A 109,576-nucleotide genomic window follows, 5' to 3' on the forward strand; every position below is an offset into this window, starting at 1 on the left:
CCCGCGGCGTAGATGTCACACGGACCCTGCGTCGCGGCCTGCGACGGTGCGGACAGACCGGTCAGCAGACCGGCCGTGAGCGTGATCGCCGAGCCGACGGCCAGCGATGCCGTCTTCAGGCGTCGTAATGCGGAGATCATGATGACCTTTTTCGCCCTTCTGGTGGGGGTGTTTCCGGCTGTCGTATGTGCTCTTCTTGTTAGCGCTAACATTCACAACCGTGAGCCGCCGTCTCACAGTCATGCATGGGGATCGGTGCGCTCAGTTTTGACTTCTGACTCTCCCGCGTCAAGGCCCGATTTCCGGCCGCGGTGGAAATCGCGGTGGAAATTCCACGCCCGCGGCCGGTGCGATCGGGCGGTCAGTAGACGTAGGGCCAGCCCGCGCTGTCCCAGCCGAGCTTGTTGATGCCGAGACGCGAGGAGCCGTCGTCGGCGTACCAGTGGTAGAAGAGGATGTCTCCGTCGTTGTCGGCGAGGACCGACTGGTGCCCGGGGCCGTGGATGCTCCCGTGCCCGGCCAGCACCTGCGTGCCGCCTCCCGAGGTCATCGCCGTCCCGTTGCGGTCGACGTACGGTCCGGTGACCGAGGTGGAACGGCCCACCATGATCCGGTACGTGCTCGACGCGCCCTTGCAGCACAGGTCGAAGGAGACGAACTGGTAGTAGTAGCCGCCGTGCCGGTAGATGAAGGGCGCCTCGGTCGCTCCGCCGTTACGGCCCGAGATGCTGAGGATGGTGCTGTTCAGCCGCTTCCCGGTCGCCGGGTCGAGCTGGACCATCTTGATCCCCGACCAGAACGAGCCGAAGTCGAGCCACCAGCGGCCCTGGTCGTCGACGACGAGGTTGGGGTCGATGGCGTTCCAGTTGTCGGAGGTGTTCGACTCGATGACCAGGCCCTGGTTGGTCCACGACCCCGACGCCCCGGTCGTGCTCGTCGCCAGGAAGATCCCCGAGTGGTTGGAGCCGAACGTCGAGGCGGCGTAGTACATGTAGTACCTGCCGTTGACGTACGTGATGTCCGGCGCCCACAGCGTGTTGCCGCCGTTGGTGTAGGCATGGGTCCACGAGGCCCCGCCGGGGAAGGCCACGCCCGCGTTGCGCCAGGCGGTCCGGTCGGTCGAGGTCTTGAGCGCGATGTTGTCGCCGGTGTACGCGAGCAGGTAGGAGCCGTCCGGCTTCTTGGTCACCTCGGGGTCGTGCGCGCTGACGTCGCCGGTCACGTAGCCCGGGTCGGGGTAGGAGACGAGCTTGACGAGCTGCCACTGCTGGTTGGCGCCGCCCAGGTCGGTGTACTGGGAGATGCGGCCGGCGTCGGCGGTGGACCACTCCCAGACTTCGAGCGCCTTGCCGCTGTTGCGGTTGATGAGCTTGACGTAGCCGCCGTCGGTGTCGACGACCCGGAACTGCTGGTTGGTGGCGTTCTTGTCGGCGTACTGGATGACGTCGGCCCCGTCGGCGGTCGAGCGGCCGGAGATGTCCACGACCTTGCCGCTGTGACGCGACTTCAGGCGGTAGTAGCCGCCGCCGGAGTCGACGAACTGCCACTGCTGCCAGGCGCCGTCGTTGCGGGAGTACTGCACCAGCGGCGCGCCGTCGTTGGTGGCCCAGTTGTAGACGTCCAGAGCCTTGCCGCTGTTGCGGTTGACCAGCACGTACGACGCGTTCGTGTCGATCGTCGCCGCTTTCGCCGGGCCGGTCAGGACGAACCCGAGGCTCAGGGCCAGGAGCAACGTGAGCGCCGACGCCAGAGCGCCGCGTACCGGTGAACGGGCTTTCATGAGGGATGCCTCCTAGTGTGAGCGTTAACATCGCGACGCGTGAGTGCCGGGGCTCCGTGTGCGGTCACCGGCACGTGCCTGTGCCGGTGTCCCGGTGAGGCGCTTGTAGGGTGCTGGTCGTGACCGGCGAGACCGACCTGCGCGAACTGCTGACCTCGATGCGCCCGCGGCCGAACCCCGGGCGTTACGTGTTCACCACCGTCGACGGCGACATCCCGCCGGGGGTCCGTCCGGTCGCCACGGTCGCCGAGCAGGAGGGGCTCACGCTGGTCGTGCCCCAGCGGGACGCCGACGCGGCGGGCCTCGAATACGACTACGTGGCAGGGTGGATCACGCTGGGGGTCCACTCGGCGCTCGACGCGGTCGGGCTGACCGCCGCCGTCGCGCGGGAACTCGCCGCGGCGGGGCTGAGCTGCAACGTCGTCGCCGGTTTCTATCATGATCACCTGTTCGTGCCGTACCAGCACGCCGCCCGGGCGGTCGGCGTGCTGGAGGACCTGTCGCGACGGTCGGCCCGGTCCCGGCGGCGGGAAGGGGAGCCGCCGCCGGGACCGGACGTCGCAGGGGACATCGCGGGGGACATCGCGGGGGACATCGCAGGGGACGCGGGCCGGGTCTACCGGTAGACGATGTCCGACGACGAGTAGAGGCAGTTGACGCCGTCGGCGCCGCTGCCGATCCTTGTCGGCTCCCCGCTGGTCACGCCCTTGTACTTGTCGCAGACGACGACCTTCCTGCTGCCGTCGTTCACGATCGTGATCTGCGAGAAGCGCGCCGTGTCGCCGTAGTTGGTGTTGATGCCGGCGAGGACCTTGCCCGGCGTGGTCGCGGTGACGTTCTGGATCACGACGTTGCGCTTGTACTGCTTGGAGCAGTTGCCGCAGGACCGGTAGAGCTTGCCGAAGTTCTGCACCTGGAAGTTCTTGATGACCATGGTGCCCGGGCCGTTGTGCTGGAAGACCTTGTCGCTGGCGGCCCGCGCGCCGCCGCCGTCGACGGTCATCGTCTGCGACGACGAGGTGCCCTTGAAGGTCGCCGCGTCCTCGCCGACGTCCTCCCACCACACGTTCTGCAGCGTGCAGGTGCCCATGCAGTGGACGCCGTCGGCGGCGGGGGAGCCGAGGATGACGTTCTTCAGGACGGCGCCGTCGGCCAGCTTGAAGAGCGGCGACTGGCCCTCCTGCTGACCGCCCGAGCCCAGGGCGCCGGTGCCGTAGTAGCGCTTGAGTTTCCCGTCGTACGTCCCCGAGACGCTGATCGTCGCGCCGACGGCCTGCTGGCCGCTCGGGGAGGGCCAGGAGGCCAGCCGCGCCGCGGCCAGCGAGGCGGCCAGTGAGGTGGCAGGTGCGGCGGCGGGTGCGGCGGCGGGTGCTGCGGCCGGGACCGACGACGCGGAGGCGCCGCCGGCCGGTGCGGCCGCGAGCGCGATCCCCGCCGCCGAGGCGGCGACGAGCGCCGTACGGAGTCTTGCGAACGTGGTCATTCACACTCCAGTGAGGGACACGGCGGTGAGACCGCCGTGCGCGGTGGCGCCGGCCGAGGGTGCCCGGCCGGCCTGTTCGGATGTGCGAACCGGACGCGGGCAGCGGAACAGGCCCGGGCACACCGGATCCGTGGAGCCGGCGACCTGTTCGCTTCCCGTGTCCGCGGGGCGGCGATCCCGCCCGGTTCACCCTGATCGAGCCGTGGACCATGACGACGGACACGACGACGTGACGTGACGGTCCAGGCACGTGAAACACACGGCCCGCCGCGTCGCCGGACGCGGCACGCGCGTGCCACTTCCGGCGACCCCCGCCGCCACCACCACCCAGGCAGGGGAGCCGTCTCGGGACAGTGTGAAAACGACCATGAAGGGTGTCAAGGCACGAGAGACGCTTGCCCGGTCCCGCCGCTCGTGACTCGGTGGCGGCCGAGGCGACCGGCCCGGAAGTCGCACAGGTACGGCGCGTGCCGGGCCACCGGCGCGTGGCGCCGGGCTCCGCCCCGCACCGGAGGCCGATCCTCTGGAAGTTTCATGGATCTTCGCCCGGGCCGCCGTCCCACGGTGACCTGGCACGCGCCCTCTCCCGGTCTCCGGGGAGGATAGGTTGGCTCCCGATCATCTGGCGCGAGTCGCTCCTGGGAGGTGCGGGACGTGGTGCCGTCCGTACTCGGCGGTCGTTACGAGCTGGAGGACCTGATCGGCCGGGGCGGGATGGGCGAGGTCTGGCGGGGCCGGGACCTACGGGCCCACCGCCCGGTCGCGGTCAAGATCCTCGCGCCGCAGGTCGCCGGGCTCGCCTCGCGGGAGCGCTTCGCCCGGGAGGCCCGCGCCGCCGCGCGGATCGTCCACCCCAACGTGGTGACCGTGCTGGACGTCGGCGAGGAGGACGCCCGGCCCTACCTGGTGATGGAACTGCTCACCGGCCGCAGCCTGGCCGAGGAACTGGCCGACCGGGGCCGCTACTCCGTGGCTGAGGCGTGCGACCTGACGAGCCAGGCCGCCGCCGGGCTGGACGCCGCGCATCGCGCGGGGGTCGTGCACCGGGACGTCAAGCCCGCCAATCTGCACCGTACGGCGAGCGGCGCGCTCAAGGTGGTCGACTTCGGCGTCGCACAGGTCGCGACGGAGGCGGCGCGGCTCACCGCGGTGGGCGCCTTCGTCGGCACCGCCGCCTACCTCGCTCCCGAACAGATCGAGGGCCGGGGGGCCGGGGCGGCCTGTGACCTCTACGCCCTGGGGTGCGTCTGCTACGAGCTGCTGTGCGGGCAGCCGCCGTTCACCGGTTCGGCTCCGGAACTGGTGTACCGGCACATCCACCAGGATCCGGTGCCGCCGAGCCGGCACCGGCCGGACATCCCGGCCGAGCTGGAGCGGCTGATCCTCGCGCTGCTGGCCAAGGACCCCGCCGCCCGCCCCGCCGGCGCGGAGGCCGCGCGCCGGGTCCTCGCCGCCGTCGCCCTCGCCACCGGACAGGCCCCGCACCCGGCCGCCTCGCATCCGTCCGGGTCGCATCCGTCCGGGTCGTACCCGGCCGCCTCGCATCCGTCCGGGTCGTTCCCCGCCGGCGCTTCCGGAAGCACAGGCGTTTCCGGAAGCGCCGGGACGGCGACGCCGCCCGGGTCCCACACCTTCCCCGGACGGATGTCCGGCGAGAACGCGGCCGCGGCCGGGATCTTCCCGGGAAACCCGGGGGACTCCGGCGGGGGTGGCGCCCGCGCGGGGGACACCGCGCTGCTGGACGTCCCCTCCTTCGACGGGCCGCCGTCCGGCGGGCGGCGATTCGACGGGCCGCTTGGCGGGCCGCCGTACGGGGGGCCGTCGCCGGGCGGGCCGTCCGGGCCGCCGGTGGCGGGCGGGTCGCCCGAGCGGCGGACGCTCATCCGGCTCGGCGCGGCGGTGGGGGGACTGGCAGTGATCGTCATCGGGGTGGCGGCGCTGTCCGGCCCCGGAGGGCCGAGCGGCTCCACCGCCGCCGCCCCCACGGCGACGGCCACCCGCGCCGAGACCTCACCCGCTCCGGCGCGGACCGCCTCGCCGCGCCCGACGCCCCGGCCCGCGACACCGAGGGCGTCCAGCAGGCCGACGGCCGCGCCCACCCCGGCCGCGCGCCGTGTCTACGGGGGATATCAGGAGTGGCTGGCCGCGTTCGACCACGCCGTACAGGAGCAGGAGAGCCAGGGCGGCATCGAGCAGGGGCTGGCCCGCCGGGCGCACGACACGATCAGGAAGGCGGCCAGGGATCTTCTCCACGACCGGGGCAGGGGCAGGGGAGACAAGGGCGCGAGGCGGGTCTACGACCTGGTTCGCGAGCTACAGAAGGCGCATGGCGACGGCCGCCTCGCCGACGGCCCGCTGACGAGCTTCCTGAACACCACCGGCGTCGGCACCGGCGGCGGCGCGGGCCACCGCCCGCGCTGACCGTATCCGCGACGCCCGGGACACCGCGACGCCTGGGACACCGCGACGCCCGGGACCTCCGGGCGTTCGGAACGCGCGGACCTCGGAACGCAGGGGCTCTGCGAGCCGCCCGGGGGATCAGCGGGGAGGGCGGCGACCGGATTCTCCGGCCGGGCCGGTGTCTGCGGCCGACCTGGTGTCTCTGGCTGCCCCGGTGTCTCCGGCCGGCCCGGTGTCGCGGGTCCAGGAGCCGAGCACCAGCAGGGTCTTGGTGCCGGTCACGTCACCGGCCCGGCGCAGGCGATCGATCACCTGCTGAAGGTGGCTCAGGTCGCGCACGCGGACGTGGATGAGCGCGTCCGGGTCGCCGGCGATCGTGAACACCTCCTGCACCTCGGGCACGTCCGTCGCGGTGCGGATGATCTTCGAGACCGGGGTCGTGCCGGGATACCGCAGTTCGGTGAACGCCTCGATGCCCCAGCCGAGCTTGGCGTAGTCGACCCGCACGGTGAAGCCGGTGATGACGCCGATCTCACGCAGCCGGTCGACGCGCCGCTTCACCGCGGCCACCGAGAGGCCGATCTCGGCCGCCATCTCCGAGAAGGTCCTGCGCCCGTCCTCGCGCAGCAGGCGTAGCACCTGGTGGTCGATCTCGTCTATCTCCGCGATGGGGCCACCTCCGTAACCGACGCAAAGAACAGTACTCATATGAGAGCGATTCTTCATAGTTTTGCGTCGTGGCCGCCGTCTGCCGCGCCGTGCTTGCGTACGGGGCGGGAGATTGCTGTGCTGTGGGTCACCCCCCAGTAGCCCAGGAGGTTCGCGTGAGTGTGAGCATGTCTCCGCGTCCCGTCTCGCTCGACGACAGGTACGCCGCCGAGAGCGGCACCGTGCTGATGTCGGGCGTCCAGGCGCTGGTCCGCCTGACCCTTGAGCAGCGCCTCCTGGACGAGGCGCGCGGCCTGGACACGCGGGTCTTCGTCTCCGGATATCCGGGCTCGCCGCTCGGCGGGGTCGACCTGGAGATGGCGCGGGCCGCGCGGTTCCTGGCGGCGGCGGGCGTGGTGGCCAGGCCCGCGCTGAACGAGGAGCTCGCCGCGACGGCGGTCGCCGGCACGCAGTTGCTCGACCAGCTGCCGGGCCGCCGGCACGAGGGCGTGACCGGCTTCTGGTACGGCAAGAACCCCGGCCTCGACCGCGCCGCGGACGCGATCCGGCACGGCAACATCGCCGGCACGGCGGCGCTCGGCGGCGCGGTGGCCTGGATCGGCGACGACCCCGGCAGCAAGTCGTCGACCGTCCCCAGCACGTGCGAGCCGATGTGCCAGAGCCTGACGATGCCGCTGTTCGCCCCCGGTTCGGTGGCGGAGATCATCGAGCTCGGGCTGCACGCCGTGGCGCTGTCGCGGGCCACCGGCCTGTGGGCCGGAATGAAGATCGTCACCGACGTCGCCGACTCCTCGGCGACCGTCGACCTCGGGCCGCTTCGTGCGGGCGTCCCCGCGCCGGACCGCACCCCCCGTGGGGCGCCGCCCACCCTGGTCGGCCCGGCCTCGCTCGACGCCGAGCACGACATGCTCACCCGCCGGCTCGGCCTGGCCCGCGAGTACGCCCGCGCCCAGGGCCTCAACCGGGTGACGCACGACGCGCCGCGGGCCACGACGGGCGTGCTCGCGTCCGGCACCTCCTACGCGGTGGTCCTGCGCGCCCTCGCCGATCTCGGTCTGGACGAGACCGCGATGGACGACCTCGGCCTGCGGCTCATCCGGCTCGCGATGCCCTACCCTCTCGCGTACGACCACCTCGCGGACATGGCCGCCGGCCTCGACCGGGTGCTGGTGGTCGAGGACAAGGTGCCGTTCCTGGAGGGCCACCTCAAGCAGGCGTTGTACGACACCGATCACCGGCCCGACGTCGTGGGCCGCGAACTGCTGACCGCCCGCGGCGCGCTCGCCGCCGAGGACGTCGCCGAGGCGCTCGCCGTCTGCCTCGGCAGGGAGCGGCTGCCCCGCCGCCCGGTCGCCCTGTCCGCCCGCCCGGCGGCGCGTCCCCTGCTGCCGCTGGTGGCGGCCCGCACCCCGTACTTCTGCTCGGGCTGCCCGCACAACATCTCCACCCGCGCCTCCGACGACACGCTGGTCGGCCCCGGCATCGGCTGCCACGCGATGGTCGCGCTGCACACCGAGGGGCGCGGCAGGCAGGTCGGCATCACGCAGATGGGCGGCGAGGGCGCCCTGTGGTTCGGCCTGGCTCCCTTCACCTCCGACCGGCACTTCACCCAGAACCTCGGCGACGGCACCTTCCACCACTCGGGCTCGCTGGCGATTCGCGCGGCCGTTGCCGCCGAGGTCCCGATCACGTACAAGCTGCTCTACAACGACGCGGTGGCGATGACCGGCGGCCAGCGCGCCGAGGGCCGTCTCGACGTGCCCGCGCTCACCCGGTCGCTGGCCGCCGAGGGGGTGCGCCGGATCGTGGTCACCACGCCCGAGCCGGAGACCTACCGCGGCGTCCGGCTGGCGCCGATCGCGTCCGTGCGGCACCGCGACGACCTCCCGGCGGTGGAACGGGAACTCGCCGAGGTCGACGGGGTGACCGTGCTGATCCACGACGACCGCTGCGCGGCGGAGGAGCGGCGGCTGCGCAAACGCGGCAAACTGCCCACGCCGACGGCCAAGGTGGTGGTCAACGAGCGGGTGTGCGAGGGCTGCGGCGACTGCGGCGACGCCTCCACCTGCCTGTCGGTCCAGCCGGTCGAGACCGAGTTCGGCCGCAAGACCCGCATCCACCAGGCGTCGTGCAACTCCGACCTGAGCTGCCTCAAGGGCGACTGCCCGTCGTTCCTGCTCGTCGAGCCCCGTCCGCGCTCCCAGGCCCGGGACGCGGTGCCCGCGCCGCCGGTCGCGCTGACCGAGCCGGCGCCGAGGTTCTCCGGGCGGCCGGTGCTGCTGCGGCTGCCCGGCATCGGCGGCACCGGCGTGGTCACCGTCTCGCAGATCCTCCAGATGGCCGCGCACCTGGACGGCCTGCACGCCGCCGGGCTCGACCAGACCGGGCTGGCGCAGAAGGGCGGCCCGGTCGTCAGCGACGTGCGCGTCTCCCCGCACCCGATCACGGGCTCGGTGCGCGCCACCCGGGGCGCGGCCGACGTCCTGCTCTGCTTCGACGTGCTCGGCGCCGCCGCGGACGGCACCCTCGCCGTCGCCTCGCCCGGGCGCACGGTCGCCGTCGTGAACACCGCCATCGTGCCGACGGCCGCCATGATCTCCGGCCGCGCCGCGCTTCCCGGGCCCGAGGAGGCGCTCGCCCGCCTGGAGTCGGTCACCGTGCCGGGCGGCAACGTCCACCTGGACGCGGGCGCGCTGTCCGACGCGCTGTTCGGCGACCACATGCCCGCCAACCTCCTGCTGGTGGGCGCGGCCTACCAGCACGGCTGCCTGCCGTTCTCGGCGGACGCGATCGAGCGGGCGATCAGGCTCAACGGCGCCGCGGTCGAGACGAACCTCGCCGCCTTCCGGTGGGGCCGGGCCGCCGTGCTGGACCGCGAGGCCGTGTTCCGGGCCGCGATCCCGGGGACGTTCGTCCCTGAGGAGAACGCGGAGGGGAACGCGGACGAGACCCTGGAAGACGCGCTGGCCGTGCGGATCGCCGACCTGACCGGATACCAGAACGCCGGGTACGCCGGGTCGTACGCCCGCGAGGTGCGCCGGGTGGCGGCCCTCGCCGCCGAGCGCGCGGGGGAGAAGGCGGGCGACCGGATCGCGATCGCGTACGCGCGGGGGCTGCACAAGCTGCTGGCGTACAAGGACGAGTACGAGGTCGCGCGGCTGCACCTCGACCCGGTGGAGCGCGCCAGGCGCGAGCGGGAGTTCGGCGCGGACGCCGACGTGTCGGTGCTGCTGCATCCGCCGCTGCTGCGGGCGATGGGCCTGAAGCGGAAGATCAGGCTGCGCCGATCGGCCGGCGTCGTGTTCCGCGGGCTGCGGGCCGCCCGCGCGCTGCGCGGCACCGCGGCCGACGTGTTCGGGTACGCCGCCGTCCGCAGGGTGGAGCGCACGCTGCCCGGGGAGTACCGCGAGCTGGTGCGGCGGGCCCTCGACCGGCTCACCCCGGCGAACGCCGCCGCCGTCGCCGAGATCGCCGCGCTGCCGGACATGATCCGCGGCTACGAGGGCATCAAGCTCGCCAGGGTGGCCGAGTTCCGCGACCGGGCCGCGGCCCTTCTCGCCCGGCTGGACGACCCATCACCCGTGGAGGAGCAGTGACCGTCGAGCGGCTGCTGCCCGGGCAGGACGCCCGGGACCTGATCGAGCTGACCCGGGAGATCGCCGACAAGGAGCTCGCCCGCCGGGCCGACGAGCACGAGCGCGCCGAGACCTATCCCGAGGGGCTGTTCGCCACGCTCGGCTCCGCCGGGCTGCTCGGCCTGCCCTATCCGGAGGAGTACGGCGGGAGCGGCCAGCCGTACGAGGTGTATCTCCAGGTGATCGAGGAACTCGCGGCGCGGTGGGCGGCCGTCGCGGTCGCGGTCAGCGTCCACACGCTGGCCTGCTTCCCCCTGGCGGCGTACGGCACGGCAGAGCAGCGGGAGCGCTGGCTGCCGGACATGCTGGCCGGGCGGCTGATCGGCGGCTACAGCCTGTCGGAGCCGCAGGCCGGCTCGGACGCCGCCGCCCTGGCGTGCAAGGCCGAGAAGACCGAGGGCGGCTACCGGATCACCGGCACCAAGGCGTGGATCACGCACGGCGGCCGGGCGGACTTCTACGCGTTGTTCGCCCGCACCGGCCCGGGCCCGCGCGGCGTCTCCTGCTTCCTCGCGCCCGGGGCGGCCGAGGGCCTGACGTTCGGCCGCCCCGAGGAGAAGATGGGCCTGCACGCCATCCCGACCACCACCGCGCACTGGGACGGCGCGCTGATCGAGGCGGACCGGCTCGTCGGCGCGGAGGGACAGGGCCTCTCCATCGCCTTCGGGGCGCTCGACTCCGGCAGGCTGGGCATCGCCGCCTGCGCGACCGGCCTCGCCCAGGCCGCGCTCGACGAGGCCGTCGCGTACGCCAAGGAGCGTGAGACGTTCGGCAAGAAGATCATCGACCACCAGGGGCTCGGCTTCCTGCTCGCCGACATGGCCGCCGGAGTCGACGCCGCCCGCGCCACCTACATCGACGCGGCCCGCCGCCGCGACGCCGGCCTGCCGTACAGCAGGCAGGCCAGCGTCGCCAAGCTGGTCGCGACCGACACCGCGATGCGGGTCACCACCGACGCGGTCCAGGTCTTCGGCGGGTACGGCTACACGCGCGAGTTCCGGGTCGAGCGCTACATGCGCGAAGCGAAGATCATGCAGATCTTCGAGGGCACCAACCAGATCCAGCGCCTCGTCATCAGCCGCCACCTCGCCAGGTAGCTCATCGACCTGGTCGAAGCGCCACCGTCACTGGAGCCTGTAGACCCAGTACGCTCCCTGCCGGCCGGAGATGGCGTACGGCGTGCTTACAGCAGCCGGATAGCCGTACGTCGTGGGGATCTTGTTGCCCCGTGTCCTGTCCCGGGAGGCCTCGGGGGTGTCGTAGACGCTCTCGACGGTGATGGGGACCTTGCTCCCGGCCTGCTGGGCCGCGGCGAGGAGGTCACTGTGGAAGATCTGGAGGCGGGCCTTGCAGCCCGTGCACGGCCCGATGTTGCTGATCAGGATGACCTGGATGCTTTGGGCGGCGACGCCGAGTCCTTGATCGGTGATCCACTCGTAGGCGTCGAGCAGAGTGGTGACCTCGCTGTCCTGCTGCGAGAGCTTGGCCTCGTCCAGGCTGATCTCCGCGGGACGTGCGGCGCCGTCTGCCGTCGTGAGGGTGTACCAGCCCTGGCCGGACCTGGGTGCTGCGACCGGGGTCAGGTAACAGTTCTCACCGTCGCCCTCGGACGGGATGTTGCCGTCGACGATCACCATCATGCGGGAGTACAGCCCGGGTTCCCCTACTTGATGGTCCTTTGCGGCGCATTCGTGGAGTATGCCCAGTTCTCGCACGATTGCCTGGGTTCGCGGGTCAGGGTTTTGGGCGTGAGTATGTGACATCGTTGTCCTCTTCGATCCGGGGACTCCACCTTCTCACCAAGAAAGAGGGAATCAAGGGCGGCCGTTGTCCGCTTCCGGCCAGGTCGGTTGTGCGGCTCAGCTGATCCAGTCGACGAAAACGCCGATGGGCACGCACGCGGCGAGGCCGAGCGCGAAGAAGAGCAACTGCTCGCGCCGCTGCTTCTCGCAGGAAAGCGTGTACGGCCGCGGCTTTACTTCTGGATATTGCGGCCGGCTGTTCATGCGCGGCAGCCGGCGCATTATGTCCCGGCAGGTCTACGCAATCGTCATCATCCTCGTGGCCGGTTTCCGCCCGTACCCTCGTGGTGAAGCGATGCAATGAGGGCATGACGGTCAGACGGTCTCGAGTCCTGCGCACGGCGGTGGCGTCGGCTGCGCTCCTGGCGTCCGCCATCGCGGGTGCCGCCCTGGCCTCCGCGCGCACCGATGCGCGGCCCCCGCAGCGTCTCCCTGTCGCAGCGGGAGAGCCTCCGCCGGATCTCTCCTCGGCGGCCGCGTCCCCGTCGGCGCGCCGCGGCCGGCGGCTACTGCGAGCGCTCCTCTTGGCACTGCTCCTCGCCGGCATCGCAGCCGCCGCGTGGGGCGCCCTGTCGCCGCTGTCGCTTGACTGGGTGCGCTGGACGCTGGCTGGCCTGGCCCTGGCCGCGACGGCATCCCTGACGATCGCCTTCCTGGTCGGGCCCGCGGCTCGGTACCTATCTGGCGAACGCAGACCACTCACCGAAATCGAGCGTACGCAGATGACCGCGAGTGAGCGGGTGGAAGCCCTCAACGCCGCCCGCCACACTCTGATCCAGGCTGCCACCGGCCTCGTCGTCATCGGTGGTGTCGCCTTCACCGCACTCGGCCTTTGGTACACCGCCCGTACTGTTGAAACTGCCCGGGAAAGCCAGATCACCGATCGCTACACCAAGGCCGTCGAACAACTCGGCTCCACCAAACAGGACGTACGCCTAGGCGGCATCTACGCACTCCAGCGCTTGGCCGCCGACTCCCCCCCGCGACAAAGACACCATCCGCAATGTGCTGGCAGCCTTCGTTCGCAATCACGACTTCTGCGCCTTAACCGGACAGGCGAAGCCCCTCAAGGACTGCACTGCTTCGGACCGAGATGCTATCGCCGAGATGCCGCGTACCAGGCCAGGGGCCGACGTACACGCAGCTCTCATCATCGCCCCCACGCTCGCTGATCACACTGATTTCAATGCTTATGCTGACTTCTCGCGAGTGCGCTTCCCGCGAGCCGATCTGAGCCGCATGGCATTGAGCGACACGTTCATGACGGACGCGAATGGGAGGGCCGTCTACCTCCCCACCATCGACCTGAGCGGGGCGATGCTGATGGGTGCGGACCTGTACGACGCAATGCTGATCGGGACGATCCTCGAGGAAGCGGACCTGCGCGGGGCGTTTCTGAGAGATGCGAACTTGAAAGGCGCGGACTTGAGTTTTTCGGATCTGCGTTGGGCGGACTTGCGGGGCGCGGCCCTTGAACAGGGAAAACTGCACTGGGCGAACCTGACAGGGGCAGACCTGAGGGGGGCGCACTTGGACGGTGCGGACTTAACCGGCGCAAACCTGCACGGTGTACGTGGAATGACCGAAAAGCAGATACGGGCAGCAGCCATCGTCGATTCGGCGACGCAGTTCTGAGGGCGCTCGGCAAAGCCCATCACGTGCGCGGCCAATTTCGCGGGTGCCGGCCAGATCCAGCACCTCGTCATCAGCCGCCACCTCGCCCGCTGACGGCCGCGTGCGGCGCCGGGCCCACGCGTTAGCCTCGTTCCGGAGTCTCATGCCTGGACGACGCGGAGAAAGGTGCGTGCGGCGGATGACCGAGGCAGACCCGCACATCCATGTTGAGCAGAAGGTCATGCAGGCCGGTGCCGGCTACCGCAATCTGCTCGCGTCGTCGCTGGGGCGCGCGCCCGACGCGCCGGGCGTCGTCACCACCGGATGCGGACTGCAGGTGCCCTACGCGATGACCTCGCCCCGCCCGGAGAGCGTCACCTGCCTCGCGTGCCGCGAGCACGCGCACCGGGAGCACCTGCGCTACGCCGAGCAGGTGGAGCGCCTGGGCCGGATGCCCGGCGCCCCCGTGACCGGCGCCCAGGCGGCCGAGGCCGCGCGATGGGCCCGGGACCTCGCGAAGCGGTTCTCCGGCTGACGCCCCCACCGGGCCACCCGCGCGATGCCTCTTTCGATCACGGCGTACCGTGGTGCGAGTTATGTCCCTTAGAGAGCTTTTTGGGGGAATCGTGGGGAAGCCGGTTCTGCAGATCGTCGTCGCCAGCACGCGTCCGGGGCGGACGGGGCTGCCGGTCGCGCGGTGGTTCCGGGAGCGCGCGGCGGCGCACGACGCCTTTGAGGTCGAGCTCGTCGACCTGGCGGAGGTGAACCTCCCGTTCCTGGACGAGCCCCACCACCCCCGGCTGCGGCAGTACGTCAACCAGCACACCAAGGAGTGGAGTGCGACCGTCGAACGCGGCGACGCGTTCGTGTTCGTCACGCCGGAGTACAACTACGGCTTCAACGCGGTGCTGAAGAACGCCATCGACTACCTGCACCACGAGTGGCAGTACAAGCCGGTCGGGTTCGTCAGCTACGGCGGCGTCTCCGCCGGGACGCGCGCGGTGCAGATGCTCAAGCAGGTCGTCACCACGCTGAAGATGGTGCCGGTGTCCGAGGCGGTCTCGATCCCGTTCGTCGCCCGGTTCCTCGACGAGGAGGGCCGCCTGCGGCCCAACGACGTCATGGACGGTGCGGCGGACGCGATGCTGGCCGAGCTCGCCCGGCTGGCCGCCGCGCTGCGGGACCTGCGCCCCGCCGCCTGACGCCCGCATCCCGGCCGGGAATCCGACCCGGAAGGGTCACCCGGGCAGGGAGCCGGTCTCGGGGTCCCGTCCGGTCAGGCAGTAGATCCCGCCGGCCGGGTCGCGCATGACGATCCAGTGCCGCCCGCGCGCCACGAACGCCGCCCCGTGCCGCTCGTGCCGTACGCGGGCGGCCTCGGGGTCGGCGCAGGCCAGGTCGAGGTGAGCGGTGCGGCCCGGCCCGTCGCCGAGCCGCTGCAGCAGGAGGCGTACGGGCATGCCCGGGCTTCTCAGCACCGTGAACTCGGGCAGCGAGCCGCTGAGCGGGGGCCATCCGGTCAGCGCCGCCCAGAACGCCACCTCCTCGTCGTACGCGCCGGGCGCGATGTCGAGGCAGACCTGGTCGAGGCGGGTGGCGGCGACCACGGGCGGCCGCCGGGCCGCCCCCTCCCACGGCGTGAGGCAGAACGCCCTGCCCTCGGGGGAGCGGAGCCCGGCCCAGCCGCCGTGGTCGGCCGCGACGGCGGCGCCGAGCGCGACGGCCCTGGCCAGCTCCGCGCGGACGTCGTCCACCTCCAGATCGACGTGGGCTCCGCCGCCGTCCCGCACCGCCTGGAGCTTCACGCAGGCGTCGCCGTCCTCCGGCAGCAGCGTGGCCCACTCTCCGTCGTCACCCCTGGGGGCCGACAGCCGGGTGCCGGTGACGGCGGTCCAGAACGCCGCGCCCGCCGCGAAACGGTCGCGCGGCCGGTCGACGAAGGCCACGATCCAGCGCACCATGAGCGGGAGCCTAGTGCGCTCCCGCCGGTCCTCGCCCCGGGCGACCCCGGCGACCCCGGCGGTCGCGGCGCTAGTTGCCTGCCCCGCCGTTCCTGCCGTTCCCGGTGGCGACGGTGCCCAGGCCGATCCAGTGGTCACCGACCGTCACGGCGCCGTTATTGAGCCACCCTCGGATGTCGCCGTTGTTCGGATCCACGGCCAGGTAGTCGGCTCGCCGGCCGGTGTTCAGGTCGGCCAAGTACGCGCGGCGACCGGAGGTGGCGACCCCCGTGTTCGTCCCGGACGCGACGACCCCGCCGTCGAGCCAGTGGTCGCCGGTGGTGTGGGCGCCGCGGTTGAGCCAGGCGTGGGCCGCACCGGTGGCGGGGTCGACGGCGAGGTAGTCATCCTTGCCGTCGCCGTCGCCGTCGCCGTCGCCGTCGCCGTCGCCGTCGCCGTCGCCGTCGAGGTCGGCGAAGGCGACCTGCGGGCCACCGGTGCGGACCCCGGTGCCGGTGCCGGAGGCGATCACACCCTGGTCGACCCAGCGGTCGCCGGCCCGGTCGGCGCCGACGTTGAGCCACAGGTGAGCCGAGCCGGAGCTCTGGTCGACCGCCAGGTAGTCGTCGCGGCCGTCGCCGTCCATGTCCGCGAAGTAGACCTGGACGCCGTTGCCGACGCCGGTTCCGGTCCCGGAGGCGATGATCCCGCGGTCGATCCAGTGGTCCCCGGTGGTGTCCGCGCCGTTGTTGATCCAGCCCTGGGCTAGGCCGGTGCCGGGGTCGACTGCGACGTAGTCGTCCCGGCCGTCGCCGTCGAGGTCGGCCCACCGCACCACGCGGCCGCCGGGCGCTACTCCGGTACCGATGCCCGAGGCGATGATCCCCCGGCTTGCCCAGTGATTGCCGCCCTGATCGGCGCCGTCGTTGAGCCAGGCCGCCACGGTGCCGCTCCCGTCCACGGCGAGGTAGTCGTCCCGGCCGTCGCCGTTGAGGTCGGCGAACGCGGCGGTGGCGAACCCCAGCGTCACCGACGGCGGCACGGTGCCGATCAGGCCGACGCCGGTGTTCGTGCCGGAAGCGATCACCCCGCGGTAGAGCCAGTGGTCGCCCGAGACGTGGGCCCCGACGTTGAGCCAGCCGTGCGTCGCGCCGTTGGTCTCGTCGAGGGCGAGGTAGTCGGCGAGGTGGTCGCCGTTGAGGTCACCGAACCGGACGCTCCTGCCGGTCCGGCTCACCCCGGTGTTCGTGCCCGAGGCGACGATGCCCTGGTCGATCCACTGGTCGCCGCCCCGCTCGGCGCCGTTGTTGAGCCAGGCGTGCGTCGAGCCGGTGGCGGGGTCGACGGCCAGGTACTCCACCCGCCTGTCCCCGTTGAGGTCGGCGAACTGGACCTCACGGGCGCCCTTCCCCACGCCGGTTCCGGTGCCGGAGGCGATCACGCCCCGGTCGATCCAGTGGTCACCGGACTGGTGGGCGCCGTTGTTGAGCCAGCCGTGCACGTTGCCGGTCGCCGGATCGACGGCCAGGTAGTCGTCCTTGCCGTCGCCGTTGAGATCCGCGAGCTCGACGACCCGGCCGTCCAGGGCGACCCCTGTGCCGGTGCCCGACGCCGTGATCCCGCAGCCGATCCAGTGGTCGCCGTCACGGTCGGCGCCGACGTTCAACCAGGTACGCATCGACCCGGTGGCGGGGTCGACGGCCACGTAGTCGTCCTTGCCGTCACCGTTGAGGTCCGCGAAACCTGCTCGCCGGGGTCCGCCCCCACCGGCGTCGCCGGGGGTGCACGTGGCCGTCTCGGGCATGGCGATGTCGTCGTCGAGCCAGCCCCGGTGGAAGGCGCTGAGGATGCCGAGGCTGAACGTCCTCGCCATCTTGGCGTACCCGGCGTCGTTGGGATGGACGTCGTCCGCGATGTCGGCGGTGGTGACCATCGCCATGCTGAGGTAGATGAGGTGCCGGCCGTTGTCGATCCGGCGCTGGATCATGCCGCCGAGGTTCTGGTTGAACTGCCGGATCCGGGCGTCGATCGCGGCGGTGCGCGAGGGCACCAGCGACGAGACGACCACGGTCACCCCCGGGTCCCCGGCGAAGATCTGGTCGATCACCCCGCCGAGGCGCTCCACCGCGCCGGAGGCCTGGTAGTCCTGGATCATGTCGTTGGTGCCGAGGTGCAGCGTGACGAGCTCGGGGCGGTAGGTGCTCAGCCAGTCCGGCAGGCGCGCGGCGATCTCGTCGATCCGCCAGCCGGAGTGACCCTCGTGCTGGACGTCCGCGGTGGACACGCCGTTCGCCTGGGAGCCCACGAAGTCGAACGTCACGCCGGCCGCCCGCAACCGCTCCTGGAGCGGTACGCGGTAACCGTTCATCGCCGTGCTGCCGACCCCCGCGGTGATCGAATCACCCAAGGCCATCACCCGCAGCGACGCTCCGGACGGCTGGAGCCCGCGCACGTGCCGTTCGAGCGTCCTCTTGATGATGCCGATCGTGCCCTCGTTGATCACTTCCTTGAGCTTGTCCACGATCGAGGTGCCGATCTGGGGCGCCCAGCTCTTCACGGTCGCATGGAGGGAGCTGGCCAGTTGGCGGCCGGCACTGGTGAGAAAGGTGACCGCTAAGCCGAGGGTCGCCAACGGCGATGGCGGCCGCGAGCGCGGCGCCCAACGCGTTGCCCCAGACGGTCCCGTCGATGGGGACGTCGTCCAGACGGGCGCTGAGGAGCTCCCCGAAGGCCGCGCCGAAACCGGAGCCGAGGGCGGCGCACAACGGCGCGGTGACGGGCGCCTCCGGGGCGGAAAAAATCAGGCAGAGCGCGCTGACGCTGACGGCGACGGCGAGATTGACCATGCCGACCAGGAACTTCCTCCAGACACCGTCCCAGACCCCGGAGACGGCGATGTCGCCCGCGGGCACCACGATCACGATGCTCGAACCGACGACCTGGATGCTCCCGTTGTAGTCGACGCCGTTGTCCGGGGCCTGATAGAGGCCCGGACCGTTCACCCGGCTCTGTTGACCAGCGACTGGCCCAGCGAGAGCCCGCCCGTCTGGTCCGCGCGGACGGCGGCGACCTGTTGGTTGATCAGCGTCTGCCACTGCTCCGGTCGCTCGCTGGTGTCGAAGTCGAGCGCCGCGACGAGGTCGTTGTCGTTGCCGGCCAGCGACCGGAGGCTTCCCGCCTCGCTCGCGCAGCCGACCCGCAGCGTCACGCCCCCGTCCCCGGCGGGCGAGCCGGCGAACGGCGAGGTGATCCGGGCGCACTGCCCGGCAGCGGCGGCGGCGACGGCCGGCCGGGCCGGACCGGCGACGGCCACGGCGAGGCAGAGCAGTAGGGCGACGAGGTGACCAGTTCTCCACCGCTGCACGGTTGTGGTCCTTCCAGGTGGACGGAGGCCTTTCCAAGGCACTGCGGATGGCTCAGGAAGCGGACGGCGGTCCTTCAACGTGCAGCCCGTCGAGCCCGGCAGGCAGGTCGCGACGCGAGCAGTACCCCGCAGGCGGACAAGGGGGTGGGCAACCGCGACGGGAGTGGTGGTTCAGCTCCGGCTGCTCACGGCTCGCCGGTGTTCTCGGTGGTCACGACCCGTGCCGCAGGTTCCGCGCCCCAGGCGGCGAGCAGCGGCAGGGTGCGCGCTGTCCGGGAGTGCGGGTCGACGGTGTAGAGAACGAGGTGCTGATCGGTTACCTGCGGCGCGACCAGCAACTCGACATCGAACGTGAGATCACCCCCGACCGGGTGCCGGATGCGGCGTGGGGCCGAGGAGTACTCGCCGACGGGGTGGTCGTCCCACCAGCGCGCGACGTTCGGATCGGCTCGGCGGAGCTCGGCGATGTCGTGCCGCAGGCGGCGGTCCTGCGGGTGCCGTGCGGCCTCGCGACGCAGACCGGCGACGGCCGCGTGGGCAGCGGCAGCCCAGTCGACGATGCGTTCGCGTGCGTCCGGGTCGAGCAGCAGGTATCGGGTGTAGGACGTCCCCGGCTCCATGGGGTGCCCGTAGACGGCGCAGAACAAGGCGTTCCGCGCCAGCACGATCCCGCGTCGTCCGATCACGAGGGCGGGCAGGTGGTCGAGCATGCTGATCACCCGGAGCAAGCCAGGATCCGGCCGTTGCGCGCGATAGGCGGTCGACCGCCCGCGGGGTGACCCGGGCGCGGCGAGGTCGTACAGGTGGGCGCGCTCGACCTCGTCCAGGCGTAGTGCCCCGGCCAACGCGTCGAGCACCTCGCGGGAGATGTTGGCCTGGCGGCCCTGCTCCAGTCGGCTGTAGTAGTCGGCACTGATCCCGGCGAGCATGGCCAGTTCCCCCCCCGGCGCAGGCCCGGCACCCGGCGCTCGCCGGGCAGCGGGCTGATGCCGGCCTGCCCAGGGGTGAGCCGGTCCCGTCGCGAGCGCAGGAAGGCCGCCAACTGAGTTCGATCACGGACCACGTATGCGACGGTATACGGCAAACACCCGAATCCGGGTGGTCCTGTCATGCCCAGGCAGGCATGGTCCCTGACCGGCAACGACGAACGCCTCGACCCCGGAACCGACGCCCTCCGGGACGTCCTGTCAATCGCCGTTCCAGGCTGCGGGCCGCCCTCGTCGAACGTGCCGGCAGGTCGAGCTGGTGTCCGGGGATCTCCGACGCGCGCGTCGCTCAGATACGTCACGTTTCACCGGCCGAGTCCGGAAGCCCCAGGAGCCCGGCCGGCCGATCGTGCGGAGGGTCAAGCCCCTGAACCTTGCCGGCATCGGCCCGCACCGGCAGCACCGCCAGCGCCTCCTCCACCCGCCCCTGCTCGGCCAACAGTCCAACCAACCGAGAGGCGGCTAGCCTGTCGCCGATGCCGGCGGCATCGCTGAGGAGGGGTTCGGCGTAGCGGTAGAGCAGCCGGTCCATGGCGGCGTTTCCAGCGCGCCGCTGGTCGTCCGGGTAAGTGAGGTGGTCGCAGAGGGCCTGCCAGCAGGTGGCCGGCACCTTGACCATGCGGCGCCGGGCCCCAGCGTGCTGCTGAAGGTAGTCGGCGACCTGGTAGCCGGCTCCACCTGCGTCCCCGCTGTCGGAAGCCCCTTTTCCTGGTCGGCCGCCTTCTCCAGTTCCTCCAGCAGTTCGGGGTCCACGACCATTCCAGCGGCCTGATGGTGGGCGCGGGCGGTGGTGGAGTCGACGCTGACCAGGCTCAGGTCCACTTGCCCGCGGGCACCGGCCTCGGCGATCACGGCTTCCATCAGGTGCTGGAACACCCCGGCCCTCACCCAGGACCGGAACCGGTCGTAGACGGTGGACCACGGCCCGTACTCCGCAGGCAGGTCCCGCCAGGGACTGCCCGTGCGGAACCGCCACATCACCCCGTTGAACTGCCGCCGCTGGTCCGGGACCGGGCCCCGCTCGCCCAACGGCAGATGGGGCTCGATCAAGAACCACTCGTCATCGGTGAGGTCACCACGCGCCACGACGAGATGATCTACCAGCGTCAACGGCTCCGACGGAGCTGAATGGACAACGGCATGATCTCAACTCCGTACAGGCCCTAGTCTGCGAGCAAAGGGAGCAGCGCCGCCTCAAGGTCCGTCGGCGCGCGGTAGTGGACACCGATCATGCCGAGGGCACTCGCCGCGGCGACGTTCTCGGCCCGGTCGTCCACGAAGAGGCAGCGCTCCGCCGGGGCGCCCGCGTGCTGGACGGCGATCTCGTAGATCCGCCGGTCCGGTTTGATCACGCCCACGTCGTAGCTGCTCACCACGTGATCGAAGGCGTCGTGCAGCTCCAGCTCGGTCAGGTGGGCGGCCAGCTCGGAGGTCGCGTTGCTGACGAGCACGACGGGGACGTGGGCGCGGGCCCGCGTGAGCAGCGCCAGCACCTCCTCGTCGGCCCAGGTGCGGGCCGTGATCCACTCGCCGATGAGCGCGTCCGCCCGCGCGGCCGAGCCCACCAGCCCGGCGAGGACCGGTACGGCCGAGGCCATCCACTCCTCACGGGTCACGAGGCCGGTCAGCGCCGGGACGAGCAGCGGCGACGCGCCGGTCACCCGGGCCACCGTCCCCGGCTCCACGCCGTACGCCCGCTCGATCTCCGCCTGCTGCTCCAGGTCCTGCAACTTCAGGACGCCGTCGAAGTCGCACAACACGGCGTCGAATGGTCTGCCCGCCACGACCCCGAGCCTACGCGGCGAGTGCCGCGTAGAAGGCGAGGTGGCGTTCGGCGGCGGCGGACCACGTGTGGCGGGCGGCCAGCTCCCGGCCCGCCGTACGCTTGCCGGGGTCGTCGTCGGCGAGGGCGTCGCGCAGCTCGGCGGCGAGGCCGGGCGGCCCGGCGGCGAAGCGTGCGGCGGGGCCGAAGACCTCCCGCAGCACCGGCAGGTCGCGCACCACCAGGGGCACGCCCGCCGCGAGCGCCTCCATCGCGGCCAGGCCGAAGCCCTCCTTCAGCGAGGGGAAGGCGAACACGCCCGCGCCCGCCACCAGCGACGGCAGGTCGGTGTCGGGCACCGGGCCGAGAACCACTGGGTCGGCGCCCAGCTCCGCCGCGCGGGCCTCCCACCGCGCCCGGTAGTCGCGGTAGTCGAAGAGCGTCTCGCCGCCCGCGATCACCAGCCGTACGTCCGGGTGCGTCCCGCGCAGCAGCGCGTACGCCTCCAGCAGGTCGAGCGAGCCCTTGCGCGGCTCGATGCCCCCGACCGTCAGGACGTAGGTCCCCAGGTGGCGGCGCCACTCGCGCACGGCGGCCGGGCCGGCGGACGCGAACCGCTCGGCGGCGACGCCGTTGGGGATCACCGTGGCCCTGATGCCCCAGCCCGCCTCCAGTTCGGCCGCCACCGCCGCCGACACGCAGACGTGCGCGTGCGGGGTGACGATCGCGCGCTCGTGGCAGGCGGCCAGCTCAGGGGTGGTGAAGTGGTCGATGTGGTGGACCGTGCGCACGCAGTCGCCCGCCGCGTTGGCGCTGATGCAGTCCTGCGCGTGCACGACGTCGTAGGAGGCGGAGGCCGGGGCGAACGCCGCCCGCAGCACGGCGATCGACCGCAGCACCCGCGCGCCGACGCCCTCGCCGGGGATGTCGGGGAACGGCACCACCCGCAGCCGTACGGCGGGCTCGACCGGGCGGAAGAACCCGGCGTCGCCGCCCCGGCCGAGCGTCCACACCGTCACCCGCTGCCCGGCGGCCGCCAGCGCCTCGGCCAGTGCGAGGGTGTGCACGACCCCGCCGCGCGGCTTGGTCGAGTAGCTGAGCAGCGCGATGTTCACGTGGGGGTCTCCCGGTAGGCGTCCGGCCTGCGCTCCCGGATGTGGTGGAGGATGCGCCGGGCGCGGTCGATCTCGGCCGCGACGTCGATCTCGGCGACGGCGAGCCCGGCCTTGGACCAGGTGCGGGCGAGCACGTCGCCGCCCGGGCCGACGACCTTGGCCTGCCCGAGGAACCGCATGCCGCCCATCACCCCGGTCTGGTTGGAGGAGGCGAGCACGACCTGGTTCTCGGCGGCCCGCGCCTGGTCGTACAGGTCGAAGAGCCGCGACTGCCGGTCCTGGGCCATCCGCGGCGCGCGGTTGGTGACGCTGGTCGGCCAGGCCGACAGGCAGGCGAGGATCTGCGCGCCGCCGAGGGCGAGGCTGCGGGCCGACTCCGGGAAGGTCTTGTCGTAGTCGATCAGCATCCCGATCCGCCCGGCGGGGGTGTCGAACGCCTCGAACCGGTCGCCCGGCGCGTAGGCGGCCGTCTCGCCCGCCGGCAGGTGCACCTTGCGGTGCAGGCCGAGCACGCCGTCGCCGCTGACGCAGACGGCGGCGTTGTAGCGGGCGTCGCCGCCGTCCTCGCAGAACCCGACGCACACGACCATCTCGGCGGCGAGCGCCGCCACGCGGGCGATCACCGCGTCGTCCGGCTTCAGCGCGGGCGGCAGCGCGTCGGGGTCCGGGCGGCGCAGGTCGGCGAGGTAGCCGCCGAGCGCGGCGTCGGGCAGCACCAGCAGCCCCGCGCCCGCGCCGCGCGCGTCGGCGATCAGTTTGGCCACGCGGGCGAGATCGAACTCCAGGTCGCGGCCGAAGTGGGCGGCCGCGGCGGCGATCCGCAGCACGGTCACGGCCGGCCTTCGCGCCGCGGCCCGTACGCCTCCGGGCGGCGGTCGCGCAGGTGGCCCATCGACCGGCGGGCGGTCTCCAGCGCCGCCGGCACGTCGATCTCCGCGACCGCCATGCCGGTCCCGACGCCGGTCTCGGCGAGGATCTCGCCGCCGGGCTCCACGACCTTCGCGCTGCCGACGAAGCGCAGCGACCCGAACGTGCCGGCCTGGTTCGCCGACAGCCACACGATCTGGTTCTCCAGGGCCCGCGCCCGGTCGAACAGGTCGAACCTCCGCTTCCAGCGGTCCCGCTCCAGGTCCGGCGCGGCGTTCGTCCGGGATCCCGGCCAGGCCGACACGCACACGCCGATCTGCGCGCCGTCCAGGGCCAGCGCGCGGGCGGCCTCCGGGAACGCCTTGTCGTAGCAGATCATCATGCCGATCCGGCCGACCGGCGTGTCGAAGGCGCCGAACCCGTCGCCGGAGGAGTAGCTGGCGTTCTCGCCGAGCGGCTGGTGGACCTTGCGGTGGTTGCCGAGGACCCCGTCGCCGCTCACGCACACCACGCTGTTGTAGCGGGCGCCGCCGCCGTCCTCGCAGTAGCCCGCGACCACGACCATGTCGCCGGCGAGCGCGGCGAGCCGCCGGATCTCCGGGCCGTCCACGGCGAGCGGGGGAGGTCCCGCGTCCGCGGCGTCGCCGTCCAGGCTGAGGAGGTAGCCGCCCAGGCACGCCTCGGGCAGCGCGAGCAGCCGTACGTCGCCGGTGCGGGCCTCCTTGATCAGGCGTTCGGCGACCGCGAAGTCCTCTTCGAGGTCGCGGCCGAACTCGGCGGACACGGCCGCCATGCGAAGGGCGCTCACGCGGTCCCCAATCCGGTCACCGGGCCGCCGACGGCCTCCGTGACCTCTCCGTCGGGCCAGCGCAGCGACACGCCCCGCCCGGTGGTCAACTCCCCGCAGACACGCGAGACGGCCGGGCCCGCGGGCGGCGCCGGCGCGTCCGGCCGGTCCGCCGTCAGCATGCCGAAGCCGGGAAAACAGGTGAGCCAGTCGCCCATGGAGGCGGCGGCCGGGCGCGGCGCGGCGGCCACGTCCAGCACGGCTCCGCAGCCTCCTGCCTCGGCCAGCATGCCGAGCGTGCCGGCGATCCCGGCCATCGACACGTCCTTGGCGGCGGCGGGCCGGGCCGCCGCGACCGCGCCCAGCATCTCTTTCAGCTCATCCGTACGGCGGCCGGTGGTGGAGTCCCACTGGCGGCCCCGGTAGCCCGGCCGCCACCCGCCGCCGAGGTCGGCGGTGAGCCGCACGGCGTGTCCCGGGCGCCCGCCGCCTCCCGGCACCGGCCGCGTGGTCCGTCCCAGCGCGGTGACCGACAGCGCCGCCGGCACCCCGAGCTGCGTGTGCCCGCCGAGCACCGGCACGCCGTACGCGCGGGCGGCCCGCGCGAGGCCGTCGATCACCCGGGCGGCGTGCGCGGCGTCGGGCGCGGCGAGCGCGTCGAGCAGCCCGGCCGGGGCGGCGCCCATCGCGGCGAGGTCGTTGAGGTTGACCAGCACGGCGCACCAGCCGGCCCACTCCGGGTCCCGCTCGACCATCGACGGCACGATCGCGTCGCAGGCGGCGACGAGATCGCTGCCGGGCACCGGCGCGCCGTCGTCGCCGACGAAGCCCGGCCCGCCCAGCCGCGCCGGACCGCCCGGCAGGGCGGCCAGCAGCGGGCCGAGCGCCGACTTGGCCCCGGCCGCCTGCGCCGCGATCCGGCCGATCGGGTGGCGCATCAGCACGTGCAGGGCGCCCGCGACCTCCACGGGCCGCACCCGCGCCCAGCCGAGCCGCCGGAAGAACGCCTCCGCCCCGGCCCGTACGGTCGCCTCGAACCGCAGCGCGCCCTCCGCCTCGGCGCGGGCGCAGGCCGCCCGCACCAGCGCCGCGCCGATGCCTCCGCCCACATGGTGCGTGCCGCGGGCGGCGGGAGCCACGACCAGCCGCCCGCCCGTCCACCAGCCGATGTCGGGGCCGTCGCAGGCCGGGCCGAGCCGCACCCCGCCGGCGACCGAGCCGGCCGGGTCCCGGGCCACCAGCACGACCGTGCGCGGGTCGTCGTCCCGGTCGTCGAGGTCGTGGCCCTCGAACAGGCCCTGTTCCCGGACGAACGCCTCCCGGCGTAGGCGGTGGTAGGCGGCCAGGGTCGCGGCGTCCCCGGCCTGCTCGATCCGGAAGCCGGTCCGCCGGGCCAGCGTGCTGTGGTCGCCGAGCAGCGCGAGGATGTCCGGTGGGGTCTCCCGCGCCGGGGCCCGCGTGCCGCCGGTCGAGCTGCCGTCGAGATACACGGCCCTCACCCGCCCGCCGCGCTCAGCACGCCGCACGCCCCGCAGGCGGCGCAGCCCGCGCCCTGGTCCGCGCCGCGCATGCCGGCCGCGCGCAGCAGCGCCGCCACGCTCTCGGTGACGTGCCGCAGCACCCCGGCGGTGGGCGCGCCGATCCCGTCGCGGGCGGCGAGCGTGCCCCGCATCGGGCGGAACGGGACCACGAAGGGGTAGACCCCCCGGTCGATCAGCCGGCCCGCGCCCGCGATCAGCTCGCCGGGGTCCTCGCCCAGCCCGACCAGCAGGTACGTCGAGACGCGGTTACGCCCGAAGACCCGCACCGCCTCGTCCCAGGCGGCCTCGTACTCGCGCAGCGGCACCGACGACTTGCCCGGCATCCAGCGCCGCCGCACCTCCTCGTCCAGCGACTCCACGTGGATGCCGATCGCGGTGGCCCCGGCCTCGCGCAGCGCGCCGATCCAGGAGAGGTCGCCCGGCGGCTCGCACTGCACCTGGATCGGCAGCCCCGGCACGGCCTCCAGCACGGCGCGCACGCACCGCGCCAGGTTCCGCGCGCCCCGGTCGGGCCCGGCGGTGGTGCCGGTGGTCATCACCATCTGCCGGACGCCGTCGAGCCGCACCGCCGCCTCCGCCACCTCGGCGAGCTGGGCGGGCGTCTTGGCGGCGGTCGTGGCGCCCGACCGCAGCGACTCCTCGATGGTGCAGAACCGGCAGCGGTCGGCCTCGCCGTACCGGACGCAGGTCTGCACGACGGTCGTGGCCAGCACGTCCGCGCCGTGCAGCCGGGCGATCCGCTCGTAGGGCACGCCGTCGGCGGTGACCAGGTCGTAGAACCGGGGCCTGCGGACGGGGACCAGCGTGACGCCGGTGTCCTGCTCGCCGAGCCAGACCGTGCCGTCCCGCACCGTGAACGGGCTGTCGGGGTTGACCGGGAGCGCGGCGCCGGCGCCGTCGACGAGGACGTGGCCGTCGCCGCTCGGCCCGGCGCCCTCCGGCCGCCGCACGGGGGTGTCCAGCGCCACGCCGCGCAGGGCCAGCTCGGCGCGGGTCAGTATCCGTACGTCGGTCACGGCTAGAGCTGGTAGGTGGAGTTGATGACGGCGCCCTTGCGGGCGTAGTGGATCAGCGCGTCCTGCACGTCCAGCGGGTGGGTCGGGATGACGCCCTCGATCAGGTCCTCCTCGCGGGCGCCGTGCAGGGACAGGCCGAAGCGGCAGCAGTAGACCTTCCCGCCCTCGGCGATGAACGTCTTGAGCTGGTTGTTGATGTTGTGCTCGCCCGGGAAGGCCGAGTTGCCGGTGGTCGGGAAGCCGCGGGTGGCCAGGCAGTTCAGTGAGCCGGGGCCGTAGAAGTAGATGGCGGTCTCGAAGCCCTTGCGCAGGGCGCGGGTGGCCTGGAGCACGGCCACGAAGCTCACCGACGACTCGTGCGCGATCCCGTGGACGAGCGTGAAGTACGACTCGCCGTTCTCGGCCTTGTAGTCGGGGAAGACCTTGGTGGTGCCGTAGATGGTGGAGCCCTCGGGCAGGGACGGGTGGGGGATCTCCTCGATGCTCTTCTTCTCGAGGTCGTTCATGTCGACGGTCATGGGTGTCTCCTTCGATGGGTGGGGTCAGTCGTAGAGGGAGGCGAAGGTGTCGTGGAAGACGAGGCGGCCCAGGTCGCCGCCGCCGGTCGCGGCGCTCATCCGGGCGTGCTCGCCCGCGAAGTCGCCCCACGGCTGGTCGCTGGCGAACAGCACCCGGTCGTGACCGAGGCCGCGCCGCTCGATCTCCCGGGCCAGCCAGTACGGCGCGAAGCCGATGGCCCAGGACAGGTCGGTGTAGACCCGTTTGCCGGCCGCGATCCAGTCGAAGAACCGCGAGCCGGCCAGCTTGATGTGGCCGCTCATCCCGCCGCCGAAGTGCACCAGGTGGACCGGCACGCGGTCGGCGTACCACTCGACCAGGTGGCCGACCTCGTCGACGTCGGAGGCGGCGCCGGGGGAGGTGTGGACGTGGACGACCAGCCCGTGCCGCGCGGCCGCCGCGAAGATGCGGTCGAGCCCGGGCCGGCAGGCGGGGTCGGTGGGGCGGCCGCCCAGCAGGAAGCTGAGCTTCAGGGCCCGCACGCCCGACTCGCCCGCCAGGGCGAGGGCGCGGGCGGTGCGTTCCTCGTCGCGCGGCAGCGGCGAGACCCACAGCCCGGCGCGGACGCGGTCGTCGGCCTGCGCCGCCTCCAGCGCGAGGTCGTTCAGCGCGAAGGCGGCGTCCGGGTCGGGCACGCCGTAGTTGGGCAGCACGAGCGCCCGCTCGGTGCCCTCCGCGTCGAGGTCGGCGAGGAGCCGCTTGACGGTCGCGCGGGCGGTGACGTCCGGGTTCACGGGAGGGCCGCCGTAGAAGGGATGGGCGGGCAGCACGCCGATGTGGCGGTGCGCGTCGAAGACCATGGTGGAGACCATGTCGTCACCCGACCGGGAGAGCGGGGGAGAGTTCGGCGGGGGCCCCGGTGAGTGCCCCGCACACGTCGGCGAGCCGCCGGGACGCCTCGATGTGGGCGGCCAGGAACTCGGCGTCCCGGCCCACGGCCTCCAAGCGGCCCGAGCCCCACGTGTGCTGCCAGGGCAGCCCGAGGAAGTACAGCCCCGGGCAGCTCGTCACGCCGCGCCAGTGCATCGGGTAGCCGCGCCCGTCGAACGCGGGGATCTCGATCCAGCGGTGGTCGCGGGTGAACCCGGTCGCCCAGACGACCGAGGTGATGCCGGCCTCCGTCAGGTCGAGGGAGCGCACCGGCTCGCCGGGGTCCCAGACCGGGACGTAGCGGGGCTCTTCGGGGGCCGCGACGCCGCGGGCCGCGATGTGGGCGTCGATGGCGTCCTTGATGCCCTCGGCCACCGCGTCGGCCCGGTCGAGGTTGTCCTTCAGGTCGTCGGCGAACTCCAGCCTCGCGCCGTCCACGCCGGTCAGCCGGCCGTACAGGCGCATGCCGTCGCGGGCGAAGGCCCGCAGGTCGATGTCGCGCCCGCCGTCGCGGCCGGTGACGTAGTGGTTGGCGCGCATCCGCACGGCGTCGGCGTCGCCGAACTCGTCGATGCTCCTGGCGTAGTGGCCCATGTCGTGCAGCCAGGCCACGCAGTCCCGGCCGCGGTAGAAGCGGGCCACCCGGGGCGCGCCGCCGACCGCGAGATGCACCCGGCGGCCGGCGAGGTGGAGGTCCTCGGCGATCTGGCAGCCCGACTGCCCGGTGCCGACCACCAGGACCTCTCCCTCGGGGAGCTGGGCCGGGCGGCGGTACCGCGAGGAGTGGACCTGCTCGATCCCGGCCGGCAGCCGCTCGGCCAGGCGGGGGAGCGACGGCGCGTGGTAGGGGCCGGTCGCCACCACCACCTGGTCGGCGGTGAGGTCCCCGGCGGTCGTCGCGATCTCGAAGATTCCGCTCACGGCCCGCCGCACCCGGGTCACCCGTACGCCCTCGACCAGCGGCGGCCCGAAGGAGGCGGCGTAGTCCTCCAGGTAGCGGACGACCTCCTCGCGGACCATGAAGCCGTCGGGGTCGGCCCCCTTGTAGGGGAAGCCGGGCAGGTCGCACTGCCAGTTGGGGGTCACCAGGCAGAAGGAGTCCCAGCGGCGCTCGCGCCACTCGTGGGCCACCCGGTTCGCCTCGATGACGACGTGGTCGACGCCGCGCCGGCCCAGGCAGTGGCTGATCGACAGCCCGGCCTGTCCGCCGCCGACGACCGCCACCGGGTAGTGTGCCCCGGCGAGCCGCGGCGTGCTGTGTGCTGCCATCCGGACCTCCAGGCGGTGCCATCGCTCTCGTGAGGCCCACTTCAGTCCGGGTGTGTTACCGATCGGCGGCATCCGGAATAAAAAGCCGTTGCCGAACGACCACCCTGCGTCACCGTACGAGGTGATGGCCACCGGGGCTGAACGCGTCCATGAACAGCCGGTCGGCTCCGGGCAGGGAGGCCAGCCGCAGCAGCAGGTCACGGGTCGCCATGCGCAGGCGACCGGACGGCGCCATCCAGGGGAGGAAGCGGCGTCCGGACGCCTGCACGCGGGCGGCGACCGGCCGCATCCGCGCGGCGTACCGGGCGAGGGCGGGGGACAGGTCGCCCAGGGTGGCCGTGCCGAGTTCGCCCGTGCCGAGTTCGCCCGTGCCGAGTTCGCCCGTGCCGAGTTCGCCCGTGCCGAGTGCAACCGTGCCGAGCTCGTCCGCGAGCGTCCGCGCCGCGGCCATCGCGAGGGACGCGCCGTGCCCCGCGAACAGGGAGACGGCCTGGCAGGAGTCGCCGAGCAGCACCACCCGGCCGTTGCTCCACCGGCCGGCCTCGATCTGCGTCACCTGGTCGTAGTAGAGCGCCGGGGGCCGTGGGCACCGGTCCAGCACCTCGGGCAGGATCCAGCCGAGGTGACCGAACCGCTGCCGGAGGAACCCCGCCGGGTCGTCCGGCAGGGCAGGGCCGGGCTCACGCGACAGGAACAGCAGCGCGAGCCCGCCCCCGCGCACCGCGTAGGCCCCGGCCATGAGCCCCGGCTCGGTCAGCATGCGGTAGCGCGTGCCGACCCGGCGGCCGAGGTCCTCGTCGTGGAGGACGTACGCGGCGACGTGGTGACCCAGGTAGCGGACGAACCGGTCCGCCGGCCCGAACACCAGCTCCCTGACCCTGGAGTGCACGCCGTCGGCGCCGATCAGCAGGTCCACCTCGTGCCGGGTGCCGTCGGTCAGGTCCACCTCGGCGCCGCCGCCGTCCTGCCGGACCGCCGCGACCGTGGTGCTGTACCGGACCGGCGCGCGCACCTCCTCCGCGAGCACGCGGGCGAGGTCGCCCCGCAGCAGGCTGATCACCCCGGCGAAGCCCGCCTTGACGGCGAGGCGGCTGGTCTGCCGCCCGTCCCGGTCGAGGAACCCGATCTCGTGGACGGGATGCCGGACCTCCTCCAGCCGGGGCCGCAGCCCCATCCGCTCGGCCACCTCCAGCCCCGGGCCGTAGAAGTCGATCATGTAGCCGCCCTCGCGGAACGCCGGGGCGTGCTCGACGAGTTCGACCTCCCCACCTGCCCGTTCGAGATGCCAGGCGACGGTGAGCCCGGCGATCCCGGCTCCGCAGACGATCGCTTTCATGGTCCTGCTCCCTCCTGACGCACCATCGCCCGCAGCGGTCCGGCCAGAGTGGTGAGGTCGAGGCCGGGGTCGAGCCCCCGGTGCAGCACCAGGCCGTCGATCGCCGCGACCAGGACGGCCGCGGTCGCCTCGGCGTCACCCGCGTGCCCGCGCGCACGGAGCCAGGCGGCGACGCGGGCGCGCGAGTCCGCGACGATCTCGTGCAGCCGTTCGCGAAGCTCGGGCAGCCGGGCCGCCGCCAGATACATCTCGACGATCAGCAGCGAGGCGGGATCGGTCCCCGTGTAGCCGGACAGTTCGCCGAGCAGCCACTCGACGCCGCCACCGAGGCCGGGCTGCTCGCTCAGCCGCCGCGTGAAGTCCTCCAGCATCGCGCCGGCGACACCCGTCGAGGCCGCGATCAGCAGGGCCGAGTCGCGACATGGCCCGGGCGGGGCCGGGGAGAGGTGCGTAACCTGGGAGGACGCGAGCGGCGCGCGAGGGGGGTGACGCGCGGGATCATGACTGTCACGGTGTTCCTCGGCCTCGTGGCGGCGGCCCTCCTCGGGCTGGGCTTCGTCGCGCAGCAGCACGTCGCGTACACCGAGCCGCTGGGCGAGATGCTGCACGTGCGCCTGCTGTTCGACCTCGCGCGCAAGCCGGTGTGGCTGGCCGGGATCGCCCTGATGGTCGGCGGCCAGGTCGCGGGCGCGCTGGCGCTGCGGCGCGCCGACGTGGCGTCCGTGGAGCCGCTTCTCGCGACCAACCTCATCTTCGCCCTGGGCGCGGCGGCCCTGCTGTACCAGGAGCGCCTGGGCGGGACGGAGTGGCTGGGGGCGGTGCTGGTCAGCGGGGGCGTCGCCGCGTTCCTGGTGGCCGGGCGCCCGCACGGAGGCGGGATGCCGGCCTCGGGATCCCTGGCGTGGATCGCCGTGCTCGTCGTGGTCGCCGTCGCCGCCGGAATGGTCGCGGTGGCGCTGCGCATGCCCCTGCAGACCAAGGCGATGCTGTTCGCCGCCGCGGCCGGGGCGTTGTACGGCCTGCAGGACGCGCTGACCCGGGGGGCGCTGCTCACGCTGGCGCGGGGACCGGGGGCGCTGTTCGCCTCCTGGCAGCCCTACGCGCTGCCGGTGATCGCGGTGACCGGCATCCTGCTCAACCAGAGCGCGTTCGACGCCGCGCCGCTGCGGATCTCGCTGCCCGCCACCACGGCGACCGAGCCGATCGTCGGCATCCTTCTCGGCGTCGCCGTCTTCGGGGAGCGCCTGCGCGTCGACCCCCCGGCCCTGGCGGGGGAGGTGGGCGGGCTCGTCGCGCTGGTGGCGGGCATCGTCGTCCTCGGTCGCTCGCCGTTCCTGCACAAGTCGGAGCAGGGGCCGAACGGCCGCCCCGCCGCGCCATGAGCCGGAGGCGAGCGGTACCGGGCTGAAAGGTACATGGGCGGCGGGGGCGGTTCCGCCCCCCGCACAGGTCGTGGTGTCCCGCTGTGAACGGCCAGGTCGGAGGGGTCGTGGTGCGGCCCCGGCAGCCGGGCGGCGGTGCGACGGCTGATCTTACAGGCCTGAGTCAGGGTTGCCGACAGCGTCGTGTCGGCTACGATCGCAGCATCTTCGGGAGCGCTCCCCATCTCGCCCGGAACCCCCCACCGGAAGATGGAGACCCAACAGTGCACACGCAGTCACACCCTCACGCACGCCCCCGCGCCCGCCGCTGGGCGCCGCGCCTCACGGCCCTGCTGACCTCGGCCGTCGCCTGCCTCGCCCTGTGGGCGGGCGCCGCCTCCGCCCATGGCTCGGTCGTGGACCCCGCCTCGCGCAACTACGGCTGCTGGCAGCGCTGGGGCAGCGACTTCCAGAACCCCGCAATGGCCCAGCAGGACCCCATGTGCTGGCAGGCGTGGCAGGCCGACCCCATGGCGATGTGGAGCTGGAACGGCCTCTACCGCATGTACCTCGGCGGGAACTTCCAGGGCTCCATCCCCAACGGGCAGCTCTGCAGCGGCGGCCACGCGGAGAACGGCCGTTACAACGCGATGGACGCGGTCGGCGCGTGGAAGGCGACCGGCATCCGCAATTCCTTCTCCGTCAAGCTCAACGACCAGGCTCACCACGGCGCCGACTATCTCCTCGTCTACGTCACCAAGCAGGGCTTCGACCCCACCAAGCAGGCCCTCACCTGGAACGACCTGCAGTTGCTCACCAAGACCGGCAGGTACGCCCCCGCTGACTACTACACGGTCAACCTCAGCACGTCCGGACGCACCGGCCGGGCGGTGGTCTACACGATCTGGCAGGCCTCGCACATGGACCAGGCGTTCTTCTTCTGCAGCGACGTGAACTTCACGGGCTGACGTCCCGCCGAAACCAGCGGGTCCCGCCGGACACCGTCCGGCGGGACCCGCGTGCGGCCGGGGGATCAGCTGACGGTCAGGACGTGCCCGTGGTCCGCGTGGGCGCCGGTGGAGGCCGCCGCCGCCCCGGCGGTCCGGGCGGTGGGACGGGTGTCCGGCCCGGGCAGGTCACGGCTGAAGGCGTAGACGACGGCCGCCGTGGCGATCGCGCCAGTGTTCAGCGCGAGGGCCTTGTCGTTGAGGTTCGCGATCGTGTCGCACGCCTTGTGGTAGCAGGAGTCGTACGCCTGGCCGGCGGTGCCGCCGAACAGCGCCTGCTCCTCGGGGGTCTTGACGCCCTCGGCGCCGGTGAACAGCCCGCCGGCGGGAACTCCGGCGTCGATGAACGGCCCGTAGTCCGACCGCCCGTCGAAGTCGGTGCCCACGTGGCCCTGCCGGAGGGTGTTGAAGTACTTCTCGAAGAGCTTCTCGATCTCGTCGGAGCCGGCCGGCCCGGCGGGCGCGCCGGTGGCGTCGGAGTCGTCGCCGTCGTAGATCTTCAGCGCGTAGTTGGGAGAGGCGACCATGTCGAAGTTGAGATACAGCTTGATCTTGGCCAGGTCCGCCGGCGACAGGCTCGCGACGTAGTGCTCCGAGCCGAGCAGGCCCAGCTCCTCGGCGCTCCAGAAGGAGAAGCGCAGCGTGTTCCGGGTGGGGATGGCGCCGAGCTTGGCGGCGACCTCCAGGATCGCGGCGCTGCCCGAGCCGTTGTCGTTGATGCCCGGCCCCGGCACCACGCTGTCGAGATGCGCGCCGATCTGCACGACCTTGTTCGGGTCGCCCCACCTGGAGTCGGCGATGACGTTGTGGGTGGTGCGGATCTCGCTGGTGGTGCTCGTCTTGACGTGGACGACGGTCCCGGCGGTGCCGGCCAGTTCCTGGCCGACCGCGAAGCTCACGCCCACGACGGGAATGTGCACGGTGGGCTCGCCCAGGGTGCCCTGCAGGGTCTCGGTGCGCCCCGGCTGGCCCTCGTTCATGATGATGACGCCGGCGGCCCCGGCGGCCTGCGCGTTCTCCGCCTTGACCTGGAAGGTGCAGGTGCCGCGCTGCACCAGCGCGACCGCGCCGGCCGGGAACGAGGCGAAGTCGGCGGCCTCGCAGCCGGAGGTGGAACTGCTGGGGGTCGGCCCGGGCGGCAGCATCAGGTCGACGTTCCGGACGGCGGCCGTGACGTCGCCGGAGCCGGAGTAGGTCATCGTGGCGAAGTCCCCGACGCTGCTGCCGTCCGGCGGAGTCGGCGCGTACGTCTTCGGGGCCGGAGCGGTGCGCTCCAGGGTCGCGATGGCGTTCTCCTTGAAGAACGGGAACTCGAACGCCTGCAGGGTCACCTTGTAGCCGGCCTTCTTCAGCACCCCGGCGACGTAGTCGCGCGAGGCCACGTGGCCGGGAGTGCCGGCGGCCCGGGTGTGACCGTTGGCGTCGGCGATCTGCTGCAGCTTCGTCAGGTGCTTCTTCACCGCCGACGCGACGATCGTCTGCACGATCCGTGCGGGATCGGGCTCGGCGTTCGCCGGCGCGGCGGGCAGGAGGGGAAGCACGAGGGCGGACGCCGCGACGGCGGCTGCGGCCCGCATGCCGAGGGTGGCGCGCATTGGGCTCTCCTTCGGGTCCAATGACGATCCGAGACGGCCCAGCAGGCTGGGGACCGAGATCGGCCTCCGCTGGACACTGATCGGGAAACTAACCGCGTTCCGCCGGTGTGGGAAGGCCCTCTTTTCCGGAAGGTTTTCCGGACGCCACCTTTCCTGGTGGAAAAATCAGCTTTCGGTCGCCCAGTCGAGCAGAGACCCGGCGGTGTCCCAGCGGCGGCTGGAGACGTCCTCGCCGAGGATGACGCCGATCAGCCGGTGGTCGTGGCGGTCGGCCGCGAAGGCCAGGCAGAACCCGGCGGCGTTGGTGGAGCCGGTCTTCACACCGATCGCGCCGGGCAGGCCGAGCATGTGGTTGGTGTTGGACCAGTCGTACTTACCGTCGTCCGTCGAGTGGTGCCGGGTCGAGGTGATCTCGGTGAAGACCGGGTCGCGCAGCGCGATCGCCGCGAGGCGGGCCTGGTCGCGGGCGGTGGAGTAGCCGTCGCCGTCGCGCGTGGGCAGCCCGTCGGCGTTGACGTAGTGCGTGTCGTTCAGCCCGAGGCTCTTGGCGGCGGCGTTCATCTTGGCCGTGAAGCCGGCCACTCCCGGGCCGTACGCGCGGGCCAGGGCGTGCGCGGCGTCCGCGCCCGAGGGAAGCATCAGCGCGTAGAGCAGTTCCCCGACCGGAAGGCTGTCGCCGGGCTCAAGATCGGCCGTCGTGCCGTCGTTGGCCTCGGCGTAGGCGACGTCCTCACGCTTGATCGTCACCTCGTCGGACAGGTTCGCCTCGCGCAGCACGACGTAGGCGGTCATGATCTTGGTGAGGCTGGCGACCGGCATCCGCTCGCCGGCGTTCTTGTCCAGCAGTTCCTGCCCCGTGGTCGCGTCGAAAAGATAGACGGCGCGGCCGTACGCGTGCGGCGCCGCGTACGCGGGAAACGCCGGGGTGTGTTCGCGGACCAGAGCGGCGGCCGGTCCGGGAGCGGCCGTGGCGGGCTGCGCGAGCGCGGGCGACGCGACCCCCGTGAACAGGGCAAAGGCCGCCATGGAGACACCAAGGAAAAGCTTACGGGTCGGCATGCGTTTCAGCGTGCCATGACGATTCCTGCACTCCGGATGATTAATAGCAAAAGATTGGCAAAGCGCGTGACTAATGTGACTTCAGGAGGTTTGAGAAATAACTGGTAGCGCGGTGAGGGGTGGTCGCGGGACCGGATACGTATTCCTGCCGATGTGCCCGGCCGCCGGGTTGCCTACCGTCGAGGACGCCGACGAGACCCCGAGGTGAGCCATGCGCGTGCCGACCGCGTTCCTGTCCACCCTCCTGTTCACGCTCCTGTCCGCCGTCCTCACCGTCCCCTCCCCGGCGACTGCCGCCGTGGCCGGGACCAAACCCCCGCCCGGCGGCGTCGACGTCGTCTACCAGCGGGCCGTCTTCGGCCCCGGCACACGGGAGGGCGTGAAGGCGGGGAAGACCCTCTCCTTCGCCGCCCCCGTGGGCACGATCTCCTACACCGACGCGCTCGGCACGAAGAGCTGGGAGTACGCCCGGTGGACCGGCCCCGAGCGGCCGGTCGGGTTCGCCGCCACCGAACTGGTGGCCTCGTGGACCGCCGACGTCCCGGCCGGAAGCTGGCTGCAGGTCGAGATGCGCGGCCGCCACGCCGCCGGGCAGACGAAGTGGTACGTCCTCGGCCGCTGGGCGTACGGCGACGAGGACATCCGCCGCACGTCGCTGTCGGGGCAGCGTGACGCCGACGGCACGGTCTCGGTCGACACCTTCGTGGCCGCGGCGGGCAGGGCGATCACCGCGTACCAGCTGCGCGTGACCTTGTACCGCACGCCGGGCTCGGCCGTACGGCCGGTGGTCCGCACGCTCGGCGCGATGGCCTCCGCAGTTCCGGACCGGGAGACCGTGCCGGTGAGCCCGGGCGGCGTCGCGTGGGGCGTCGAACTGCCCGTGCCGCGCCGTTCGCAGAACGTCCACGAGGGCCACTACCCCCAGTGGGACGGCGGGGGAGAGGCATGGTGCAGCCCGACCTCGACCACCATGGCGCTCGGCTACTGGGGCAGGTGGCCCAGCGGGCGGGACACCTCCTGGGTGGACCCCTCCGATCCCGACCCCGAGGTCGACTACGCCGCCCGATACACCTACGACTACGCGTACGAGGGCGCGGGCAACTGGCCGTTCAACACCGCCTATGCCGGGCGGTACGGCATGGAGGGGTTCGTCACCCGGCTGCGCTCGCTGACCGAGCTGGAGCGGCTGATCAGGGCGGGCGTCCCGGTCGTCACCTCCCAGTCGTTCAAGGCGGAGGAGCTGCCCGGCGCGGGATACAACACGAACGGCCACCTCATGGTGATCATCGGCTTCACCGCCACGGGCGACGTGATCGCCAACGACCCCGCCTCGCGGGACGACACCGCGGTGCGGCGGGTCTATCCCCGGGCGAACTTCGAGAACGTCTGGCTGCGCAGCACCGGCAGCGGCGGGATCGTCTACGTCATCCACCCGCCGGGTCACCGGCTGCCCGCCACGACGCCGGGCCTGCCGGCCAACTGGTGACCCTGCCGGTCCGGGGCTAGCGGAAGGTGGCCGCGTTGCGCCGCGCCCAGTCCGAGAACGGGCGCGGCGCGCGGCCGAGGACCCGCTCGACCTCCGGGCTGACCCGCCGCTCACCGGGGGTCGGCTCGCCGAGGATGGCCAGGGTGCCGTCGGCCACCTCCTCGGGCATGAAGGCCGCCATCAGCGCGCGTGCCTCGTCGCGGCTCTGCTCGGTGAACCGCACGGGTTCACTGAGCGCGTCGCCGAGTGCGGCGGCGATCTGGCGGGGAGAGACCCGCTCCGGCCCGGTGAGCTCGTAGACCCGGCCGTCGTGGCCGGGCTCCCGCAGGGCCGCCGCCGCGACCTCGGCGATGTCGCCGGGATCGACGACCGGCAGCGCGACGTCTCCGAAGGGGGCGGTCACCGCGCGGCGCAGGCGGACGGACTCCGCCCAGGCGAAGGCGTTGGAGGCGAAGCCGCCCGGCCGCAGGATCGTCCACTCCAGCCCCGAGTTCCTGACCTCGGTCTCGTCCTCCAGCGCCCGCCGGCCGTGGCCCGGGGAAAGTGGGCGCGTCCCGGCGGACTGGGAGGACAGCAGGACGACCCGGCGCACCCCGGCCTCCGCGGCGACGCGGAGGATCGGCCGCACGTTTCCGCCCAGGGCCAGGTAGTCACCCGGCGTCACCAGGAACAGGGCGTCCGCCCCCTCCAGCGCGGGGCGCAGGCCGGCCGGATCGGCCAGGTCCGCGGCGATCATTCGGGCAGCGTGACGTCGCGGCGCGATGGGGCTGCCCGACCGGCACGCTCGCCGCCGAGCTGGACAAACGCGGCGAGGGCGGGCTGGACGCGGAGGCGGGGAAGGTGATCCGGCTGTTGCTCGACTGGGCCGAGCGCCAGTTCCGCGAGCTGGGCCTGCCCGAGCCCGACGGGCTGGCACTGACCCTGGTGGGCGCCTATCAGGGCATGTCGCTGCTTGCCAACGCGCTGCGCGACCCCGAGATCATGACACGCGAGGGCAACCGGCTGCTCGGCTGGATCGGCTCGCTGCCCGGATGAGCCTGGGTCAGCCCGAGCCGGCCTCGCGCCGCGACAGGAGCGTGGTCAGGGCGGTGGTTCGCGCGTCGTCCCAGCCGTCCGGCGGCGCGATCCGCGCCCAGGCGGCGGCCATCTCGCCGTCGTAGTCGTGACCGTGGCCGGGCGGCGCGTCGAGGGAGAACACCAGATCCGCGGTGACCTGCCAGAACGTGACGAACGGATACCAGCGGATCCAGGGCAGCACGTCGTCGCCGCGCCGTTCCTCCAGCCAGTCCGGGCGGCCGAGGACCAGCCGCGGGGTCCACCACACGATCGGATCCGAGGGGTGCTGGAGGTAGACCACCCGCGACCCGGCCCAGGCGGAGGCGGGCGCGGCCAGGTCGGTGGGCCCGTTGGCGAAGCGCACGGTCTCGCCGTCCCGGTAGACGGGCAGCACCTCCCGGCTGCCCGGGTCGCGGTCGTCCACGAACCGCCGCCACAGCGGGCTGCTGTCGGGCGGGCCGACGAACAGCGCGCCGCCGGTGCGCTCGCGCAGGTCGCGGTCGTCGCGGAAGGCCGACTCCGCGCCGAACGCCCCCAGGCTCTCCCCGAACACCAGCAGCCGGGGCCGGTGACCGGCGGGCAGTCGCGCCCACCGCGCGTACACCTGGCCGAACAGCTCACGCCCCGCCGCCGTGACGCGCTCACGGTCCACCAGGAACGACAGCCAGCTCGGCAGGTAGGAGTACTGCATCGAGACCAGCGCGGTGTCTCCTCCGTACATGAACTCCAGGGCGGCGGCCGCCTGGGGGTCCACCCAGCCCGTGCCGGTCGTCGTGATCACGCACAGCACCGCCCGGCGGAACGCGCCGGTCCGGTCGAGTTCCCGTACGGCGAGGGCGGCCCGCTCGCGGGCGGTCGCGGCCGAGTCGAGCCCCGCGTAGACCCGGACCGGCGGGAGCGCGGGCCGCCCGGTGAAACCGCTCAGCTCCCCGACGGCGGGGGCGCCGGCGACGAACGCCCGGCCCTCCAGGCCGAGCGACGCGAAGGAGACGAGGGAGGAGGGGCCGCCCGAGACGGTGGCGGACCGGGGCGGCGAGGTGCCGGGGGCGGTCTCGCTGTTGATCGCCGCGAAGCTGTTGTCGGCCCCTCTGAGCAGCGCCTCGGTGAGAATCCCGTCGGTGAGCAGGACGGCCAGCACGCCCACGCCGAGCCCCGCGGCCAGCCGCGCCGCCGTGGCGGGGATCCACCGGCCGAGCACGCCTCCGAGCGCGCGGGCCGCGACGCGCAGCGCCCGGGCGGCGGCCAGCAGGAGCAGGAACACCGCCGCCGCGACGAACGGCACGCCGAGGTAGCCGAGCCGTTCCGGCGGGCGCAGCCCCATCAGCGGGTAGATGGCCCGCTGGGCACGTACGCCGAGGACCAGCGACGCGGCGCCCAGCCCGCAGCCGAACGTCGCGACCAGGCGGCGCACCCGCCGCCGTCCCGTACGGCGCCAACCCTCGCGCCACCTCTCGCGCCGGGCCTCGGGACACCAGCGGGCGACCGGGGCGGCGCTCCGGCGGGCCAGGGCGCCGGCGGTCACGCCGGCCAGGTATCCGGTCACGGTCAGCACCCCCGCGATGATCCCCTGCAGCGGCCACGAGCGGGGCAGCAGCGACGGAGTGAGGGACAGGCAGAAGAAGATCGCGGCGAACAGGATCCCGGCCGTGTCCAGCGCTGCGCCGAGCCGCACCCGCCCTTCCCGCATCAGGCCCCCGATTCACCGCCTGCCGCCGATCTCGCGGAGCAGGCAGGCTATCAAGTCACCCGCAGGTCACAGCCTCGCCCCCCGCGTCGTCCTCGCGCCGCTCCCGTGCCGCCGCGTCACCCCCAGTGGTCGCCCCACCCCCACAGGTTGGGGCCGAGCGCCGTGGCGGGGTCGTCGTGGTAGACGCCGAACCTGCCGCGGAAGAACAGCATCGGCCGCTGCTCCGGATGGACGGGTTCGAGTTCGCGGACGAGGCCGATCACCACGTCGTGGTCTCCGGCCACGTGCACCTCCCGCACCTCGCCGTGGACGCGCAGCAGCACGTCCCGCAGGGCGGGCGTGCCCCAGCGGGACAGGTCCCAGGCGAGCCCGGCGAACTTGTCGCCGTTGCTCGATCCGAACCTGGCGCACACGTCGACCTGCTCCTCGCCGAGGACGTTGACGCAGAAGCGGCCGGACGTCCTGATCCGCGGCCAGGCGCGGCCCTTGTGGTCGGCGCAGAAGAGGACGAGCGGTGGTTCGAGGGACACCGACGCGAACGACTGGCAGGCGAACCCCACCGGCTCCCCGTCGTCCAGGCCCGTGACCACGGTCACTCCGGTCGCGAACATGCCGAGCGCGCGCCGGAACTCCGCGGGCGACGGCGGCGGCACGTCGCCGGAGCCGGAGTCGCCGAGGCCGGGGCCGGCGGAAGCTGCGGTCATGGGTGGTTCACCTCTCGCGTGCGGTCCGGTGCCTCTGGTGCGGCGCTGGTGCGGCTCTGGTCCGGTGACTCAGCGCTCAGGTCACGAACTTACAAACCCCCTCGGCGCCGCTTCGCACGGGATCCCGTCCAGCGGGCGGTCTGTACGACGAGTCTGCCTAGGTAAAAACATGTTTTGTCAGGTTTACACCATTGTTGCGCCGTATGTACCTTTAGGTGCCACGGCATGGATGCCGGTGACCTTCGCGTCGCCTCCGTTGCCGTGTCGTTGCCCGGACCGTGCGCTCACCAGGGCGCGCGGCCGCCGAGTCCGCGTTCCGCGGAGCCGGGGACCCACTTTTTCGGGGTGAATCGCTGCGCAGGCCCCCAGATGCGCTCGTAGGGCACTTCCTGCCCGAACCCGTCAGCTAACCCGGTAGGCGGCATGGAAGCAAGGAGCCCAACCCGCGTCATGCCCACCCTCAGGTTCTCTCCCGCCATGCGGCCCTCCGGCCGCCGCCTGCGCGCCGCCCTCGCCGCGGCCGCACTCGCGGTCTCGGCCGGCACGGCCACCCTCACCGCCGCCACGCTCGCCGCCACCGCGGCAGCGCCCGCTCCCGCCTACGCGAACCCGCACACGTACGGCCAGGACGTCTCCGGCTACGAGGCCGACCACGACTGGATCAACAGCCGGGCGCAGTTCGGCTTCATCAAGGCCACCGAGGGCCTGGACTGGGTCGACTCGTCCTTCCCGCGGCACTGGCGCGAGCTGGACAAGAAGGGGATCGTCCGCGGTGTCTACCACTACGGCCATCCCTCCAACGACCCGATCGCCGAGGCCGACCACTTCCTCCGCGTGGTGAACGCGCAGCCGGGCAAGCGGGGCGACATCCTCGTGCTCGACCTGGAGACCGCCGACGGCCAGTCGGTGGAGCGCGTCAACGCCTGGGCCAGGAAGTGGCTGGAGTACGTGACCGCCAAGACCGGCGTCAGGCCGATGTTCTACAGCGGCTGGAACTTCGCCGACAAGTACGGCCAGGGCCTGGGCGACTATCCGCTGTGGGTGGCCCACTACAGCCGGGACCCGGGCGACATCAGCCCGCCGGCCGACTGGACGAGCTGGGCGATCCACCAGTACACCGACTCGCCGATCGACCAGAACGTCTCCTCGCTGAGCCCGGTCGAGCTGCGCGCCCTCGGCCGTCCCTGAGGCCCGTTCCCGGGGCGGGCGCCGCCCGCCCCGGGAAAGCCCCGCTCAGACCACCTCAGATTCAGGCCACTTCAGATTCAGACCACCGCGCCGGATCCGTCGCGCGCCACGGGGCGGCGACGGGGTGCGGCGGGCGCGGGCGGCGGCTGACCGGCGCGCCGCTCCAGCTCGATCGCCGCCGGCCCCGCCACGAACGACGACGACAGCGTGCCCACGACGATGCCGATCAGCAGGGCGATCGCGAAGTCGCGCAGCGAGTCGCCGCCGAACACCGCCAGCGCCGCCAGGATGAACAGCGCGCCGAGCCCCGTGTTGACCGTACGCGGCACGGTCTGCAGGATCGCCGTGTTCACCACCCGCCCGAAGGGCGTCCCCCGCGACACCGGCCACAGCTCTCGGACCCGGTCGAAGAGCACGACCTTGTCGTTGACCGAGTATCCGATGATCGTCAGCATCGCGGCCAGGAAGACGCCGTCGATCGGCTTGCCCATCCAGGCGAACGCGCCGACGACGACGGCCGCGTCCACGAACAGCGCCGTCACGGCGGCGGCGCCGAACGTCCACCGGAAGCGGAACGCCAGGTAGGCGAGCTGGGCCGCGAGCGCGACGCCGAGCGCGATGAGCGCGTTGCGGCGCAGCTCCGCGCCCAGGCTCGGCCCGACGAGCTCGTCGCGCTGCTTGGTGACGTCCCCGACGCTCCGGTCCAGGGCCTCCTCGACGCGGACGACGTCGTCGGCGGTGATCTGCCCGGTCCGTACGGAGATCGCGTCGTCCGACCGCTGCACCACGGCGGTGGGGAACCCGGCGTCCGACACCGCCTGCCGGGCCGCGGTGACGTCGACCGGCCTGCTCGTGGCGAACTCCACGATCCGCCCGCCGGTGAACTCGACGCCGTAGTTCAGTCCGCGGGTGACCAGCCCCGCGCCCACCAGCACGAGCAGCCCGGCCGCGACGGCGAGCCAGCGCCACCCCGCCCGCATCAGGTCGGGATCGCGCCGGGTCAGCCAGGTCCTGACCCGGCCGATCGAGCCGAGGCCCGAGACTCCCGGGCCGGCCCTGCCGATCAGGGCCGAGGCGAGCACCCGGGTGATCAGCATGGCCGAGACCAGTGAGGCGAGCACGCCGATGGCCAGCGTCACGCCGAAGCCCTTCACCGGTCCCGAGGCCAGCCAGAACAGCAGCCCGGCGGCGAGCAGGGTGGTGATGTTGGAGTCGGCGATCGCGCTCCAGGCGTTCTTGAACCCCCGGTCGAGGGCCGCCCTGAGACCCCGGCGGGGCGCCGCGCCGTACTCCTCCCTGGCCCGTTCGAAGACCAGCACGTTGGCGTCCACCGCCATGCCGATCGCCAGGACGAACCCGGCCAGGCCGGGCAGCGTGAGCGTGGCGCCCATCGCCACCAGTCCCGCGTACGAGATCAGGCCGTAGCAGGCCAGCGCGACCGCGGCCAGCAGGCCCACCAGGCGGTAGACGAGGCCGATGAAGACCGCGGTCAGGATCACCCCGGCGACGCCCGCCTTCGCGCTCGCCGCGATCGCGTCGGCGCCGAGGGTCGGGCCGACCGTCCGCTGCTCGACCAGCTCCAGGGGCACCGGCAGCGAACCGCCCTTGACGAGCACGGCGAGGTTCTGCGCCTCCTCGGCGGAGAACGACCCGGTGATCTGGGTGGTGCCGCCGGAGATGCCCGCCCCGCAGGCCACCGTCTCATCCACCTGGGGTGAGGAGATGATCTCGTCGTCGAGCACGATGGCGACCCTGCGCCTGGGATCGCCGGCCGGTTCGCAGGCCGCCTTGCCGGTCAGCTCCCGCCAGGGGCCCGGCTCCCGGAAGTCGATCGTCACGAACCAGCCGGGCCCGAGCTGGGGGTCGGTGCGGGCGGCGGCGTCGGTGACGCCGGCCCCGCTGAGGGCGACCGGGCCGAGCTTCAGCCTCTGGCCGCTCTCGTCGGCGATCGCGTCCTTGTCGCCGTCCCCGGCCGGGCCGAGCACCGGATGGAAGTTGAGCTGGGCGGTCTTGCCGATGACCCCGGCGGCCTCGCGCGGGTCGAGCACGCCGGGCAGTTCCACGATGATCCGCTTCTCGCCGGAGCGGACCAGGGTGGGATCGACGACTCCGAGGGCGTCCGCCCGGCGCCGGAGCACGTCGAGGGCACGGTCGGTGGCGTCGGCGTCCGCCTTGACCGTGGGAGAGTCCCTCGTCTCGAAGACGAGTTGGGTGCCGCCGCGCAGGTCGAGACCGAGACGCGGGGCCATGGTGAGGGCGAGCAGCAGTGAGGTGGCGATGACGGCGAGCGCCGCCACCGCGCGCCACAAAGGCGCACGTGACATCGTGCCTCCACAGGCAGTTACGAGGAAGAAAAGGGGCCTCAGTACGCCGTGGAGGGGGGAGCCCGCGCGGCCGTCGTGCGGCGCGGGCGCTGGGCGGGGGTTTCGTCGTGACGCGGCCCGGCGCAGGTGACCCGGGTGCCGCCGCGCGGCGACGCGGAGGCGGGCGGCAGGGCGGGCCCGGCGGTCGCGCCGGGGCCGCCGGCGCCCGCGTGGACCCGGGGCTGGTCACTCTGCGCGGGCCGGCCCGCGCTCGGCGACCCCCAGTGCCGGGTCGCCGGGTGCCGCGCCGTCGTGTCCCGTGCGCTCGTGTTCTCCGCCCGCGCGGCCCGGGCGGTTGCGCGTTGGGCGGCCGTGGATGCGGCGGTCGCGGTGCCGGTGGTCGAGAGGCTCGTGGTGGAAAGGCGGGCGTCGCCGGCCCCGGCCGCCGAGGACCAGGCGGGAGCCGCGTGAGGTGCGATGCCCGTCGTGGCCGCCGGCCGCCCGGTGATCGCTGCGGCGGCGGGCGAGCCGCCGGTGGTCAGAAAACCGGTGGTCAGGAAGATCGCGTGCAGCAGGAGCAGCAGCGCGGCGGTCGGCCTGCTTCGCACGATCCCTCCCTTCCGTGACGGCCCGGTCTCACGTCACCGTAGCCGCTCCGGCCCGGACCCGCCGAGTCGCGTAATTCCTGCGGGACGAAAAATATGGCGATCTTCAGAAATGGGCGGAAATAAGGGGAGAAACGGGTGGCGGAAAACGTAGATGACCGTTTCGCGAAGGTGGGCTATGGTCGGTCTCATGGCGACCTCACGACGTGACATGTGCGGGTCCACCGCCTTCACGTGGGTGGTGGGCCTGCTGATGCTCGGCCTCGCCCTGGTCGCCTCCACGCCCGCCTGGTACGGCGGCGACCCCGCGCAGCATGCGCCCGCGACCGCCGCCGAAGTGTGGACGCCGGGCGCGTGGTCGCCCCAGTCGGCCACGCTGCCCGCGGGCGCCGGCTCGGAGCACATGCCGCTGTCGCTGCGGCTGCGGAGCACTGTGGCCGCGGTCGCGGCTCCGGCGCCCGCCCCGGCGCTCGTCCGGCACGACGAGGACGTCATCCTCAGCCCGCAGCAAACCGGGCATCGCACGGTCGGATCACGTAGCCCGCCGCTGGTCTAGAACCCCGGAGCGCTCCGAGCCGCGGCGTCGTCCCGGTCTCGTCGCCGAGCCGTCCCGACCGTCTGGCCCGTCCAGTAGGCGGGCCGGTCCGCGCGTCGGGTGACCGCCGGCAGCGGTCCGCGACACGGTCCGCGACACGGTCCGCGACACCGTCTGTGAAACGGCCTGTGACATGGCCCGCGGCCATCCTCCGTGACGCGGGTGCTTCCGCGCATCCGCCGTACGACGCGACACGCCGCCCGACCCGAACCCGTCCCGGACCGGCGCACAGCCGTGCGCTGGGCGCAGGCGGGCATCCCGCTTCGTACGCCGGGTGCACGCCCGCTCGTCCCGGGCCTGTCGCGCGTTCGTTCCGCGTACGTGGGCGGGCCGGGCTCCGGCCGCTCGCCGCGCTCCGATCCGACCGTCACCCGGGCCGCCGCTCGCGCACCCGCCTCGCGCCGGTGCGGGGGCGTCGCGTCCCACCCACCTTTTCCCATACCTGGAGTGATGCCGATCATGGCTGAGATCAGGTCGCCGGGCTCTCTCATGGAGGAGTGCCGGCAGTACGATGCGCAGCTCTCCGAGCTGCGCATGCTGCTCGGCGAGCGGCTGCACGCCGCCCGGGCCGAGCTGGCCCTGGCGAGCGAACCACACGAGGTGACGCCGCCTGTCGCGTGGGTCCGCCCGTCCGCCGAAGCCGTACGGCGGGCGAGCCGCGACGTCGCGGCGATCGAGGCGGCGGTCGAACGGATGGACCTCGGCCTCTACGGCACCTGCACCGAGTGTGAGGCGTTCCTGCCGCTCGACCGGCTCCGCCTGGCGCCGCACGTGCAGCTGTGCGCCGCCTGCGCCGGTGAGACCCGGATGTCGGCATGACCGGCACGACCGGCATGACGGCCGGGCACGGCATGACCCGTACGGGCGGGGGAGCGGGCGGAGGGACCGCCCTGGCCCTCGACCTCGGCACCGCGCGGACCCGCCTGCTGCTGTCCGGCAGCCCGGTGATCCGGGAGCGGCCCTCCGCGGTCGGCGCGCCGCCCGCGCCGCGCCGCTGGCCGGTGCGGCACGGGATGGTCTCCGACATGCCCGGCTGCGCGCGGCTGGTCCGCGCCGCGCTGCGCGAGGCCGCCGGGCAGGAGTCGCCGGAACGCGTCCTGCTCGGCGTGCCGGTGGCGGCCTCACGGCTGGACCGGCGCGCGGCGCACGCGGCGGTCGGCAGCGCCGCCCGCTGCCCGGTCACGATCATCGAGGAGCCGCTCGCCGCCGCGGTCGGCTGCGGCGTCGACATCGATGATCCGAGGCCCCGGCTGCTCCTCGACGCCGGTGCCGGGATCGCCGAGGCCGTCGTCATTCGCAGCGGCCGGATCGCCGACGCGGGGGCCGTCCAGGTGGGCACGGACGACCATGCCCGTGCCCAGGACCGTGCCGAGGACGGGACCGAGAACCGTGCCGGCGACCCGCCGGACGGTCCGCGGTTCCCGCCGTACGTGCGGGAACGCATCGTGGCCATGGTCGCCGACCTCGTCGCGCGCGTTCCCGCCCACCTGCGGGGGGTCGCGCGGGGGCGCGGCCTGCTGATCACCGGCGGTGGTGCCCGCGATCCGGAGCTGGCCCGCGCGCTCTGCGCCGGGCTGCGGATCACCGTCACTCCCGCCGTCGATCCCGCCCAGGCGACCGTCAGGGGCCTGGCCTGTCTGCTCCCCGTGGTCGCGCGCCGCGCCGCCCTCCTCCCCGCCGACGAAGTGAAGGACCTCGACTATGACCACCAGTGACGAGTTCACCGCCATCAGCGAACCGCAGACACGGCTCATCCGCGCCGAGCTGGAGGAGCAGCTCCAGTGGCGTGAGGTGCAGTTGCGCGACCTGCGCGCCGAGGTCGACGGCGGCGAGCAGGACACGGCCCGGCTCGCCCTGCTCGCCGACGTCGCCGCCACCGAGCGGGCGGTCACCGAGCTGCGCCGGACGCTGGAGCGGATGGAGGAGGGACACTACGGCCGGTGCGCCGACTGCGCGGCGGCCATCCCGTTCGGCCGGTTGAAGATCCGGCCCCTGGCCCGCTACTGCATCGCCTGCCAGCGGCGCCACGAGGCCCGCTGACGCCGCCCGGCCGCCCGCTCCCGGCACCCGGGGGACGGGCGGCCACCGTGGGCGCGCGGACCGGGCCACCCGAAGCGCTTCACCACGGCCCTCACTTACTCTCGGCGGACAGTGCCTCGGAGGGCTGCCCGCTCACGCCCTGTCGTACCAGGTCACGGTCGTGCCGCTGCCGAAGGACCGGCTCCGGGCCGGGGTGAACGGTGTGGGGCGGAAGGCTCCGGTGAACGCCGAGATCCCGTCGCCGGCCACGACCGGGTAGCTCTTGACGATCAGCTCGTCGATCTCCGGCAGCAGCGCGCCCGCGAGCGTGCCGCCTCCGCACAGCCAGATGTCCCCGCCCTCCTCCTGCTTCAGGCGCCGAACGAGGCCGATGGGGTCGCTCCGGACCAGCTCCACCTGCGGGTCGCCGATCTGGGTCGAGGTCGACACCACGTACTGCCTCAGGTGCGCGTACGGGCTGGTGACGCCGGCGTCGAGGGCCGGCTGGTAAGTTCCACGGCCCATCACCACCGTGTCGAAGCGCCGGTTCGGCGCCTCCAGGCTCATCTGCGCGCGCATGTGACTCGGCACCGTCTCCGGATACTCGTCGATGATCCAGGCCAGGGTGTCCTCCATCGGGAAGAAGTCGAACTCGCCGCCGGGGCCCGCGATGTAGCCGTCGATGCTGACGCCGACGTAATAGACAAGCTTTCGCATACAATCACTCCGTCTGAAGTACTCTGTCTGTAGTGGTCATGACCATAGTACTACAACTGGAGTGGTGTCAATCGTGGTGCGACAGAATCCGGCCCGGCGGGCCGCGCTGCTCGACGCGGCCATCGAGGTGCTGGCCCGGGACGGCGCGCGGGGCCTGACCTTCCGCGCGGTGGACGCCCAGGCGCGGGTGCCGGGCGGCACGGCCTCCAACTACTTCGCCAACCGGGACGAGATGCTCACCCAGGCGGGCGCGCGCGTCTACGAACGGCTGGAGCCGGAGGCCGGGATCCTGGCCGGGAATCCGGAGGGGCGCACTGGCCGGGCGAGGGTCGCCGAGCTGACCCACGAGGTGGTCGAGCGGGTCAGCACCTACCGCACGGGATTCCTGGCCCTGCTGGAGCTGCGCCTGGAGGCGACTCGGCGGCCGGCCCTGCGGGCCGTGCTCACCGAGCGGATCAGGGCGGACGTGGACGCCAACATCCGCCACCACCTCGGCTCCGGCCTTCCCGGGGACGCCGCGACGGTGGAGCTGCTCCACCTGGCCATGAACTGGCTGATCCTGGAGCGGCTCACGCTGCCCGAGGTGTTCCCCGAAGCCCGGCTGCACGATCTGGTGGAGCAGGCGGTGGAGCGCCTGGTCCCCGAAGGGCGCGGCGAGGCCCCGGCGACGGGCTGACGGACCGGCTGTCCCGTGATCGGAACGACGGTGTCGCGATGAGGGCGGGAGCGGACCGGGAGGGCCGGGTCAGGCGCCGTACGGCCGGGCCGCCCGGGCGGCCCGCAGGGCCCCGCCGAACCAGACGAGCTCGTCGAGCATCGTCGTGGCGGCGCTCTCCGCACCCGCGGGGTCCTTCGGCCAGTTGCCGTCGTCGTCGAACAGCGTCCAGGGGCTCCGGAACGCGACGGAGTCGCGGACGGTCACCGCGTGCAACTCGGCGAAGACCAGCCGGAGCTGCTCGACCGCCCGCAGACCGCTGGACACGCCGCCGTAGCTGACGAACCCGACGGGCTTGGCCGCCCACTCCCGGTGATAGCTGTCGATCATCAGCTTGAGGGCGGCGGGGAAGCTCCGGTTGTACTCGGGGGTCACGACGACGAAGGCGTCCGCCTCGTCCACCCGGGGCCGCAGCGCCGTGACCTCCTCGGGCCGGTCGCCGCCGAAGTGCCCGCGCAACCCGTCGGGGAGCCGGGTCTCGGCAAGGTCGATCACGTCGAGGGCGAGGTCGCCGCGCCGTTCGGCCTGGGCGGCGAACCAGTTCGCGACGAGGGGCGCCACCCGCCCGTCCCGGACGCTGCCGATGATCAACGCGACTCGGAGCCGGTCGTCGCCAGGCATGGTTCCTCCATGAGTGAGTACGTTGTACGCAGTGAGTACACCGTACGCGCACCTGCGTACGACGTACAAGTACAGGTACGATGTACACGCACCGAAGGTGAGGAGTGTGGCGATGGCCGGGAAGAGCGCGGACGAGGTCGCGGGCGACGCCGTCGAGTCCATCTGGCAGCGGATGGAACGCCCCGCCCGGCCGCCCCGCGCGGCGCTGACCCACGCCCAGATCGCCGCCGCGGCGGTGGAGATCGCGGACGCCGAGGGACTCGACGCCGTCTCGATGCGCCACCTGGCCGAACGGCTCGGTGTGGCGACCATGGGGCTCTACCGGTACGTGCGCGGCAAGGACGACGTGATCGAGCTGATGCTCGACGCCGTCATCGCGGAGGAGGCGCAGGTGGAGCCCGCGGCGGACTGGCGTACGACGCTGCGCGAGGCGGCCTGCGGCCTGCGGCGCGCCGTGCTGCGTCACCCCTGGATGGTCCGGACGACGGCCAGGTCGGGCCAGCTCACGCCGCACCTCGTCGCGCGGGCCGACCGGCTGCTCGCCTCGCTGGAGGACCTCGGCCTGGACGCCGACGCCCGCATGGCCGTGGTCGGCACGGTGGGCGCCTACGTCAACGGGACGGTGGCGGTCGACGTCGGCCTGGCCGAGCTCATGCGCCGCGAAGGCGTCACCGGGGCGGACGAACTGCGCGGCCTCTACTCCTCGCACCTGAGGTGGCTGCTGGAGTCGGGCCGCTATCCCGCCTTCGAGCGCTACATCCGCGAGGGCGTCCGCAAGGACGACGGCGAGTGGCAGTTCGAGCTGGGGCTCGACTGCGTGCTCGACGGCGTCGCGGCCCGGCTGGGCATCTGACCGAGACACGAAGGATTCCCCCATGAGCAACGAGGTCCTGGACGAGGTACGCGCGCTGCTGCCGGAGATCGCCGCCCGCGCCCGCGCCGTCGACGAGGAACGGCGGGTCCCCGCCGAGTCGATCGGCGAGCTGTCCCGGGCCGGGGTCTTCCGGATGCTGCAACCCAAGAGGTACGGCGGCGCGGAGAGCGACCCGGTGCGCTTCTACGAGGTGGTGCGGGAGATCTCGGCGGTGTGCGGGTCGACCGGCTGGCTCGTGTCCGTCCTCGGCGTGCACCCCTGGCAGCTCGCCCTGTTCGAGGAGGCCGCCCAGGACGAGGTCTGGGGGAGCGACCCCGGCGTGCTGGTCTGCTCGTCGTACGCGCCGGTCGGGCGGCTCGTCCCGGCCGAGGGGGGATACCGCCTGTCCGGCCGGTGGCGGTTCTCCTCGGGCTGCGGGCACGCGTCGTGGGCCCTGCTCGGCGGTCTCGTGATGGGCGCCGCGGGGCGCCCGGCGGACGTCGTGACCGTGCTGGTGCCCCGCTCCGACTACGCGATCGACGACGTCTGGGACGTCATCGGGCTGCGCGGCACGGCCAGCGACGACATCGTCGCCGAGGACGCCTTCGTGCCCGCGCACCGCGTGGTGCGCAACCACGACCTGGCCCGGCTGCGCGGGCCGGGTCAGCAGGTGAACACCGGACCGCTGTATCGGATCCCGTTCGGCTCCGTGTTCACCACCACGATCACCGCGCCGATCATCGGGATGGCCTCCGGCTGCTACCGGTCGTACGTGTCGGCCATGCGCGACCGCGTACGGCTCAGCCTGGGCGGCGGCGGCCGGTTCGCCGACGACCAGTTCGCGCAGGTCGCCGTCGCCCGGGCGGCCTCGGAGATCGACGCGGCGGCCCTGCAGACCGACCGCAACGTGCGGGAGGTCTACGAGCACGCGGTGCGGGGCGAGGCGATCCCGGCCGAGCTGCGGCTCCGGGTGCGCCGGGACCAGGTCCGCGCCACTGAGCGGGCGCTGGAGGCCATCGACGTCCTGTTCAAGACGGCGGGGGGCAACTCCCTGCGCCGCGGCAACCCCATCGAGCGGGCCTGGCGCGACGCCCACGCCGGTGGCGTCCACGTCGCCAACGACGTCGAGCGCGCCCTCGCGATGTACGGCAGGGGGGAGTTCGGCCTGCCCGTGGAGGACAACCTCATCTGACGGCGTGGGAGGATCTTGACCCGCCCGAAAGGCGCATCCTAGCCTTCATGGCACCACGGCCACCCCCGTCGAAGGAGAGCCATGCGGCTTCAGGTGGGCTTCGCCTCCAGCCGTTCCGGTACAACGGAGCTCGCCTGGGGACAGCGGGATATCTGGGGAGCCGTCCAGCAGGTCGGGCCGGACAGCGCGCACTACTTCAACGTGCCCAGGGTCCTCGCCGTCCCGCGCGCGGGCGGCCCGCGCCCTCCCGAGGCCGTGGCCGCCGCCCTGGCCGAGGTGACGGGCCGGCACGACGCCCTGCGGTCCCTGGTGCGGCTCGGCACGGACGGCCCGTACCAGGAGGTGGCCGCGGCCGGGACGCTGCCGGTCGAGCTGACCGAGGCGGCCCGCGACGAGGCGGGTGACGTCGCGGCGGCACTCGTCGCCCGCCTGGCCGCGCGGTCCTTCGGGGACGGCGAGCAGCCGCTGCGCGCCGGATTCGTGGTCTGCGACGGCGCCGTCACCCACGTGGCCCTCGTGATCCACCACGTCGTCGCGGACTGGCACGCGGCCGGCGTCGTGGTGAACGACCTGCGGACGCTGCTGCTCCGCGGCGCGATCGCGCGCCCGCCGTCGTCGCAGCTGCTCGACCTGGTCCGGGAGGAGCGGGCGGCGCCCGCCCGTTCGGACCGCGCGATCGCGCAGTGGGAGGCGCTGCTCCGGACCGTGCCGTCCGCCATGTTCCCGGAGGCGGTCCGGCCGGCCTCCACGCCGAGGTACGCGCGGGCCGTGCTGACGTCGCCCCGGCTGAACCACGCCGCGTACGTGCTCGCCCGCCAGGCCGGGGTCAGCACCGCCACCGTCCTGCTGGTGGCGGTCGCCATGCTGCTGCGCGAGCTGACCGGGCACGAGGTGTCCGCGATCACCCCGATCGTGCACAACCGCTTCGACGACCGGAGCCGGGACCTGGTCACCAGCCTCAACCAGCTCGGGCTGTTCACCCTGGGCCCGAGCGGAGGCCTCGCCGAGACGGTCGTGAGCGCGTATCCGGCGGTCCTCGCGTCCTACCGGCGCGCCCGGTTCGACAAACCGGCCATGCAGGAGATGATCGACCGGCTCAGCGCCGACCGGGGCGTCTCGGTGTTCCCGTCGTGCTGCTTCAACGACCTGCGCCCCGGCGAGGATCCGGGCGCCGCAGGCCGCGCGGACGAGGAGTCCGAACTGGAGTGGCTTCCCGGCACCGATCAGCGCAGCTGCGACTTCTGCCTGGCCCTGATGCGCCACAAGGGCACGCTCGGCGTGGAGGTGAACGCCGACACCACCCGCCTGTCCGAGGGCGAGATGGAGGCCCTGCTGCACCGGCTGGAGTCCTTCGTCGTCGCCTCCGCCCACCGGGAACCCGCCACCTGACGTCATGGGATGGGAGGTGCCCGCGGACGCGGTAACCTACGGTGTTCACCGCAGTTGGGAGCCCGGATGCCTCGATCGCACGATCACACCACGACGACCCGCGTCCGTACGCCGGAGACGCGGCGATGAGCGCCGTCACGGGTGAGGCGGCGCGACGCCGGACCTTCGCGGTGATCAGCCACCCGGACGCCGGAAAGTCCACGATGACCGAGGCGCTCGCCCTGCACGCCTCGGCGATCACCCAGGCCGGTGCGGTGCACGGCAAGGCCGGGCGGCGGGGCGTGACGTCCGACTGGATGGAGATGGAGCGCGCCCGCGGCATCTCCATCACCTCGGCGGCGCTCCGCTTCGAATACCGCGGACACGTGTTCAACCTCGTCGACACCCCCGGCCACGCCGACTTCTCCGAGGACACCTACCGCGTGCTGGCCGCGGTCGACTGCGCGGTGATGCTGCTCGACGCGGCCAAGGGCATGGAGCCGCAGACCATGAAGCTGTTCGAGGTCTGCCGCCACCGCCGCATCCCGGTCATCACGTTCGTCAACAAGTGGGACCGGCCGGGCCGCGAGCCGCTGGAACTGCTCGACGAGATCGAGGAGCGGACCGGCCTGCGGCCCACCCCGGTGACCTGGCCCATCGGCTCCGCCGGGAACTTCCACGGGGTGGTCGACCGGATCGACGGCCGCGCCGTCCGCTACACCCGCACCCCGGGCGGCGCCACCAAGGCGCTGGAGACCACGCTGACGCCGGGGGAGGCGGAGGCCGATCTCGGGGCCGACTGGACCCGGGCGCGGGAGGAGAGCGACCTGCTCGCCGCCATCGGCGCCGAGCACGACCAGAAGGCGTTCGAGGCGCACGAGGCGACGCCGGTGTTGTTCGGCGCGGCGCTGTCCAACTTCGGCGTGGCCCGGCTGCTGGACCTGCTGGTCGACCTCGCGCCCGCGCCCGCGCCCCGGGCGGACGTCGAGGGCGCGGCCCGGCCGCTGGACGCGCCGTTCGCCGGCCTGGTGTTCAAGGTGCAGGCCAACATGGACCCCGCCCACCGGGACCGCATCGCGTTCGTCCGGGTCTGCTCCGGCCGCTTCGAGCGCGGGATGGTGCTCACCCACGCCGCGACCGGACGGCCGTTCGCCACCAAGTACGCCCAGTCGGTGTTCGGCCAGGAGCGCGCCACCATCGACGAGGCCTTCCCCGGGGACGTCGTCGGCCTGGTGAACGCGACCGCCCTGCGCCCCGGCGACACCCTCTACGAGGGCGCGGCCGTGGAGTTCCCGCCGATCCCGAGCTTCGCCCCCGAGCACTTCGCGGTGGCCCGCTCCCGGAGCACCGCCAAGGCCAAGCAGTTCCGCCGCGGCATCGACCAGCTCGACGGCGAGGGCGTGATCCAGGTGCTGCGATCCGACCTGCGGGGCGACCAGGCGCCCGTGCTGGCGGCGGTCGGGCCCATGCAGTTCGAGGTCGTGCAGCACCGCCTCGCCGCCGAGTTCGGCGCGGAGATCGTGCTGGACCGGCTGGAGTACACGCTGGCCCGCCGCACCGACGCCGAGTCGGCCGAGGTGCTGCGCCGCCAGCGCGGCGCGGAGGTGCTCATGCGCGGCCGGGACCAGGCCCTGCTCGCGGTGTTCACCGACCAGTGGCGCATGCGGTCGATCCAGCGCGAGCACGAGGGCCTGACCCTGGAGCCGCTCATCGCCGGCCAGGGCTGATCGGCCCGCCTGTCCTACCCCAGGCGTACGGGGAGGCGGGCGAGGCGCCAGGAGAACGGCAGGAACTGGCGGCTGAGATCCTCCGGCGCGACCGCCAGCGCGAGGCGGGGGTGGCGGCGCAGGAGGGCGCCAAAGGCCACCTCGCCCTCCTGCCGGGCCAGCGCGGCGCCCAGGCAGTAGTGCAGGCCGTGGCCGAAGCCGACATGGACCTCTTTGTGGCCGTCGGACTCCCGCGTGACGTCGAGCCGTTCGGGGTCGTCGAAGCGGCGGGGGTCGTAGTTGGCCGACACCAGGACCGCCATCACCGGTTCGCCCCGGCGTACGGTCAGGTCGCCGATCGGCACGTCCTCGGCGGCGTACCTGATGCGGGTGCCCTGCACGGGCCCGCACCAGCGCATGAGCTCGTGCACGGCGCGCGGCAGCAGCCCGGGGTCGTCCCGCAGCGCGGCGAGCTGGTCGGGGTGGGTCAGCAGGGCGGCGGTCCCGTTGCCGATCAGATGGGCGGTGGTCTCGTGGCCGGCGAGGACGAGCGTGAGGACCATCGTGACCAGTTCGGTGTCCGACAGCCGGTCGCCGTCCTCGTCGTGGGCCCGGATCAGGCCGGTGAGCAGGTCGCCGGTGGGCTCGGCGCGACGGCGGCCGACGAGGTCGTGGATGTAGTCGACGATGGCCCGCAGCGGCTTGCTCGCCGCTCCCGGTTCGAGTGAGAAGAGGCCCCTTCCCCACTCCCGCCACCGCGGGCGGTCCTCCTCCGGGATGCCGACCAGCTCGCAGATGACGGTGATCGGCAGGGGATAGGCGAAGTGCTCGATCAGATCCACGATGCCGTCCTCGGCGTGGCCGGGGAGCCGGTCGAGCAGGTCCTCGGTGATCGCCTCCACCCGTGGGCGCAGCTCCGCCACGCGGCGCGCGGTGAAGGCGCGGGAGACCAGCCTGCGCAGCCTCAGGTGGTCGTCGCCGTCGGCGTCGAGGACCGAGTCGAGGATGTACGGCGCGTACTCACGGGGGATGCCGCGGGCCTCGATGAGATCCTCGCGGATGTTCTGCACGTCCGCGCCCGGCACGTTGGCCGGGTTGTTGACGAAGCGGCGGTCGCTCAGCACCGTCCTCACGTCCTCGTACCGCATGACGATCCAGATGGGGGAGCTCAGGCCGGGGAAGGAACCGCGCGTCATCGGGGCCTGCTCCCGCAGCCGCGAGTAGCCCCTGAACGGGTCGCTCGCCAGCTGCGGGTCGAACAGGTCGACGACGGTGGTGTCAGATGTGGTGCCGGACGTCGTGCCGGGAGTGCTCATGCCAACCTCCACGTGCCAGGTACGTCGCGTCAGGTGCGTACAGGTGCGTCTTTCACGTGCGGCGGACGTCAACGCTACGCCGCGGCCCACCCCCCGGCAACAGGCCGCGCGGTCCGGCCCTGACCGGACCGGTCAGAGCCAGCCGCTGTGGCGGGCGGCCCGGACGGCCTCCATGCGGTTGCGGGTGCCGGTCTTGGCGATGCACGACGACAGGTGGTTGCGTACGGTGCTCTCCGACAGGTGGAGGCGGCGGGAGATGTCGGCGGCCGTCGAGCCGTCGGCCGCCGCGACGAGCACCTCACGCTCGCGCGGCGTCAGCGGGCTCGGCCCGGCGCTGAGGGCGGCGGCGGCCAGGGCGGGGTCGACCACGATCTCGCCCGCCAGCACCCGCCGGATCGCCTGGGCCAGCTCGCCGACGGGCCGGTCCTTCACCACGAAGCCGCGGGCGCCCGCGTCCAGCGCCCGGCGCAGGTAGCCGGGCCGTCCGAACGTGGTCACGATGACCACGGCGCACGAGGGCAGCGCCGCCCGCAGCCCGGCGGTCGCGTCGAGCCCACCGCCGCCCGGCATCTCGATGTCGAGCAGGGCCACGCCGGGCTCCGTCCGCAGCGCCGCGGGCAGGATCTCGTCTCCGCTCGCGACCTGCGCGACGACCTCGAAGTCGTCCTCCAGGTCGAGCAGGACGGCGAGCGCGTCGCGCATCATCGCCTGGTCCTCGGCGATCAGCACGCGTGTCACGGGCGGAGTCGAAGGCTGGGCCATGGGTTCCGTCACGGGGCCTCGTCCCCGCCCAGGCGCGGGATCTCGGCGGAGAGGACGAACCCCCGGGGCAGCCGGGTGGCCCGCAGCCGCCCGCCCGCGGCGGCCAGGCGCTCGCGCAGCCCGCGCAGGCCGCTGCCGTCCTGCTCCCGGACCTCCCCGACCTCCCCGCCCGTGCCGCCTGTCTCGGTGGCGGGGGCGCCGTCGTCGCTGACCTCCACCAGCACCGGGTCGCGGTCGCGGCGGAGCGTGATGACGCAGCGCCGCGCGCCGGAGTGCCGCACGACGTTCGTGACCCCCTCCCGGACGACCCAGCTCAGCAGCACGTCGGCCTCCCGGGGCAGCGCGGGCCCCGACTCCCGCACCTCGCAGTCGATGCCGGCCGCGGCGAGCGCCGCCCGGGCGGTGTCCAGCTCGTACGCGAGGCTCGCGTCCCGGTAGCCCGTGACCGCCTCGCGCACCTCCGTCAGCGCCTGCCGCCCGATCGCCTCGATGTCCTCGGCGTGCCGCACCGCCGCCGCGACGTCGCGCGGGGCCAGCCGGCGCACCGCCTCGGCCTTCACGACCACCATCGAGAGCGTGTGCCCGAGCAGGTCGTGCAGGTCCCGGGAGAAGCGCAGCCGCTCCGCCGAGACGGCGGCGGCGGCCAGCTGCTCCCGGGTGCGGGCGAGCTCCCCGATGATCTGTCCCATCCGGCGGAAGCCGTACGCCGTGATCCCCGCGAGCGTGGTGGTCAGCGCGGTGCCCCACAGGGCGGAGTCGAAGGAGCCGCCCCGGGCCAGCACCACGGCCGCGGACAGCACGGCCGTGGCGGCGACCAGCCAGGGCGCCACGCGGAGCGGCGCGACGACCCCCACGGCCACCGCGAGCAGGGAGAACAGCGTCCGCCACTCCGTCGCCTCGTAGGCGGCGTTCGCCGCGACCGCGGCCACCGCGAGCAGCCCGGCCAGCGCCATCGGCAGGAACCGTACGGACGGCGGGGGACGGCGGAAGGTGAGCACCGCGCCCGCGAACGACAGCCCCGCGACGGCCAGAACGGCCCACTCGGACCCGCTGTGTGCCGCCGACGCCGGCGCGAGCAGCAGGAGGGCGGTGAACCCCAGTGCCCATATTCCCGCCATGGCGGCCATTATGGTCCCCCGCGGCCGGGACGCGCAGGGCGGAACGTCTGCTTTCCAGCAGTACGAATCACCCGGTCGCAGGTGTGTAGGTGTCATCGACGGCGACGACGTCGCGGCCCGCGGCGGCGAGCAGGGAGGCGGCGATGGCCGCCCGGTAGCCGGTCGCGCAGTGCGCCCACACCTCGCCGGGCGGCACCTCGCCGAGCCGGGCGGGCAGGTCGTGCAGCGGGATGTTGACCGCCCCGGGCACGTGCGACTCACGCCACTCCGCCTCGCGGCGCACGTCGAGGACCACGACCGGCCGCTCACGGCGTACGGCGGACAGGTCGGCGAACGTCGCCGTCGGCAGGGACGCGGGCTTCTCCCCACCGGCACAGACCCAGTCGGCCGGGCCCCCGGTGGCGGCGGCGGCCGGGCGGTCGACGCCGATCCGCACCAGTTCGCGCTGCGCCTCCGCCACGTCCTCCGGCGTCTCGCCGAGCAGCGTCACCGGGGTGCCCCAGGGGATCAGCCAGCCGAGGTAGACGGCGAAGCTGCCGTCGAGCCCGAAGTTGAGCGCCCCCGGCAGGTGGCCCGCCGCGAACGCCGTCCGGGACCGCAGGTCGACCACCCACTCGCCGTCCCGCAGACGGCGGCGCAACTCGGCGGCCCCGGCCCGGTGCGGCGGGGACAGGTCGGGGGCCTCCGGCCCGGCCAGGTTGAGCGCCGCCATGTGCGCGTAGTACGCCGGGTAGGCGTCCAGCCCGGCGAGCAGCGACTCGGCGTACTCCTCCTCGCCCCGCGTCAGGACCGGGTTGGTCTTCGACTCCCGGCCGATCGTCGACTCGGTGACCTCCTCCGACTGGGTGGACGAGCAGAAACTCCCGAAGCCGTGCGTGGGGTAGACCTCCGTCTCCGGGGGCAGCTCGCGGGCCAGGCGATGGGCCGAGGCGTACTGGGCCCGCACCAGTGTGCCGGTGTGCTCGGGGCCGAGCAGGTCGGGCCGCCCGGTCGCGCCGTAGAGCAGCGAGCCTCCGGTGAAGACCGCGGGCGGCCGGCCCGGGACCTCCAGCGCGTACGACAGGTGGGTGAAGGTGTGGCCGGGAGTGGCCAGCGCGCGCAGGCGCATGGCCCCGGCCTCGATCACGTCGCCGTCCTCGACGGGCCGGTGATCGAACGCCACCGGGTCGGCCGCGTTGACGTGGTAGTCCGCGCCGGTCGCCGCGGCCAGGGCGGGCCCGCCGGTGACGTAGTCGTTGTGCACGTGGGTCTCGAAGACGTCGCGGATCTCGACGCCGCGCCGTTCGGCGAGGCGGAGCATCCGGTCGACGTCCCGCTGCGGGTCCACGACGAAGGCGACCTCCCCGTCGGTGACGAGGTAGCTGCGGTCGCCCAGCGAGGGGGTGCCGACGGCGACGATTTCGATCATGTATGTCCCTCCTCGGCTCGGGACAGACCCGTACCCAGGGAGAACGAATTCACCTCCGCCCGGGTGGGCGGGACCGCGCCGGCGCGGGTGCACACGATCGCCGCGGCGGCGCAGCCGCGCCGCAGCGCCTCGGCCACCCGCCTGGGGGTCAGGGCGCCGTCGTGCAGCGTGTCGTGGTGCGGCGTGTCGTCATGCAGGGCGTCGAGGTAGGCGGCGGTGAAGGTGTCGCCCGCGCCGACCGTGTCCACGACCTTGACGGCCGGCGCCGGGCAGGTGATCACCTCGCCGCCCGGAGCTCCGTCACCTGGGGTCCGGCCGCCTGGAGTCCCGTCGCTTGGAGACCGATCGCCGGCGAGTCCGTCGCCTGGGAGCCCGGCACGCAGCACCGCCGCCGCGCCGTCGCCGCCCCGGGTGACCACCACCAGCTCAGGGCCCAGCCCGGCCCAGCGCCGCGCCACGTCGAGGCCGGGCTCGCCGGGATAGAGCCAGTCGAGGTCCTCGGCGCTCACCTTGACCAGGCGCGACAGCCGTACGCACTCCTCGGTCAGGGCCACGGCCTCGGCGTGGTCGCCGGCCAGCGACGGCCGGATGTTCGGGTCGTAGGAGACCGTGACGCCCGCCGCCTTCGCGGCCCGCATCAGGGCCCTGACGTGGTCGCCGCCCGGGGACACGAGGGTGGCCAGGGAGCCGGTGTGCAGGCAGGTCACCCCGTCGAGCGTGATCGGGGCGGACAACCGCCACTCGAAGCGGAAGTCGTACGACGCCGAGCCGTCCGCGCCCACCCGGGCGAAGGCGAGGCCGGTCGCCGCCGCCGGGGCGAGATCGCCGGTGCCGATCCCGTGGCGGGTCAGGTGGTCGCGGAGCAGGCCGCCGAAGAAGTCGTCGCCGGTCTCCCCGGCGAACCGCACCGGGCGGCCCAGCGCGGCCAGCGCCACCGCCACGTTGAGCGGGCTGCCGCCGGGCACGGCGGTGAAGGTCCACGACCCCGGCGCGCCGATCAGGTCGACGAGGCTCTCGCCCGTCACGAGGAACGTCACGCGGCGTCCTCCCCGGAATCCTCTCCTGTTTCCGCCGCCAGCACGCGCTGGGCGACGGCGAAGGCGGCGTTGGCGGCGGGCACCCCGCAGTAGATCGCGGTCTGCAGCAGGACCTCCTTGATCTCGTCGATGGTGAGCCCGTTGCGCCGCGCGGCCCGCACGTGCATGGCCAGCTCGTCGAGCTGTCCCCGGGCCACGAGGGCGGTGAGCGTGACGCAGCTGCGGGTCCTGCGGTCGAGCCCGGGCCGGGTCCAGATCTCGCCCCAGGCGTACCGGGTGATGAGGTCCTGGAAGTCGGCGGTGAACTCGGTGGTCGCCGCCTGGGCCCGGTCCACGTGCGCGTCGCCCAGCACCTCCCGCCGCACCCGCATGCCGTCGTCGTCGCTCATGCCGTCCTCCGGGAGGTGGTCGTGGTCAGGTGCCGGACGATCGCCTCGGTGACGACGTCCGGCCGTTCGGCGGTGGCCAGGTGGGCCGCCCCCGGGACCACCAGCAGCGCGGCGTCCGGGATGCCCTCGGCCAGGACCTCGGCGTGCGCGGGCGGGGTCGCGGGATCCTCGGCCCCGGCGATCACCAGCGTGGGCGCGCGGACCTCCCCGAGCCGGTCGCGGACGTCGAAGGCCGCCAGGGCGTCGCAGCAGGCGGCGTACCCCTCGGGATCGGCGCCGCGCAGCATGTCGAGGTAGCGCTCTGCGCCGGGGAAGCCCGCCGTGAACCACCGCGACCGGGTCGCCTCCACCAGGGGCTTCGTGCCTTCCGCGCGTACCAGCGCGGCGCGTTCGCGCCAGCTCTCCGCGGTGCCGAACCGGGCGGAGGTGCAGCACAGCACGAGGCTCGCGACCCGGTCCGGCGCGCGCAGCGCGAGGGCGGTGCCGACGGCCCCGCCCAGCGACACCCCGGCATACGCCACGCGGCGGTCTCCCTGGGCCAGGCCGTGGCGGTCGAGCAGCGCCAGCACCCCGGCGGCGAGATCGTTGATAGTGAAGCCGGACGCGGCGGGGGAGCCGCCGTGGCCGGGCAGGTCGTAGCGGAGCACCCGCCAGGTGCGGGTGAGCGCCGCGAGCTGTGGCTCCCACAGGTCGAGCGTCGTGCCCAGCGACGGGCCGAGCACGACGACCGGGGCGTCCGGCGGGCCGTCGAATCGGTGGTGCGGGATCATCCGTCTTTCCTCGTGTGGAACTCCGGGGCGTGGAACTCCGGGGCAGGGGACTCCCCGGCATGGAACCGCAGGGCGCGGTCCACCAGGGCGGGGGCCGGCCCTGCCCCGGTGTCCTCCCCGTGCTCGCGCAGCACGACGAGCAGCTCGTCGAGATTCTGCCGCATGCGGCCGGGGAACACCTCCAGGCCCTCGGTCAGCTCGGCGGCCGTCTCCGCCGCGCCGCCGGCGAGGCGCAGGCACTCGCGGAGCGGCTGCCATTCGGCGTGCCAGCCTCCGGCGGGCCGCTCGTGCTCGGCGACCCGCGACGCCAGCAGGATCTGCGCCAGGGCGGGCGCCTGCAGCGCCGCCGACCTGATCATGGTGGCGAGCACGGGGTTGCGCTTGTGCGCCATCGCCGACGAGCCGCCCCGCCCCGGCGCGGCGGGCTCGGCGACCTCGCCCACCTCGCTCTGCGCCAGCAGGATCACGTCGACGGCGAGCTTGCCGAGCGCCCCGGCGACGGCGGCGAGCGCAGCAGCGAGGTCCGTGACCGGGGCGCGCGAGGTGTGCCAGGGCAGCACCGGCTCGGCCAGCCCGGTCTCGGCGGCGAAGAGCGGCAGGAGCTCCAGGGCCCGCTCGCCGTACCCGGCCATCGTCCCGGCCGCGCCGCCGAGCTGGACCGGCAGCCGCACCGCCGCGAGGCGGTCGCGGGCGTCCCGGCAGCCGAGCAGCCACCCGGCGGCCTTCAGCCCGAACGTGGTGGGCACCGCCCGCTGCATGAGCGTGCGCCCGGCCATCGGGGTGTCGCGGTGCTCGGCGGCCAGCCGGGCGAGCGCGGCGAGCACCCGGTCGAGGTGCGGCAGGATCACCGCGCGGGCCCGCGCCGCCACCAGCATCGCCGCCGTGTCGAGCACGTCCTGGCTGGTCGCGCCGTGATGCACCCACCTCCGCGCATCCCCCGCGGCGGCGCGCAGGTCCTCGACCAGCGGTACGACGGGGTTGCCGGCGTCCCTGGCCCGCCGGGCGAGCCCGGCCACGTCGTAGCCGTCCTCCCCGCCGAGGAAACGGGCCGCCTCGCGGATCGCGGCGGCGGCGTGCTCGGGGACGACGCCGAGGCGGGCCTGCGCCCGCGCGAGGCAGACCTCCGCCTCCAGCATCGCCCGCAACCAGGCGGCGTCGCCGGTGACCGCCTCGACCGCCGTGCCCGCCCGGACGGGGGACAGCAGCCCCTGATCGGCGCCTGTGCCGGCACCCGCCCCGGAACTCGCGTCAGAAGTCAAGGAAGACCGTCTCCCGCTCACCCTGCAGCCGTACGTCGAACCGGTAGGCGTCCTTCCCGTCCGCGCGGGCGAGCAACGTCGCGCGGCGGTCCGGCTCCAGCGAGCCGAGCAGGGGGTCGGGCACGTCGGCGAGGTAGACGCGGGTCCGCACCGGCTTCAGCAGTCCCCGGGCGAAGACCAGCAGGGGAAGGTACGGCCGGGCGGGCGGGGAGACGCGGAACCGGTAGGAACCGTCGGGCTCGGTGGCGCACCGGCCGAAGCCGCCCCCGCCGAACTCACCCCTGCCGGAACCGTTCCTGCCGGAACCGGCGCTGCCGGAACCGTCCCCACGGAACGCGCCACCGCCGGAACCGGCGCTGCCGGAACCCCGCGGACCGAACCCCCCGGGCTCGCCGGTCCAGAGCTCCAGCAGCGCGTCGGGCACCGGTTCGCCGGCGCCGTCCAGCACCCGGCCGGTGATCGTGACCGCGCCCGGATGCCCCTCGGGCACGAGCTCCCAGCCGCCCTCGTACGGCAGGGCGAACCCGAAGAACGGCCCGACGGTCTGCGAGGGAGTGGTCACGCGTCCTCCTGCGTGCTCTCGACGGGCGTGCGGCCCAGCACGACGTCCCAGCGGTAGCCGAGCGCCCACTCCGGCTCGGTGACGTCGAGGTCGAAGGCGGAGACGAGCCGTTCGCGGGCGGCCGGGTCCGGGACGGACTGGAAGATCGGGTCGAACGCGAACAACGGGTCGCCGGGGAAGTACATCTGCGTCACCAGGCGCTGCGTGAACGCGGTGCCGAAGACCGAGAAGTGGATGTGCGCCGGCCGCCAGGCGTTGGGATGGTTGCGCCAGGGATACGCCCCGGGCTTGATCGTGACGAACCGGTAGCGTCCCTCGTCGTCGGTCAGGCACCGGCCCGCGCCGGTGAAGTTGGGGTCGAGCGGCGCCGGGTGCCGGTCGACCGGATGGGCGTACCGGCCGGCCGCGTTGGCCTGCCAGATCTCCACCAGCGTGCGCGGCACCGGCCGGCCCGAGGAGTCGAGGATCCGCCCGGTGACGATGATCCGCTCGCCGAGCGGTTCGCCCGCGTGCCCGGTGGTCAGGTCGGCGTCGAGCGGGTTCACGTCCTCGTGCCCGAAGACCGGGCCGGTCAGCTCGGCCGCCTCCGGGTCGTCCTTCATCGGGAGCGGGGCGTGGGAGGGCGCGCGCAGGACCGTGCTCGCGTAGCCGGGATACAGGTAGGGCGGCTGGGTCATGAGGTTCCTTCGAGGATGAGGGCCAGTCCCTGTCCGACGCCGACGCACAGGGTCGCCACGCCGTACCCGCCGGTGCGGGAGAGACGGTGGGCCAGGGTGCCCGCGAGGCGCGCGCCCGAGCAGCCGAGCGGGTGCCCGATCGCGATCGCGCCGCCCTGCGGGTTGACGACCTCGGGGTCGAGATCCTTCCACTCGCCGAGGCAGGCGAGCACCTGCGCGGCGAACGCCTCGTTGAGCTCGACGGAGGCCAGGTTGGCGAGGCCGAGCCCGGCCCGGTCCAGGGCCCTGGCGACCGCGGGGACGGGCCCGATGCCGAAGTCGGCCGGGTCCACGCCCGCGACCCCGGTGGACACCACCCGGGCGAGTGGGTGCAGGCCGTGCGCGGCGAGGCCGTCGGCGTCGGTGATCAGCAGCGCGGCGGCGCCGTCGTTGAGTGGCGAGGAGTTGCCCGCCGTGATCGTGCCGTCGGCGGCGAAGGCGGGCTTCAGCCGGGCCAGCGCCTCGGCGGACGTGTCGTCCCTGATCGTCTCGTCCCTGATCATCTGGTCACGGGTCAGCTCCTCCAGCGGCACGATCTCGGCGTCGAACAGGCCGTCCCGCCAGGCGGCGGCGGCCCGGCGGTGGCTGCCCACGGCGAAGGCGTCCTGCTCCTCGCGGCTCACGCCGCGGCTGCGGGCGAGCTGCTCGGTCGCCTCGCCGAGGGAGACCGTCCACCGCTCCGGCATCTCCGGGTTGACCATCCGCCAGCCGAGGGTCGTGGAGTAGAGCTGCTCGTGGCCCCGGGGGAAGCCGCGCTCGGGCTTGGGCAGCACCCAGGGCGCGCGGCTCATCGACTCGACCCCGCCCGCCACCACCACGGAGGCGTCGCCGCAGGCCACGGTCCTGGCCGCCTGGACCACCGCCTCCAGGCCGGAGGCGCACAGGCGGTTGACGGTCGCGCCGGGGACCGTGACCGGCAGCCCGGCCAGCAGCGCGGCCATCCGGCCCACGTTGCGGTTGTCCTCCCCGGCGCCGTTGGCCGCGCCGAGGACCACGTCGTCGACGCGCTCCGGGTCGAGGCCGGGGGCGCGGGCGAGCAGCGCCCTGATCACCCCGGCCGCCAGGTCGTCGGGGCGGATCCCGGCGAGCGCGCCGCCGTACCTCCCGATCGGGGTCCGTACGGCGTCGGCGACGAACACGTCCTTCATGAGATCTCGGCTCCTGTCTTCGCCCGCACCTCGCCGGCGCTGACGCCCGGCGCGGTCTCCGCCAGCCGCAGGCCGCCGGCGGTCACGTCGACCACGGCGAGGTCGGTGATGATCCGGTGGACGCACGCCCGGCCGGTCAGCGGCAGCGTGCACTCCGGCACGATCTTCGGCGTGCCGTCCTTCGCGGTGTGCTCCATCAGCACGACCAGCCGCCTCGCGCCGTGGACCAGGTCCATCGCGCCGCCCATCCCCTTGATCATCTTGCCGGGGACGGCCCAGTTGGCGAGGTCGCCGCGGGCCGACACCTGCATCGCGCCGAGCACGGCGACGTCGATGTGCCCGCCGCGGATCATCCCGAACGACAGCGACGAGTCGAAGAACGCCGCCCCGGGCAGCACGGTGATCGTCTCCTTGCCCGCGTTGATCAGGTCGGGGTCGACCTCGTCCTCGGCGGGGTAGGGGCCGACGCCGAGCACGCCGTTCTCCGAGTGGATCACCACGCGCCGGCCGTCCAGATGAGCGGGGATCAGCGTCGGCAGCCCGATCCCCAGGTTGACGTAGCCGCCGTCGGGCAGCTCACGGGCCGCCCGCGCGGCCATCTCGTCACGGGTCCAGGCCATCTAGACCTCCCTCACAGCCGAGGTGACGGTCCGCTTCTCGACACCCTTGTCGGCGGCCTGCTCCGGAGTGAGCGGCAGCACCCGCCGCACGAACACCCCCGGCAGGTGCACCTCGTCGGGGTCGAGCTCGCACAGCTCCTCGACCTCCGCGATCGTCACCCGGCCCGCCATCGCCGCGAGCGGGTTGAAGTTGCGCGCCGCCTTCGCGAAGACGAGGTTGCCGTACGCGTCCCCCTTCGCGGCCCTGACCAGCGCGAAGTCGGTCACGATGCCGCGCTCCAGCACGTACGGCACGCCGTCGAAATCGCGCACCTCCTTCGGCGGCGAGGCCACGGCCACGCTGCCGTCGGGGTGGTGGCGCCAGGGCAGCCCGCCCTCGGCGACCATCGTCCCCACCCCCGCCGGGGTGTAGAAGGCCGGGATGCCGCAGCCGCCGGCCCGCAGCCGCTCGGCCAGCGTGCCCTGCGGGATCAGCTCGACCTCGACCTCGCCCGCGAGGTACTGCCGGGCGAACTCCTTGTTCTCCCCGATGTACGAGCCGATGACGCGGGCGATCCGGCCGGCGGCCAGCAGCTCCCCGAGGCCCTGCCCGCCGGTGCCGCCGCCGGTGCCGCCGTTCGTGCCGCAGTTGTTCGACACGACGTGCAGCCCGCCGACGCCGCGCTCCAGCACCGCGCGGATCAGCACCGACGGCACACCGGACAGCCCGAAACCGCCCACGGCGAGCGACGCGCCCTCGCCGACGTCGGCCACCGCCTCCGCCGCGCTCCCCACCACCTTGTTCACAGGGCTGTTCACAGGCTCTCCTCGTACGGCAGGCCCACGTAGTTCTCCGCGAGCGTCGTACCCGCCGCGTTCGAGGAGGTGACATAGTCGAGATGGGAGGTCTGCAGCCGCCGGGCGTAGGCGTCGTCGGAGTCGAAGGTGTGCAGCAGCGTCGTCATCCACCACGAGAAGTGCTGCGCCCGCCATACCCGGGGCAGGCAGGCTCGCGAGTAGCCGTCCAGCGCCTCCGCCGAGCCCCCGGCGAAGAACCGGGCCAGCGCCTCGGTCAGCACCCGCACGTCGGCCACCGCCAGGTTGAGCCCCTTCGCGCCGGTCGGCGGCACGATGTGGGCCGCGTCCCCGGCCAGGAACAGCCTGCCGTGCTGCATGGGCTCGGCCACGAAGCTCCGCATGGGCGTGACGCTCCTCTCGATGATCTCACCGGTCGCCAGGGCGAAACCGGGCACGGTCTCCAGCCGGGCCCGCAGCTCGGCCCAGATCCGCTCGTCGGGCCAGGCGGCGACGCCCTCGTCCGGGGCCACCTGGAGGTAGAAGCGGCTGATCTCCGCGGAGCGCATGCTGTGCAGGGCGAAGCCGCGCTCGGTCCGCGCGTAGATCAGCTCCTCCGACGACGGCTTCACCCGGGCGAGGATCCCGAGCCAGGCGAACGGATAGTCCCGGCGATACTCGGTCAGCACGCCGCCCGGGATCGAGTCGCGGGACACGCCGTGGAAACCGTCGCAGCCCGCGATCACGTCGCAGTCCAGCCGCTCGCCGCCGAAGGTGAGGGAGGGCCGGTCGGTGCCGATGTCGTGCAGGGCCACGTCGTCCACCTCGAAGCGGACGTCGCCCCCGGCCGCGAGCCGCGCCGCGATGAGGTCCTTGACCACCTCCTGCTGGCCGTACACGGTGATGCACCGGCCGGGCACCAGCCGCTCGAAGGCGATCCGGTGGCCCGCTCCGCCGTACCGGAACTCGATGCCGTGGTGGGGGAGACCCTCCCGCTTCAGCCGCTCGCCCACCCCCGCCTCGACGAGCGTGTCCACCGTGCCCTGTTCGAGCACCCCCGCCCGCACGCGCCGCTCGACGTACTCCCTGCTCCGGCGTTCCAGCACGACCGACTCGATCCCGCGCAGGTGGAGCAGATGGGAGAGCAGCAGGCCGGCCGGCCCCGCCCCGATGATCCCGACCTGAGTTCGCATGGCCCAAGCATCGGCGGCGCCCGCCGTGCCGCGTAGGCTTTGCTTCCGCCCAGTGGAAGCCGTCAGTGGAAGGAGCCACATGGCCGGCGGCGTGCGCGAATCGGGGCGTTCCGTGACGTCCCGGGCGCTGGCGATCCTCGGCGCCTTCGACGCACGGCACCCGCGGCTCACGCTGACGGAGATCGCCGGACGCACCGGCCTGGCGCTCAGCACCGTCCACCGGCTGGCGGGGGAGCTGGAGGAATGGCGGGCCCTGCGCCGCGGCGCCGACGGGCGCTTCCAGATCGGCCGCCGCCTGTGGGAGCTGGGGCAGCTCGCCCCCGACCCGCTGCAGGAGGTGGCCCGCCCCTGGCTGCAGGAGCTCTTCGGCGAGACCGGCGAGAACGTCCACCTGGCCGTGCGGGACGGGCTGGAGGTCCTCTACGTCGACAAGGTGTACGGCAAGCGGGCCGTGCCGATCCTGTCGCGGACCGGCTCCCGCCTGCCGATGCACCCGACCGGCGTCGGCAAGGCCCTCCTGGCGTACGAACCGGAATGGTTTGTGACGTCCTATCTGTCCCGGCCGCTGGAGCGGCCGACGCCGCACACGATCACCGAGCCGGGACGGCTGGCCCGTGAGCTCGCCCAGGTGCGCGCCCAGGGGTACGCCACGACCCACGAGGAGATGACGCTCGGCTCGTGCTCGGCCGCCGCGCCGGTGCCGGTGGGCGACCATGCGGGAGACAGGCCCGTCGCGGCGGTCGGGATCGTGGTGTCCTCGCGGCGGGTGCGCGAGCTGCCCCGCCTGGTCGACCCGCTGCTGGCCGTCGCGGCCCGCATCGCCGCCGACTACCGGGCCGCCGTCGCGCGGGCCTGACGGCCAGGGTGCGGGACAGGGTGCGGGACCCCGGGCGTTACAGCGGGGTGCAGGTCAGACCGGTCATCCCGAACGTGCCGCCGGTCGAGGAGCCGTTGGCGGTGACGGAGAGACTCCCCCCGGGCGCGATGGTGCCGTTCCAGGACACGTTGGTGGCGGTGACGGTCCGCACGGTCTGGGTCCACTTCGTGGTCAGCAGGGAGAAGAGCTTCTCGTCGCCGGTGAAGGTCCAGTAAAGCCGCCAGCCGTTCAGGGTGGTCGTCCCGGTGTTGACCACTCTGCCCTCCGCCACGAAACCCCCGGGGAAGCTGTGGACGGTCGGGAAGCTGACCGAGCAGGACGCCGTGTCCGCGTGCGCGGCGGGAGCGCCGATGACCGTGGTGGCGGCCAGCGCCGCCGCGGCCACCCAGGCGCTCCGCCTGTTGAAACCGGTTTCACGATACCGCCGTGCCATTCCCTCTCCTCTCGCCGTGCCGGGGGTCTCCGGCGGCTGATTCGATGAACGTCCTTCCGGATTGTCATCACAGCCGGCGGGGAATGTCATGGCCGCAGGCTCAGTACGGGCCGTAGCGCCGCTGTGGGGGTGAACGTTTCATCCGCCGGCACGGCTGGCGTACGGTGAGTGCGAGGGGCATCACAGGCAGCTTCACAGGCAGCGGCGAGGGGGCCGCCATGGACGCCGTCGTGATCGAATCGCTGGAACCGCTGATCGCCGAGTTGCGGTCGCGGGGCTTCGCCGTCGTGGGCCCGGTCGTGCGTGACGGCGCGATCCGCTTCGAGGAGATCGCCTCGGCGGGCCGGCTGGCCCGGGGGGTCACCGACGACCAGGAACCCGGCCGCTACCGGCTGCGGGAGACCGGCGACGAGATGATCTTCTCGTTCGCGGCGAGCCCCGACTCGGCCAAGCGGTACACCCAGCCGCCCCGCCAGGCGCTCTTCCGCATGCGCGGCGAGCGGATCGAGGAGGCGGAGGAGGAGGCCCCCCGGATCGCCCTGCTCGGCGTGCGGGCCTGCGACCTGGCCGCGATCGGCGTGCAGGACAGGGTCTTCCTCGGCGGCCGGCACCCCGACCCGGCCTACCGGCTGCGGCGCGAGGCGCTGCTCCTGGTCGCGGTCAACTGCGCGGTGCCCGGCGGCACCTGCTTCTGCGTCTCGATGGGCACCGGGCCCAGGGTGACGGCGGGCCACGACATCGCGCTCACCGAACTGGCCGCGCCGCACCGGTTCGTCGTGGAGATCGGCAGCGAGCGGGGCGAGGAGATCGTCAGGGCGCTGCCGCGGGCGCCCGCCTCCGCCCGCGACCAGGCGGACGCCGAAGAGGTGTCCCGTACGGCCGCCGGGCGCATGGGCCGCCAGGTGGAGACCGAGGGCATCCAGGAGCGGCTCTCGGCGCACGACTCGCCGCGCTGGCAGCAGGTCGGCGCCCGCTGCCTCACCTGCGCCAACTGCACGATGGTCTGCCCCACCTGCTTCTGCACCACGGTCGAGGACTCCACGTCCCTCGCCGACGGCACGGCCGAGCGGGTCGAGCGCTGGGACTCCTGCTTCACGCTGGGGTTCTCGGAGGTCAACGGGACGCCCGTGCGAGGCTCCAACCCCGGCCGCTACCGTCAGTGGCTGACCCACAAGTTCTCCACCTGGATCGACCAGTTCGGCATGTCCGGCTGTGTCGGCTGCGGCAGGTGCATCACCTGGTGCCCGGTCGGGATCGACGTGACCGAGGAACTGGCGAACCTGCCATGATCTCCCACCCCATGACACCGGTGGTGTATCGGGTGCGCTCCCGCCGCCCGGACCGGGTCGACACGGTGACGCTGACGCTGGAGCCGCTCCGCGGTGACTGCCCGCCGTTCCTGCCCGGGCAGTTCACCATGCTGTACGCCCCCGGGGTCGGGGAGATCCCGGTGTCGATCAGCGGCCGGTCCCGCTCCGGCGGGTACGCCCAGACGATCAGGGCGGTGGGCGCGGTCAGCGCCGCCCTGTGCGGCAAGCGCCCCGGCGAGGTGGTCGGCGTGCGCGGACCGTACGGACACGGCTGGGGCGTGCCCGCCGCGGCGGGCCTCGACGTCGTCGTCGCCGCGGGCGGCCTGGGCATCGCCCCGCTGCGGCCGGTCGTGCGGGCGCTGCTGGCCGGCCGCGACAGGTACGGCCGGGTCAGCGTGATCGCCGGCGCACGGTCGCCCGCGACGCTCATGTACCCCCGGGAGCTGGCCCGGTGGTCCCGGCAGGGCGCCGACGTCCAGGTGATCGTGGACCATCCCGACCACGCGTGGCACGGCCCGGTCGGCCTGGTCACCCGGCTCGTCGACCGGATCGTCTTCGAGCCGCGCCGTACGCACGCGTTCGTGTGCGGTCCCGAGGCGATGATGCGGGCGACGGCGGAGGAGCTGCTGCGGCGCGGGGTCGCCCCCGCACGGGTGGAGCTGTCTCTGGAGCGCAACATGAAGTGCGCCGTGGTCCGCTGCGGCCACTGCCAGTTCGGCCCGCTGTTCGTCTGCGAGGACGGGCCGGTGCTGGGCTACGACCGGGCGGGGCCGATGCTGGCCGTGGCGGAGCTGTGATGGGAGCTGTGATGGACGAGCAGGCGCCGCGCCTCGCGGTCTGGAAGTTCGCCTCCTGCGACGGGTGCCAGCTCACGCTGCTCGACTGCGAGGACGAACTGCTGTCCGTGGCCGCCCGGCTGGAGATCGCCTACTTCCTGGAGGCGTCCAGCGCCCCCGGCCCCGGGCCGTACGACCTGTCGCTGGTGGAGGGATCGATCACCACCCCCGAGGACCTGGAGCGGATCAGGCACGTGCGGCGCGTGTCGAGGCGCCTGGTCACCATCGGCGCGTGCGCCACCGCGGGCGGCGTCCAGGCGCTGCGCGACTTCGCCGGCGTGAAGGAGTTCGCCTCCGTCGTCTACGCCCGGCCCGACTACATCGCCACCCTGGACCGCTCGACCCCGATATCGGCGCACGTGCCGGTCGACTTCGAGCTGCGCGGGTGCCCGATCGACCGGCGGCAGCTGCTGGAGGTCATCTCCGCGTTCCTGGCGGGGCGGCGGCCGGTCGTGCCCGCGCACAGCGTCTGCGTGGAATGCAAGGCCAGGGGCAACGTCTGCGTGATGGTCGCGCACGGCACGCCCTGCCTCGGGCCGGTCACCCAGGCGGGCTGCGGCGCGCTGTGCCCGTCCTTCAACCGGGGCTGCTACGGCTGCTTCGGCCCGATGGAGAGCCCCAACGCCGCCGGGCTGAACCACTGGCTGCGCGGGCTGGGGATGAGCACCCCCGAACTGGTGCGGATCTACCGGACCTACCACGCCACCACCGAGCCCTTCCAGAGGGCGGCCGAGGAAGCCGAGGAGCACGGGTGACCCACAAGACGGTGCGGATCGGCGGCCTCACCCGGGTGGAGGGCGAGGGCGGGCTGGTCGTGCACGCCCGGGACGGCCGGATCACCGGCCTGGAGCTGCGGATCTACGAGCCGCCCCGGTTCTTCGAGGCGCTGCTGCGCGGGCGCGGCCACACCGAGCCCCCCGACATCACCGCGAGGATCTGCGGCATCTGTCCCGTGGCGTACCAGATGAGCGCCTGTCAGGCGATCGAGGCCGCCTGCGGCGCGGAGGTGACCGGCCCGCTGCGGGACCTGCGGCTGCTGCTCTACTACGGCGAGTGGATCGAGTCGCACGCGCTGCACGTCTACCTGCTGCACGCGCCCGACTTCCTCGGGTACGACAGCGGCATCGCGCTGGCCGCCGACCGCCGTGACCTGGTCGAGCGCGGCCTCGCGCTGAAGAAGGCCGGAAACGAGCTGATCGCGGTCATCGGCGGGCGGCCCATCCACCCCGTGAACGTCCGGGTCGGCGGCTTCTACCGGGTGCCCGCCCGGGCCGAGCTGGCCCCCGTCGCCGAGCGCCTGCGCCGCGCCCGCGACGACGCCCTGGCCACCGTCGCCTGGGTGGCCGGGTTCGACTTCCCCGACGTCGAGCACGACTACCGGTTCCTCGCCCTCAGCCATCCGGAGGAGTACGCGATTCTCTCCGGCGGTGTGGCGACGGGAGACGGGCGGGGCACGCCGGAGGGCTTCGCGGTCGAGGACTGGCCGGAGCACGTGATCGAGGAACAGGTGCCCCATTCGACGGCGCTGCACGCGCGGCTGGACGGCGAGAGCGGCTACCTCGTCGGGGCCCTCGCCCGCTACGCGCTCAACGCGGCACGGCTGTCCCCGCTCGCGCGGGAGGCGGCCGCCGCCGCCGGCCTCGGGCCCGTGTGCCGCAACCCCTTCCGGGCCATCGTCGTACGCGCCGTGGAGATCGTGCACGCGTGCGACGAGGCGTTGCGGATCCTGGACGGCTACACCGAGCCCGACCGGCCCTCGGTGCCGGTCGAGCCGCGCCCCGGCGTCGGCCACGGCGCGTCGGAGGCCCCGCGCGGCACCCTCTACCACCGCTACCGGCTGGACGAGGACGGCCTCGTCGCGGAGGCGGACATCGTGCCGCCCACCGCGCAGAACCAGGCGCGGATCGAGGAGGACCTGCGTGACCTGCTCGCGCCCCGTCTCGCCCCGGGCCTCGACCCGCCCGAGACGGAGCTGGCCGCCCTGTGCGAGAGGGCGATCCGGAACCACGACCCCTGCATCTCCTGTTCCGCCCACTTCCTCGACTTCCGCCTGGATCGCGGGTGAACGCGGGTGAGTACGGAGGACACGGTCGTCGTCGGCCTGGGCAGCGATCTGCGCGGGGACGACGCGGCGGGCCTGGCGGTGGCCCGGCTGCTCGGCGACGCGCCGCCGCCCGGCGTCGCCGTGGAGGCCTGCGGGGACGCCGCCGCGCTGGTCGAGGCGTGGTCGGGCGCCGCACTGGCGATCGTGGTCGACGCCGTCCGCACCGGCGCGGCCCCCGGCACCGTGCACCACCGCCTGCCGGACCTCCCGGCGTCACTCCCGGCGGCGGGATGGCACGGCGGCACCCACTCGCTCGGCCTCGTGGACGCCGTCGACCTCGGCCGGGCCCTCGGCCGCCTGCCGGGCGAGCTCGTCGTCGTCGGCATCGAGGGCGGTGACTTCACACCGGGGGCGCCGATGACCCCGCCCGTCCTGGCCGCGGTCCGCCGTACGGCTCGTGAGCTGCGGGAACGGCTGTCCCGGGAGCGGCGTGCCGGACGTCGAAGGTGATCCGCGGCGGCACGCGCAGCGTGGTGTAGAGCGCACAGTGCTCCAGGACGGACAGGAACGAGGCCCGCAGGCCCTCCGGAAGGCTGGGGGCCTCCACGGACAGCTCCACACGGTCGATCCGCCCGGGGCAGACGCCCAGGTCGTACCGCGCGGTGACGCCGACTCCCGCCGGAAGCTGACGCTGGCGCAGGAAGCGTTCGGCACAGTGCGCGATGCCCGCGGCCAGCCCGCCCACGAACAGCTCGACCGGCGTGGGGCCGGTGTCGCTCCCGCCGACGTCCCTGGGCTGGTCGGACCGGACGGCGTGCCGGCGGATGTGGACGTCGAAACGGCCGGCTCCGTGCCAGGCGACCTGGATGACCCCGTCACGCTGTCCAGCCGGCATGACCCACCCCCTGTTTCGAGTATCTCCGGGCGATCGGGGCCGCCGAGGGCTGGCGCTGGTAAGAAGCCCGTCGTGACCTGGTAAAGAGCTGCTGTCCGAACTGTCCTTGTTTGCGACACTTTCAGGTGTGGCCCACATGCTGCGGCGGGGACGAGGGTGAGCGCGGTGATCCCGCTGTGATCCCGCGGACGCGCCTGGACGAGCTGCTGACCGAGCTGCACGGGCGGCTGCAGGCGGTCCTGGTGACGCGCGACCGGGTGCAGGCGCTGCTGGAGGCCGTCGTCTCGGTGGGCGGGGACCTCGATCTCGAAACCGTCCTGCGGCGCATCGTCGAGACCGCCACCACCCTGGTCGACGCCAGGTACGGCGCGCTCGGCCTGATCGGGGAGGACAACACCCTGGCGCGGTTCGTGCCCGTCGGGATGAGCGAGGAGGAGATCGCCCGCATCGGGCACTGGCCCCACGGGCTGGGCCTCCTCGGCCTGCTGATCAAGGAGCCCCGGACGCTGCGGCTGCCCGACATCTCCCGGCACCCCGAGTCGTACGGCCTCCCACCCGGCCATCCCCCCATGCGCGGCTTCCTCGGCGTCCCCGTACGCGTGCGGGGCGAGGTGTTCGGCAACCTCTACCTCACCGAGAAACGCGGGGGAGGGGAGTTCGACGCGGACGACGAGGCGATCGTCGTCGCCCTCGCGGGAGCCGCCGGGGTGGCCATTGAGAACGCCCGCCTCTACGAGGAGACCCGCCGCAGGGAGACCTGGCTGCAGGCGTCGGGCGAGATCACGACCAGCCTGCTGTCCGGCGCCGAGACGCCGCGCGTGCTCACGCTGATCGCCCGCCGCGCCCGGCAGATGGCCGACGCCGACACCATGGCGATCCTGCTGCCGGACACCGGCGGGCGCACGCTCCGGGTCGCGATCGCCGACGGCGCTCTCGCCGAGACCTGCGCGGCGGCGCGCCGGATCCCCGTCGACGGCACGCTCGCCGGGCAGGCCTTCACCCTGGCCGAGCCCCGCATGGCGGCGGACGCCGCCGATGAGGACGAGGGCCCGGTGTGCGCCGTGCCGCTGGGCGCCCCGGGGGCCGTACGCGGGGTGCTGTGGCTCGGCCGGCGGCCCGGCCGCATCCCGTTCAGCCGGTCGGAGATGTGCATGCTCCACGCCTTCGCCGGGCACGCGGCGGTCGCGCTGGAACTGGCCGAGGCGCGCAAGGACGCCGAGCGGCTCGGCCTGCTCGAAGACCGCGACCGCATCGCCAGGGACCTGCACGACGTGGTCATCCAGCGGCTGTTCGCGATCGCGATGACCCTGATGGGCGCCGCGCGGCTGGTCGAGCGCCCGGAGACGTCCGCCCGCCTGCGGTACGCGATCGACGAACTCGACGGCACGATCCGGGAGATCCGCTCCACGATCTTCGCGCTGCAGACCCCCGCCGGTGATCCCGGGCTGCGCGCCCGGCTCGTCGCGCTGGTCGAGAGCGCGCGGGCGCAGCTCGGCTTCCTGCCCGCCCTGCGGCTGGACGGCGGGCTCGACACCCGCGTCCCCGCCGGCATCGGCGAGCACCTGCTGGCGGTGGTGCGCGAGGGCCTGTCGAACGTCGTCCGGCACGCCCGCGCGACCCGCACCACGGTGGGCGTCCGCGTGGACGGCGACCGGCTGACGCTGTCGATGGAGGACGACGGGATCGGCATCCCGGCCCAGGGCCGCCGCAGCGGCCTGCTCAACCTGCGGGAACGGGCCGAGGCCCTCGGCGGGAGCTGCACGGCCGGGCGTGGCCCGGCCGGGGGCACCTGCCTGAGCTGGAGCGTTCCGCTACCGCCACCTGGAGAGGCAACCGATGAGGACTAGTTTCGCCGACCGCCCGATCGTGGCGGGCACCGACGGCACGGCCCACGCCGCCCTGGCCGTGGAGTGGGCGGCCGACGAGGCCCACCGGCGGGGCCTGCCCCTGCGGGTGGTCCACGCCGCCGACCGCCTGCCGTACGACACCCCCCGCTATCCGATTCCCGACTGCTACGACCGGATGATCCCGTCCGGCCGGCAGGTGCTCGACCACGCCGAGAAGGTCGCCCGGGACCGGTGGCCCGGCCTGGAGGTGACCACGGAACTGGCCGACGGGCGGCCCGGCCGCGTGCTGCGCGAGCAGGCCCGCCGCGCCGCCGAACTGGTGCTGGGCGGCCACGGGCCGGTCGGCGGCCGGCTTGCCGGTCACGTGGACGTGCCGGTCGTCGTCGTACGCCCGGCGTCTCCCGGCGCCGGCGCGGAGATCGTGGCCGGATTCGACGGTTCGCACGCGGCGACGCCCGCGCTCGCGTACGCCTTCGAGGAGGCCCGGCTGAGCGGGCACCGGCTCAGGGTCGTCTGCGCCTGGGAGCCGCCGATCTCCTCCGGGCCCAGGATCGCCGTGGACACCGGCGAGATCGGGCGGATCAGGGAGGACCAGGCGCGGCGCCTGCTGACCGCGTGGCGGGACAGGTTCGCCGACGTCGAGACCGAACTCGACATGGTCCGCGCCCACCCGGTCGCCGCGCTCGTCGACGCCTCGGCCCGGGCCGCCCTGCTCGTCGTCGGCTCCCACGGCAGGAACGCCCTCACCGCGGCCGTGCTCGGCTCGGTGAGCCGGGCCATGCTCGAACACGCCCGCTGCCCGGTGGCCGTCGTACGGCACGCCGCCTGACGGCACCGGTGTCAGCGGCGGGCCGGCCGTATCCCGGGAGCCGCCCGCTCCAGCAGGTCGGCCACGTGCTCGGGCCCCTGGCCCTCGGGGCCGCGCAGGTCGATCTCCCCGTTCCGCACGCTCACCTCCCACGTCTCGGAGGGGTAGCGCTCGCGGAGCGCGGCGAGGACCGCGTCGCGAAGCTCGGCGTCCGACCTGGCCAGCAGCGCCATGAGGTCCCGGCGGCTGACGATCCCGACGACCCGCTCGTCCCGCAGCACCGGAACGCTCTTGATCCTCCTGGCGATCATCAGGTCGGTCAGCACCGCCGTGTCGGTGGTCTCCTCGACCGTGCTGACCTGCCGTGACATGACGTCCGCCACCGTGGCCGGAGCGGACACTCCGGGCGTGAAGGCGCCGCACAGCAGGTCGATCTCGCTGACCATTCCGACCAGCTCGCCGTGGTCCCCGAGCACGGGAGCGGCCGTGATGTCGTGGTCGTACAGCACCCGGATCGCCCGTCGGACCGTGTCACCCCGGCCCAGCGTGATCGCCGGGCTGCTCATGACCTCACCGGCGAGCATGGCCACCTCCCCCTCGTGCGTCCTGGCTTCTTTCATCCTCCCCCGGGTGGCGCCGGAGTCGCCGGGCCGCAGGTCCCCGCAGGTCGGGACGTTCGGCACCTGCGCCGGGCCGCGTCCGGTGGTCCGATGGAGTGGCGGACGCGCGTGCCCCGCAGAGAGCCGGGTGCGCCGCCGCGGGAGGTGGACGACGATGACCGTGGAAGCCATGACCGCCGCCGACGTGATGAGCCGCGTGCTGGTGACCGTGAAGCCGGACGAGTCGCCGCTCATGGCCTGGGAGCTCATGCGCCGCGGGTCGATGCACCATCTGCCCGTCGTGGACTCCGGGTCCCACATCATCGGCGTGCTCACCCGGGAGGACATCGCCGCTCACTGGTCCGGCGGCCCGGCCGAGCAGTCGAGCGCCCAGGTGCGGCAACTGCTCGGAGGGCGCAGGTGTCCGCACGTGCCGCCGGACGAGCCGCTGCCCGGGGTGGCGGCCGCCATGCTGGAGTCGGAGGTGGACGTGGTGCCCGTCATCGGGGCCTCCGGCATGCTGAAGGGCATCGTCACCGTGACCGACCTGCTGGCGGCGGTGGCGGGCAGGCGCGTGGTCGTGCAGGACGCGGACTCCTCGGCGGGCCTGTTCCGGCTGGAGCCGGTGCTCCCGCCCAAGCCGTCGTCGCGGGCGGACTGACGTCCCGCGCTGTTGCACAATGGGGGCCATGCGCAACTCGGTGGTGATCTTCTCGTGAGTGCCCGTATCGACCATGCCGTCACCTCGGGCACGTTCAGCCTGGACGGCCAGACCTTCGACGTCGACAACAACGTGTGGGTGCTCGGCGACGACGCCGAATGCGTCGTGTTCGACGCGCCCCACGACGTCAAGGCGATCACCGACCTGATCGCCGGCCGGCGGGTCCTGGCGATCCTGGCCACCCACGCGCACGACGACCATGTCCGGGTCGCTCCGGACCTGGCCGACGCCACCGGGGCGCCCGTCCTGCTGCACCCGGCCGACCTGCCGCTCTGGCGGCTCACCCACCCTGACCGGGAGCCCGGCGGCGCCCTGTCCGACGGGCAGATCATCGAGGTCGCCGGGACCCGGCTCGAAGTGCTGCACACACCGGGCCACGCCCCCGGCGCCTGCTGTTTCCACGCGCCGGACCTGGGGGTCCTCTTCACCGGCGACACCCTCTTCCAGGGCGGCCCCGGAGCCACCGGGCGCTCGTTCTCCGACTTCGGGGTCATCATCGGGTCGATCCGCGACCGCCTGCTGACTCTGCCGCCCGAGACCGTCGTGCACACCGGCCACGGCGACAGCACGACCATCGGCGCCGAGCAGCCCCACCTCGACGACTGGATCCGCCGAGGCCACTGATTCCGTACGGAACGCCGAGGGGAAACGGACCGACCGAAAGTGACGCCTTTAACCTTGACGTAACTTTTGGCCAGTGTCATAGTCGGGAAATCAACCCCAATTCCATTCCCTCGTCTATGGCAGTCGACGATGTTAGCGCAAACATTGTTAGCGCTAACATCGGATGTGATCCGAGCAGGATGCATGGAGGAACGTTCCAACATGTCGAAACCCCCCATCGGGCCCACACGCCGGAAGACCTTCGCGGCGATCGCGGCGATCACGGCGGCGCTGGCCGGCGGCACGTTCGCGATGGCGCCCACGGCGCAGGCGGCGCCCCCGCCGGTCAGGCCGCAGGGCCCGTGTGACATCTACGCCGCCGGCAACACCCCCTGCGTGACCGCCCACAGCACCACCCGGGCGCTGTACGCCTCCTACGACGGCCCGCTCTACCAGGTCAGGAGGATGTCGGACAACAGGGTCAGGGACATCGGGGTCGTCGCCCCCGCCGGCGGGGCGTACCCCGACGCGGGCGGATACGCCGACGCCGACAGGCAGGACTCGTTCTGCGAGGACACGATCTGCCTGATCACCACGATCTATGACCAGTCCGGCAAGGGTAACCACCTCTACCAGGCGCCTCCCGGCACCTTCCGGGGCCCGGCCGTCGGCGCGTTCGACACCCTCGCGATCGCGGACATGGCGCCGATCACGCTCGGCGGCCACCGGGTGTACGGCACCTACATCATGCCGGGCATGGGGTACCGCAACAACAACGCCACCGGCCTCGCGAAGGGGGACGAGCCGGAGGGCATCTACTACGTCATCGACGGCAAGCACTACGACAGCGGCTGCTGCTTCGACTACGGCAACTCCTCGACGAACGGCCGCGCCGTCGGCACCGGCACCATGGAGACGACCTACTTCGGCACCGCCACCGCGTGGGGGAGCGGCAGCGGACCCGGTCCGTGGATCATGGCCGACATGGAGGCGGGCCTGTTCTCCGGATACAACGCGAAGCAGAACCCGGCCGACCCGACCGTCGACTCCTGGCGGTTCGTCACCGCCGTCGTCGACGGCGGCGGCGGGAACCAGTGGGACCTGCGCGGCGGCAACGCGCAGGAGGGCCCGCTGACGACCTACTACAGCGGAATCCGCCCCGGCTCGTTGACCAACGCCGGCTACTACCCCATGCACAAGAAGGGCGCCGTCCTCCTGGGCACCGGGGGTGACAACGGCAACGGCTCGTCCGGCACGTTCTACGAGGGCGTGATGACGACGGGCTATCCGTCGGAGGCCACGACGGACGCGGTGCAGGCCAACATCGTGGCCGCCAGGTACGACGTGCAGCGGGTTGCCCTGTCGCGGACCACGACCTTCACCCCGAACTCGTCGCAGGATGTCACCGAGACGTTCACGAACACCACGGGGGAGGCCGCGCTGAACGTCAACCTCGGCCTGGCCGGGCCCAGGAAGTGGACCGTCCGGGTCAAGGGCACCAACGACACGTCCGCGACGTTCGCCCGGGTCGAGCCGGGTGAGAGCGTGCAGGCCACCTTCACGGTCACCTCGCCGGCGGAGCCCGGCGCCGGCTTCCTGGTCGGCGAGGCCAAGCACGTCAACTCCGCCGGCCGGAACAGGCAGTCCGCGGAGATCACCCAGACGGTGCGGAACGCCCTCCCGATCAGGATCAACGAGGTTCGCTTCCGCACCAGCGGCAATTCGACCGACCAGTTCGTCGAGCTCTACAACGCCTCGGACAGCGAGGCCGACCTCTCCGGCTGGACCCTGACCAACACCCCGAGCGGTGCGGCCGCCACCACCCTGGCACGGATCCCGGCCGGGACGAAGCTCGCGAGCGGCGACTACTACCTGCTCGGCCTGTCCGGATCGGGAGTGGCGGCTCCGGTGAGCAAGGGTGCGACCACCCTCAACCTCAGGAGCACGACCGGCTTCGCGGCCGGCCAGCAGATCGAGATCGGCACCGGCTCCAAGCGGGAGACCCGTACCATCCAGCAGGTCGGGACCGCGGCCACCGCGGCGACGACGCTGTTCATCCCCGTCTCCACGGGGCCGTGGCTCACGATCCCCCGCGGCTCGTCCAACGTGCCGGTCACGAACGCGAACGGCTTCGCGGTCGGCGACCGGATCAGCATCGACTCGGGCGAGAACTACGAGCCGGCCACGGTCACCGCGGTCGGCAAGGCGTCCACCCAGACGACCCTGTCGGCGGCGGCGCCCGTGGGCGCGACCAACATCAAGGTCGCGGCCGACGCCAACATGACGGCCGGTGACACCCTGACGGTGGACACGGGCGAGAACAAGGAGGAGGTCACGGTCGCCGCCGTCGGCACCACCGGCGCGAACGGCACGGGCGTCGACCTCGCCGCCCCGCTGCGGCTCGCCCACGAGCAGGGCGTGGACGTGTCCGACCGCGGGACGGGTATCAGCTTCTCGCCGCGGACGAAGGAGCCGCACACGAGCGGCGTGGCCGTGCAGGCGCTCGGCGGCGGCATCACCCTCGACCGTCCGCTCGACAACGACCACGAGATCGGCGCGGCCGTGGTCAATCCTCTGGTCACGATGACCGGCTACCAGGGGCAGCCGGCGCCCGACCAGTGGTTCGGCGGCGCCCTGTCCACCAGTGCCGGTTCGATCGCGCTGCGGGACGCCTCCGGCGAGGTGGTCGTCGACGCCATCGTCTACGGCTCCCAGCAGAGCAGTTCGAGCGGCAACGGGACCATCACCAGCCCCGAGCTCGCCGTCCTGGAAGGTGACCAGGGCGGAGGCGGCTGCATCGCGGTGGTGGCGGGCGCGGCCGCCGGCGCCGGACGGAGCAACGCCCGCCGGCCCAACGGAAACGACACCGACAGTCTCTGCCGCGATTTCGTCACCAGCAACGTGCCCACCCCCGGTGCGGCCAACGCGATGTGACCTGACCGGTCGCTGACCGCTTCCGGTGCCCGCCGCGAACAGCAGGCACCGGAACCGGCGGCCCGGCCCGTACGCGGGCAGTGCGAGCGGACGACCACAGGCGGAAGGCGCCTGTGGTCGTCCGTCTGTTTCCGCCCGTCTGTGTTCACCCGGCCGTGGCGGAGGAGATCGGGGAGCCTAGCGCGGGGCGGCGCGCACGCCGGTCACGGCGAACCGTTCGACGTCGGCGATGTGACCGCCGGTACTCGCCACGATGGTGACCGTCTGCCCTGGGGCGGCACGGAAGTCGAGGGTGGCGGACCACGGGCGGTTCTCGCCCCCCGCCGAGACGCAGCAGCGCTCGCCGATCGGGCCCGTGCCCCCGGCCACGCGCGCCTGTAGCCGGATGCTCTCGTCCACGCCGGTGATCGTGCCGCCTGCCTTCACGGGCGAGGAGACCGAGCTGCCGTACCGGGGAGCGGTGAGGGAGAAGGTGGTGTCGTCCGTGCCCACCACCTCCCAAGGGGCGTCCGTACCTGTGCCGAACTTCACCAGGTGGATGACGGCGGCGATGCCGGGACGACCGCCGCCCTCGCCGCGGATGCCGACGGAGACGCGGGCGCGCACGCCGTCGACCTTGCTGTCGACCAGTTGGTCGATGCCCTTGAAGCCCAGGTATCCCTGGGTGAAGGCCAGCGCGGTCTGTCCGGCGTCGAGATGCCAGGGCTGGTGCCCGCCCGCCCGGTAGCCCTCCTGCCAGGCGCGCACCTGCTTCTCGTCGGTGAACGGCCACAGCGGCTGGTAGCGCCCTGCCACCAGGGGGGCGCCGGAAGAGGTGCCGGGGACAGGGGAGGGAGCCGGCGTGCCGGGCGCGGTCGCCGATGGCTCTGCGAAGGACGAGCCGGACGACGGGCCCGAGGACGCGGCGGCGAACGTGGCGGCGGGGGACGACCCGGAGCCCGTACCGCACGCCGCCGCCAGGAACCCGAGCGCGGCCAGTGCCGCAGCCAGTACGGCGGGCGGCCGACGGCGGATCCGGCAGGGTGCGGACGGCGGGCCGGACATGACCCCGCCAGCGGCAGGTGGACGGTGGAGAATCCGGCCAGAGGCCGGCGCAGGACCGGGCAGTGCAGAGCCGGGCAGGGGCGCGGCCGGGCGCGGCTCGCTCCACGACCGGTGAGTTGCGTCAGTCCTGTCACCACACGGCATTCCGCCAGGCACGATGCTCGCTCCCGCCAGAGACGTTTCCTGACAGAGAGCATGCCCGCCGAAAGGCTCTCGATCCATCAAGTTCGCGATGTCCGGCGGCCCCACGGCCCAGGAGGCACGGCAGGCGGCGGAAGTCCCGGGGTGAAGGGACTTTCGACTGCTGCGGGACGGGCAGCGGACACGGTGCGATGGTCGGCGGGAGCGGTGTCCGCGCGCCGCGAGCCACACGACATCCGCGAACACCGCGAGCCGCTGAGCACAGGGAGGAAACGGACCATGACCGGACTGGTCGCCGCCGTCGACGGATCGAAGCCCGCGACGGCGGCGCTGGAGTGGGCGGCGGACGACGCGCGGCGCAGGGGAGCCGCGCTGCGGATCGTCCATGTACGCGAGCCGTGGGCGCACCAGTACCCGTTCCACGCCGTGGAGGGGTTCGCCGACTCGTACGGCGAGTTCTGCGAAGGGGTGCTCGCCGCGGCCGCCGAGCGCGCGCACGAGGTCGCCCCCGACCTGGAGGTGACGACGGAACTCGCCGAGGGGACGGTCGTGGAGACGTTGCGCGCCGCGTCGGCCGGGGCCGACGCGCTCGTGGTCGGCAGCCGGGGGACGGGCGGCTTCTCCGGCCTGGTCCTCGGGTCGGTCGGCCTCGGCCTCACCGGGCACGCCCCGGTCCCCGTCGTGGTCGTACGCAGACCGCACCGCGACGAGTATCACGAGGTCGTCGTCGGTTTCGACGGATCGCCTCACTCGGAGGCCGCGCTGGAGTTCGCCTTCGAGGAGGCGCGGGCGCGCCGGGCCCGGGTGCACGCCGTGTACGCGTGGGAGGCACCGATCTTCTCTCCCTTCGCCACCGGCTACACCGCGACGATGCACGAGGTCTTCGACGAGGAGTCGCGCTCGGCCCGGCTGCGGCTGGCGCCGTGGCGCGAGAAGCACCCGGACGTCCCGCTCGTCGAGTCGGCGGTCTTCGGGCACCCGGTCCCCGCACTCGCGGAGGCGTCGCTCGTCGCCGACCTCGTCGTCGTCGGGTCGAGGGGGCTGGGCGGTGTGCGCGGCGCGCTGCTCGGCTCGGTCAGCCACGCCGTGCTGCACCGCGCGCACTGCCCGGTCGCGGTCGTACGGCTCCCGGAGGGAAAACGGTGAGGCGTGAAAAATCTACAACGTAAAGGCTTCGCCGCTGCGCAGACCTCCACGCCGAGTCCCGTGACCTGCGGCGACATCGCCGGGCGAGAGCGTGGGAATGCCGATGTCATGGACGTCGAGGCGGGCACGTACGCGCTGGGGCCCAGGTCGGGGCGGCTGCTGGTCCTCACCGGCCGCGCCGGTCTCGGTGCGAAGGCCGGGCATGACCTGACGATCGAGGTCACCAGATGGCGGGGAGAGGCGGTGGTGACGCCGGGCGACCCGGCGGCCTCCCGGGTCTCGCTGGAGGCCGAGACGGCCTCGATGCGGGTCAGGGAGGGCACGGGCGGGGTCAAGCCGCTCACCGACTCCGACCGGGTCGAGATCGAGAAGAACATGCGGGAGAAGGTCCTCATGCCGGCCCGGCATCCCACGATCACGTTCCGGTCGACGCGGGTCGAGGGCGACCCCGAAGCGTTCCGCGTCGAGGGCGACCTGACCATCGCGGGCGTCACCCGGCCGGTCGCGGTCGAGGGAGCGCTCGCCGGCGGGCGGGCACGCGGCCGGGCGACCGTCGTGCAGTCGGAGTGGGGCATCCGCCCCTACTCCGCGTTCTTCGGCGCGCTCAGGCTGCGCGACGAGGTCGAAGTGATCTTCGACGTACGGCTCGTGCCGGGCTGAGGGACCGATCGGGCACCATGGAGGGGTGAACCGGCTTCAGATGGCGCAAGCCACCCAGCAGACCAGCGAGCACACGAGCGAGCGGACCGCCGAGCGGTGGAGCATGCTGGCCGATCTCGTGGCGGACGGCGACGTGGTGGTGCTCAGCGGGGCGGGCCTGTCCACCGAGTCCGGCATCCCGGACTACCGCGGCGAGACCGGACGCAGGCGCAGAGCCGACCCGATGACCTACCACACCTTCGTGAGCAGCGCCTCCGCTCGCCGGCGCTACTGGGCCCGCAGCCACCTCGGCTGGCGGCACATCGTCGACGCCGCTCCCAACGCCGGTCACCGCGCCGTCGCCGAACTGCAGCGCCGCGGGCTCGTCTCCGGGATCATCACGCAGAACGTGGACGGCCTGCACGAGGCGGCCGGCGCGCACGGGGTGATCGAACTGCACGGCAGCCTGCACCGGGTCCGCTGCCTCGGCTGCGGCCACCGCGGCGCCCGCCACGAACTGGACCGGCGGCTGCGGGCGGAGAACCCCGGCTGGCACTCCCGCACCGCGCTGATCAATCCCGACGGCGACGCCGTGCTGACCACCGCCGAGATCGAGACGTTCCGTACGGTGGACTGCGAGGGCTGCGGCGGTGTGCTCAAACCCGACGTGGTGTTCTTCGGCGAGAACGTCCCGCCGTCGCGGGTGCAGGAGTGTTACGCGCTGACCGAGCGGGCCGGCCTGCTGCTGGTCCTGGGGTCATCGCTGACCGTGATGTCCGGTTATCGGTTCGTACGGCATGCCGCCGCCCGCTCGATCCCCGTCGCGATCATCAACCAGGGGCCGACCCGGGGCGACGGCGAGGCGCTGATCACCTTCGACGCCCCGCTCGGCCCGGCCCTGACCACCCTTCAGGCCGACCTGGCCTAGAGGAGCACGGAGGGCGCGCGGGTCAGCTCCAGGGGAGGGCGGCGCGGCGGGCCCAGTAGGTCTCCGGGTCCTCCGCCAGCCCGGCCAGCGTCTCCTCGGCCTCGTCGTCCCAGGCGACGTCGAGCGCGGCGAGGTTCTCGCCGAGCTGGACGGCCGTGGCCGCGCCGCTCAGCACGGTGCCCGCCCACGGGCGGGCGAGCACGGCGGCCAGCGCGAGGGCGTCCGGGGTGACGTCCCGCTCGCGGGCCGCGCGGGCCAGGGCGGGCGGCGCGCCGCGAGCCGTCAGCCGGCCGTTGGCCACGCCCTCCTTGACGATGACGCCCAGCCCGGCGGCGTGCGCCCGGGCCAGGGCCTCGCCCGCCGAACGCTCCAGCAGGTTCCACGTCGACTGCACGGTGTCGAACACGCCCGTCGCGACCGCCTTGTCGATCGTGCCGGCCTGTGCGGGCCCGGTGGTGGACAGGCCGACGGCGACGCCCCGGTCGCGCAGCGCACGCAGTTCGCCGAGCACGTCCTCGTCGTCGAGCACCCCGCTGCCGGTCGTGGCGGAGTGGATCTGGTAGAGCGACAGGCGGTCGCCGAGCAGCGCCAGCGTCTCGCCGAGCTGGCGGCGCAGCCGCGCGGGCGACAGATCCTTCACCTCGTGGCGATCGGCGTCCATCCGCCAGCCGCCCACGTACTCGTACCCCCACTTGGAGCCGACGACGACCTCCCGCGCGGGGACGCCCCGGTCGGCGAGCCAGCCCGCGAGGAACTCCTCGGCGCGCCCGTACGAGCGCGCGGTGTCGAAGTAGCGCACGCCGGCCGCCCAGGCGGCGTCCAGCACCTCCCAGGTGCGCGCCCGCATCGCCGCGACGTCCCGGCCAGGCCCGAGGTCCTCGTCGCGCCCGAGCGTGATGTACGCGGGACGCCCGAGCGCGGCGAGCCCGAGACCCATCGGGGTGACCTGAAGGCGGCTGCGGCCCAGCGGCCGCCGGAGCATCTCGTGCACGATGCCCAACGTTAGTGGACCTCCGCGATCGGGTACGCCGACAGGCCCGGCCTGCCCGACGACGCACCCGAGCCAGAGGCGGTGGGAGCATGACGGAACCGGTGGCGGCGCGTCCGTGCGCCGCGGACGTGCTCGCCCGTACGCGCGACCTGCTCGATCCCGCGCTGCGCCGCGCGGTGGGGACGCTGCCGCCGTCGATGCGCCGCGTGGCCGGCTACCACTTCGGCTGGTGGGACGCCCGGGGGCGACCGACCGGCGGCGCGGGTGGCACAGGAGGCGGGGGCGGCGGCAAGGCGCTGCGACCGGCGTTCACGCTGCTGGCGGCGGAGGGCGCCGGGGGAGAGACGACGGCGGCGCTGCCCGCCGCCGTCGCGGTGGAACTGGTGCACAACTTCTCGCTGATCCACGACGACGTGATGGACGGCGACCGGGTCCGCAGGCACCGGCCCACCGCCTGGGCCGTGTTCGGGCGCGCCCAGGCGATCCTGGCCGGCGACTCGCTGCTGGCGCTGGCGTTCGCCGTGCTCGCCACCGGGACAGGCAGCGGGCCGGACGGTGGGACGGACGGCGTGCCGGTGCTGGCTGCGCGGGTCCAGTCGCTGCTGGACGGCCAGAGCGCCGATCTCGACTTCGAGGAACGCGCCGAGGTGGGCTTGGAGGAGTGCGTGCGGATGGCGGAGGGCAAGACCGCGGCCCTCTTCGGGTGCGCCTGCGCCCTCGGCGCGTCGTACGGCGGCGCCACCCCGAGTCAGTCGGTGCTGCTGGAGGCGTTCGGCGCACGCGTGGGCCTGGCCTTCCAGATCGTGGACGACCTGCTCGGCATCTGGGGCGATCCGGCGGCCACCGGCAAACCGGTGCACTCCGACCTGCGCAACCGGAAGAAGTCCCTGCCGGTCGTCGCCGCACTGGCCTCGGGCACCCCGGCGGGGGCCGCGCTCGCCGCCCTGTACCGCCGTCCCCTCGCGGAGCCCGACCTGGCGCGGGCGGCGCGGCTGGTGGAGGAGGCGGGCGGGCGTGCCTGGAGCCTCGCCAGGGTGGACGGCCTGCTGGACGAGGCGCTGGAGTCGCTGCGGGCGGCGGGGCTGACGCCGGAGGCGACGGCGGGGCTGGAGGCGCTGGCCCGGCTGGCCGCCGACCGCGACCGCTGAGACGCCCCGGGTGCTCTGAGTGCTTGCGGGCCCGGGGGGCTCACGGGTGCCCGGGGTGCTCAGCCGAAGGTGAGCACGACCTTGACTTCGTTCTCCCGCCTGTCGTAGGCGTCCGCATAGCGGTGCAGGGGCACCCTCCGGGAGATCAGCCGGGCGAGCCAGTCGCGGTTCGACACGGCGAGGGCGCCGGCCGCGGCGGTGAAGTGGCGGAGGTTGGAGTCGATCGTCCCGATGACCACGGCGTTCTCCAGGACCATCTCGCGGTTGAGCGTGCCCACGTCCACGGTGATCCGGCGGGAGCCGGGGGTGACCCCGGTCAGGCAGACGATCCCGTACGGACCGATCGTGGAGAGGGCGCCGGTGAAGACCTCGGCCGCGCCGCAGGCCTCGACGACCACGTCCGGCCGGAGCGCCGTCATCACGTCCTCGATCCAGCCCGTGTGGTAGGTCGCGCCGAGATCGGCGACCAGCTCCGGTTTGGGCCCGCTCTTGACGAAGTCGAACACATGCACGTCGAGACCGCGCTGGACGCCGAGCAGGGCGGCGAGCATGCCGAACGGTCCCCCGCCGGTGACCAGCACCCGGCGCGGCTCGAACCAGGACCGTGTCCCGATCTTCTCGATCTGCTCCCAGGCCTTGGCGACCACCGACGCCGGCTGCAGCAGCACGCCCGTCTCGCCGAGACCCGAGTCGAGACGTACGGCGCAGTGCGTCTCCACGGACCACATCTCGCTCGCGTAGCCGTCCAGTTCCTTCAGCCCCCGCATGGTGTATCGCCCGTTGCGGCACATGTCGGGCTCGCCGTGGGCACAGGCCACGCACGGCACCGGATCCGGGTAGCGCACCAGGCCCACGACGAGGTCGCCGGGGGAGAAGCCGGACCCGGCGGGGGCCTGCCTCACGCGGCCGAGGGACTCGTGCCCGATGACCAGCCGCTCCCGGCCCGGCGGGGCGTATCCGTAGTCGCCGGAGACGACCTCCCTGTCGGTGCCGCACACGCCGACGGCGATGCTCTCGACGAGGAGGTCGCCGGGGCCGGGCACGGGGTCGGGCACCTCGGTCAGCGCCAGCGACCCGGCCCGGTGCGGCACGACGGTGAGCGCGCGCATGACGCACTCCTTCCCGCGGCTGACGTGGAGAGCACCAAGGGCAGGGAAAATGTGCTCAGCCCTCCGGCGCGTCGTCGAGCAGCCCGGCGTCGTGGACCAGCAGGGCGATCTGCACGCGGTTGTTGAGCCCGAGCTTGGCGAGGACGCTCGACACGTGCGTCTTCACGGTCGGGAGGCTGAGGTGGAGCAGCGCGGCGATCTCGGCGTTCGGCCTGCCCTGCCCGACCGCCACGGCGATCTCCCGTTCCCGGTCGTTCAGCGGCGCCAGGCGCTCCTCCGCCCGCGTTCGCCGCAGGTCCCGGCCCGACCCGGCCACCCGGGCGATGAGCCGTCGGGTCACCGCCGGGGACAGCACCGGGTGGCCGCGGGCCACCCGGCGGACGGCCTCGACGATCTCGTGCGGCGGGGTGTCCTTCAGCAGGAACCCGGCGGCTCCCGCGCGCAGGGCGCGCAGCACGTGCTCGTCGGCGTCGAAGGTGGTCAGCACGATCACCTCGGGCGCGTCGTCGCGGGCGCGCAGCGCCTCGGTCGCGGCCAGGCCGTCCATGACGGGCATCCGGATGTCCATCAGCACCACGTCGGGGTGGTGCAGGCGGGCCAGCGGCAGGACCTCCGCGCCGTCTCCCGCCTCGGCGACGACGCGGAGGTCCGCCGCGCCGCCGAGCATCATCACGAGGCCGGCCCGGACGAGGGGGTCGTCGTCGGCGATGAGCACGCCGATGGGCCCGCCTGTGGGTGCGCCGACGGGTGTGGGGTCGGGCGCGGGGTCGGGCGAGATCATGCGCGCCATTATGCGGGCCAGGGCAGCCAGGCCCGCACGTGCCAGTCACCCGGGCCGGCGCCGTCGTCCCGGCGCACGGGCCCGTGCTCCAGCCGTCCACCGGCCAGGGCGACGCGCTCGGCCAGGCCGGCGAGCCCGTGACCGCTGCCTCCGCCTCCGCTGCCAGTGCCTCCGATGCCAATGCCGATGCCGCCGCTGCCGATGCCGCCGCTGCCGATGCCGATGCCGCTGCCGCTGCCGCCACTGCCTCCGATGCCGCCGCCGCTGCCGGTGCCTCCGCCGCCTCTGGTCTCCGGCCGGCCGGTCGCGGGGGTGTCGTTGACCACCTCGATCGTCAGGCCCTCGCCGGGCGCCCCCGCCAGTCGCAGGCGGACCTCCGCCCCCGGCGCGTGCCTGCGTGCGTTGGTGAGCGCCTCCTGCACGACGCGGTACGCGGTGTGACCCGTCCGGCCCGGAACGGTCTCCCGGGGCCGCCCGCCAAGATCGTCGCGCAGCCTCACCCGCATGCCGGCCTCGCCCGACTCCGCGAGGAGCCGGCCCAGATCGGCCAGGCCCGGCGGACCGGGCCGCGTGGTCGCGGCCTCCTCGCCGTACGAGCCGCCGTACGAGCCGCCGTACGGGTTGCCGTACAGGTCGCCGGATGTGCCGCCGGAGGGGGCGCGCAGCACGCCGATCACCTCGCGCAGGTCCTGCAGCGCCTGGTGGGCGCTCTCCCTGATGACCCGCGCCGCGCGGGCGACGTCGGCGGGGTCGGCGCCGGGGTTGAACTCCAGCGCTCCCGCGTGCACGCTCAGCAGCGACAGCCGGTGCCCGAGCACGTCGTGCATCTCCCGGGCGATGGCCTCGCGGACCAGGTGCTGCGCCTGCTCGGCCCGCAGCCTGGCCTCCGTCTCCATCCGGGCCGCGCGGTCGCGCTGCGCCAGCACGAGGCGCCGCCGGTGGTGGACGAACAGCCCCCAGCCGGTCGCCGCGCCCTGCAGGGCCAGGCCCAGCATGAACGTCGCGAGCGGCGGCGTGTCCGGTTCGGGCCGCAGCCACGTGAACACGACCGCGGCCAGCACGCTGGCCGCGAACACCGCCCCGGATATCCGGGGACGCCGGTGGACCGCGACCGAGAAGAGCGCGGCCAGCATCGGGCCCGCGACCATCTCGAAGACGGCCGACAGCGCGACGAGCGTCACCGCGAGCCCGACCGGCCACCGGCGGCGCAGCCACAGGGCGGCGCAGCCGAGCGCGCCCACGACCTGGTCGAGGGGGAACAGCCACCCGGGCGGCAGCGGCCCGGCGCCGAGGCGCTCCGCCGACATGAGGAAGGCGAACGCCGCGGCGAGCAGGAACATCGCCGTGTCCACGAACCGGTCGCGCCGGGTTCGCCGGTGCCGGGAGGCGGCGGGATCATTCATATGGCCGCAGCGTACGTCGTGCGGGCAGGCGTGTTCTCGCGGTGCCGCGAAGTCGATACCGAGGTCGGGGAGCGTCCGACTTTGGTCGGAAGGGCAGGCGCGCGCCGGCGACCTTCGCCGGACGGAAGGATGCCGACGCCCGATGCCCGGCGGCCTCGCCGGTCCCTAGCGTCGGTGTCATGCGCAAGGTCATCCAGCTCGCCGGGGCGTTCCTGGTCGCCGCGGGAATCAGCGGAACCATCGACCACCTGGCCGTTCAGCCCTTCAACGGAGCGATCCTCAACGTCTTCAACCGGCAGGTCATCCCGCGCCTCGCCTTCCTGACCGGCTACGAGGTGTACGCGAACCTGCTCGTCGCGGTCGTCGGCGCCGTCGTGTTCGCCGCCACTCTGAGGCACGATGAGAACGCCTGACGCGCGCCGGGCCCGCTGGTCGCTCGCGGCGGGGCTGCTGGTGCTGTCGCCGATGTGCGCCGAGTATCTCGCCGGTTACGACGACAGCACCGGCGATCCGTTCGTGCTGGCCGTCAGCCTGATGATCTTCAGTCCGTTGTACGGCGCGCCCGCGTTGCTGATCCGCGAGACGGCCCGCCGGCTGGGGATGCGCTGGCCGGAGATCCTCGCCCTCGCGGCCGCCTTCGGCGTGCTGCAGGCGGCCGTCGTCGACCAGTCCCTGTTCAGCGAGGGCTACCGGGACATCCCTTACTGGGAGGAGATGATCCGCCCGACGTACGTCGAGCCCCTGGGGCTGGCGGCCCACACCGCGCTGGCCTTCGTCGGCGGCCACGCGATCTGGAGCTTCGGCGCGCCGATCGCGCTGATCGAGGCGCTGGCGCCCCGTCTGCCTGAATCCTGGCTGCGCACACCCTCACTGGCGCGTACGCCCTGGCTGCGCACGCCCGGGCTGGCCGTCACCGCGGCGCTGTACCTCGCGGCGGCGGCGCTGGTGCTGCGCGACCATCTGCGGACCGAGCACGACCACGCCTCGGCGGCCCAGATCGGGGGCGCGCTGGCCGTCGCCGCGCTGCTGGCGCTCCTCGCGTTCCTCCCCGCGATCCGGCGCCGGCGTGTGCCTCCCGACCGTCCTGCGCTTCCCGACCGTCCTGCGCTTCCCGACCGTCCTGTGCTTCCCGACCCTGCTGTGCTTCCCGACCGTCCTGTGCTTTCTGACCGTCCTGTGCTTTCCGATCCTGCTGTGCGTCCCGGCCCTGCCACGGCGTCGCGGCGCCCGCCTCGGCCGATCGCCGTCGCGGCGGCCGGTCTGGTGGCGGGCCTCGGCTTCGACCTCCTGCCCGCGAACTGGGCCGGGGTCGCGGCCGCGGTCGCCCTGCTCGCCCTGACCGCCGTCGTGGCCGGCCGGCTGGCCCGCTCGCCGGAGTGGACCGAACGCCACGTCGCCGCGCTCGCCGCCGGAGCCCTGACCGCGCGCACGGTCGTCGGGTTCTTCGTGGTGCCGCTGGGCGATGTCGCGCTGGTCGCGAAGTACGCGCACAACGTCGCCTTCCTCACCGGCGCGGTGCTGCTCGGTGTGCTCGCCATGCGGCGGCGCGGCACCACGGGCCCGGGCGGATGAGCCAGGGGCGTGTCACCCCGCCGCTCGCCCCTCCCTTCGTCCGTCGGCTCGTCCCTCGGTTCACCCCTCCGCGCGGACGACCTCGCCGGGGTCCTTGTCGTCGCGCAGGCCCCGCCAGGAGGGGTGGCGCAGCCGTCCCTCACCGGTCCACTCGGCGAACTGCACCTCGCCGACCAGCACCGGCTCCACCCACCCGCACCCTCGGGCCTCCTCGCGGCTGATACCGGAGAACGGGGGCGTGTCCCGCCGCAGCGGCGCCAGGCGCTCACCGAGCCGCCGCAGCGCCTCGTCCGTGAAGCCGGTGCCGACGCTCCCGGCGTACCGGAGCAGGCCGCCGTCGTTCACGCCCACCAGCAGCGAGCCGATCGTGTCGGCGCGGCGGCCCTCCCCGGGCCGCCAGCCGCCGACCACGACCTCCTGGGTGCGGACGTTCTTGACCTTCACCCAGTCCGGGGAGCGGCGGCCGGGCCGATAGGCGGAGACGAGCCGTTTGGCGACGACGCCCTCCAGCCCCATGCGGCGGGAGTCGGCCAGCGCCTGCTCCCCGCCGCCGGAGTAGTAGGGCGGGATGGCCCAGTGGCTCCCGGCGCGCACGAGGTCCTCCAGGACGCGCCGCCGTTCCGTGTAGGCCGCGCCGATCACGGTGCCCGCGCCGACGTGCAGCACGTCGAACAGCAGGTACGTCACGGGCGTGGTGACCACCAGATGCCTGATCCTGAGCGGGTCGCGTTGGTGCATCCGCGGCTGGAGCGCCTCGAACGACGGCCTGCCCTGTTCGTCGAAGGCGACGATCTCCCCGTCGAGCACGGTCGGCTGCCCGCCGGTCGCGCCGGCCAGCCCGGCGATCTCGGGATAGGCGGGGGTGATGTCCCTGCCGTTGCGGGAGACGAGCCGGAGCGTCCCGTCCTCGACGTACCCGAGGGCGCGGACCCCGTCCCACTTCATCTCGTGCGCGTAGTCGCCCTGTGGTTCGGGCAGCGGCCCGAGCCGGGCCATCATCGGCGCGTACGCCGGAAGGGCGGCCATGCCCCGCTGGTACCCCGTCCAGCCCGGCGCGTACCTTCTGACCTGCGGTGACGTGCCGGTCGGCAGAGCGGGACGCCGACGTCTCCGCGCGTCGTATCCTCCGAACGGGTGACGCCGGGCGACGTACCGGGTGATGCCGCGTGATCGGCCCCGCCGGGAACCTCAGAGCATGGAAGCAATCGAGGTGACGGACCTCCGCAAGTCCTATGGGGACACCCGCGCCGTGGACGGGGTGACGTTCACGGTCCGGTCCGGTGAGACGTTCGGGATCATCGGCCGCAACGGCGCCGGGAAGACCACGACCGTCGAGTGCCTGATCGGACTCAGGCGCGCCGACGCGGGCACGGTCCGCGTGCTCGGCGAGGATCCGGCGCGCAGGCGGAGAGCCCTGGCTCACCGTCTCGGCGTGCAACTGCAGGACAGCTCCCTGCCCGAGCGGATCACGGTGGCCGAGGCGCTGCGCATGTTCGGCTCGTTCTACCGGGACGGGTCCGGCTGGCGGGGGGTGATGGAGCGCTGGGGTCTGCGGCCGCTGGCGGGGAAGGCGTTCGGCGACCTGTCGGGCGGGCAGAGACAGCGGCTGATGCTCGCGCTGGCCCTGGTAGGCAACCCCGAGATGGTCGTGCTCGACGAGCTGACCACGGGTCTCGACCCGATCGCGCGCCGCGAGACCTGGCGGCTGGTCCACGACCTGAAGACGGCGGGCACCACCGTGGTGCTGGTCAGCCACTACTTCGACGAGATAGAGGCGCTCTGCGACCGGGTCGCCGTCTTCGCCCGCGGCCGGGTGGCGGCGGCGGGCACCACGGGCGAGCTCGTCGCCCGGACCGGAACCGCCTCGCTGGAAGAGGCCTACCTCGCCCTGGAGGGAACGGACCGATGAAGGCGTTCACGGCTCTGGCGGCCGCCGAGCTCAGGCTGCTGTCGCGCGACCCCGCCTCGTTGTTCTTCATGGTGGCCTTTCCTCTCATGCTGCTGGTGCTCAAACGCGGCGACAGCGGCGCGGTCCCCGGCTACCTCGCGATGATCGCCGCCATCGGCGGGATGGGTGCGCTGCCGGGCCTGCTGGCCTCCTACCGCGAGCGCAAGGTGCTCAAGCGGCTGGCCACCACGCCGATCTCCCCGGTTCTGCTGCTCGGCGCCCAGCTGGTGGCCCAGGTCGCGGCGGGCCTGGCGGGCTCCGCGCTGCTGGTGGTCGTGACGATCGCGGTGTTCGGCGCGCGGGCGCCCGGCGACGTCCTCATGCTGACCACCGCCTTCCTGCTCTGCTCGGTGATGGTCTGCACGCTGGGCTTCGTGATCGCCGCGGTCGTGCGCACCGCGAGAGGCGCGAGCCTGATCGGCATGCTGGTCATGTTCCCGATGATCTTCCTGTCCGGCGCGGCCGTGCCCAGGAGGGCCCTGCCCGGCTCGTTGCGTCAGATCGGCGACTTCCTGCCCCTGACCCCGGCCGTGGAAGCCCTGGGGGACGCCTGGTCGGGCACCGCCGCGCTCTTTCCCCTGCTGATCCTGGCCGGGATAATCGTGGCGGCCACGGCCACCGGCGCCGCGCTGTTCCGATGGGAGTGAGGACGTGAACGTCTGGGAGGCACGCTGGTTGCGCGCCTTCCACCTGTTGTACTACGCCTGTCTGGCGCTCGGGCTGATCCTCTCGTACGGGGACGGCACAGGCGGGGGCGCGGGCGGGGGCACGGGCCCCGGCCTGCTCACGCCGGCAATCGTGGCGCTCATGGCCGGCTGGCACGGCTTCTTCGTCGTACGGCGGCCGCGGCTGCTCGGGCGGCTGAACCCCATGGCGTTCCACCTGGCGGTCGTCTGCGCGCTCTACATCCTGCTGGTGTCGCGGGACCGGTCCTTCGACGTGGTCGTCTTCGGGCTGATGCCCCAGCCGTACCTGATGCTGGTGAGCCCCTGGTCGTACGTGGGGGCGGTGGCGACGGTCCTCAGCACGTTCGCCGCCAGAGGCTATCTGGACGGTCCCGACGTCCTGTGGCGGCTCGTCGGGAGCTCCGGTCTCGTCGTGGCGATCGGACTGTTCGTGGACTACGTGTCCCGGCAGAGCGCGCAGAATCGGACGGTCGGGGTGCTGGAGGAGCGGGCGAGGCTGGCCAGGGAGATCCACGACACCCTCGCGCAGGGGTTGAGCGGAATCGTGACCCAACTGGAGGCGGCCGAGCAGGCGATGCCCGACCTGCGCGTCGTGAAAGAGAGGATCGCGCTGGCCAAGGAGCTGGCACGCGACAACCTCCAGGAGGCGCGGCGCTCGGTCGACGCGCTGCGGCCGGGCCCTCTCGCAGGCGCGGGGATCGAGGCGGCGCTCGCGGAGGTGGCCGCACGGTGGTCGCGGACGTCGGGGGTGGCGCCGGCCGTGTCGGTGGAGGGGACGCCCCGGCCGCTGCCCGGCGAGGTGGGAGCGACGCTCCTGCGTACGGCGCAGGAAGGGCTGGCGAACGCGGCCAAGCACGCCCGGGCGGGCAGGGTCGCGATCACGCTGACCTACATGGACGATGAGGTGACGCTCGACGTGTTCGACGACGGGGTGGGTTTCGATCCGGACGTGCGCGGCGCGGGCTACGGGCTGGCGGCCATGCGGGAGCGGGCCGGTGGCGTCGGGGGAACGCTGACCGTGGAGTCCGCTCCGGGGGAGGGGACGGCCCTGTGCCTGCGCATCCCCTCAAATTGATGATCGTCGACGACCATCCGGTGGTCCGCGACGGACTGCGCGGCATGTTCGACCACGTGGCGGACATCGAGGTGGTGGCGGAGGCGTCCAACGGGTTCGAGGCGCTGGCCCTGGCCAGGAGCGCGCGGCCGCACGTGGTGCTGATGGACCTTCGCATGCCCGGCCTGGACGGTGTCGGGGCGATCCAACGGCTTCGGGCGAGCCACCCGGAGATCAAGGTGGTCGTGCTGACCACCTACGACACGGATGCGGACGTGGCCCGGGCCATGGCCGCCGGGGTGGCGGGCTACCTGCTGAAGGACGCGCCACGCGAGGAACTGCACAGAGCGGTCCGCACGGCCGCCGCCGGCGGAGCGGTCCTGGCGCCGTCGGTCGCGTCCGCCCTGATGAGCAGGCCCGCGGTCCCGGATCCGAGCCCGCGCGAGCTGGAGGTGCTGCGTCTGGTGGCGCGTGGGTCGGCGAACAAGGAGATCGCCAGGACCCTCCTGATCAGCGAGACGACGGTGAAGACGCATCTCAAGCACGTCTTCGCCAAGCTCGGTGTCGAGAGCAGGGCCGCGGCCGTCGTCGTGGCCATGGAGCGAGGGCTCATCTAGGGGAGGATCTCCAGGCGGACGTCCAGGCCCTCGTACAGGTAGGGGGACGGGGTGATGATCCGCCAGTCGCGGCGGGTGGCGTGGACGACGGCGTGGGCGGCCACGAGCACGTCGGCCAGGCGCGCGTCGGCCGCCGCGGGCCGGTGCCGGCGCAGGCTCGCCCTGATCGCCTGCGCGTACGGCCCGCCCTCGACGGCGTCGTCGGGCGACAGCGCGCCGGTGACGACCATCGACATGCGCAGGAAGCGTTCGAGGCGGGGCTGGATCGGGCCCAGCGAGAGGACCTGGACGGCGAGCGCGGGAACGAGGAGGGTGACGCCGTGCGCGGAGGACTGCCGCACGACCGCCCTGCCGTACATGCTCTTGCCCTCGATCAGGTGGACGACGGCGTCGAGGTCCAGCACGTGGCCGGACAGGACACCGGTCGGTGGGACGGGGTCGGTCACGCGGCGTCCGCCTTGGCGTCCCCGCCCATGAGGCGGGCCGCGCGGGCGCTGTCGTCGTCGGTGATGCCGTCCTGCCAGCCCGGACCCCATAAATCGGCCATGATGGCCAGGTCGCCCTGGACGCGCCGCCGCTCGCGCAGCGCCGCGGCGATGTAGGCCGAGGCGTTGCCGGACGCCTGTGCCTCGTCGGCCAGTTCGTCCGGCAAAGAGATCGTAATCTTCTTGGTCATACTCGGAAGGCTACTGAGTCATACCGTCGGTAGTCCACCGGTTCGCGGGAAAAGCCGCGCGGCTCAGACCTTCCTGCTCTCCAGGTTCGCGATCCGCTCGCTGAGGGCGCGGAGTTCCGCCTTGATCTCGTCGAGCGGGTTCGCGAGGTACTGCTGCCAGTCTCCGCCGGGCTGTGCTCATCACGCAGAAAGTGCGTAAGGGGCGTGAGAGCGACTACCGGCGTTGGCAGGAAGAATCGACCGAGCTGGCGCGAGGTTTTGCCGGTTTCATGGACAAAGAGATTTATCCGCCCGGCGACGGCATGGCCGGAGAATGGGTGGTCGTTTTCCGTTTCCGAGAACGGACCAGCTCGAAGCCTGGCTGAACTCGCCCCGGCGGAGGCGGCTGCTGGAGGAGGGAAGGGGCCTGCTCGCCCGGCCCGAGGACCAGGAGGTGCTGGTCGGCGAGTCTCCGGCGCATCGGACGGTGACGGTGGTGATCGCCCATCGCGTCACCCGGAGTGGTGGCCGTCGGCATCCTCAACTGGCCGGTGAGCCGATCGTCACCCGCGTTCTGCGGTTCTGGCCGGCGCCAGGGGAGGAGGCACCGCGGCGTGTCCACCTGATGGGCGCCCTGGTGGTCGTGCTCGGCTACGCGGCGCTGAAGGCCGGCTCAGCCGGCCCGCCCGGTGACGAGGGCGGGGAGGAACGCGCCTGCGAAGGCCTTCGCGATCGTGAACTCGCCGGCGACGCCGGGGTGCAGGCCGTCGTAGGTGTCGGCGTACGGGTCGTAGACGGCGGCCAGGCCCACGGGGACGACGGGGGAGCGTGGCGTAGACAGGGCGGCCAGGAGGCCGGGCAGCCGGGCGTTGTACGCCTCGGTGATTCCCGGCAGATGCGGCAGGGAGGGCAGCGGCGTGCGATGGACCACGTCGGCCACGAGGAACCGCAGGTCCGGCCGCGCGGCGCGGGCCCGGTCCACGAACTCCGCGACGTGGGCGAGCAGGCGGTCGGGGCCGCTCACGCCCCAGGCCAGGTCGTTGAAGCCGAGCGCGACCAATAGGTGGCCGGGCCGGTGTGCTGCGACGGCGTCCGCGATGTTCCGTCTGGCCTCCTCCATGAGGCGGCCCCAGCGGGCGTAGTGCCGGTCGCCGGGGAAGCCGATCCCCGGGCGGTAGCCGCCCACCGGGGAGCGGTGCGCATGAGGCGGACTGCGGTGTGCACGGGGCGGGGCGCGGGTGCCCGTCCACGGCCCGGTGAAGCGCACCGGCGCGCCGCGCGCGGCGAACTGGCGGGCGAGCCGGTACCGCCACGTGTAGTCGCCGTCCGAGCCGTGGCTGAGCGAGTCGCCCACCACCATGATGGTGGGCGGGCACGTCACCGGCTGCGACGGCGGCTGCGTCATCGGCTGTGGGATGGCACGCCTCCGGAGTCCGGCACCCCACTGTGAGCCCCAGTGCGGGTGCTCGTGCGGGTGCTCGTGCGGGTGTGGAGCAGGCGCCGCACCGGCCCGCCGTACGCGACGAGCAGGATGCCGCCCGCGGCGAGCAGCAGCAGCGCGGTGAACACCCATTCCATGGAACCACCGGGGCCGTAGACCCGGCTCGGCCGCCCCACGTCCACGGCCCGGGTCTCCTGCCCCTCCCGCAGCATGTCGCGGTCGGCGCCGTACAGTTCGACGCCGTCGCGCCGTATGGCGCCGTCGTCGGAGCGGAAGTCGCCGTTCCACGTGCAGGACTCGTGGCCGGGGTGCTCCACGCAGGCGACCGAGCGGGCGGTGAAGGTGCCGGGGACGCCGTCCGCGCGGGCGGCCCGTACGGCCGGTCCGATGCCGGGCACGGCCAGGAAGAGCAGGAAGAGCGCGAAAAGCGTGAGCGCGGCGGTGAAGGCGGGGGAGCCGCGGCGCGGCCCGGGGTCCGCCGTCACGCCATGGCCTCTCGTGGCCGCGGCGCGGGGTGCGGGGCGCAGGAGCAGCGCATCGCGGCCTGCTCGGCGGTGGTGGGACGGCGATGCAGGATCATCGCGACCACCATCGGGATCGTGACGAGGGTGTTGTAGAACAGGTGCAGTTCCATGCGCGGCACCAGAAGCTGGATGATGCTGGTCGGCACGGGCCGGCCCAGCAGGTTGTCGCCCGTCGTCGCCTGCACGAGCAGCAGCAGGTGCTCGAAGTGGTGCCAGACCTGGATGCCGAGCGCGACGTTCCACCAGGTGCGGGCCCGGCCGGTGAAGCCGCGCCGCAGCATGAGCAGGCCGGCCAGCATCAGCAGCGCGTAGCCGTAGTGCATCCATTCGGACGTCACCAGCCACGGGAACGGCAGGCCGAGCACGCCGCGCGCCTCGGGCAGCGGCCAGCCGAGCACGTAGACCTGCACCGCCTGGGCGATGTGCTCGGCCCAGTGGGCCACGACGACGAACGCGAAGACCCCGAGAGCGGCGCGATGGTGGCGGGTGTTGAGCGCCGGCAGCAGGCCGGGCGATCGCAGTGTGGAAGCCGTTCCGGTCGCCATGCGAGAACCTCGATCCGGGAGCCTGTGACCTGACCTGAGGGCCCGGCACGGATCGCGAGCCCGTACGTCCCATGGTGCGATCCGGCGGCCGCGGGCCGCTTCTCCCGCCGTGCGGCGTCTTCTGCAGCCGTGGGACGCCGCGTCCGCGGGTACAGCCACAGAAGGGGGAGGACGGATGCGGCTGGCGGGGGCACGGGTGCTCGTCACGGGCGCGTCGTCGGGCATCGGCACGGCGATCGCGCTCGAACTGTGGGCCCGCCGCGCCCGCCTGGTGCTGTCCGGGCGCGACCGGGAGGCGCTCGCCGCCGTCTCCGCCCGGACCGGCGGCGAGGCCGTCCCCGCCGACCTCGCACAGGACGGGACCGAGGAACTGGCCGCGCGCGCCGGGCCGGTGGACGTGCTGGTCGCGAACGCGGGCGAGGGCTGGAGCGGGCCGCTGACGCGGATGCCGGGCGGCACGGCGGAACGCCTGATCGCGGTCAACCTGACGGCCCCCGTGCGGCTCACCCGGCTGCTGCTGCCCGCGATGGTCGAGCGCGGGCGCGGGCACCTCGTCTACGTCGCCTCGATCGCGGGCGTGGTGGGGGTCCCGGAGGAGGCGGTCTACGCCGCGACCAAGGCGGGCCTGCTGGCCTTCGCCGAGAGCCTGCGCTACGAGCTGCCCGGGATCGGGGTGACCACCGTGGTGCCCGGGGTGGTCGACACGCCGTTCTTCGCGCGGCGCGGCACGCCGTACGCGCGCCGCCGGCCCGTGCCCGTGCCACCGGAGCGGGTGGCGCGGGCCGTCGCGGTCGCCGTCGAGCGCGGCCGCGCCGAGGTGTACGTGCCGGCCTGGCTGCGGCTGCCCGCCCGCCTGCACGGCGCCGCGCCCGGCCCGTTCCGCGCCCTCGCCCGCCGCTTCGGCCACCCCTGAACCCGCGTACGGTCACTCAAGGGCTGCGCAGCGCGCGCAGGGACTCGCGCAGGGAGCCGATGGTGGCGAAGACCGCCGTCGGCTCGTAGCCGCAGTGCGCCATGCAGTTGGCGCAGCGCGGGTCGCGGCCCCGCCCGTAGGCGCTCCAGTCGGTCTCGTCGGCCAGTTCCCGGTAGGTCCCGGCGTACCCGTCCGCCATCAGGTAGCAGGGCCGCTGCCAGCCGAAGACCGAGTACGACGGGATGGCCCAGGCCGTGCAGGGGAAGTCGATCCTCCCCTCCAGGAAGTCCAGGTAGAGCGGCGAGTGGTTCAGCCGCCAGCGCCCCCGGTTGCCTCCGGCGAAGGCCGCGCGGAACAGCTCGCGGGTCTGCCGCACCCCGAGGAAGCAGTCCTGGTCGGGGGCCTTCTCGTACGCGTACCCCGGAGAGATCATCATCTGGTCGACCCGCAGGTCGTCGTTCAGGTAGTCGAGCACCTCGATCACCGTGCGCGGGTTGTCCCCGGCGAAGAAGGTGGTGTTGGTGGTGACGCGGAAGCCGCGCCGCCGGCACTCCCGCACCGCCGCGACCGCCTGGTCGAACACGCCCTCCTTGCACACCGACGCGTCGTGCCGCTCGCGCAGCCCGTCGATGTGCACCGCCCAGGCGAAGTACGGCGAGGGCGTGAACTGGTCGATCTTGCGCGGGATCAGCAGGGCGTTGGTGCACAGGAAGACGTACTTCCGCCGGGCCACCAGCGCCCGGACCATCTCCGCGATCTGGGGGTGCATGAGCGGCTCCCCGCCGGCGATGGACACCATCGGCGCGCCGCACTCCTCGACGGCGGCGACCGCCTGGCCGACCGGCATGCGCTGCCTGAGCACGCCGGCCGGGTGCTGGATCTTCCCGCAGCCCGCGCACTTGAGGTTGCAGGCGAACAACGGCTCCAGCTCCACCAGCAGCGGGAACCGCCTGCGCCGCCGCAACCGCTGGCGCAGGACGTACCCACCGACGCGAAGGCTCTGACGTAAGGGCATCGGCATCAGGGCCGCACCTCCTTCGGCAGTGTGAACTCGACGTCCTCCTCGGTCACCCGCCGTTCCTCCACCTCCAGCGGCCCGAGCCCGCCGAGGGCCGCCACTATGGCGTCCACCAGCGAGGCGGGGGTGGACGCGCTCGCGGTCAGCCCGACCGTCCGCGCGCCGCGCAGCCACTCCAGCGCGATGTCGCCCGGGCCGTCGACCAGCCGGGCGAGGGGAGCCGCGTCACGACCCGAACGGGCGGCGACCTCGGTCAGCCGCCGGGCGTTGGACGAGTTCGCCGACCCGACGACCAGGACCAGCCCGGCCTCGGCGGCCACCGCCCGCACCGCGCGCTGGCGGTTGGTCGTCGCGTAGCAGATGTCGTCGCCCCGCGGCCCCTCCGCCCCGGGGAAGCGCCGCCGGACCGCCGCCGCGACCTCCCCGGCCTCGTCGGCGGCCAGCGTGGTCTGCGTCAGGCAGGCGACCCCGCGCCCCTCGGCGAGAGACGCGGGCAGGGCCTCGACCCCGGCCTCGTCCTCGGCCAGCACCCCCGCGCCGGGCAGCTCGCCGAGCACGCCCTCGACCTCCTCGTGCCCGGCGTGGCCGATCAGCACGACGAGGTCGCCCCGGGCGGCGAACCGGCGGGCCTCCGCGTGGACCTTCGCGACCAGCGGGCACGTCGCGTCGACCACCCGCAGGCCGCGCCGAGCGGCCTCCTCCCGCACGGCGGGCGACACCCCGTGCGCGGAGAACACGGTCACCGCGCCCCCGGGCAGGTCGGGCACCTCGGCCAGGTCGTCCACGAACACCGCCCCGCGCCGCTCCAGGTCCCGTACGACGTGGGCGTTGTGCACGATCTGCTTGCGCACGTACACCGGCGGGCCGTACCGGACGAGTGCCCGCTCCACGATCTCGACGGCCCGCTCGACCCCCGCGCAGAACGAGCGGGGTGAGGCGAGCAGCACCCGCCGGGGGCCCGTGGCCGCCGCCCACCGCGCCAGCACCGGGCCGATCCGGGCCAGCGTGCGGCACGCCGCGGCCGCGCCGCCCATCGTCGCGAGGCTCAGCAGGGGGGCGGCGGGGGTGTCCACGATCACGCGTACGGCGGCGAAGGGCCGTCCCCGCGCGGCGGCGGCCAGCGGCGCGCTCTCCATGTCGACCGCGACCGCCCCCTCGGCGGCCAGCGCGCGGCGGTCGCGGCCCGCGACGACGCGAGGGGAGGTCACAAGCGGGCCGGTGACGGTGCGGAGCCCGGCGCGGGCCAGTTCGCCGGCGAGCAGAGGCGCGGAGGGGCACGGCCACACGCGGTCCCCGGAGTGGACCCCTGAGCGGACCTCGGTGGCGACGAGCACGTCCCCGGGACGCAGCCCGTCGTCCAGGGCGCCCGCGAAGCCGGTGACGGCGAGGGCGCCGGCGGGCGGGAGCAGGGCCGCCGCGCGCGCCGCCCGGTCCGGCCCCATCCCGACCCGGACGACCCGGACGCGGGGACGCTCCCGCACCGGCCGCAGCCCCCGGGCCACGGCCCGGGCCTCAATGCCGAGCGCGGTGCACACGATCAGATCCGTCATCGAGTCCCCTCCCGGGCCTGTAGGTAGCGGCCGAGCGCGCTGATCGGGAACACGAGCCGGTAGAGGTGGTAGTTGATGAAGAAGTCGCCGGGGAAGCCGGTCCCGGTGTAGTGCGGCTCGTCCCAGGTGCCGTCCGGGCGCTGCGTGCCGGCCAGCCAGGCCACCCCGCGCTCGACGGACGGGCCACGCTCTCCGGCGGCCAGCAGGCCGATGAGCGCCCAGGCGGTCTGCGAGGCGGTCGGCTCGCCCCGCCCGATCCAGGCGGGGTCGCGGTAGGAGCGCATGTCCTCGCCCCAGCCGCCGCCGGGGTGCTGGTGCGCCTCCAGCCAGGCGACCGCGCGCCGTACGCAGGGCGCGGCGGGCGGCACCCCGGCGGCGGCGAGGGCGGGCAGCACCGCCCCGGTGCCGTACACGTGGTTCGCCCCCCACCTGCCGAACCACGAACCGCCGGGCTCCTGCGCCCGCAGCAGCCACGTCACGGCCCGCCGTACGGCGGGGGAGCGGGCCTCGCCCTCGGCGGCGAGCGCCTCCACCACGTGCGCCGTCACGTCGGCCGACGGCGGGTCGATGACCGCGCCGAAGTCGCAGAACGGCAGCCGCAGGCACAGCGCGCGCGTGTTGTCGGCGTCGAACGCCGCGAAGCCGCCGTCACGGGAGGCCATCCCGGCCATCCAGCGCAGCCCGCGCCGTACGGCGTCCCGGGCGGCCGGACGGCCCCACCGGCCCAGCGCGAGGATCACCTCCGCCGTGTCGTCGACGTCGGGATAGCCGTCGTTGTCGAACTCGAACGCCCAGCCGCCGGGGGCGAGCCCCGGGCGCCGCACGGCCCAGTCGCCGGGCCCCCGGATCTCCTCGCGGAGCAGCCACTCGCCCGCCCGGTCCAGCGCCGGGTGCTCGCGCGGCAGGCCGGCGTCCAGGAGGGCGATCACGGCGAGGGCGGTGTCCCAGACCGGCGACTGGCACGCCTCCAGCCTGCGCGAGCCGTCCTCCCTGATCGTGAACCGGTCCAGCCCGGCCAGCCCCCGGCGCATGACGGGGTGCCCGGCGTCGTACCCGGAGAGGTGCAGCGCGATCAGCGAGTAGACCCAGGGCGGCTGGATGCCGCCCCACGACCCGTCGGCCTCCTGCCGGGCGACGACCCACTCGGCCGCCCGCCGGAGCGCGGCGCGGCGGAGCCCGGCGAGCGGCCGCCGTTCGTAGCGGTGCAGCATGTGGTCGAGCGCCGCGAACGCCGTGTCCACGCTCGTACGCGGGGGTGACGGCGGGCGCCGCCCGGTGCGCAGTTCGGTCAGGCCGAACGGCAGCGGGCGGACCGGCCGGTGCGCGGTCACGATCGTCAGCGGCACGATCGTCTGCCGCGCCCAGCAGGCCCAGTCGTACACGTTCAGCGGGCACCACGGGGGCAGGAACACGATCTCCGGGGGGATCACCGGCAGGTCCTCCCACCGCCACAGGCCGAACAGCGCGAGCCAGATCCGGGTGAAGACCCGGGCCGACTCGACGCCGCCCAGATGGCGTACGAGGTCCGCGGCGGCGCGCAGGTGCGGCGCGGACGGCGGGTCGCCCGCGAGCCGCAGCGCGACGTACGCCTCGACGGTGGTGCTCAGGTCGGCCGGACCGTCGTGGAAGTTGGCCCAGCCGCCGCCCGCCTGCTGCTGCGACCTGATCCACCGGGCGGCCTCGGCCGTCTCGGCCGCGGTCCGCACGCCGAGGAACTCGCGGAGCAGGAGGTCCTCGGCGTCCATGGTCACGTTGGTCTGGAGCTCGCCCTTCCACCAGCCCTCCGGCGACTGCAGGGCGAGCAGGTGGTCGCGGGCCGCTTCGAGCGCGGTCGCGGCGCGGGACGCGGCGGTGACGAGCGCGGTCATCGGGCCCACCCCGCTCGCGCGGGCTCCCTGACGTGGCCGAACCGGCTGGGGTGGGTGAGATGCAGCCGCACCAGGCGGGCCGCCTCCAGGCCGCTGCGCACGGCGCCCTCCATCGTGTCGGGCCAGCCGGTGCCGGTCCAGGCGCCGGCCAGGAACAGCCCCGGCCACCGGGTTGCCGCCCCGGGGCGCAGCGCGCCGCTCCCCGGGCCCTGGCGGAAGGTCGCCCGCCGTTCCCTGGTGATGAAGAAGTCGAGCAGCCGCACCGTCCGCGTGGCCGGGAGCAGCCGCTCCAGCTCCGGCACGAACGCGGCGCGCATCGCGGCCGTGGGCACGTCGATCCAGTGCCGGGCCGCCGACACCGACACCGTCAGGTACTGCCCCCGGGTCAGCCCGCCCGCCGCCGTCCTGTCGAAGATCCACTGCACCGGAGAGCCGACGGCCGCGGCGAACGGCAGGCTGGTGACCGGCCGGTCGTAGACGACGTGCACGTTGACGATCGGGCTCGCCCCGAGCCCCGCCCACGCGTCGCGGTCCGGCGCCGCCTCGGCCGGCACGAGCCGCGCGGCCTGCCCGTGGGGGACGGCGACGACGACGGCGGAGGTCTCCACCCGCGCGCCGCCGACGAGGACCGACGGCCCCGGCAGGCCGGGCGGGGCCGGCAGGATCGCCTCGGCTTTCGCCGGCATCCGCACCGTGCCGCCGGCCCGCGTGATGGCGGTCAGCGCCGCGCCGCCGTGCAGTTCCCCGAGCGGCACGGACGGCACGCCGATGTCCGCGGCGTCGGCGCGGCCGAGCAGGGCCGTACGGAACACCATGGCCGCGGGCCCGAGCGCCGCCTCGTCGGCGGAGATGTTGAGCGCGGCCACCGCGAACAGGTCCCACAGGGCGCGCCGCACGGTCTCCCGCTGGCCCCGGGCGGCCAGCCAGCCGCCGAGCGCGGCCTGGTCCAGCGCGGGGGCGGCCGGGTCGAGCCCGCGCAGCGCGAGCGCGCCGCGCACCGCCCGCAGGCGGTCGGCGGGGGACAGCAGCCGGTAGCGCGCGAGCGCGGGGAGCAGGTGGAACGGCCCGGGCAGCGCGGCCCGGCGCAGCCGCCCCCGCTCGCCGTGCGGAGTCAGCACCCGCACGTCGAAGCGCTCCTGCAGGCGCACCCGCCCGGTCCCGCCGAGCCGGTCGAGCAGGCCGAGGTACGCCGTGCAGCAGCGCAGGAAGACGTGCTGGCCGTTGTCGGCCGTGAGGCCGCCGCGGGCGAAGGAGTGGGTGGCCCCACCGAGCCGGGGCCGGGCCTCGTACAGGGTCACCGGCCAGCCGGCCTCCGCGACGGCCAGGGCCGCGGTGATCCCGGCGAGGCCGCCGCCGATCACCGCCACGGGCGGGACCGCGCCGTCCGGGCCGTGCAGGGGGCCGGTCATCGGGACTCCCCGTGTGCGTCCCCGTGCGAGTCTCCGCGGGCGTCTCCCCGTGCGTCTCCCCGTGACTTCCCCTGTGGCTCTCCCTGGGCCCCGCCCGTGAGGGCGCGGGCCGCGACCATCGCCTTGACCCACGGCGCGAGCGACAGCCGCCCGGCCAGGACCCGCGCCGGGTCGGCGGCGATCCGCCCCAGCAGGCGCCGGTAGATGTCGGCCATCGCCGCGGTGCAGGCGGCGCTGCGCCGGTCGAGCAGCGGGATCAGCCGCATGCCCTCGGCGTACCAGCCGAGCGCCAGTGCGGCCTCGAACCGGATCAGCCCGGCCAGCCGCTCGGGTGGGTCCGTGAAGTCTCCCCTCGGGCTCAGCCCGAGCGTGCAGCCGAACCTGCGCAGGTCGTCGGCGGGCAGGTAGATGCGGTCGGCGCAGCGGTCCTCCCGCAGGTCCCTGAGGATGTTGGTGAGCTGCAGCGCCACGCCGAGGGCGTCCGCCCGGGCCGCCGCGCGCCGCAGCGTCCGCTCGCCGCCGCCGCTCGCGAGCGCGCCGTCGGCGAGGCCGAACACGCCGAGGGACAGCCGCCCGATCGACCCGGCCACCTGCCGGCAGTAGCCCACCAGGTCGTCGTGGCACCGGTAACGCGCCCCGGCGACGTCGGCGGCGCATCCGTCGATGAGCTCCTCGAACGCCCCAAGGGGAAGGGGGAAGCGCGCCGCGGCGTCGCCCAGCGCCACCATCACGGGATCGGCCGCCACGTCGGCGGACATGCGTCCGCCCGCCATCGAACCAGGCACCAGGGAATCAGGGCCCAGGAAATCGAGAGGCGGCGTTTTGAGGGCGCGCAGCCGCCTGCGCTCCTGCTCCAGCCGCTCCAGTCGTTCGGCCACCGGCCCGGCTTCGTCGCCGACGTCGTCGATCCGCCGGGCGAGCGCGTAGACGGTGCTGAGCGCGCGCCGCTTCGGCGGGGGCAGCAGGCGGATGCCGTACGCGAAGTTCCGCGCCCGGGTGCGGACGACGTGCTCGCAGTGCCCGTACGCCCGCGACACGTGCACCGGCACCGGCCCCGGCGTCGACACTTGACCGGTCTCCGGCGCCCGCCCGGCCGGAAGGTCCGGCGCCGCGCCGGCCAGAGGCTCGGGGACGGGATCAGGGATCGCGCCGGGAACCGTCACCGTCCACCTCCTTCAGCACACGCGCCCACTCGCGCAGCACCGCGTGGCGGCGGGCACGCGGGGCGCCGCCCAGCACGTCGTGCCGGCGGCGTTCGAGCGCCACGAGCTGCGCCCGGCCACCCGCGACGTAGCCGGCCACCGCCGTGCGCGCGAACCCGCGCAGGGTCTCCAGCAACGGCATCCCCTCGTCGAGCAGGGTGGCCGCACGGCGGGCCTGCAGGGCGATCACCCGGCGCAGCCGCGGGGAGGCGTGCGCGGCGGCCAGGTCGGCCTCCCCGGCGCCGAACCGGCGCAGGTCCTCCGCCGGGAGGTAGACGCGGCCGCGGGCGTGGTCCTCGGCCACGTCCTGGCAGTGCTCGATCACCTGGAGGGCCGAGCAGACGAGGTCGGACAGCCGCGCCCGCTCGGGCGTCGCCAGCCCGAACACGTGCAGCACGATCCGGCCGACCGGGTTGGCCGACAGCTCGCAGTAGCCCAGCAGCTGGGCGAACGTGTCGTAGCGCCGCACCACCTGGTCGCGCCGGTTCGCCTCGACCAGGTGCAGGAACGGAGCGCTCGGCACGGCCCGGCGGGCGACCAGCGGCGCCAGCGCGCGTACGGCCGGCAGGCGCGGGACGCCGCCCGCGTACAGGCGGCCGAGGTCGGCCTCGACGGCGTCGAGCAGGGCGGGCCGCTCCGCGGGGTCCGCCTCGTCACCGGCGTCGTCCACGTATCGGGCGAACCCGTACACCGCCATCAGGTCGCGGCGGTACCCGCGCGGCAGCAGCCGGGAGGCCACCGGGAAGTTCTCCCGGCGCGCGGCGTCGCGTACGTCCGCTGCGGACATGTCTGGAGAATCTCCATCGCAAATCCCCCCAAAACCCGACAGATCGGGCGGCGGCTTTGCGCGGGTGACCGGACGGGCAACCCGGCGTACACGGACGAGGGCGGACGGAAAGGCGGGCCAAAGAAACGCCCGGAGGAGCCGTCGGGGACCGGCGGAACCGTTGCCCGCCGTTGGCGCTTCCGGCCGCCGGCAAAGCTCTGCCGAAGGATCACAGGAGGTGGGCGCTGAGCGGCCCGATCCGCAGACCGGCGGCGCGGCAGCGGCCGACCACCTCGGGCAGCGCGCCGAGCGCCGAGCGCCACGACCCGGGGGCGGAGGTGTGGTCGCAGTCGTGCAGCAGCAGCGTGGCGCCGCCCCGCAGGCCGGGCGTCAGGGTCCGCAGCACCGACTCCGGTGTGGCCCGCCGCGTCCAGTCCTCGCCCCACGCCGTCCACAGCACCGGGCGCAGGCCGTGCCGCCACGCCGCCAGCAGCGCCTCGGCGCTCAGCACGCCGTACGGCGGGCGGTACCAGGCGGGCCGCGCGCCGGTGACCTCGGCGACGAGGCGCGCGGCGCGGCCCATCTCCGCCGCGACCCGGCCCGGCCGGGCGACCAGGGCGTTCACGTGGTGCCAGCCGTGCACGGCCACCTCGTGCCCGGCCCGCGCGACGCTCCGCCCGAGGCCGGGATGACGGTCGAGCATCTCGCCCAGCATGAAGAACGTCGCCCGGCAGCCGAGCCGGGCGAGTTCGTCGAGGAACAGCGGAGTCGACCGGGGATCGGGCCCGTCGTCGAAGGTCAGCGCGACGTGCCCGGGACGCCCCTCGCCCGCGAGGGCGGGCAGCAGGCGGCGGACGGCGGGCAGCCA

111 protein-coding genes, 1 pseudogene and 1 riboswitch (1 of these 113 cut by a window edge) are annotated in these 109,576 nt (G+C 73.6%); of the genes and pseudogenes, 45 read left to right on the forward strand and 67 right to left on the reverse strand.

The annotated features are described in order from the left end of the window. Positions 1 to 361: 361 nt before the first annotated feature. Positions 362 to 1,780 carry a family 43 glycosylhydrolase gene (locus Mam01_RS27285; protein ID WP_239101662.1) on the reverse strand — a complete coding sequence of 473 codons (1,419 nt, stop codon included), beginning with the start codon at positions 1,778 to 1,780 and terminating at the stop codon, positions 362 to 364. 119 nt (positions 1,781 to 1,899) lie between these two features. Here Mam01_RS27285 and Mam01_RS27290 point away from each other — a divergent pair, with 119 nt between their 5' ends. Next, on the forward strand, positions 1,900 to 2,406 hold the full coding sequence (locus tag Mam01_RS27290) for an ACT domain-containing protein (RefSeq protein WP_204288029.1): 507 nt from the start codon (positions 1,900 to 1,902) through the stop codon (positions 2,404 to 2,406). Here the strand turns inward: Mam01_RS27290 and Mam01_RS27295 are convergent. After that, positions 2,397 to 3,263, reverse strand: a complete 867-nt coding sequence (locus Mam01_RS27295) for a pectate lyase (protein ID WP_204288030.1) — start codon at positions 3,261 to 3,263, stop codon at positions 2,397 to 2,399. The genes Mam01_RS27290 and Mam01_RS27295 overlap by 10 nt on opposite strands. A gap of 654 nt (positions 3,264 to 3,917) precedes the next feature. On the opposite strand from Mam01_RS27295, the gene Mam01_RS27300 reads away from it, so the two are divergent. Beyond that, positions 3,918 to 5,684 (forward strand): serine/threonine-protein kinase, encoded by a 1,767-nt coding sequence (locus tag Mam01_RS27300; protein WP_204288031.1) that lies wholly within the window; start codon positions 3,918 to 3,920, stop codon positions 5,682 to 5,684. A 117-nt stretch (positions 5,685 to 5,801) separates the two neighbouring features. Here the strand turns inward: Mam01_RS27300 and Mam01_RS27305 are convergent, their stop codons facing one another. Continuing rightward, positions 5,802 to 6,371, reverse strand: coding sequence for an Lrp/AsnC family transcriptional regulator (locus tag Mam01_RS27305; protein WP_239101663.1), 570 nt, complete (start codon positions 6,369 to 6,371; stop codon positions 5,802 to 5,804). Positions 6,372 to 6,487: 116 nt separating this feature from the next. On the opposite strand from Mam01_RS27305, the gene Mam01_RS27310 reads away from it, so the two are divergent. Continuing rightward, complete coding sequence (locus tag Mam01_RS27310) at positions 6,488 to 9,928, forward strand: indolepyruvate ferredoxin oxidoreductase family protein (RefSeq protein ID WP_204288032.1); 3,441 nt, start codon at positions 6,488 to 6,490, stop codon at positions 9,926 to 9,928. Continuing rightward, entirely contained in the window at positions 9,925 to 11,064 is a 1,140-nt protein-coding gene (locus Mam01_RS27315; RefSeq protein WP_204288033.1) for an acyl-CoA dehydrogenase family protein, read from the forward strand. Before Mam01_RS27310 ends, Mam01_RS27315 begins: the two co-directional genes overlap by 4 nt. Before the next feature lie 27 nt (positions 11,065 to 11,091). On the opposite strand, the gene Mam01_RS27320 is transcribed toward Mam01_RS27315, so the two are convergent. From Mam01_RS27320 to Mam01_RS27330, 3 genes are all read right to left on the reverse strand, one after another. Next, a complete protein-coding gene (locus Mam01_RS27320; RefSeq protein ID WP_204288034.1) occupies positions 11,092 to 11,604 on the reverse strand; it encodes a hypothetical protein in 513 nt (170 codons plus the stop codon). Between the two features lie 222 nt (positions 11,605 to 11,826). Beyond that, a complete protein-coding gene (locus Mam01_RS27325) occupies positions 11,827 to 11,973 on the reverse strand; it encodes a hypothetical protein (RefSeq protein ID WP_204288035.1) in 147 nt (48 codons plus the stop codon). 473 nt (positions 11,974 to 12,446) lie between these two features. Then, positions 12,447 to 12,677, reverse strand: coding sequence for a hypothetical protein (locus Mam01_RS27330; protein WP_204288036.1), 231 nt, complete (start codon positions 12,675 to 12,677; stop codon positions 12,447 to 12,449). 97 nt (positions 12,678 to 12,774) lie between these two features. On the opposite strand from Mam01_RS27330, the gene Mam01_RS27335 reads away from it, so the two are divergent. The 3 genes from Mam01_RS27335 (at position 12,775) to Mam01_RS27345 (ending at position 14,585) form a co-directional block, all read left to right on the forward strand. Then, positions 12,775 to 13,404 carry a pentapeptide repeat-containing protein gene (locus Mam01_RS27335; protein ID WP_239101664.1) on the forward strand — a complete coding sequence of 210 codons (630 nt, stop codon included), beginning with the start codon at positions 12,775 to 12,777 and terminating at the stop codon, positions 13,402 to 13,404. A gap of 178 nt (positions 13,405 to 13,582) precedes the next feature. Next, positions 13,583 to 13,918 (forward strand): hypothetical protein, encoded by a 336-nt coding sequence (locus Mam01_RS27340; protein ID WP_204288037.1) that lies wholly within the window; start codon positions 13,583 to 13,585, stop codon positions 13,916 to 13,918. 91 nt (positions 13,919 to 14,009) lie between these two features. Continuing rightward, positions 14,010 to 14,585, forward strand: a complete 576-nt coding sequence (locus Mam01_RS27345) for an NADPH-dependent FMN reductase (RefSeq protein WP_239101665.1) — start codon at positions 14,010 to 14,012, stop codon at positions 14,583 to 14,585. 36 nt (positions 14,586 to 14,621) lie between these two features. Here Mam01_RS27345 and Mam01_RS27350 read toward each other — a convergent pair whose 3' ends face one another. Both Mam01_RS27350 and Mam01_RS27355 read right to left on the reverse strand, forming a co-directional pair. Further along, positions 14,622 to 15,344 (reverse strand): VOC family protein, encoded by a 723-nt coding sequence (locus tag Mam01_RS27350; protein WP_204288039.1) that lies wholly within the window; start codon positions 15,342 to 15,344, stop codon positions 14,622 to 14,624. A 70-nt stretch (positions 15,345 to 15,414) separates the two neighbouring features. Continuing rightward, positions 15,415 to 17,880, reverse strand: coding sequence for an FG-GAP-like repeat-containing protein (locus tag Mam01_RS27355; RefSeq protein ID WP_204288040.1), 2,466 nt, complete (start codon positions 17,878 to 17,880; stop codon positions 15,415 to 15,417). A gap of 80 nt (positions 17,881 to 17,960) precedes the next feature. On the opposite strand from Mam01_RS27355, the gene Mam01_RS27360 reads away from it, so the two are divergent. After that, positions 17,961 to 18,281, forward strand: coding sequence for a hypothetical protein (locus Mam01_RS27360; RefSeq protein ID WP_204288041.1), 321 nt, complete (start codon positions 17,961 to 17,963; stop codon positions 18,279 to 18,281). Between the two features lie 40 nt (positions 18,282 to 18,321). On the opposite strand, the gene Mam01_RS27365 is transcribed toward Mam01_RS27360, so the two are convergent. From Mam01_RS27365 to Mam01_RS27430, 15 genes and pseudogenes are all read right to left on the reverse strand, one after another. Further along, on the reverse strand, positions 18,322 to 18,687 hold the full coding sequence (locus tag Mam01_RS27365) for a hypothetical protein (protein WP_204288042.1): 366 nt from the start codon (positions 18,685 to 18,687) through the stop codon (positions 18,322 to 18,324). A 185-nt stretch (positions 18,688 to 18,872) separates the two neighbouring features. Continuing rightward, positions 18,873 to 19,616, reverse strand: a complete 744-nt coding sequence (locus tag Mam01_RS27370) for a helix-turn-helix transcriptional regulator (RefSeq protein WP_204288043.1) — start codon at positions 19,614 to 19,616, stop codon at positions 18,873 to 18,875. Positions 19,617 to 19,971: 355 nt separating this feature from the next. Further along, positions 19,972 to 20,292 (reverse strand): hypothetical protein, encoded by a 321-nt coding sequence (locus Mam01_RS36980; RefSeq protein WP_239101666.1) that lies wholly within the window; start codon positions 20,290 to 20,292, stop codon positions 19,972 to 19,974. 149 nt (positions 20,293 to 20,441) lie between these two features. After that, positions 20,442 to 20,759 (reverse strand): annotated as a pseudogene (locus tag Mam01_RS37770) (transposase); the annotation flags it as partial. 77 nt (positions 20,760 to 20,836) lie between these two features. Continuing rightward, positions 20,837 to 21,457 carry an HAD-IA family hydrolase gene (locus Mam01_RS27380; protein WP_204288045.1) on the reverse strand — a complete coding sequence of 207 codons (621 nt, stop codon included), beginning with the start codon at positions 21,455 to 21,457 and terminating at the stop codon, positions 20,837 to 20,839. A gap of 10 nt (positions 21,458 to 21,467) precedes the next feature. Then, positions 21,468 to 22,550: an MSMEG_0565 family glycosyltransferase gene (locus Mam01_RS27385; RefSeq protein ID WP_204288046.1), complete on the reverse strand. Its 1,083-nt coding sequence runs from the start codon at positions 22,548 to 22,550 to the stop codon at positions 21,468 to 21,470. After that, positions 22,547 to 23,383 (reverse strand): carbon-nitrogen hydrolase family protein, encoded by an 837-nt coding sequence (locus Mam01_RS27390; RefSeq protein ID WP_204288047.1) that lies wholly within the window; start codon positions 23,381 to 23,383, stop codon positions 22,547 to 22,549. Before Mam01_RS27390 ends, Mam01_RS27385 begins: the two co-directional genes overlap by 4 nt. Continuing rightward, positions 23,380 to 24,225 (reverse strand): carbon-nitrogen hydrolase family protein, encoded by an 846-nt coding sequence (locus Mam01_RS27395; RefSeq protein WP_204288048.1) that lies wholly within the window; start codon positions 24,223 to 24,225, stop codon positions 23,380 to 23,382. The genes Mam01_RS27390 and Mam01_RS27395 overlap by 4 nt, the downstream gene beginning before the upstream one ends. Further along, on the reverse strand, positions 24,222 to 25,730 hold the full coding sequence (locus Mam01_RS27400; protein WP_239101667.1) for an MSMEG_0567/sll0787 family protein: 1,509 nt from the start codon (positions 25,728 to 25,730) through the stop codon (positions 24,222 to 24,224). Before Mam01_RS27400 ends, Mam01_RS27395 begins: the two co-directional genes overlap by 4 nt. Further along, complete coding sequence (locus Mam01_RS27405; RefSeq protein ID WP_204288049.1) at positions 25,700 to 26,761, reverse strand: MSMEG_0568 family radical SAM protein; 1,062 nt, start codon at positions 26,759 to 26,761, stop codon at positions 25,700 to 25,702. Before Mam01_RS27405 ends, Mam01_RS27400 begins: the two co-directional genes overlap by 31 nt. A gap of 2 nt (positions 26,762 to 26,763) precedes the next feature. Then, complete coding sequence (locus Mam01_RS27410; RefSeq protein ID WP_150934393.1) at positions 26,764 to 27,279, reverse strand: MSMEG_0572/Sll0783 family nitrogen starvation response protein; 516 nt, start codon at positions 27,277 to 27,279, stop codon at positions 26,764 to 26,766. 24 nt (positions 27,280 to 27,303) lie between these two features. Further along, positions 27,304 to 28,131 carry an amidohydrolase family protein gene (locus Mam01_RS27415; RefSeq protein ID WP_204288050.1) on the reverse strand — a complete coding sequence of 276 codons (828 nt, stop codon included), beginning with the start codon at positions 28,129 to 28,131 and terminating at the stop codon, positions 27,304 to 27,306. Positions 28,132 to 28,135: 4 nt separating this feature from the next. Beyond that, the gene (locus tag Mam01_RS27420) at positions 28,136 to 29,458 is read right to left on the reverse strand and encodes an MSMEG_0569 family flavin-dependent oxidoreductase (RefSeq protein WP_204288051.1); all 1,323 of its coding nucleotides are present in this window, start codon (positions 29,456 to 29,458) and stop codon (positions 28,136 to 28,138) included. Between the two features lie 109 nt (positions 29,459 to 29,567). Beyond that, the gene (locus tag Mam01_RS27425) at positions 29,568 to 30,794 is read right to left on the reverse strand and encodes an FAD-dependent monooxygenase (protein ID WP_204288052.1); all 1,227 of its coding nucleotides are present in this window, start codon (positions 30,792 to 30,794) and stop codon (positions 29,568 to 29,570) included. Continuing rightward, positions 30,791 to 31,165 carry a TetR family transcriptional regulator C-terminal domain-containing protein gene (locus tag Mam01_RS27430; protein WP_204288053.1) on the reverse strand — a complete coding sequence of 125 codons (375 nt, stop codon included), beginning with the start codon at positions 31,163 to 31,165 and terminating at the stop codon, positions 30,791 to 30,793. The genes Mam01_RS27425 and Mam01_RS27430 overlap by 4 nt, the downstream gene beginning before the upstream one ends. A 129-nt stretch (positions 31,166 to 31,294) precedes the next feature. Between Mam01_RS27430 and Mam01_RS27435 the strand changes: the two genes are divergently transcribed. Continuing rightward, positions 31,295 to 32,176: a DMT family transporter gene (locus tag Mam01_RS27435; protein WP_150934388.1), complete on the forward strand. Its 882-nt coding sequence runs from the start codon at positions 31,295 to 31,297 to the stop codon at positions 32,174 to 32,176. Between the two features lie 263 nt (positions 32,177 to 32,439). After that, positions 32,440 to 33,123: a lytic polysaccharide monooxygenase auxiliary activity family 9 protein gene (locus Mam01_RS27440; RefSeq protein WP_204288054.1), complete on the forward strand. Its 684-nt coding sequence runs from the start codon at positions 32,440 to 32,442 to the stop codon at positions 33,121 to 33,123. A gap of 65 nt (positions 33,124 to 33,188) precedes the next feature. On the opposite strand, the gene Mam01_RS27445 is transcribed toward Mam01_RS27440, so the two are convergent. Together Mam01_RS27445 and Mam01_RS27450 are read right to left on the reverse strand one after the other, a co-directional pair. Beyond that, entirely contained in the window at positions 33,189 to 34,757 is a 1,569-nt protein-coding gene (locus tag Mam01_RS27445; protein ID WP_204288055.1) for a M28 family metallopeptidase, read from the reverse strand. A gap of 165 nt (positions 34,758 to 34,922) precedes the next feature. Next, positions 34,923 to 35,783 (reverse strand): D-alanyl-D-alanine carboxypeptidase family protein, encoded by an 861-nt coding sequence (locus Mam01_RS27450; RefSeq protein WP_239101668.1) that lies wholly within the window; start codon positions 35,781 to 35,783, stop codon positions 34,923 to 34,925. A gap of 244 nt (positions 35,784 to 36,027) precedes the next feature. Here Mam01_RS27450 and Mam01_RS27455 point away from each other — a divergent pair, with 244 nt between their 5' ends. After that, positions 36,028 to 37,302, forward strand: coding sequence for a C39 family peptidase (locus Mam01_RS27455; RefSeq protein ID WP_204288057.1), 1,275 nt, complete (start codon positions 36,028 to 36,030; stop codon positions 37,300 to 37,302). 16 nt (positions 37,303 to 37,318) lie between these two features. On the opposite strand, the gene Mam01_RS27460 is transcribed toward Mam01_RS27455, so the two are convergent. Then, the gene (locus Mam01_RS27460; RefSeq protein ID WP_204288058.1) at positions 37,319 to 38,038 is read right to left on the reverse strand and encodes an NAD(P)H-binding protein; all 720 of its coding nucleotides are present in this window, start codon (positions 38,036 to 38,038) and stop codon (positions 37,319 to 37,321) included. A 104-nt stretch (positions 38,039 to 38,142) separates the two neighbouring features. Here Mam01_RS27460 and Mam01_RS27465 point away from each other — a divergent pair, with 104 nt between their 5' ends. Beyond that, a complete protein-coding gene (locus Mam01_RS27465) occupies positions 38,143 to 38,337 on the forward strand; it encodes a hypothetical protein (protein ID WP_204288059.1) in 195 nt (64 codons plus the stop codon). 7 nt (positions 38,338 to 38,344) lie between these two features. On the opposite strand, the gene Mam01_RS27470 is transcribed toward Mam01_RS27465, so the two are convergent. Together Mam01_RS27470 and Mam01_RS27475 are read right to left on the reverse strand one after the other, a co-directional pair. Beyond that, entirely contained in the window at positions 38,345 to 40,030 is a 1,686-nt protein-coding gene (locus Mam01_RS27470; RefSeq protein ID WP_239101669.1) for an alpha/beta hydrolase, read from the reverse strand. A gap of 131 nt (positions 40,031 to 40,161) precedes the next feature. Next, a complete protein-coding gene (locus Mam01_RS27475; protein ID WP_204288061.1) occupies positions 40,162 to 40,749 on the reverse strand; it encodes a flavin reductase family protein in 588 nt (195 codons plus the stop codon). A gap of 291 nt (positions 40,750 to 41,040) precedes the next feature. Further along, positions 41,041 to 41,185, forward strand: a riboswitch (cyclic di-AMP (ydaO/yuaA leader). Between the two features lie 14 nt (positions 41,186 to 41,199). Here Mam01_RS27475 and Mam01_RS27480 point away from each other — a divergent pair. After that, complete coding sequence (locus Mam01_RS27480) at positions 41,200 to 41,937, forward strand: glycoside hydrolase family 25 protein (RefSeq protein WP_150934380.1); 738 nt, start codon at positions 41,200 to 41,202, stop codon at positions 41,935 to 41,937. Positions 41,938 to 42,014: 77 nt separating this feature from the next. Here Mam01_RS27480 and secD read toward each other — a convergent pair whose 3' ends face one another. Together secD and Mam01_RS27490 are read right to left on the reverse strand one after the other, a co-directional pair. Further along, on the reverse strand, positions 42,015 to 44,261 hold the full coding sequence (gene secD / locus Mam01_RS27485) for a protein translocase subunit SecD (protein WP_204288062.1): 2,247 nt from the start codon (positions 44,259 to 44,261) through the stop codon (positions 42,015 to 42,017). A 38-nt stretch (positions 44,262 to 44,299) separates the two neighbouring features. Continuing rightward, on the reverse strand, positions 44,300 to 44,848 hold the full coding sequence (locus tag Mam01_RS27490) for a hypothetical protein (protein WP_204288063.1): 549 nt from the start codon (positions 44,846 to 44,848) through the stop codon (positions 44,300 to 44,302). Positions 44,849 to 45,035: 187 nt separating this feature from the next. On the opposite strand from Mam01_RS27490, the gene Mam01_RS27495 reads away from it, so the two are divergent. The 4 genes from Mam01_RS27495 (at position 45,036) to Mam01_RS27510 (ending at position 47,480) form a co-directional block, all read left to right on the forward strand. Then, positions 45,036 to 45,401, forward strand: coding sequence for a hypothetical protein (locus Mam01_RS27495; RefSeq protein WP_150934377.1), 366 nt, complete (start codon positions 45,036 to 45,038; stop codon positions 45,399 to 45,401). Positions 45,402 to 45,899: 498 nt separating this feature from the next. Then, positions 45,900 to 46,259, forward strand: coding sequence for a TraR/DksA family transcriptional regulator (locus Mam01_RS27500; RefSeq protein ID WP_204288064.1), 360 nt, complete (start codon positions 45,900 to 45,902; stop codon positions 46,257 to 46,259). Further along, positions 46,256 to 47,155, forward strand: coding sequence for a rod shape-determining protein (locus Mam01_RS27505; protein ID WP_204288065.1), 900 nt, complete (start codon positions 46,256 to 46,258; stop codon positions 47,153 to 47,155). The genes Mam01_RS27500 and Mam01_RS27505 overlap by 4 nt, the downstream gene beginning before the upstream one ends. Continuing rightward, complete coding sequence (locus Mam01_RS27510) at positions 47,142 to 47,480, forward strand: TraR/DksA family transcriptional regulator (protein ID WP_150934374.1); 339 nt, start codon at positions 47,142 to 47,144, stop codon at positions 47,478 to 47,480. The genes Mam01_RS27505 and Mam01_RS27510 overlap by 14 nt, the downstream gene beginning before the upstream one ends. Positions 47,481 to 47,612: 132 nt before the next feature. Here the strand turns inward: Mam01_RS27510 and Mam01_RS27515 are convergent, their stop codons facing one another. Next, positions 47,613 to 48,176 (reverse strand): dihydrofolate reductase family protein, encoded by a 564-nt coding sequence (locus Mam01_RS27515; protein ID WP_204288066.1) that lies wholly within the window; start codon positions 48,174 to 48,176, stop codon positions 47,613 to 47,615. A 76-nt stretch (positions 48,177 to 48,252) separates the two neighbouring features. Here Mam01_RS27515 and Mam01_RS27520 point away from each other — a divergent pair, with 76 nt between their 5' ends. After that, on the forward strand, positions 48,253 to 48,852 hold the full coding sequence (locus Mam01_RS27520; RefSeq protein ID WP_204288141.1) for a TetR/AcrR family transcriptional regulator: 600 nt from the start codon (positions 48,253 to 48,255) through the stop codon (positions 48,850 to 48,852). Positions 48,853 to 48,921: 69 nt separating this feature from the next. Here Mam01_RS27520 and Mam01_RS27525 read toward each other — a convergent pair whose 3' ends face one another. Then, positions 48,922 to 49,512 carry an NADPH-dependent FMN reductase gene (locus tag Mam01_RS27525; protein ID WP_204288067.1) on the reverse strand — a complete coding sequence of 197 codons (591 nt, stop codon included), beginning with the start codon at positions 49,510 to 49,512 and terminating at the stop codon, positions 48,922 to 48,924. 112 nt (positions 49,513 to 49,624) lie between these two features. Between Mam01_RS27525 and Mam01_RS27530 the strand changes: the two genes are divergently transcribed. From Mam01_RS27530 to Mam01_RS27545, 4 genes are all read left to right on the forward strand, one after another. Next, complete coding sequence (locus Mam01_RS27530; protein ID WP_204288068.1) at positions 49,625 to 50,365, forward strand: TetR/AcrR family transcriptional regulator; 741 nt, start codon at positions 49,625 to 49,627, stop codon at positions 50,363 to 50,365. Between the two features lie 22 nt (positions 50,366 to 50,387). Further along, entirely contained in the window at positions 50,388 to 51,557 is a 1,170-nt protein-coding gene (gene hsaA / locus Mam01_RS27535) for a 3-hydroxy-9,10-secoandrosta-1,3,5(10)-triene-9,17-dione monooxygenase oxygenase subunit (RefSeq protein WP_204288069.1), read from the forward strand. Between the two features lie 81 nt (positions 51,558 to 51,638). Beyond that, complete coding sequence (locus tag Mam01_RS27540; RefSeq protein ID WP_204288070.1) at positions 51,639 to 52,946, forward strand: condensation domain-containing protein; 1,308 nt, start codon at positions 51,639 to 51,641, stop codon at positions 52,944 to 52,946. A gap of 125 nt (positions 52,947 to 53,071) precedes the next feature. After that, positions 53,072 to 54,652 carry a peptide chain release factor 3 gene (locus tag Mam01_RS27545; protein ID WP_204288071.1) on the forward strand — a complete coding sequence of 527 codons (1,581 nt, stop codon included), beginning with the start codon at positions 53,072 to 53,074 and terminating at the stop codon, positions 54,650 to 54,652. Positions 54,653 to 54,666: 14 nt separating this feature from the next. Here the strand turns inward: Mam01_RS27545 and Mam01_RS27550 are convergent, their stop codons facing one another. The 14 genes from Mam01_RS27550 to Mam01_RS27615 form a co-directional block, all read right to left on the reverse strand. Further along, complete coding sequence (locus Mam01_RS27550; RefSeq protein ID WP_204288072.1) at positions 54,667 to 55,947, reverse strand: cytochrome P450 family protein; 1,281 nt, start codon at positions 55,945 to 55,947, stop codon at positions 54,667 to 54,669. Between the two features lie 132 nt (positions 55,948 to 56,079). After that, positions 56,080 to 56,685 (reverse strand): response regulator transcription factor, encoded by a 606-nt coding sequence (locus Mam01_RS27555; protein ID WP_204288073.1) that lies wholly within the window; start codon positions 56,683 to 56,685, stop codon positions 56,080 to 56,082. Positions 56,686 to 56,717: 32 nt separating this feature from the next. Beyond that, positions 56,718 to 57,827 carry a sensor histidine kinase gene (locus tag Mam01_RS27560; RefSeq protein WP_204288074.1) on the reverse strand — a complete coding sequence of 370 codons (1,110 nt, stop codon included), beginning with the start codon at positions 57,825 to 57,827 and terminating at the stop codon, positions 56,718 to 56,720. 67 nt (positions 57,828 to 57,894) lie between these two features. After that, positions 57,895 to 59,235 (reverse strand): MBL fold metallo-hydrolase, encoded by a 1,341-nt coding sequence (locus tag Mam01_RS27565; protein WP_204288075.1) that lies wholly within the window; start codon positions 59,233 to 59,235, stop codon positions 57,895 to 57,897. Continuing rightward, entirely contained in the window at positions 59,232 to 60,272 is a 1,041-nt protein-coding gene (locus tag Mam01_RS27570; protein WP_204288076.1) for a carbohydrate kinase family protein, read from the reverse strand. The genes Mam01_RS27565 and Mam01_RS27570 overlap by 4 nt, the downstream gene beginning before the upstream one ends. Then, positions 60,269 to 60,661 carry a 4-carboxymuconolactone decarboxylase gene (gene pcaC / locus Mam01_RS27575; RefSeq protein WP_204288077.1) on the reverse strand — a complete coding sequence of 131 codons (393 nt, stop codon included), beginning with the start codon at positions 60,659 to 60,661 and terminating at the stop codon, positions 60,269 to 60,271. Before pcaC ends, Mam01_RS27570 begins: the two co-directional genes overlap by 4 nt. Further along, positions 60,658 to 61,431 (reverse strand): 3-oxoadipate enol-lactonase, encoded by a 774-nt coding sequence (gene pcaD / locus Mam01_RS27580; RefSeq protein WP_204288078.1) that lies wholly within the window; start codon positions 61,429 to 61,431, stop codon positions 60,658 to 60,660. The genes pcaC and pcaD overlap by 4 nt, the downstream gene beginning before the upstream one ends. Further along, on the reverse strand, positions 61,428 to 62,690 hold the full coding sequence (gene pcaB, locus Mam01_RS27585; protein WP_204288079.1) for a 3-carboxy-cis,cis-muconate cycloisomerase: 1,263 nt from the start codon (positions 62,688 to 62,690) through the stop codon (positions 61,428 to 61,430). Before pcaB ends, pcaD begins: the two co-directional genes overlap by 4 nt. After that, entirely contained in the window at positions 62,680 to 63,252 is a 573-nt protein-coding gene (locus tag Mam01_RS27590; protein ID WP_204288080.1) for a peptidase associated/transthyretin-like domain-containing protein, read from the reverse strand. The genes pcaB and Mam01_RS27590 overlap by 11 nt, the downstream gene beginning before the upstream one ends. Continuing rightward, positions 63,249 to 63,929, reverse strand: coding sequence for a protocatechuate 3,4-dioxygenase subunit beta (gene pcaH, locus Mam01_RS27595; protein WP_204288081.1), 681 nt, complete (start codon positions 63,927 to 63,929; stop codon positions 63,249 to 63,251). The genes Mam01_RS27590 and pcaH overlap by 4 nt, the downstream gene beginning before the upstream one ends. Continuing rightward, positions 63,926 to 65,116 carry a thiolase family protein gene (locus Mam01_RS27600; protein WP_204288082.1) on the reverse strand — a complete coding sequence of 397 codons (1,191 nt, stop codon included), beginning with the start codon at positions 65,114 to 65,116 and terminating at the stop codon, positions 63,926 to 63,928. Before Mam01_RS27600 ends, pcaH begins: the two co-directional genes overlap by 4 nt. Continuing rightward, entirely contained in the window at positions 65,113 to 65,736 is a 624-nt protein-coding gene (locus tag Mam01_RS27605; RefSeq protein ID WP_150934357.1) for a CoA transferase subunit B, read from the reverse strand. The genes Mam01_RS27600 and Mam01_RS27605 overlap by 4 nt, the downstream gene beginning before the upstream one ends. Continuing rightward, the gene (locus tag Mam01_RS27610; protein WP_239101670.1) at positions 65,737 to 66,534 is read right to left on the reverse strand and encodes a CoA transferase subunit A; all 798 of its coding nucleotides are present in this window, start codon (positions 66,532 to 66,534) and stop codon (positions 65,737 to 65,739) included. Further along, positions 66,531 to 67,703, reverse strand: coding sequence for a 4-hydroxybenzoate 3-monooxygenase (locus tag Mam01_RS27615; protein WP_204288083.1), 1,173 nt, complete (start codon positions 67,701 to 67,703; stop codon positions 66,531 to 66,533). The genes Mam01_RS27610 and Mam01_RS27615 overlap by 4 nt, the downstream gene beginning before the upstream one ends. Positions 67,704 to 67,782: 79 nt before the next feature. Between Mam01_RS27615 and Mam01_RS27620 the strand changes: the two genes are divergently transcribed. Beyond that, the gene (locus Mam01_RS27620; RefSeq protein ID WP_204288084.1) at positions 67,783 to 68,559 is read left to right on the forward strand and encodes an IclR family transcriptional regulator; all 777 of its coding nucleotides are present in this window, start codon (positions 67,783 to 67,785) and stop codon (positions 68,557 to 68,559) included. A gap of 37 nt (positions 68,560 to 68,596) precedes the next feature. Here Mam01_RS27620 and Mam01_RS27625 read toward each other — a convergent pair whose 3' ends face one another. Then, on the reverse strand, positions 68,597 to 69,013 hold the full coding sequence (locus Mam01_RS27625; RefSeq protein WP_204288085.1) for a cellulose binding domain-containing protein: 417 nt from the start codon (positions 69,011 to 69,013) through the stop codon (positions 68,597 to 68,599). Between the two features lie 218 nt (positions 69,014 to 69,231). Between Mam01_RS27625 and Mam01_RS27630 the strand changes: the two genes are divergently transcribed. Genes Mam01_RS27630 through Mam01_RS27650 form a run of 5 tightly spaced genes read left to right on the forward strand, consistent with a single transcriptional unit; the run spans position 69,232 to position 73,713 of the window. Continuing rightward, a complete protein-coding gene (locus Mam01_RS27630; protein WP_204288086.1) occupies positions 69,232 to 70,302 on the forward strand; it encodes a 4Fe-4S dicluster domain-containing protein in 1,071 nt (356 codons plus the stop codon). 11 nt (positions 70,303 to 70,313) lie between these two features. Then, on the forward strand, positions 70,314 to 71,120 hold the full coding sequence (locus Mam01_RS27635; RefSeq protein ID WP_204288087.1) for an FAD/NAD(P)-binding protein: 807 nt from the start codon (positions 70,314 to 70,316) through the stop codon (positions 71,118 to 71,120). Then, positions 71,120 to 71,914, forward strand: a complete 795-nt coding sequence (locus tag Mam01_RS27640; RefSeq protein ID WP_204288088.1) for an NADH-quinone oxidoreductase subunit B family protein — start codon at positions 71,120 to 71,122, stop codon at positions 71,912 to 71,914. Before Mam01_RS27635 ends, Mam01_RS27640 begins: the two co-directional genes overlap by 1 nt. After that, on the forward strand, positions 71,911 to 73,224 hold the full coding sequence (locus Mam01_RS27645) for a Ni/Fe hydrogenase subunit alpha (RefSeq protein WP_150934350.1): 1,314 nt from the start codon (positions 71,911 to 71,913) through the stop codon (positions 73,222 to 73,224). Before Mam01_RS27640 ends, Mam01_RS27645 begins: the two co-directional genes overlap by 4 nt. A gap of 6 nt (positions 73,225 to 73,230) precedes the next feature. Continuing rightward, the gene (locus Mam01_RS27650; RefSeq protein ID WP_204288089.1) at positions 73,231 to 73,713 is read left to right on the forward strand and encodes a hydrogenase maturation protease; all 483 of its coding nucleotides are present in this window, start codon (positions 73,231 to 73,233) and stop codon (positions 73,711 to 73,713) included. On the opposite strand, the gene Mam01_RS27655 is transcribed toward Mam01_RS27650, so the two are convergent. Beyond that, the gene (locus Mam01_RS27655) at positions 73,604 to 74,098 is read right to left on the reverse strand and encodes an OsmC family protein (protein ID WP_204288090.1); all 495 of its coding nucleotides are present in this window, start codon (positions 74,096 to 74,098) and stop codon (positions 73,604 to 73,606) included. The genes Mam01_RS27650 and Mam01_RS27655 overlap by 110 nt on opposite strands. A gap of 176 nt (positions 74,099 to 74,274) precedes the next feature. On the opposite strand from Mam01_RS27655, the gene Mam01_RS27660 reads away from it, so the two are divergent. Further along, entirely contained in the window at positions 74,275 to 75,945 is a 1,671-nt protein-coding gene (locus Mam01_RS27660; RefSeq protein ID WP_307820137.1) for a sensor histidine kinase, read from the forward strand. Further along, positions 75,935 to 76,774, forward strand: coding sequence for a universal stress protein (locus Mam01_RS27665; RefSeq protein WP_204288091.1), 840 nt, complete (start codon positions 75,935 to 75,937; stop codon positions 76,772 to 76,774). The genes Mam01_RS27660 and Mam01_RS27665 overlap by 11 nt, the downstream gene beginning before the upstream one ends. An 11-nt stretch (positions 76,775 to 76,785) precedes the next feature. Here Mam01_RS27665 and Mam01_RS27670 read toward each other — a convergent pair whose 3' ends face one another. Further along, the gene (locus Mam01_RS27670; RefSeq protein ID WP_204288092.1) at positions 76,786 to 77,544 is read right to left on the reverse strand and encodes a CBS domain-containing protein; all 759 of its coding nucleotides are present in this window, start codon (positions 77,542 to 77,544) and stop codon (positions 76,786 to 76,788) included. Here Mam01_RS27670 and Mam01_RS27675 point away from each other — a divergent pair. From Mam01_RS27675 to Mam01_RS27685, 3 genes are all read left to right on the forward strand, one after another. Next, a complete protein-coding gene (locus tag Mam01_RS27675; RefSeq protein ID WP_150934345.1) occupies positions 77,528 to 78,013 on the forward strand; it encodes a CBS domain-containing protein in 486 nt (161 codons plus the stop codon). The genes Mam01_RS27670 and Mam01_RS27675 overlap by 17 nt on opposite strands. 54 nt (positions 78,014 to 78,067) lie before the next feature. Next, positions 78,068 to 78,697 carry an MBL fold metallo-hydrolase gene (locus Mam01_RS27680; protein ID WP_204288093.1) on the forward strand — a complete coding sequence of 210 codons (630 nt, stop codon included), beginning with the start codon at positions 78,068 to 78,070 and terminating at the stop codon, positions 78,695 to 78,697. 201 nt (positions 78,698 to 78,898) lie between these two features. Next, positions 78,899 to 81,610, forward strand: coding sequence for an arabinofuranosidase catalytic domain-containing protein (locus Mam01_RS27685; RefSeq protein WP_204288094.1), 2,712 nt, complete (start codon positions 78,899 to 78,901; stop codon positions 81,608 to 81,610). Positions 81,611 to 81,787: 177 nt separating this feature from the next. On the opposite strand, the gene Mam01_RS27690 is transcribed toward Mam01_RS27685, so the two are convergent. Continuing rightward, positions 81,788 to 82,654, reverse strand: coding sequence for a hypothetical protein (locus Mam01_RS27690; protein WP_204288095.1), 867 nt, complete (start codon positions 82,652 to 82,654; stop codon positions 81,788 to 81,790). Positions 82,655 to 83,074: 420 nt separating this feature from the next. Here Mam01_RS27690 and Mam01_RS27695 point away from each other — a divergent pair, with 420 nt between their 5' ends. The 3 genes from Mam01_RS27695 to Mam01_RS27705 all read left to right on the forward strand — a co-directional run bounded on the left by Mam01_RS27695 (position 83,075) and on the right by Mam01_RS27705 (position 85,508). Continuing rightward, positions 83,075 to 83,941, forward strand: a complete 867-nt coding sequence (locus Mam01_RS27695; RefSeq protein WP_204288096.1) for a universal stress protein — start codon at positions 83,075 to 83,077, stop codon at positions 83,939 to 83,941. A 108-nt stretch (positions 83,942 to 84,049) separates the two neighbouring features. After that, positions 84,050 to 84,601: a YceI family protein gene (locus Mam01_RS27700; protein ID WP_204288097.1), complete on the forward strand. Its 552-nt coding sequence runs from the start codon at positions 84,050 to 84,052 to the stop codon at positions 84,599 to 84,601. 103 nt (positions 84,602 to 84,704) lie between these two features. Next, positions 84,705 to 85,508, forward strand: coding sequence for an NAD-dependent protein deacetylase (locus tag Mam01_RS27705; RefSeq protein WP_373868729.1), 804 nt, complete (start codon positions 84,705 to 84,707; stop codon positions 85,506 to 85,508). A gap of 22 nt (positions 85,509 to 85,530) precedes the next feature. On the opposite strand, the gene Mam01_RS27710 is transcribed toward Mam01_RS27705, so the two are convergent. Next, a complete protein-coding gene (locus Mam01_RS27710) occupies positions 85,531 to 86,490 on the reverse strand; it encodes an aldo/keto reductase (protein ID WP_204288145.1) in 960 nt (319 codons plus the stop codon). A gap of 98 nt (positions 86,491 to 86,588) precedes the next feature. Here Mam01_RS27710 and Mam01_RS27715 point away from each other — a divergent pair, with 98 nt between their 5' ends. After that, positions 86,589 to 87,647 carry a family 2 encapsulin nanocompartment cargo protein polyprenyl transferase gene (locus Mam01_RS27715; RefSeq protein ID WP_204288098.1) on the forward strand — a complete coding sequence of 353 codons (1,059 nt, stop codon included), beginning with the start codon at positions 86,589 to 86,591 and terminating at the stop codon, positions 87,645 to 87,647. 59 nt (positions 87,648 to 87,706) lie between these two features. Here the strand turns inward: Mam01_RS27715 and Mam01_RS27720 are convergent, their stop codons facing one another. The 3 genes from Mam01_RS27720 to Mam01_RS27730 are packed head-to-tail and all read right to left on the reverse strand — an operon-like array spanning position 87,707 to position 90,940. After that, the gene (locus Mam01_RS27720) at positions 87,707 to 88,756 is read right to left on the reverse strand and encodes a glucose 1-dehydrogenase (RefSeq protein WP_204288099.1); all 1,050 of its coding nucleotides are present in this window, start codon (positions 88,754 to 88,756) and stop codon (positions 87,707 to 87,709) included. A gap of 55 nt (positions 88,757 to 88,811) precedes the next feature. Then, positions 88,812 to 89,537 (reverse strand): response regulator, encoded by a 726-nt coding sequence (locus Mam01_RS27725; protein ID WP_204288100.1) that lies wholly within the window; start codon positions 89,535 to 89,537, stop codon positions 88,812 to 88,814. A gap of 8 nt (positions 89,538 to 89,545) precedes the next feature. Next, on the reverse strand, positions 89,546 to 90,940 hold the full coding sequence (locus Mam01_RS27730; protein ID WP_239101672.1) for a sensor histidine kinase: 1,395 nt from the start codon (positions 90,938 to 90,940) through the stop codon (positions 89,546 to 89,548). A gap of 179 nt (positions 90,941 to 91,119) precedes the next feature. Here Mam01_RS27730 and Mam01_RS27735 point away from each other — a divergent pair, with 179 nt between their 5' ends. Both Mam01_RS27735 and Mam01_RS27740 read left to right on the forward strand, forming a co-directional pair. Then, complete coding sequence (locus tag Mam01_RS27735) at positions 91,120 to 91,353, forward strand: hypothetical protein (protein ID WP_204288101.1); 234 nt, start codon at positions 91,120 to 91,122, stop codon at positions 91,351 to 91,353. Further along, positions 91,340 to 92,512 (forward strand): AF_0692 family protein, encoded by a 1,173-nt coding sequence (locus tag Mam01_RS27740; RefSeq protein ID WP_204288102.1) that lies wholly within the window; start codon positions 91,340 to 91,342, stop codon positions 92,510 to 92,512. Before Mam01_RS27735 ends, Mam01_RS27740 begins: the two co-directional genes overlap by 14 nt. Positions 92,513 to 92,572: 60 nt before the next feature. Here the strand turns inward: Mam01_RS27740 and ligD are convergent, their stop codons facing one another. Next, positions 92,573 to 93,538 carry a non-homologous end-joining DNA ligase gene (gene ligD, locus Mam01_RS27745; RefSeq protein WP_150934334.1) on the reverse strand — a complete coding sequence of 322 codons (966 nt, stop codon included), beginning with the start codon at positions 93,536 to 93,538 and terminating at the stop codon, positions 92,573 to 92,575. A 169-nt stretch (positions 93,539 to 93,707) separates the two neighbouring features. Between ligD and Mam01_RS27750 the strand changes: the two genes are divergently transcribed. From Mam01_RS27750 to Mam01_RS27765, 4 genes are read left to right on the forward strand one after another with little or no spacing between them, the layout of a single operon-like run. Continuing rightward, a complete protein-coding gene (locus Mam01_RS27750; RefSeq protein ID WP_204288103.1) occupies positions 93,708 to 94,421 on the forward strand; it encodes an ABC transporter ATP-binding protein in 714 nt (237 codons plus the stop codon). After that, positions 94,418 to 95,107, forward strand: coding sequence for an ABC transporter permease (locus Mam01_RS27755; protein ID WP_204288104.1), 690 nt, complete (start codon positions 94,418 to 94,420; stop codon positions 95,105 to 95,107). The genes Mam01_RS27750 and Mam01_RS27755 overlap by 4 nt, the downstream gene beginning before the upstream one ends. Positions 95,108 to 95,111: 4 nt before the next feature. Then, on the forward strand, positions 95,112 to 96,221 hold the full coding sequence (locus tag Mam01_RS27760) for a sensor histidine kinase (RefSeq protein ID WP_204288105.1): 1,110 nt from the start codon (positions 95,112 to 95,114) through the stop codon (positions 96,219 to 96,221). Next, positions 96,221 to 96,817, forward strand: a complete 597-nt coding sequence (locus Mam01_RS27765) for a response regulator (RefSeq protein ID WP_204288106.1) — start codon at positions 96,221 to 96,223, stop codon at positions 96,815 to 96,817. The genes Mam01_RS27760 and Mam01_RS27765 overlap by 1 nt, the downstream gene beginning before the upstream one ends. Here the strand turns inward: Mam01_RS27765 and Mam01_RS27770 are convergent. Next, positions 96,814 to 97,263 (reverse strand): PIN domain-containing protein, encoded by a 450-nt coding sequence (locus Mam01_RS27770; RefSeq protein ID WP_204288107.1) that lies wholly within the window; start codon positions 97,261 to 97,263, stop codon positions 96,814 to 96,816. The genes Mam01_RS27765 and Mam01_RS27770 overlap by 4 nt on opposite strands. Beyond that, positions 97,260 to 97,493 carry a ribbon-helix-helix domain-containing protein gene (locus tag Mam01_RS27775; RefSeq protein ID WP_117410272.1) on the reverse strand — a complete coding sequence of 78 codons (234 nt, stop codon included), beginning with the start codon at positions 97,491 to 97,493 and terminating at the stop codon, positions 97,260 to 97,262. The genes Mam01_RS27770 and Mam01_RS27775 overlap by 4 nt, the downstream gene beginning before the upstream one ends. Positions 97,494 to 97,666: 173 nt before the next feature. Between Mam01_RS27775 and Mam01_RS27780 the strand changes: the two genes are divergently transcribed. Then, complete coding sequence (locus tag Mam01_RS27780) at positions 97,667 to 97,858, forward strand: putative antibiotic biosynthesis monooxygenase (RefSeq protein ID WP_204288108.1); 192 nt, start codon at positions 97,667 to 97,669, stop codon at positions 97,856 to 97,858. Positions 97,859 to 98,145: 287 nt separating this feature from the next. Here the strand turns inward: Mam01_RS27780 and Mam01_RS27785 are convergent, their stop codons facing one another. The 3 genes from Mam01_RS27785 to Mam01_RS27795 are packed head-to-tail and all read right to left on the reverse strand — an operon-like array spanning position 98,146 to position 99,982. After that, positions 98,146 to 98,877, reverse strand: coding sequence for a GDSL-type esterase/lipase family protein (locus Mam01_RS27785; protein ID WP_204288109.1), 732 nt, complete (start codon positions 98,875 to 98,877; stop codon positions 98,146 to 98,148). Then, positions 98,874 to 99,398 (reverse strand): hypothetical protein, encoded by a 525-nt coding sequence (locus Mam01_RS27790; RefSeq protein ID WP_204288110.1) that lies wholly within the window; start codon positions 99,396 to 99,398, stop codon positions 98,874 to 98,876. Before Mam01_RS27790 ends, Mam01_RS27785 begins: the two co-directional genes overlap by 4 nt. Next, the gene (locus Mam01_RS27795) at positions 99,395 to 99,982 is read right to left on the reverse strand and encodes a hypothetical protein (RefSeq protein ID WP_204288111.1); all 588 of its coding nucleotides are present in this window, start codon (positions 99,980 to 99,982) and stop codon (positions 99,395 to 99,397) included. The genes Mam01_RS27790 and Mam01_RS27795 overlap by 4 nt, the downstream gene beginning before the upstream one ends. Positions 99,983 to 100,157: 175 nt before the next feature. Here Mam01_RS27795 and Mam01_RS27800 point away from each other — a divergent pair, with 175 nt between their 5' ends. Continuing rightward, the gene (locus Mam01_RS27800) at positions 100,158 to 100,895 is read left to right on the forward strand and encodes an SDR family NAD(P)-dependent oxidoreductase (protein ID WP_204288112.1); all 738 of its coding nucleotides are present in this window, start codon (positions 100,158 to 100,160) and stop codon (positions 100,893 to 100,895) included. 16 nt (positions 100,896 to 100,911) lie between these two features. On the opposite strand, the gene hpnH is transcribed toward Mam01_RS27800, so the two are convergent. The 7 genes from hpnH to Mam01_RS27835 all read right to left on the reverse strand — a co-directional run. Further along, complete coding sequence (gene hpnH, locus Mam01_RS27805) at positions 100,912 to 101,916, reverse strand: adenosyl-hopene transferase HpnH (RefSeq protein ID WP_204288113.1); 1,005 nt, start codon at positions 101,914 to 101,916, stop codon at positions 100,912 to 100,914. Continuing rightward, positions 101,916 to 103,463 (reverse strand): 4-hydroxy-3-methylbut-2-enyl diphosphate reductase, encoded by a 1,548-nt coding sequence (gene ispH, locus Mam01_RS27810; protein ID WP_204288114.1) that lies wholly within the window; start codon positions 103,461 to 103,463, stop codon positions 101,916 to 101,918. Before ispH ends, hpnH begins: the two co-directional genes overlap by 1 nt. Next, positions 103,460 to 105,331, reverse strand: coding sequence for a squalene--hopene cyclase (gene shc / locus Mam01_RS27815; protein ID WP_204288115.1), 1,872 nt, complete (start codon positions 105,329 to 105,331; stop codon positions 103,460 to 103,462). The genes ispH and shc overlap by 4 nt, the downstream gene beginning before the upstream one ends. Next, complete coding sequence (gene hpnE / locus Mam01_RS27820; protein WP_204288116.1) at positions 105,328 to 106,740, reverse strand: hydroxysqualene dehydroxylase HpnE; 1,413 nt, start codon at positions 106,738 to 106,740, stop codon at positions 105,328 to 105,330. The genes shc and hpnE overlap by 4 nt, the downstream gene beginning before the upstream one ends. Next, on the reverse strand, positions 106,737 to 107,903 hold the full coding sequence (locus tag Mam01_RS27825; protein WP_239101673.1) for a phytoene/squalene synthase family protein: 1,167 nt from the start codon (positions 107,901 to 107,903) through the stop codon (positions 106,737 to 106,739). Before Mam01_RS27825 ends, hpnE begins: the two co-directional genes overlap by 4 nt. Then, positions 107,878 to 108,729 (reverse strand): squalene synthase HpnC, encoded by an 852-nt coding sequence (hpnC, locus tag Mam01_RS27830; RefSeq protein WP_204288117.1) that lies wholly within the window; start codon positions 108,727 to 108,729, stop codon positions 107,878 to 107,880. The genes Mam01_RS27825 and hpnC overlap by 26 nt, the downstream gene beginning before the upstream one ends. Positions 108,730 to 108,937: 208 nt before the next feature. Further along, positions 108,938 to 109,576 carry the 3' portion of a polysaccharide deacetylase family protein gene (locus tag Mam01_RS27835; protein WP_204288118.1) on the reverse strand. Its footprint extends 72 nt past the window's final position, so 639 of the gene's 711 nt are visible here — the last part of the coding sequence; its start codon lies off the right edge, out of view — the gene reads right to left on this strand; it ends in the stop codon at positions 108,938 to 108,940.

It is taken from the genome of Microbispora amethystogenes (assembly GCF_016863015.1).
GTDB lineage: Bacteria > Actinomycetota > Actinomycetes > Streptosporangiales > Streptosporangiaceae > Microbispora > Microbispora amethystogenes.

Bases quoted from the DNA above. Each gene is read 5' to 3' on its own strand.
- Mam01_RS27285 (WP_239101662.1), bottom strand. From the start codon at position 1,780: ATGAAAGCCCGTTCACCGGTACGCGGCGCTCTGGCGTCGGCGCTCACG.
- Mam01_RS27295 (WP_204288030.1), bottom strand. From the start codon at position 3,263: ATGACCACGTTCGCAAGACTCCGTACGGCGCTCGTCGCCGCCTCGGCG.
- Mam01_RS27305 (WP_239101663.1), bottom strand. From the start codon at position 6,371: ATGAGTACTGTTCTTTGCGTCGGTTACGGAGGTGGCCCCATCGCGGAG.
- Mam01_RS27320 (WP_204288034.1), bottom strand. From the start codon at position 11,604: ATGGTGATCGTCGACGGCAACATCCCGTCCGAGGGCGACGGTGAGAAC.
- Mam01_RS27325 (WP_204288035.1), bottom strand. From the start codon at position 11,973: ATGAACAGCCGGCCGCAATATCCAGAAGTAAAGCCGCGGCCGTACACG.
- Mam01_RS27340 (WP_204288037.1), top strand. From the start codon at position 13,583: ATGACCGAGGCAGACCCGCACATCCATGTTGAGCAGAAGGTCATGCAG.
- Mam01_RS27350 (WP_204288039.1), bottom strand. From the start codon at position 15,344: ATGGTGCGCTGGATCGTGGCCTTCGTCGACCGGCCGCGCGACCGTTTC.
- Mam01_RS27360 (WP_204288041.1), top strand. From the start codon at position 17,961: ATGGCGGCCGCGAGCGCGGCGCCCAACGCGTTGCCCCAGACGGTCCCG.
- Mam01_RS27370 (WP_204288043.1), bottom strand. From the start codon at position 19,616: ATGCTCGCCGGGATCAGTGCCGACTACTACAGCCGACTGGAGCAGGGC.
- Mam01_RS36980 (WP_239101666.1), bottom strand. From the start codon at position 20,292: ATGGTCAAGGTGCCGGCCACCTGCTGGCAGGCCCTCTGCGACCACCTC.
- Mam01_RS27410 (WP_150934393.1), bottom strand. From the start codon at position 27,279: ATGACCGTCGACATGAACGACCTCGAGAAGAAGAGCATCGAGGAGATC.
- Mam01_RS27415 (WP_204288050.1), bottom strand. From the start codon at position 28,131: ATGGTCTCCACCATGGTCTTCGACGCGCACCGCCACATCGGCGTGCTG.
- Mam01_RS27420 (WP_204288051.1), bottom strand. From the start codon at position 29,458: ATGGCAGCACACAGCACGCCGCGGCTCGCCGGGGCACACTACCCGGTG.
- Mam01_RS27425 (WP_204288052.1), bottom strand. From the start codon at position 30,794: ATGAAAGCGATCGTCTGCGGAGCCGGGATCGCCGGGCTCACCGTCGCC.
- Mam01_RS27430 (WP_204288053.1), bottom strand. From the start codon at position 31,165: ATGCTGGAGGACTTCACGCGGCGGCTGAGCGAGCAGCCCGGCCTCGGT.
- Mam01_RS27435 (WP_150934388.1), top strand. From the start codon at position 31,295: ATGACTGTCACGGTGTTCCTCGGCCTCGTGGCGGCGGCCCTCCTCGGG.
- Mam01_RS27445 (WP_204288055.1), bottom strand. From the start codon at position 34,757: ATGCGCGCCACCCTCGGCATGCGGGCCGCAGCCGCCGTCGCGGCGTCC.
- Mam01_RS27450 (WP_239101668.1), bottom strand. From the start codon at position 35,783: ATGGCGGCCTTTGCCCTGTTCACGGGGGTCGCGTCGCCCGCGCTCGCG.
- Mam01_RS27455 (WP_204288057.1), top strand. From the start codon at position 36,028: ATGCGCGTGCCGACCGCGTTCCTGTCCACCCTCCTGTTCACGCTCCTG.
- Mam01_RS27460 (WP_204288058.1), bottom strand. From the start codon at position 38,038: ATGATCGCCGCGGACCTGGCCGATCCGGCCGGCCTGCGCCCCGCGCTG.
- Mam01_RS27475 (WP_204288061.1), bottom strand. From the start codon at position 40,749: ATGACCGCAGCTTCCGCCGGCCCCGGCCTCGGCGACTCCGGCTCCGGC.
- Mam01_RS27480 (WP_150934380.1), top strand. From the start codon at position 41,200: ATGCCCACCCTCAGGTTCTCTCCCGCCATGCGGCCCTCCGGCCGCCGC.
- secD (WP_204288062.1), bottom strand. From the start codon at position 44,261: ATGTCACGTGCGCCTTTGTGGCGCGCGGTGGCGGCGCTCGCCGTCATC.
- Mam01_RS27495 (WP_150934377.1), top strand. From the start codon at position 45,036: ATGGCGACCTCACGACGTGACATGTGCGGGTCCACCGCCTTCACGTGG.
- Mam01_RS27500 (WP_204288064.1), top strand. From the start codon at position 45,900: ATGGCTGAGATCAGGTCGCCGGGCTCTCTCATGGAGGAGTGCCGGCAG.
- Mam01_RS27505 (WP_204288065.1), top strand. From the start codon at position 46,256: ATGACCGGCACGACCGGCATGACGGCCGGGCACGGCATGACCCGTACG.
- Mam01_RS27510 (WP_150934374.1), top strand. From the start codon at position 47,142: ATGACCACCAGTGACGAGTTCACCGCCATCAGCGAACCGCAGACACGG.
- Mam01_RS27515 (WP_204288066.1), bottom strand. From the start codon at position 48,176: ATGCGAAAGCTTGTCTATTACGTCGGCGTCAGCATCGACGGCTACATC.
- Mam01_RS27525 (WP_204288067.1), bottom strand. From the start codon at position 49,512: ATGCCTGGCGACGACCGGCTCCGAGTCGCGTTGATCATCGGCAGCGTC.
- Mam01_RS27530 (WP_204288068.1), top strand. From the start codon at position 49,625: ATGGCCGGGAAGAGCGCGGACGAGGTCGCGGGCGACGCCGTCGAGTCC.
- hsaA (WP_204288069.1), top strand. From the start codon at position 50,388: ATGAGCAACGAGGTCCTGGACGAGGTACGCGCGCTGCTGCCGGAGATC.
- Mam01_RS27540 (WP_204288070.1), top strand. From the start codon at position 51,639: ATGCGGCTTCAGGTGGGCTTCGCCTCCAGCCGTTCCGGTACAACGGAG.
- Mam01_RS27545 (WP_204288071.1), top strand. From the start codon at position 53,072: ATGAGCGCCGTCACGGGTGAGGCGGCGCGACGCCGGACCTTCGCGGTG.
- Mam01_RS27550 (WP_204288072.1), bottom strand. From the start codon at position 55,947: ATGAGCACTCCCGGCACGACGTCCGGCACCACATCTGACACCACCGTC.
- Mam01_RS27560 (WP_204288074.1), bottom strand. From the start codon at position 57,827: ATGGCGGGAATATGGGCACTGGGGTTCACCGCCCTCCTGCTGCTCGCG.
- Mam01_RS27565 (WP_204288075.1), bottom strand. From the start codon at position 59,235: ATGATCGAAATCGTCGCCGTCGGCACCCCCTCGCTGGGCGACCGCAGC.
- pcaC (WP_204288077.1), bottom strand. From the start codon at position 60,661: ATGAGCGACGACGACGGCATGCGGGTGCGGCGGGAGGTGCTGGGCGAC.
- pcaD (WP_204288078.1), bottom strand. From the start codon at position 61,431: ATGATCCCGCACCACCGATTCGACGGCCCGCCGGACGCCCCGGTCGTC.
- pcaH (WP_204288081.1), bottom strand. From the start codon at position 63,929: ATGACCCAGCCGCCCTACCTGTATCCCGGCTACGCGAGCACGGTCCTG.
- Mam01_RS27600 (WP_204288082.1), bottom strand. From the start codon at position 65,116: ATGAAGGACGTGTTCGTCGCCGACGCCGTACGGACCCCGATCGGGAGG.
- Mam01_RS27605 (WP_150934357.1), bottom strand. From the start codon at position 65,736: ATGGCCTGGACCCGTGACGAGATGGCCGCGCGGGCGGCCCGTGAGCTG.
- Mam01_RS27615 (WP_204288083.1), bottom strand. From the start codon at position 67,703: ATGCGAACTCAGGTCGGGATCATCGGGGCGGGGCCGGCCGGCCTGCTG.
- Mam01_RS27620 (WP_204288084.1), top strand. From the start codon at position 67,783: ATGGCCGGCGGCGTGCGCGAATCGGGGCGTTCCGTGACGTCCCGGGCG.
- Mam01_RS27625 (WP_204288085.1), bottom strand. From the start codon at position 69,013: ATGGCACGGCGGTATCGTGAAACCGGTTTCAACAGGCGGAGCGCCTGG.
- Mam01_RS27630 (WP_204288086.1), top strand. From the start codon at position 69,232: ATGGACGCCGTCGTGATCGAATCGCTGGAACCGCTGATCGCCGAGTTG.
- Mam01_RS27635 (WP_204288087.1), top strand. From the start codon at position 70,314: ATGACACCGGTGGTGTATCGGGTGCGCTCCCGCCGCCCGGACCGGGTC.
- Mam01_RS27640 (WP_204288088.1), top strand. From the start codon at position 71,120: ATGGGAGCTGTGATGGACGAGCAGGCGCCGCGCCTCGCGGTCTGGAAG.
- Mam01_RS27655 (WP_204288090.1), bottom strand. From the start codon at position 74,098: ATGCCGGCTGGACAGCGTGACGGGGTCATCCAGGTCGCCTGGCACGGA.
- Mam01_RS27665 (WP_204288091.1), top strand. From the start codon at position 75,935: ATGAGGACTAGTTTCGCCGACCGCCCGATCGTGGCGGGCACCGACGGC.
- Mam01_RS27675 (WP_150934345.1), top strand. From the start codon at position 77,528: ATGACCGTGGAAGCCATGACCGCCGCCGACGTGATGAGCCGCGTGCTG.
- Mam01_RS27670 (WP_204288092.1), bottom strand. From the start codon at position 77,544: ATGGCTTCCACGGTCATCGTCGTCCACCTCCCGCGGCGGCGCACCCGG.
- Mam01_RS27685 (WP_204288094.1), top strand. From the start codon at position 78,899: ATGTCGAAACCCCCCATCGGGCCCACACGCCGGAAGACCTTCGCGGCG.
- Mam01_RS27690 (WP_204288095.1), bottom strand. From the start codon at position 82,654: ATGTCCGGCCCGCCGTCCGCACCCTGCCGGATCCGCCGTCGGCCGCCC.
- Mam01_RS27695 (WP_204288096.1), top strand. From the start codon at position 83,075: ATGACCGGACTGGTCGCCGCCGTCGACGGATCGAAGCCCGCGACGGCG.
- Mam01_RS27700 (WP_204288097.1), top strand. From the start codon at position 84,050: ATGGACGTCGAGGCGGGCACGTACGCGCTGGGGCCCAGGTCGGGGCGG.
- Mam01_RS27705 (WP_373868729.1), top strand. From the start codon at position 84,705: ATGCTGGCCGATCTCGTGGCGGACGGCGACGTGGTGGTGCTCAGCGGG.
- Mam01_RS27710 (WP_204288145.1), bottom strand. From the start codon at position 86,490: ATGCTCCGGCGGCCGCTGGGCCGCAGCCGCCTTCAGGTCACCCCGATG.
- Mam01_RS27715 (WP_204288098.1), top strand. From the start codon at position 86,589: ATGACGGAACCGGTGGCGGCGCGTCCGTGCGCCGCGGACGTGCTCGCC.
- Mam01_RS27720 (WP_204288099.1), bottom strand. From the start codon at position 88,756: ATGCGCGCGCTCACCGTCGTGCCGCACCGGGCCGGGTCGCTGGCGCTG.
- Mam01_RS27725 (WP_204288100.1), bottom strand. From the start codon at position 89,537: ATGATCTCGCCCGACCCCGCGCCCGACCCCACACCCGTCGGCGCACCC.
- Mam01_RS27730 (WP_239101672.1), bottom strand. From the start codon at position 90,940: ATGAATGATCCCGCCGCCTCCCGGCACCGGCGAACCCGGCGCGACCGG.
- Mam01_RS27735 (WP_204288101.1), top strand. From the start codon at position 91,120: ATGCGCAAGGTCATCCAGCTCGCCGGGGCGTTCCTGGTCGCCGCGGGA.
- Mam01_RS27740 (WP_204288102.1), top strand. From the start codon at position 91,340: ATGAGAACGCCTGACGCGCGCCGGGCCCGCTGGTCGCTCGCGGCGGGG.
- ligD (WP_150934334.1), bottom strand. From the start codon at position 93,538: ATGGCCGCCCTTCCGGCGTACGCGCCGATGATGGCCCGGCTCGGGCCG.
- Mam01_RS27750 (WP_204288103.1), top strand. From the start codon at position 93,708: ATGGAAGCAATCGAGGTGACGGACCTCCGCAAGTCCTATGGGGACACC.
- Mam01_RS27755 (WP_204288104.1), top strand. From the start codon at position 94,418: ATGAAGGCGTTCACGGCTCTGGCGGCCGCCGAGCTCAGGCTGCTGTCG.
- Mam01_RS27765 (WP_204288106.1), top strand. From the start codon at position 96,221: ATGATCGTCGACGACCATCCGGTGGTCCGCGACGGACTGCGCGGCATG.
- Mam01_RS27775 (WP_117410272.1), bottom strand. From the start codon at position 97,493: ATGACCAAGAAGATTACGATCTCTTTGCCGGACGAACTGGCCGACGAG.
- Mam01_RS27785 (WP_204288109.1), bottom strand. From the start codon at position 98,877: ATGACGCAGCCGCCGTCGCAGCCGGTGACGTGCCCGCCCACCATCATG.
- Mam01_RS27795 (WP_204288111.1), bottom strand. From the start codon at position 99,982: ATGGCGACCGGAACGGCTTCCACACTGCGATCGCCCGGCCTGCTGCCG.
- Mam01_RS27800 (WP_204288112.1), top strand. From the start codon at position 100,158: ATGCGGCTGGCGGGGGCACGGGTGCTCGTCACGGGCGCGTCGTCGGGC.
- hpnH (WP_204288113.1), bottom strand. From the start codon at position 101,916: ATGCCGATGCCCTTACGTCAGAGCCTTCGCGTCGGTGGGTACGTCCTG.
- ispH (WP_204288114.1), bottom strand. From the start codon at position 103,463: ATGACGGATCTGATCGTGTGCACCGCGCTCGGCATTGAGGCCCGGGCC.
- shc (WP_204288115.1), bottom strand. From the start codon at position 105,331: ATGACCGCGCTCGTCACCGCCGCGTCCCGCGCCGCGACCGCGCTCGAA.
- hpnE (WP_204288116.1), bottom strand. From the start codon at position 106,740: ATGACCGGCCCCCTGCACGGCCCGGACGGCGCGGTCCCGCCCGTGGCG.
- hpnC (WP_204288117.1), bottom strand. From the start codon at position 108,729: ATGTCCGCAGCGGACGTACGCGACGCCGCGCGCCGGGAGAACTTCCCG.